Source organism: Rhizobium phaseoli (assembly GCF_010668805.1).
GTDB lineage: Bacteria > Pseudomonadota > Alphaproteobacteria > Rhizobiales > Rhizobiaceae > Rhizobium > Rhizobium phaseoli_A.
In genome coordinates, this window is sequence record NZ_WUFT01000006.1 from 113,052 (window position 1) to 228,394 (window position 115,343).

97 protein-coding genes, 5 tRNA genes and 5 pseudogenes (2 of these 107 cut by a window edge) are annotated in these 115,343 nt (G+C 59.4%); 69 read left to right on the forward strand and 38 right to left on the reverse strand.

The features are described 5' to 3' along the window. The 4 genes from gatC to GR197_RS11125 form a co-directional block, all read left to right on the forward strand. A protein-coding gene (gene gatC, locus GR197_RS11110; protein WP_164009312.1) for an Asp-tRNA(Asn)/Glu-tRNA(Gln) amidotransferase subunit GatC crosses the window boundary here: on the forward strand, positions 1 to 126 show its 3' end. Its footprint begins 162 nt before the window's first position; 126 of the gene's 288 nt are visible here — the last part of the coding sequence; its start codon lies off the left edge, out of view; its stop codon occupies positions 124 to 126. Between the two features lie 56 nt (positions 127 to 182). Beyond that, the gene (gene gatA / locus GR197_RS11115) at positions 183 to 1,664 is read left to right on the forward strand and encodes an Asp-tRNA(Asn)/Glu-tRNA(Gln) amidotransferase subunit GatA (RefSeq protein WP_164009314.1); all 1,482 of its coding nucleotides are present in this window, start codon (positions 183 to 185) and stop codon (positions 1,662 to 1,664) included. 173 nt (positions 1,665 to 1,837) lie between these two features. Then, positions 1,838 to 2,236: a hypothetical protein gene (locus GR197_RS11120; protein ID WP_164009316.1), complete on the forward strand. Its 399-nt coding sequence runs from the start codon at positions 1,838 to 1,840 to the stop codon at positions 2,234 to 2,236. Positions 2,237 to 2,507: 271 nt separating this feature from the next. After that, complete coding sequence (locus tag GR197_RS11125) at positions 2,508 to 2,783, forward strand: hypothetical protein (protein WP_164009318.1); 276 nt, start codon at positions 2,508 to 2,510, stop codon at positions 2,781 to 2,783. A 49-nt stretch (positions 2,784 to 2,832) separates the two neighbouring features. On the opposite strand, the gene GR197_RS11130 is transcribed toward GR197_RS11125, so the two are convergent. After that, the gene (locus tag GR197_RS11130; protein ID WP_164009320.1) at positions 2,833 to 3,090 is read right to left on the reverse strand and encodes a YjhX family toxin; all 258 of its coding nucleotides are present in this window, start codon (positions 3,088 to 3,090) and stop codon (positions 2,833 to 2,835) included. Positions 3,091 to 3,391: 301 nt separating this feature from the next. On the opposite strand from GR197_RS11130, the gene GR197_RS11135 reads away from it, so the two are divergent. Then, on the forward strand, positions 3,392 to 3,901 hold the full coding sequence (locus GR197_RS11135) for a GNAT family N-acetyltransferase (RefSeq protein ID WP_164009323.1): 510 nt from the start codon (positions 3,392 to 3,394) through the stop codon (positions 3,899 to 3,901). 39 nt (positions 3,902 to 3,940) lie between these two features. On the opposite strand, the pseudogene GR197_RS11140 reads toward GR197_RS11135, so the two are convergent. Continuing rightward, positions 3,941 to 4,309 (reverse strand): annotated as a pseudogene (locus GR197_RS11140) (VOC family protein); the annotation flags it as partial. A gap of 250 nt (positions 4,310 to 4,559) precedes the next feature. On the opposite strand from GR197_RS11140, the gene gatB reads away from it, so the two are divergent. The 7 genes and pseudogenes from gatB (at position 4,560) to GR197_RS11175 (ending at position 9,540) form a co-directional block, all read left to right on the forward strand. After that, positions 4,560 to 6,062: an Asp-tRNA(Asn)/Glu-tRNA(Gln) amidotransferase subunit GatB gene (gene gatB, locus GR197_RS11145; RefSeq protein ID WP_164009325.1), complete on the forward strand. Its 1,503-nt coding sequence runs from the start codon at positions 4,560 to 4,562 to the stop codon at positions 6,060 to 6,062. 3 nt (positions 6,063 to 6,065) lie between these two features. After that, a complete protein-coding gene (locus GR197_RS11150) occupies positions 6,066 to 6,569 on the forward strand; it encodes a GNAT family N-acetyltransferase (RefSeq protein ID WP_164009327.1) in 504 nt (167 codons plus the stop codon). Positions 6,570 to 6,573: 4 nt separating this feature from the next. Then, entirely contained in the window at positions 6,574 to 7,047 is a 474-nt protein-coding gene (locus GR197_RS11155) for a GNAT family N-acetyltransferase (RefSeq protein ID WP_164009329.1), read from the forward strand. 103 nt (positions 7,048 to 7,150) lie between these two features. Next, the gene (locus GR197_RS11160) at positions 7,151 to 7,549 is read left to right on the forward strand and encodes an NADH:ubiquinone oxidoreductase subunit NDUFA12 (RefSeq protein WP_164009331.1); all 399 of its coding nucleotides are present in this window, start codon (positions 7,151 to 7,153) and stop codon (positions 7,547 to 7,549) included. A 115-nt stretch (positions 7,550 to 7,664) separates the two neighbouring features. Further along, complete coding sequence (locus GR197_RS11165; protein WP_164009333.1) at positions 7,665 to 8,105, forward strand: DUF2155 domain-containing protein; 441 nt, start codon at positions 7,665 to 7,667, stop codon at positions 8,103 to 8,105. A 213-nt stretch (positions 8,106 to 8,318) separates the two neighbouring features. After that, positions 8,319 to 8,510, forward strand: coding sequence for a hypothetical protein (locus GR197_RS11170; protein ID WP_164009335.1), 192 nt, complete (start codon positions 8,319 to 8,321; stop codon positions 8,508 to 8,510). A 9-nt stretch (positions 8,511 to 8,519) separates the two neighbouring features. After that, positions 8,520 to 9,540, forward strand: a pseudogene (locus GR197_RS11175) (LuxR family transcriptional regulator). 58 nt (positions 9,541 to 9,598) lie between these two features. Here the strand turns inward: GR197_RS11175 and aat are convergent. The 5 genes from aat to GR197_RS11200 all read right to left on the reverse strand — a co-directional run bounded on the left by aat (position 9,599) and on the right by GR197_RS11200 (position 13,422). Then, entirely contained in the window at positions 9,599 to 10,213 is a 615-nt protein-coding gene (gene aat, locus GR197_RS11180; protein WP_164009339.1) for a leucyl/phenylalanyl-tRNA--protein transferase, read from the reverse strand. Positions 10,214 to 10,220: 7 nt separating this feature from the next. Then, positions 10,221 to 11,576 (reverse strand): acetyl-CoA carboxylase biotin carboxylase subunit, encoded by a 1,356-nt coding sequence (gene accC / locus GR197_RS11185; protein WP_204330168.1) that lies wholly within the window; start codon positions 11,574 to 11,576, stop codon positions 10,221 to 10,223. 4 nt (positions 11,577 to 11,580) lie between these two features. Beyond that, positions 11,581 to 12,045 carry an acetyl-CoA carboxylase biotin carboxyl carrier protein gene (gene accB / locus GR197_RS11190; RefSeq protein WP_164009340.1) on the reverse strand — a complete coding sequence of 155 codons (465 nt, stop codon included), beginning with the start codon at positions 12,043 to 12,045 and terminating at the stop codon, positions 11,581 to 11,583. Positions 12,046 to 12,065: 20 nt separating this feature from the next. After that, positions 12,066 to 12,503, reverse strand: coding sequence for a type II 3-dehydroquinate dehydratase (aroQ, locus tag GR197_RS11195; protein WP_164009342.1), 438 nt, complete (start codon positions 12,501 to 12,503; stop codon positions 12,066 to 12,068). Between the two features lie 160 nt (positions 12,504 to 12,663). Next, complete coding sequence (locus GR197_RS11200) at positions 12,664 to 13,422, reverse strand: DsbA family protein (protein WP_164009344.1); 759 nt, start codon at positions 13,420 to 13,422, stop codon at positions 12,664 to 12,666. Between the two features lie 209 nt (positions 13,423 to 13,631). On the opposite strand from GR197_RS11200, the gene GR197_RS11205 reads away from it, so the two are divergent. Then, positions 13,632 to 14,789 carry a pyridoxal phosphate-dependent aminotransferase gene (locus GR197_RS11205; protein ID WP_164009346.1) on the forward strand — a complete coding sequence of 386 codons (1,158 nt, stop codon included), beginning with the start codon at positions 13,632 to 13,634 and terminating at the stop codon, positions 14,787 to 14,789. 28 nt (positions 14,790 to 14,817) lie between these two features. On the opposite strand, the gene GR197_RS11210 is transcribed toward GR197_RS11205, so the two are convergent. Both GR197_RS11210 and GR197_RS11215 read right to left on the reverse strand, forming a co-directional pair. Continuing rightward, entirely contained in the window at positions 14,818 to 16,155 is a 1,338-nt protein-coding gene (locus tag GR197_RS11210; RefSeq protein WP_164009348.1) for a DUF2778 domain-containing protein, read from the reverse strand. 207 nt (positions 16,156 to 16,362) lie between these two features. Beyond that, the gene (locus GR197_RS11215; protein WP_246724540.1) at positions 16,363 to 18,231 is read right to left on the reverse strand and encodes a PHA/PHB synthase family protein; all 1,869 of its coding nucleotides are present in this window, start codon (positions 18,229 to 18,231) and stop codon (positions 16,363 to 16,365) included. A 146-nt stretch (positions 18,232 to 18,377) separates the two neighbouring features. Here GR197_RS11215 and GR197_RS11220 point away from each other — a divergent pair, with 146 nt between their 5' ends. From GR197_RS11220 to recJ, 5 genes are all read left to right on the forward strand, one after another. After that, positions 18,378 to 18,791, forward strand: a complete 414-nt coding sequence (locus GR197_RS11220; protein WP_164009350.1) for a hypothetical protein — start codon at positions 18,378 to 18,380, stop codon at positions 18,789 to 18,791. Positions 18,792 to 19,011: 220 nt separating this feature from the next. Continuing rightward, a complete protein-coding gene (locus GR197_RS11225) occupies positions 19,012 to 20,229 on the forward strand; it encodes an LL-diaminopimelate aminotransferase (RefSeq protein WP_164009351.1) in 1,218 nt (405 codons plus the stop codon). A 60-nt stretch (positions 20,230 to 20,289) separates the two neighbouring features. Then, positions 20,290 to 21,615, forward strand: a complete 1,326-nt coding sequence (locus GR197_RS11230) for a homoserine dehydrogenase (protein ID WP_164009353.1) — start codon at positions 20,290 to 20,292, stop codon at positions 21,613 to 21,615. Positions 21,616 to 21,773: 158 nt separating this feature from the next. Continuing rightward, entirely contained in the window at positions 21,774 to 22,019 is a 246-nt protein-coding gene (locus GR197_RS11235; protein WP_164009355.1) for a hypothetical protein, read from the forward strand. An 80-nt stretch (positions 22,020 to 22,099) separates the two neighbouring features. Next, a complete protein-coding gene (gene recJ / locus GR197_RS11240) occupies positions 22,100 to 23,902 on the forward strand; it encodes a single-stranded-DNA-specific exonuclease RecJ (protein ID WP_164009357.1) in 1,803 nt (600 codons plus the stop codon). A gap of 47 nt (positions 23,903 to 23,949) precedes the next feature. On the opposite strand, the gene GR197_RS11245 is transcribed toward recJ, so the two are convergent. Next, a tRNA-Glu gene (locus GR197_RS11245) sits at positions 23,950 to 24,024 on the reverse strand. 642 nt (positions 24,025 to 24,666) lie between these two features. Further along, the gene (locus GR197_RS11250) at positions 24,667 to 24,918 is read right to left on the reverse strand and encodes a helix-turn-helix domain-containing protein (RefSeq protein ID WP_164009359.1); all 252 of its coding nucleotides are present in this window, start codon (positions 24,916 to 24,918) and stop codon (positions 24,667 to 24,669) included. Positions 24,919 to 25,089: 171 nt separating this feature from the next. Here GR197_RS11250 and GR197_RS32740 point away from each other — a divergent pair, with 171 nt between their 5' ends. The 3 genes from GR197_RS32740 (at position 25,090) to GR197_RS11260 (ending at position 28,229) form a co-directional block, all read left to right on the forward strand. Continuing rightward, positions 25,090 to 25,389: a DUF6634 family protein gene (locus GR197_RS32740; protein WP_318035650.1), complete on the forward strand. Its 300-nt coding sequence runs from the start codon at positions 25,090 to 25,092 to the stop codon at positions 25,387 to 25,389. Position 25,390: 1 nt separating this feature from the next. Further along, positions 25,391 to 27,244: an AAA family ATPase gene (locus GR197_RS11255; protein ID WP_130823530.1), complete on the forward strand. Its 1,854-nt coding sequence runs from the start codon at positions 25,391 to 25,393 to the stop codon at positions 27,242 to 27,244. Between the two features lie 910 nt (positions 27,245 to 28,154). After that, positions 28,155 to 28,229, forward strand: a tRNA-Glu gene (locus GR197_RS11260). A 451-nt stretch (positions 28,230 to 28,680) separates the two neighbouring features. On the opposite strand, the gene GR197_RS11265 is transcribed toward GR197_RS11260, so the two are convergent. Continuing rightward, on the reverse strand, positions 28,681 to 29,196 hold the full coding sequence (locus tag GR197_RS11265) for a hypothetical protein (RefSeq protein ID WP_164009361.1): 516 nt from the start codon (positions 29,194 to 29,196) through the stop codon (positions 28,681 to 28,683). A 382-nt stretch (positions 29,197 to 29,578) separates the two neighbouring features. Here GR197_RS11265 and GR197_RS11270 point away from each other — a divergent pair, with 382 nt between their 5' ends. Genes GR197_RS11270 through brxL form a run of 6 tightly spaced genes read left to right on the forward strand, consistent with a single transcriptional unit; the run spans position 29,579 to position 42,073 of the window. Beyond that, the gene (locus GR197_RS11270) at positions 29,579 to 30,412 is read left to right on the forward strand and encodes a DUF1819 family protein (protein ID WP_164009384.1); all 834 of its coding nucleotides are present in this window, start codon (positions 29,579 to 29,581) and stop codon (positions 30,410 to 30,412) included. Then, the gene (locus GR197_RS11275) at positions 30,399 to 30,944 is read left to right on the forward strand and encodes a DUF1788 domain-containing protein (protein WP_164009385.1); all 546 of its coding nucleotides are present in this window, start codon (positions 30,399 to 30,401) and stop codon (positions 30,942 to 30,944) included. The genes GR197_RS11270 and GR197_RS11275 overlap by 14 nt, the downstream gene beginning before the upstream one ends. Positions 30,945 to 30,956: 12 nt before the next feature. Beyond that, positions 30,957 to 34,370, forward strand: a complete 3,414-nt coding sequence (gene brxC / locus GR197_RS11280) for a BREX system P-loop protein BrxC (protein WP_164009387.1) — start codon at positions 30,957 to 30,959, stop codon at positions 34,368 to 34,370. A 4-nt stretch (positions 34,371 to 34,374) separates the two neighbouring features. Beyond that, entirely contained in the window at positions 34,375 to 37,752 is a 3,378-nt protein-coding gene (locus tag GR197_RS11285; RefSeq protein WP_164009389.1) for an SAM-dependent DNA methyltransferase, read from the forward strand. Then, complete coding sequence (gene pglZ, locus GR197_RS11290; RefSeq protein WP_164009390.1) at positions 37,749 to 40,025, forward strand: BREX-1 system phosphatase PglZ type B; 2,277 nt, start codon at positions 37,749 to 37,751, stop codon at positions 40,023 to 40,025. Before GR197_RS11285 ends, pglZ begins: the two co-directional genes overlap by 4 nt. Next, the gene (brxL, locus tag GR197_RS11295; RefSeq protein WP_246724538.1) at positions 40,025 to 42,073 is read left to right on the forward strand and encodes a protease Lon-related BREX system protein BrxL; all 2,049 of its coding nucleotides are present in this window, start codon (positions 40,025 to 40,027) and stop codon (positions 42,071 to 42,073) included. Before pglZ ends, brxL begins: the two co-directional genes overlap by 1 nt. Before the next feature lie 225 nt (positions 42,074 to 42,298). Here brxL and GR197_RS11300 read toward each other — a convergent pair whose 3' ends face one another. Beyond that, positions 42,299 to 44,107, reverse strand: coding sequence for a hypothetical protein (locus GR197_RS11300; protein ID WP_164009392.1), 1,809 nt, complete (start codon positions 44,105 to 44,107; stop codon positions 42,299 to 42,301). A gap of 335 nt (positions 44,108 to 44,442) precedes the next feature. Next, positions 44,443 to 45,615 carry a hypothetical protein gene (locus GR197_RS11305; protein ID WP_164009394.1) on the reverse strand — a complete coding sequence of 391 codons (1,173 nt, stop codon included), beginning with the start codon at positions 45,613 to 45,615 and terminating at the stop codon, positions 44,443 to 44,445. A 284-nt stretch (positions 45,616 to 45,899) separates the two neighbouring features. Here GR197_RS11305 and GR197_RS11310 point away from each other — a divergent pair, with 284 nt between their 5' ends. The 4 genes and pseudogenes from GR197_RS11310 to GR197_RS32290 form a co-directional block, all read left to right on the forward strand. Then, a complete protein-coding gene (locus GR197_RS11310) occupies positions 45,900 to 47,534 on the forward strand; it encodes an SIR2 family protein (protein ID WP_164009396.1) in 1,635 nt (544 codons plus the stop codon). Next, the gene (locus tag GR197_RS11315) at positions 47,531 to 48,166 is read left to right on the forward strand and encodes a hypothetical protein (protein ID WP_130823541.1); all 636 of its coding nucleotides are present in this window, start codon (positions 47,531 to 47,533) and stop codon (positions 48,164 to 48,166) included. The genes GR197_RS11310 and GR197_RS11315 overlap by 4 nt, the downstream gene beginning before the upstream one ends. A 3-nt stretch (positions 48,167 to 48,169) precedes the next feature. Then, positions 48,170 to 50,593 carry an AAA family ATPase gene (locus GR197_RS11320; protein WP_164009398.1) on the forward strand — a complete coding sequence of 808 codons (2,424 nt, stop codon included), beginning with the start codon at positions 48,170 to 48,172 and terminating at the stop codon, positions 50,591 to 50,593. 270 nt (positions 50,594 to 50,863) lie between these two features. Continuing rightward, a pseudogene (locus GR197_RS32290) lies at positions 50,864 to 51,053 on the forward strand (hotdog domain-containing protein); the annotation flags it as partial. 138 nt (positions 51,054 to 51,191) lie between these two features. Here the strand turns inward: GR197_RS32290 and GR197_RS11325 are convergent. The 8 genes and pseudogenes from GR197_RS11325 to gloA all read right to left on the reverse strand — a co-directional run bounded on the left by GR197_RS11325 (position 51,192) and on the right by gloA (position 60,449). Continuing rightward, positions 51,192 to 52,595: a hypothetical protein gene (locus GR197_RS11325; protein WP_130823543.1), complete on the reverse strand. Its 1,404-nt coding sequence runs from the start codon at positions 52,593 to 52,595 to the stop codon at positions 51,192 to 51,194. Next, a complete protein-coding gene (locus GR197_RS11330) occupies positions 52,592 to 53,137 on the reverse strand; it encodes a hypothetical protein (RefSeq protein ID WP_130823544.1) in 546 nt (181 codons plus the stop codon). The genes GR197_RS11325 and GR197_RS11330 overlap by 4 nt, the downstream gene beginning before the upstream one ends. A gap of 2 nt (positions 53,138 to 53,139) precedes the next feature. Further along, positions 53,140 to 55,377, reverse strand: coding sequence for a hypothetical protein (locus GR197_RS11335; RefSeq protein ID WP_130823545.1), 2,238 nt, complete (start codon positions 55,375 to 55,377; stop codon positions 53,140 to 53,142). 4 nt (positions 55,378 to 55,381) lie between these two features. Then, a complete protein-coding gene (locus GR197_RS11340; RefSeq protein WP_164009400.1) occupies positions 55,382 to 57,373 on the reverse strand; it encodes a hypothetical protein in 1,992 nt (663 codons plus the stop codon). Between the two features lie 464 nt (positions 57,374 to 57,837). Beyond that, positions 57,838 to 58,218: pseudogene (locus GR197_RS11345) on the reverse strand (transposase); the annotation flags it as partial. A 282-nt stretch (positions 58,219 to 58,500) separates the two neighbouring features. Continuing rightward, positions 58,501 to 58,575: transfer RNA gene (locus GR197_RS11350), tRNA-Glu, on the reverse strand. 197 nt (positions 58,576 to 58,772) lie between these two features. Then, complete coding sequence (locus GR197_RS11355; RefSeq protein ID WP_164009403.1) at positions 58,773 to 59,843, reverse strand: D-Ala-D-Ala carboxypeptidase family metallohydrolase; 1,071 nt, start codon at positions 59,841 to 59,843, stop codon at positions 58,773 to 58,775. A 165-nt stretch (positions 59,844 to 60,008) separates the two neighbouring features. Then, positions 60,009 to 60,449, reverse strand: coding sequence for a lactoylglutathione lyase (gloA, locus tag GR197_RS11360; RefSeq protein ID WP_164009405.1), 441 nt, complete (start codon positions 60,447 to 60,449; stop codon positions 60,009 to 60,011). A 195-nt stretch (positions 60,450 to 60,644) separates the two neighbouring features. On the opposite strand from gloA, the gene GR197_RS11365 reads away from it, so the two are divergent. Further along, on the forward strand, positions 60,645 to 61,223 hold the full coding sequence (locus GR197_RS11365) for a cold-shock protein (protein WP_007628623.1): 579 nt from the start codon (positions 60,645 to 60,647) through the stop codon (positions 61,221 to 61,223). Between the two features lies 1 nt (position 61,224). Then, positions 61,225 to 61,713: a DUF192 domain-containing protein gene (locus GR197_RS11370; RefSeq protein ID WP_164009407.1), complete on the forward strand. Its 489-nt coding sequence runs from the start codon at positions 61,225 to 61,227 to the stop codon at positions 61,711 to 61,713. Positions 61,714 to 61,772: 59 nt separating this feature from the next. Here GR197_RS11370 and GR197_RS11375 read toward each other — a convergent pair. After that, positions 61,773 to 61,849 (reverse strand) — tRNA-Pro (locus tag GR197_RS11375). Positions 61,850 to 62,429: 580 nt separating this feature from the next. Here GR197_RS11375 and GR197_RS11380 point away from each other — a divergent pair. The 3 genes and pseudogenes from GR197_RS11380 to GR197_RS31955 form a co-directional block, all read left to right on the forward strand. Further along, the gene (locus GR197_RS11380; RefSeq protein ID WP_097614443.1) at positions 62,430 to 62,735 is read left to right on the forward strand and encodes an ETC complex I subunit; all 306 of its coding nucleotides are present in this window, start codon (positions 62,430 to 62,432) and stop codon (positions 62,733 to 62,735) included. A 56-nt stretch (positions 62,736 to 62,791) separates the two neighbouring features. Next, positions 62,792 to 62,868: transfer RNA gene (locus GR197_RS11385), tRNA-Arg, on the forward strand. Positions 62,869 to 63,151: 283 nt separating this feature from the next. Continuing rightward, a pseudogene (locus tag GR197_RS31955) lies at positions 63,152 to 63,444 on the forward strand (ATP-binding protein); the annotation flags it as partial. A gap of 18 nt (positions 63,445 to 63,462) precedes the next feature. Here the strand turns inward: GR197_RS31955 and GR197_RS11390 are convergent. The 3 genes from GR197_RS11390 to GR197_RS11400 all read right to left on the reverse strand — a co-directional run bounded on the left by GR197_RS11390 (position 63,463) and on the right by GR197_RS11400 (position 67,719). Further along, complete coding sequence (locus tag GR197_RS11390) at positions 63,463 to 65,685, reverse strand: choice-of-anchor Q domain-containing protein (protein ID WP_164009409.1); 2,223 nt, start codon at positions 65,683 to 65,685, stop codon at positions 63,463 to 63,465. Between the two features lie 1,055 nt (positions 65,686 to 66,740). Then, the gene (locus tag GR197_RS11395) at positions 66,741 to 67,052 is read right to left on the reverse strand and encodes a hypothetical protein (RefSeq protein WP_164009411.1); all 312 of its coding nucleotides are present in this window, start codon (positions 67,050 to 67,052) and stop codon (positions 66,741 to 66,743) included. A 220-nt stretch (positions 67,053 to 67,272) separates the two neighbouring features. After that, a complete protein-coding gene (locus tag GR197_RS11400) occupies positions 67,273 to 67,719 on the reverse strand; it encodes a DUF3597 domain-containing protein (RefSeq protein WP_164009412.1) in 447 nt (148 codons plus the stop codon). Positions 67,720 to 68,225: 506 nt separating this feature from the next. On the opposite strand from GR197_RS11400, the gene GR197_RS11405 reads away from it, so the two are divergent. Beyond that, complete coding sequence (locus GR197_RS11405) at positions 68,226 to 68,864, forward strand: hypothetical protein (RefSeq protein WP_164009414.1); 639 nt, start codon at positions 68,226 to 68,228, stop codon at positions 68,862 to 68,864. 62 nt (positions 68,865 to 68,926) lie between these two features. On the opposite strand, the gene GR197_RS11410 is transcribed toward GR197_RS11405, so the two are convergent. From GR197_RS11410 to GR197_RS11425, 4 genes are all read right to left on the reverse strand, one after another. Next, entirely contained in the window at positions 68,927 to 69,700 is a 774-nt protein-coding gene (locus tag GR197_RS11410; protein WP_164009416.1) for an amino acid ABC transporter ATP-binding protein, read from the reverse strand. An 18-nt stretch (positions 69,701 to 69,718) separates the two neighbouring features. Then, positions 69,719 to 70,873, reverse strand: a complete 1,155-nt coding sequence (locus GR197_RS11415; protein ID WP_164009417.1) for an amino acid ABC transporter permease — start codon at positions 70,871 to 70,873, stop codon at positions 69,719 to 69,721. 1 nt (position 70,874) lies between these two features. Continuing rightward, a complete protein-coding gene (locus GR197_RS11420; RefSeq protein WP_164009418.1) occupies positions 70,875 to 72,077 on the reverse strand; it encodes an amino acid ABC transporter permease in 1,203 nt (400 codons plus the stop codon). A gap of 102 nt (positions 72,078 to 72,179) precedes the next feature. Further along, a complete protein-coding gene (locus tag GR197_RS11425) occupies positions 72,180 to 73,205 on the reverse strand; it encodes an amino acid ABC transporter substrate-binding protein (protein WP_164009419.1) in 1,026 nt (341 codons plus the stop codon). A gap of 357 nt (positions 73,206 to 73,562) precedes the next feature. Between GR197_RS11425 and GR197_RS11430 the strand changes: the two genes are divergently transcribed. Then, entirely contained in the window at positions 73,563 to 74,753 is a 1,191-nt protein-coding gene (locus GR197_RS11430; RefSeq protein ID WP_164009420.1) for a cystathionine beta-lyase, read from the forward strand. 43 nt (positions 74,754 to 74,796) lie between these two features. On the opposite strand, the gene GR197_RS11435 is transcribed toward GR197_RS11430, so the two are convergent. Next, positions 74,797 to 75,951: an FAD-dependent monooxygenase gene (locus GR197_RS11435; RefSeq protein ID WP_164009421.1), complete on the reverse strand. Its 1,155-nt coding sequence runs from the start codon at positions 75,949 to 75,951 to the stop codon at positions 74,797 to 74,799. Positions 75,952 to 75,975: 24 nt separating this feature from the next. Next, the gene (locus GR197_RS11440; protein WP_003539274.1) at positions 75,976 to 76,221 is read right to left on the reverse strand and encodes a zinc-finger domain-containing protein; all 246 of its coding nucleotides are present in this window, start codon (positions 76,219 to 76,221) and stop codon (positions 75,976 to 75,978) included. A 171-nt stretch (positions 76,222 to 76,392) separates the two neighbouring features. Between GR197_RS11440 and GR197_RS11445 the strand changes: the two genes are divergently transcribed. From GR197_RS11445 to clpA, 6 genes are all read left to right on the forward strand, one after another. Further along, positions 76,393 to 77,178 carry an alpha/beta fold hydrolase gene (locus GR197_RS11445; protein ID WP_164009423.1) on the forward strand — a complete coding sequence of 262 codons (786 nt, stop codon included), beginning with the start codon at positions 76,393 to 76,395 and terminating at the stop codon, positions 77,176 to 77,178. Between the two features lie 140 nt (positions 77,179 to 77,318). Next, positions 77,319 to 78,152, forward strand: coding sequence for a serine O-acetyltransferase (gene cysE, locus GR197_RS11450; RefSeq protein ID WP_164009425.1), 834 nt, complete (start codon positions 77,319 to 77,321; stop codon positions 78,150 to 78,152). Between the two features lie 141 nt (positions 78,153 to 78,293). Beyond that, the gene (locus GR197_RS11455; protein WP_164009427.1) at positions 78,294 to 78,497 is read left to right on the forward strand and encodes a DUF3126 family protein; all 204 of its coding nucleotides are present in this window, start codon (positions 78,294 to 78,296) and stop codon (positions 78,495 to 78,497) included. 273 nt (positions 78,498 to 78,770) lie between these two features. Beyond that, positions 78,771 to 79,142: a phasin family protein gene (locus tag GR197_RS11460; RefSeq protein ID WP_164009429.1), complete on the forward strand. Its 372-nt coding sequence runs from the start codon at positions 78,771 to 78,773 to the stop codon at positions 79,140 to 79,142. Positions 79,143 to 79,433: 291 nt separating this feature from the next. Beyond that, positions 79,434 to 79,784: an ATP-dependent Clp protease adapter ClpS gene (gene clpS / locus GR197_RS11465; RefSeq protein WP_007628652.1), complete on the forward strand. Its 351-nt coding sequence runs from the start codon at positions 79,434 to 79,436 to the stop codon at positions 79,782 to 79,784. Positions 79,785 to 79,794: 10 nt separating this feature from the next. Continuing rightward, positions 79,795 to 82,287 carry an ATP-dependent Clp protease ATP-binding subunit ClpA gene (clpA, locus tag GR197_RS11470; protein ID WP_164009431.1) on the forward strand — a complete coding sequence of 831 codons (2,493 nt, stop codon included), beginning with the start codon at positions 79,795 to 79,797 and terminating at the stop codon, positions 82,285 to 82,287. A gap of 96 nt (positions 82,288 to 82,383) precedes the next feature. Here clpA and GR197_RS11475 read toward each other — a convergent pair whose 3' ends face one another. The 4 genes from GR197_RS11475 to GR197_RS11490 form a co-directional block, all read right to left on the reverse strand. Then, positions 82,384 to 82,815, reverse strand: a complete 432-nt coding sequence (locus GR197_RS11475) for an HIT family protein (protein WP_164009433.1) — start codon at positions 82,813 to 82,815, stop codon at positions 82,384 to 82,386. A 113-nt stretch (positions 82,816 to 82,928) separates the two neighbouring features. Further along, positions 82,929 to 84,119 carry a GNAT family N-acetyltransferase gene (locus GR197_RS11480; RefSeq protein ID WP_164009435.1) on the reverse strand — a complete coding sequence of 397 codons (1,191 nt, stop codon included), beginning with the start codon at positions 84,117 to 84,119 and terminating at the stop codon, positions 82,929 to 82,931. A gap of 77 nt (positions 84,120 to 84,196) precedes the next feature. Continuing rightward, complete coding sequence (locus tag GR197_RS11485; RefSeq protein ID WP_164009438.1) at positions 84,197 to 84,916, reverse strand: glycerophosphodiester phosphodiesterase; 720 nt, start codon at positions 84,914 to 84,916, stop codon at positions 84,197 to 84,199. Next, entirely contained in the window at positions 84,913 to 85,383 is a 471-nt protein-coding gene (locus GR197_RS11490; protein WP_164009440.1) for a RidA family protein, read from the reverse strand. Before GR197_RS11490 ends, GR197_RS11485 begins: the two co-directional genes overlap by 4 nt. A 136-nt stretch (positions 85,384 to 85,519) precedes the next feature. Here GR197_RS11490 and GR197_RS11495 point away from each other — a divergent pair, with 136 nt between their 5' ends. The 18 genes from GR197_RS11495 (at position 85,520) to lpxB (ending at position 104,397) form a co-directional block, all read left to right on the forward strand. Continuing rightward, positions 85,520 to 86,356 (forward strand): cell envelope integrity EipB family protein, encoded by an 837-nt coding sequence (locus GR197_RS11495; RefSeq protein ID WP_164009441.1) that lies wholly within the window; start codon positions 85,520 to 85,522, stop codon positions 86,354 to 86,356. Positions 86,357 to 86,559: 203 nt separating this feature from the next. Then, the gene (locus tag GR197_RS11500) at positions 86,560 to 87,636 is read left to right on the forward strand and encodes a toxic anion resistance protein (protein WP_164009443.1); all 1,077 of its coding nucleotides are present in this window, start codon (positions 86,560 to 86,562) and stop codon (positions 87,634 to 87,636) included. A gap of 14 nt (positions 87,637 to 87,650) precedes the next feature. Then, positions 87,651 to 89,219 carry a vWA domain-containing protein gene (locus tag GR197_RS11505; RefSeq protein ID WP_164009445.1) on the forward strand — a complete coding sequence of 523 codons (1,569 nt, stop codon included), beginning with the start codon at positions 87,651 to 87,653 and terminating at the stop codon, positions 89,217 to 89,219. A 7-nt stretch (positions 89,220 to 89,226) separates the two neighbouring features. Then, positions 89,227 to 89,844 (forward strand): 5-bromo-4-chloroindolyl phosphate hydrolysis family protein, encoded by a 618-nt coding sequence (locus GR197_RS11510; RefSeq protein ID WP_164009447.1) that lies wholly within the window; start codon positions 89,227 to 89,229, stop codon positions 89,842 to 89,844. Next, positions 89,844 to 90,950, forward strand: a complete 1,107-nt coding sequence (locus GR197_RS11515) for a substrate-binding domain-containing protein (RefSeq protein WP_164009449.1) — start codon at positions 89,844 to 89,846, stop codon at positions 90,948 to 90,950. The genes GR197_RS11510 and GR197_RS11515 overlap by 1 nt, the downstream gene beginning before the upstream one ends. Positions 90,951 to 91,183: 233 nt before the next feature. Continuing rightward, positions 91,184 to 91,951 carry a 30S ribosomal protein S2 gene (gene rpsB, locus GR197_RS11520; protein ID WP_003539287.1) on the forward strand — a complete coding sequence of 256 codons (768 nt, stop codon included), beginning with the start codon at positions 91,184 to 91,186 and terminating at the stop codon, positions 91,949 to 91,951. 253 nt (positions 91,952 to 92,204) lie between these two features. Next, positions 92,205 to 93,131, forward strand: a complete 927-nt coding sequence (gene tsf / locus GR197_RS11525) for a translation elongation factor Ts (protein WP_164009451.1) — start codon at positions 92,205 to 92,207, stop codon at positions 93,129 to 93,131. 95 nt (positions 93,132 to 93,226) lie between these two features. Then, positions 93,227 to 93,949: a UMP kinase gene (gene pyrH, locus GR197_RS11530; RefSeq protein WP_007628663.1), complete on the forward strand. Its 723-nt coding sequence runs from the start codon at positions 93,227 to 93,229 to the stop codon at positions 93,947 to 93,949. Between the two features lie 136 nt (positions 93,950 to 94,085). Further along, the gene (frr, locus tag GR197_RS11535; RefSeq protein WP_164009453.1) at positions 94,086 to 94,646 is read left to right on the forward strand and encodes a ribosome recycling factor; all 561 of its coding nucleotides are present in this window, start codon (positions 94,086 to 94,088) and stop codon (positions 94,644 to 94,646) included. A gap of 37 nt (positions 94,647 to 94,683) precedes the next feature. Next, the gene (locus tag GR197_RS11540) at positions 94,684 to 95,427 is read left to right on the forward strand and encodes an isoprenyl transferase (RefSeq protein ID WP_164009455.1); all 744 of its coding nucleotides are present in this window, start codon (positions 94,684 to 94,686) and stop codon (positions 95,425 to 95,427) included. Further along, complete coding sequence (locus tag GR197_RS11545) at positions 95,427 to 96,257, forward strand: phosphatidate cytidylyltransferase (protein WP_164009457.1); 831 nt, start codon at positions 95,427 to 95,429, stop codon at positions 96,255 to 96,257. The genes GR197_RS11540 and GR197_RS11545 overlap by 1 nt, the downstream gene beginning before the upstream one ends. A 37-nt stretch (positions 96,258 to 96,294) precedes the next feature. Then, positions 96,295 to 97,413, forward strand: a complete 1,119-nt coding sequence (gene rseP, locus GR197_RS11550; protein WP_164009459.1) for an RIP metalloprotease RseP — start codon at positions 96,295 to 96,297, stop codon at positions 97,411 to 97,413. A 203-nt stretch (positions 97,414 to 97,616) separates the two neighbouring features. Then, positions 97,617 to 99,956: an outer membrane protein assembly factor BamA gene (bamA, locus tag GR197_RS11555; RefSeq protein WP_164009461.1), complete on the forward strand. Its 2,340-nt coding sequence runs from the start codon at positions 97,617 to 97,619 to the stop codon at positions 99,954 to 99,956. 50 nt (positions 99,957 to 100,006) lie between these two features. Then, entirely contained in the window at positions 100,007 to 101,071 is a 1,065-nt protein-coding gene (gene lpxD, locus GR197_RS11560; RefSeq protein ID WP_164009463.1) for a UDP-3-O-(3-hydroxymyristoyl)glucosamine N-acyltransferase, read from the forward strand. Further along, complete coding sequence (gene fabZ / locus GR197_RS11565; RefSeq protein ID WP_164009465.1) at positions 101,064 to 101,531, forward strand: 3-hydroxyacyl-ACP dehydratase FabZ; 468 nt, start codon at positions 101,064 to 101,066, stop codon at positions 101,529 to 101,531. Before lpxD ends, fabZ begins: the two co-directional genes overlap by 8 nt. After that, entirely contained in the window at positions 101,528 to 102,346 is an 819-nt protein-coding gene (gene lpxA, locus GR197_RS11570; RefSeq protein ID WP_164009467.1) for an acyl-ACP--UDP-N-acetylglucosamine O-acyltransferase, read from the forward strand. The genes fabZ and lpxA overlap by 4 nt, the downstream gene beginning before the upstream one ends. A gap of 3 nt (positions 102,347 to 102,349) precedes the next feature. Continuing rightward, on the forward strand, positions 102,350 to 103,231 hold the full coding sequence (locus GR197_RS11575; protein ID WP_164009469.1) for a UDP-2,3-diacylglucosamine diphosphatase LpxI domain-containing protein: 882 nt from the start codon (positions 102,350 to 102,352) through the stop codon (positions 103,229 to 103,231). Further along, the gene (gene lpxB / locus GR197_RS11580; RefSeq protein WP_164009471.1) at positions 103,228 to 104,397 is read left to right on the forward strand and encodes a lipid-A-disaccharide synthase; all 1,170 of its coding nucleotides are present in this window, start codon (positions 103,228 to 103,230) and stop codon (positions 104,395 to 104,397) included. The genes GR197_RS11575 and lpxB overlap by 4 nt, the downstream gene beginning before the upstream one ends. A gap of 41 nt (positions 104,398 to 104,438) precedes the next feature. Here lpxB and gltA read toward each other — a convergent pair whose 3' ends face one another. Further along, positions 104,439 to 105,728, reverse strand: a complete 1,290-nt coding sequence (gene gltA, locus GR197_RS11585; RefSeq protein ID WP_116273259.1) for a citrate synthase — start codon at positions 105,726 to 105,728, stop codon at positions 104,439 to 104,441. Positions 105,729 to 106,018: 290 nt separating this feature from the next. Between gltA and GR197_RS11590 the strand changes: the two genes are divergently transcribed. Then, on the forward strand, positions 106,019 to 108,448 hold the full coding sequence (locus GR197_RS11590; RefSeq protein ID WP_164009473.1) for a ComEC/Rec2 family competence protein: 2,430 nt from the start codon (positions 106,019 to 106,021) through the stop codon (positions 108,446 to 108,448). Here the strand turns inward: GR197_RS11590 and lexA are convergent. Beyond that, entirely contained in the window at positions 108,429 to 109,148 is a 720-nt protein-coding gene (gene lexA, locus GR197_RS11595; protein ID WP_164009475.1) for a transcriptional repressor LexA, read from the reverse strand. The two genes, GR197_RS11590 and lexA, sit on opposite strands and share 20 nt — an antisense overlap. Positions 109,149 to 109,344: 196 nt before the next feature. Between lexA and GR197_RS11600 the strand changes: the two genes are divergently transcribed. From GR197_RS11600 to GR197_RS11625, 6 genes are all read left to right on the forward strand, one after another. Next, entirely contained in the window at positions 109,345 to 110,241 is an 897-nt protein-coding gene (locus tag GR197_RS11600; RefSeq protein ID WP_164009477.1) for a VOC family protein, read from the forward strand. Further along, positions 110,238 to 111,083 carry a 3-deoxy-8-phosphooctulonate synthase gene (kdsA, locus tag GR197_RS11605; RefSeq protein WP_164009479.1) on the forward strand — a complete coding sequence of 282 codons (846 nt, stop codon included), beginning with the start codon at positions 110,238 to 110,240 and terminating at the stop codon, positions 111,081 to 111,083. Before GR197_RS11600 ends, kdsA begins: the two co-directional genes overlap by 4 nt. A 140-nt stretch (positions 111,084 to 111,223) precedes the next feature. Next, complete coding sequence (gene eno / locus GR197_RS11610; protein ID WP_164009481.1) at positions 111,224 to 112,498, forward strand: phosphopyruvate hydratase; 1,275 nt, start codon at positions 111,224 to 111,226, stop codon at positions 112,496 to 112,498. Between the two features lie 138 nt (positions 112,499 to 112,636). After that, entirely contained in the window at positions 112,637 to 112,957 is a 321-nt protein-coding gene (locus GR197_RS11615; RefSeq protein WP_049735204.1) for an FtsB family cell division protein, read from the forward strand. 145 nt (positions 112,958 to 113,102) lie between these two features. Further along, positions 113,103 to 114,149, forward strand: coding sequence for a pyruvate dehydrogenase (acetyl-transferring) E1 component subunit alpha (pdhA, locus tag GR197_RS11620; RefSeq protein WP_164009483.1), 1,047 nt, complete (start codon positions 113,103 to 113,105; stop codon positions 114,147 to 114,149). A gap of 15 nt (positions 114,150 to 114,164) precedes the next feature. Next, positions 114,165 to 115,343 carry the 5' portion of a pyruvate dehydrogenase complex E1 component subunit beta gene (locus GR197_RS11625; RefSeq protein ID WP_164009485.1) on the forward strand. 207 nt of this gene lie beyond the right edge of the window, so the window shows 1,179 of its 1,386 coding nt (coding positions 1–1,179); it begins with the start codon at positions 114,165 to 114,167; its stop codon lies off the right edge, out of view.

Genomic DNA, 115,343 nt, shown 5'->3' on the forward strand with positions numbered 1-115,343 from the left:
GTCACCCCGATGGCGATGAAGAAGCGGACCGATGCGGTGACCGACGGCAGCAAGGCCGACGATATCGTCGCCAATGCGCCCGTCACCGACCACAATTTTTTCCTGGTGCCGAAAGTCGTCGAATAGGGCCCAACGCCTCTTTCCGACCCTGTTGCCATTTCCAGATCTGAAGCGAAAATACCATGAGCGAACTCACCAGCCTGACCATTGCCGAAGCCCGCCAGAAGCTGCGCGGCAAGGAAATCACTGCACTCGAATTGACCGAGGCCTATATCTCGGCGATCGATGCGGCCAATGCTCATCTGAATGCCTATATAAAGGTGACGCCCGATCTCGCCCGGCTCATGGCGAAAAACTCCGATGAGCGTATCGCTGGCGGCAAGGCCGGTGATCTCGAAGGCATCCCGCTCGGCATCAAGGATCTTTTTGCCACCGTCGGTGTGCACACCCAGGCCTGCAGCCACATTCTCGATGGTTTCGAGCCGCGTTATGAATCGACTGTGACGCAGAACCTCTGGGATGACGGCGCCGTCATGCTCGGCAAGCTCAACATGGACGAATTCGCCATGGGCTCGTCCAACGAGACCTCGCACTACGGTGCGGTGATCAATCCCTGGCGTGCAGCAGGTTCCAACCAGCAGCTCGTTCCCGGCGGCTCCTCCGGCGGCTCGGCCGCAGCCGTTGCCGCGCATCTTTGCGCCGGCGCCACCGCAACCGATACCGGCGGCTCGATCCGCCAGCCGGCCGCCTTCACCGGCACCGTCGGCATCAAGCCGACCTATGGCCGCTGCTCGCGCTGGGGCACCGTCGCCTTCGCCTCCTCGCTCGACCAGGCAGGCCCGATCGCTCGCGATGTGCGCGATGCCGCAATCCTTCTGAAGTCGATGGCAAGCGTCGACGCCAAGGACACGACCTCGGTCGATCTGCCCGTGCCGGATTACGAGGCAGCCCTCGGCCAGTCGCTGAAGGGCATGAAAATCGGCATTCCAAGCGAATACCGTGTCGACGGCATGCCTGAGGAGATCGAGACCCTCTGGCGCCAGGGCATCGCCTGGCTGAAGGATGCCGGCGCCGAAATCGTCGACATCTCGCTGCCGCACACCAAATACGCCCTTCCGGCCTATTACATCGTCGCTCCAGCCGAGGCATCCTCGAACCTGGCGCGTTACGACGGCGTGCGCTACGGCCTGCGCGTCGACGGCAAGGATATCGTCGACATGTACGAGAAGACGCGCGCCGCCGGCTTCGGCAAGGAAGTCAAACGCCGCATCATGATCGGCACCTATGTGTTGTCGGCCGGTTATTACGATGCCTATTACATCCGCGCCCAGAAGGTCCGGACGCTGATCAAGCGCGATTTCGAACTCGCCTTCAACGCCGGCGTCGACGCCATCCTGACACCGGCAACCCCGTCGTCGGCCTTCGGCGTCGCCGATGAGAACCTCGCTTCCGATCCGGTGAAGATGTATCTGAACGATATCTTCACGGTGACGGTCAACATGGCGGGCCTGCCGGGCATTGCCGTTCCCGCCGGCCTCGACCAGAAGGGCCTGCCGCTCGGCCTGCAACTGATCGGCAAGCCCTTCGACGAGGAAACCCTCTTTAAAATAGCCCACGTCATTGAGCAGGCAGCCGGCCGGTTTACGCCGGCCAAGTGGTGGTAAGCGGGCGCGTCATTCGCCCTATAGCAGCGAGGCATGGATCACGATCGCCCACATCTGGCTCCCGACACGGCGCTTGGCAAGGTACCGATATCGTGAGCACCTTTTCGAGTCAGGCTCTAAACCGATAGTTTCCTTCGCGTTTCATATTTGGCCCATAGTTGGATGAGCACCTGATGCAGGATGATGAGCCCAATCCTAGTCTTGCTCGCGGACTTTACAGGGTGAGCGTACTCTTCGGCTGTATCGCTCTTATCACATATTTCCCCTGGGAAATGTTCAGCGCGACCGCTGCCGTTAATCGGCTTTCAGCTGCAGCAGAGAATTTCCAATATACCGAGAGGTGTGATTCCAACGGCAATCTGATCGATACAGGCAAACCTAACTGCGTTGATCTGGGTGATTATCTGCTCATAAATGGCCCTGTTCTCAAGGCTCTTCGAAAAGCTTGTTCAGAAGGTGAAACACCCACCATACTGATCCTTGAGAAAGGTAAGGCGTCGAGGATCGATATCGCACGCGTAGAAAAATCCTTGGCTTATCGAGTGAGGAACAGAGTAAACGGCCCCTGCTAACCGTCTACCCGGCCCTCGGACCGAACTAGACCGAATACCACGCGTTCGCTTCTCAACACGGCAAAGGTCATGGCTGAAAACCGGGTCATGCTGCGTCTGAAGGAGCTTGAGGCACTCGAAACGATCGCCAGAAAGATTGGTCACCTGACCATCACAACGAAACAGTCGGATTGGTGACGACATCATCAATCTCCACGATTGAAAGACGGGCGCCACTCGGTTTTCGAGGCGGCGCTCGCCACAAGGTGAGCACGTTGCGAGGGAAGGCCTCATGCCCGAACAGGATCTTGCGCGATTGATCGAGGCAATCGACAGTCTTGCTGCTGCCGGTTTCACCATGGGCGCTGATTGGCAGGCGGTACACGAAATCTGCCAGCGCCACGAAGGTCAACAGCCGTTCGACTGGGGCCATGCGCTTTGCCATCGCATCGAAGGCGACGATTGGAACGCCGATTACTGGTACCGCCGTGCCGGCAAGACGCGCGGCACGGGCACGATGGCCGAGGAATGGTCGGCGATGCGGACGGAACTTTCTGCAAAGGCTTGAAGAGACACCCTGACCGCGCCGATTCGAGCGCGGTCAGGGTGGTTGGCTGTTACCTGTTGTTCAATTGCGCCCTGACCAAGCTCAGTCCTCTTTCGGTGATCCGGTAGGGCTGGCCGCTGGAGGACTTGATTGCTCTCAGCCGCTTCAGCCTGCGGAAGAGATCGAGATCGACGCCGGGATAGAGCCAGCCGTCGCGGGTGAAGCAGCTGACTGCCTCGATCTTTCTGTTGTCGTCGCGGGAGATTTCGATGCGGCCGCCTTGGGCCATGAGATGCAGGATGCGTTGCACCGTGCGGGAAATGTCCATGTGTTGAGATCCGGTATCGCGCCCTGCGGGGCGCACAAAAACGATCTGGCGCTCTTTCGAACGTCAGGGCTTCGTTTTTTTTCGGGCCCATGCGCGCAAGCGGACTTGCGGGCAGGGGCCTTTACCGGGTCTGTGACAAGCTCAACATAAAGAGCTCTTTATTTCGCGCGCAAAAGGCGGTCAAGACCGTGCTTGCCGATCAAACCGATCGAAAACCACAGTTTCGATCCATCAGCCCTCTGGGGGTACTGGTAAATTCGGCGACTCAATGGTCTAGTTGCGGGATAACGCGGAGGTGTCGTTGATCCACATTCGCAATGCCCGCGACGGCGAAGCGGTGCTATTGAGCGAGATCGGCCTGAGGGCCTGGCAAAAGGCGATGGCGGCGATCGGCGAATCGCACGCGATGATCGACGCAGCCCGCGGCGCCTTTCGCAACTTCGTGGAAAACGACTGGCTGACCATCACCGTCGTCGAGCAGAACGGCCAGGTCGCAGGCTGGGCGGCGCGCGAGAGATTGGACGAAACCATCTCGGATTTCTGGATCGACCCCGCCTTCGCCCGCCAGGGACTGGGCTCCGCCCTCCTTGAGCGGATCGAAAAGGAGATCGCCGATCGAGGTTTCGAGAAGGCGGCGATGCAGACCCATTCCGGCAACAACGAGGCGATCGGCTTCTTCCGGAAACACGGCTACAGCATCCACTGGCTCTCGGTCGCCTATAATCCGAAACTCGACCGCGACGTGCCCTCGGTCGGGCTGACGAAAACGCTGGTTTCGGACGGTAACGGTGGATACGGGCAGGAATTCTGACAAATGCCGCCGGATGCGGTTAAGCCTATGGCGGATAATCGACGTGACGCAAAAATTATTGCCTTCGGGGTCATTCAATACGCAGTAAGCATCCGTCTCGCGCACCAATGTCGCGCCGAGGGATAAGAGCCGTTTCACTTCTTTCTTCCGATCGTCAGCGGCGATATCGAGATGAACACGGTTGCGGGCTGGACGTTCTCCTTGGCGAAGGTGGAAGCACAGGCGTGTTCCGGGACCATCGACCATCACGGTCGGGTCCGTGTCGGGCGTCAGTCCTATCGCGGCGAGGCGGGCCAGTTCCGTATCGTCATACGGCATCACTTCATAACCATCGAGCGCGGCCGCCCAGAAACGAGCAACCCGTGAGGGGACGTCGCAATCAACCACGATTTCCTTCAGTCTTCCCATGGGAGCTTTCTGTCCAAGGTATTTTTTACTGAAGATAGAGATCACGATGGTATCGACAATCGGGGCGGTGAAAACTCTTGTCCATCGGCTCATATCCATGAAATGCATGGCCGCTCCTGGTGCAATGCCGCCTTTCTCCCAGGCGGAAGCGGCCGGCGGCAACTGCCATGGAATTCCGCGAAAGCCTTGCACCGGCACGCCATTTCCTTTACCTCACCAATGGAAAAGAACAGCCTGCAAAGAGTATCAGATGACCCTTGTCGACGTCCGCACGCCCGATCCGAAACGCTTCATCCCCGGCGCCACCGGCGACTGGGAAGTCATCGTCGGCATGGAAGTTCATGCTCAGGTGCTGTCCAATTCGAAGCTCTTCTCCGGCGCTTCGACGGAATTCGGCAAGCCGCAGAATTCGAACGTCTCGCTGGTCGATGCCGCCATGCCCGGCATGCTGCCTGTCATCAACGAGGCCTGCGTCAGGCAGGCCGTGCGCACTGGTCTCGGCCTCAAGGCCCAGATCAACAAGCGCTCGCTCTTCGACCGCAAGAACTATTTCTATCCCGACCTGCCGCAGGGCTATCAGATCTCGCAGTTCAAGGATCCGATCGTCGGCGAGGGCAAGATCGTCATTTCGCTCGGGCCGGACCGTCAGGGCCAGTTCGAGGATATCGAGATCGGCATCGAGCGCCTGCACCTGGAGCAGGATGCCGGCAAGTCGATGCATGACCAGCACGCGACCATGTCCTATGTCGACCTGAACCGCTCCGGCGTCGCGCTGATGGAGATCGTCTCCAAGCCCGATATGCGCTCGTCCGACGAAGCCAAGGCCTATATGACCAAGCTGCGCTCGATCGTTCGCTATCTCGGCACCTGCGATGGCAACATGGACGAAGGCTCGATGCGCGCCGACGTCAACGTCTCCGTGCGCCGCCCGGGCGAAGATTTCGGCACGCGCTGCGAGATCAAGAACGTCAACTCCATCCGTTTCATCGGCCAGGCGATTGAGTATGAAGCCCGCCGTCAGATCGGTATTCTGGAGGATGGCGGCAAGATCGAGCAGGAGACGCGGCTCTTCGACCCGAACAAGGGCGAGACGCGCTCGATGCGCTCTAAGGAGGATGCGCACGACTATCGTTACTTCCCCGATCCCGACCTGCTGCCGCTCGAATTTGACGACTCCTTCGTCACGGCGCTCGCAGCCGATCTGCCGGAACTGCCTGACGACAAGAAGGAGCGCTTCGTGCGCGAACTCGGTCTGTCGATCTACGACGCCTCGGTGCTCGTTTCCGAAAAGGCGATCGCCGATTATTTCGAGGCGGTAGCCGCAGGCCGCGACGGCAAGATGGCGGCAAACTGGGTGATCAACGACCTGCTCGGCGCGCTGAACCGCACCGGCAAGGATATCGAGCAGACGCCGGTTTCGCCGGTCCAGCTCGGCGCCATCATCGATCTCATCAAGGCTGGAACCATTTCCGGCAAGATCGCCAAGGACCTCTTCGAAATCGTGCTGACTGAGGGCGGCGATCCCGCCGAGATCGTCGAAGCGCGCGGCATGAAGCAGGTGACCGATACCGGCGCGATCGAAAAGGCCGTGGACGAGATCATTGCCGCCAATCCCGATCAGGTGGAAAAGGTCAAGGCGAAGCCGACCCTGGCCGCATGGTTCGTCGGCCAGGTGATGAAGGCGACTGGTGGCAAGGCCAATCCGCAGGCCGTCCAGGCGCTCGTCAAGGCGAAGCTCGGCATCGAGGAATAAGCGGTGTATTTCGTCCGCACGGCCGGCGAGCGGGATCTGGAGAAGGTCCGCACCCTGCTGGTGGAGAGCTTTCACGCCACCTATGACGGCCTGCATGGCAGGGCCAGGGTGGATGAGCTCATCACCCAGCTCTTTTCTCTCGCCGCGCTGAAGACGCGCCTGGTGCGAAAGGACGCTGAATTCCTCGTTGCCGACAATGGCCACGCGATCGGCGGCATGGGTTATGCGGCGATGTCGCAGGAGCTGACGAAAACGGTCACGCTGCATCTTCTCTATGTCAGGCCGGCGTTGCAGCGCCAGGGCATCGGCCGCGATCTTTTCGCCGAGCTCGAAACCTGCTTCCCGGATGCGGAAATCATGCGTCTCGAAGTCGAGCCGCAGAATGCGGCGGCAATCGCCTTTTACAGCGCGCACGGCTTCACCGAGGTTGGGCGCAACGAGAATGGCGTGCCCGGGCAATCCGGCATTCCCACGCTGATTTTCGAAAAACCGCTCGAAGGGAATTGAGGCCATGGCGTCCGCGTTGTCCGACATTGTCGTTCGCCAAGCGCGGCCGCAGGATCTGCCGGCTCTGGTGGCTCTATTCGCAGCCGATGCGCTTGGTGGTCATGGCGATACGATCGATCCCGAGGCCTTTCCAGACTATGTCAGGGCCTTCGCAGCCATCGAGGCTTCGCCCGACCAGGCGCTTTATGTCGCGGAGTGCGGCGGTGAGGTCGTCGGCACCTTCCAGATGATGGTGACGACCTCGCTGACCGGCCGCGGTTCCTCGGCGATGATCATCGAGGCGGTGCAGGCCCGGGCCGATATGCGCGGGCAGGGGATCGGCGCACGGATGATCGAATTCGCCATTGCCGAGGCAAAAGGCCGCGGCGTGCGATTGGTGCAGTTGACCTCGAATGCGATCCGTAAGGATGCCCATCGTTTCTATGAAAGACTGGGCTTCAAGCCCTCGCATCTCAGCTTCAAGATGGCTTTGAAATGACCGGTGCTTATCGTGGAATCGCTGGACAATTCGGCTTGGCGACGGCATAAGCGAGAAAACGAATTCTGGTTTGGCTCGCATCTGGCGGGCACAAGGAAAAGACATGTGGAATCTTCTGGTTCAGACCTTTACCTGGTGGAACGGTCAGACGATGGGCACGCGTTTTGCGACCTGGCGTTTCGGCAAGCGCGTCGGCGAGGATGAATTCGGCAACGTCTATTACGAAGGCGGCATGTCTTCCTACGGTCTGCCGAAGCGCTGGGTAATCTACAAGGGTTATGCCGATGCCTCTGCCATTCCACCGGGCTGGCATGGCTGGATGCATCACCGCACCGACGTTCCCCCGTCCAAGGAAAACTACGTCGCCAAGGAATGGCAGAAAGCGCATCGCCCCAATTTCACCGGTTCTCCGCAGGCTTACCGTCCGCCGGGCTCCATTGCCGCTCCGGGCGAGCGTCCGCAGGTCACCGGCGATTACGACGCCTGGACGCCGGGTAACTGAGACGGCTCGACCGGGGCAATCCCAAACCCGGCTTTTGGCCACAATTGACCTTTACCCGCAGGTTGGCCGCGCTTGACCGCGGCTGCGAACGAAGAATATCTGGAGACGGGTACACATGAAGCTCTTCACGCGGAACAGGGTGCTGCGTGCCGCCGGGTCGCTGCTGGCGCTCTCGGCCCTGCTTCCGCCAGTTGCGGCAAATGCCGCACGCATCGAAAATCCGGTAGCCGTCTTCTCCGGCCTCGACAAGATCACCGGCCGTATCACCACCTTCGACGTCTATGTCAACGAGACGGTCCAGTTCGGCGCGCTGCAGGTGACGCCGAAGGCCTGTTATTCGCGCGACCAGGCCGAAGCGCAGAAGATCGACGGTTTCGTCGAGGTCGACGAGATCACCCTCGACCGCAAGATCCGCCGCATCTTCACCGGCTGGATGTTTGCCGCCAGCCCCGGCCTCAACGCCGTGGAACACCCGATCTACGACGTCTGGCTGAAGGACTGCAAGGCAAACTCGGACGTCCCGGCTCCTGACGGCACCAAGGCGACAGCCCGCTAACGCGTCTCAACGTGCCAGACCTTCCCTTCGTCGAACTGCACGTGCTTCGTAACGATCGCAATGGCGTCTTCGATTTCCTTACCATCGTGCGGAGCGGAGGCCCAGCGGCAAGCGTGATCTTTCTGAGCCCGATGTCGTCCGCCTGCATGACAAGGTACGGCTCGGATGCGTGCGAGAATGTTTCAGATGAAGCCCCGAACCAGGAGGCATCAAATGGATCTTCAGAGTCTCGTCGCTGCTCACATGCCGAACCGCCACCGCCCCTCACAGATGGACGCCGCAGCCGAGGATCGATACTACCGAAATCAGATCATCCTGCCGCCGCCTTTGGGGCTTCGGTTACTCGGCCTGATCGCAACAACTGCCGGCGTGACGCTGTTTCTGACTGGCGTCATCAAGGCATGAGGCGCCGTCATGGTCAGGCAGACCGATCATGCTGCTGCGATCCCTTGTCACTGGGGACCGGGAGATGGACGACAGCGAGGCTGACCGGGCGTCGATCATGGCGGTGATCCGCGCTGAAACCGAGGCCTGGCTGCAGCGGGACTTCGAGGCGCTGGCGAGCCATTGGGTGCAGTCGCCTCAGACCCGGCGGATGGAAGCCTTCGCCTCGCTGGGCGTCCGGGTGGACGAAGGCTGGGACCCGATCGCGGCGCGGATCAAGAAGATCGTGGAGCGATTCCCGGAGAAACACGCCTTCGAGGGGCGCGTCCGCTGGGAAAAGGTCAACATCGTCGTTGACGCTAACATGGCTTGGGTGACCTTCGATCAGATCGGCAGCGACACCGGCGAAGATCGCAAGCGCCAACTGCGGATACTTCACCGGATCGACGGCGCCTGGAAGATCGGCTGCATGGTAATGATGGAGAGCAGCGTCGAGGAGGCGAGATGCTCGCTGATCGAGGTCGACGCGGATGCAAAAATCCTCTGGATGAACCGGCTGGCGCGGGAACGGATTCGCGGCCATCCGGGGCTCGTCGCCGCTGCCGGCCGCTTGCGCGCCCGGCGGCGTGATCGCGATGTCGCGCTACGCGAGGCGGTGCGCCTGGCATTCCATGAGTTGCAGAGCCATAGGCCTTTGAACATCGCGCCGAAGCAGGCCTGGTCGGTGGCGCTCGGCGAGGACGCGGCGGGGATTCCGCTCTACTGCTGGGTCCTGCTTGAGGACGGCAAGGCGCTGGTTTCCTTCGACGACGCCGAGACGGTGGTGCGTCGGATTGCGAGCGCACGGGAGGTCTTCGGCCTCTCGCCAGCGCAGACCCGGCTTGCTCGCCTGATCGTCGATGGCCACGACCTCGCCGCCGCCTCCGATCAGCTTGGGGTCAGTGTCAACACGTTACGCACCCAGTTGCAGCGCATCTTCGACAAAACAGGCGTCCGCAGCCAGGCGGCATTGGTCCGGGCGCTGTTGAGCGCCGGGGCTCCGAGCAAATAAACTCGACCGCCGGGCGTCGCGGCATCCGGCTAATCGCCGGTGCCTGATCTTTCGGAGCTTAAAACTTCAGGTGTGGCGATTCCATCGCGGCTTCAAGCAGCACGCCATAATCGGCCTTCGGAACGTCGATCGCTCCGAACGTCTTCAGGTGCTCGGTGGTGAACTGTGTATCGAGCAGGGTGAAACCTTTTTCCCGCAGCCGCTCGACCAGATGCACGAGGCAGATCTTCGAGGCATCCGTCCGGCGCGAAAACATGCTTTCGCCGAAGAAGGCCGAGCCGAGCGAGACGCCGTAGAGACCGCCGACCAGTTCATCGCCGTCCCAGGCTTCGACGGTATGGGCATGGCCCATGTCGAACAGCGTCGCGTAAAGTGATCTGATCGTCCTGTTGATCCAGGTGCTCGGGCGCCCGGATGTCTCCTCCGCGCAGGCCGCGATCACCTGATCGAAAGCGTGATCGAAACGGATCTCGAAGGGTTTTCTACGCACCGTCTTGGCAAGGCTCTTCGACACGTGGAAATGGTCGAACGGAAGCACACCGCGCAATTCCGGCTCGACCCAGAATATCTCCGGGTCGTCGGCGGATTCGGCCATCGGGAAGAGGCCGATGGAATAGGCGCGCAGGAGGATTTCAGGGGTGATGCCTGGTGACTTCCTGCGCGATCCTGCCATTCCTGCCCTATGCCGCCGGTGTGTTGGCGAGGTAGTGTTCCAGCCAGTGGATGTCGTAGTCGCCGTTGGCGATATCCTGGTTGGAGACGAGATCCTGGAACAGCGGCAGCGTCGTATTGATGCCGTCGACGACGAATTCGTCGAGCGCCCGGCGCAGCCGCATCATGCATTCGACGCGGGTGCGGCCGTGCACGATCAGCTTACCGATGAGGCTGTCGTAGTAAGGCGGGATCTTGTAGCCCTGATAGGCACCGGAATCGATGCGTACGCCGAGACCACCCGGCGCGTGAAAATGCGTGATCGTGCCGGGGGAGGGCACGAAGGTGCGCGGGTGCTCGGCATTGATGCGGCATTCGATGGCATGACCGGAGAAATGCACTTCATCCTGCGTCACCGAAAGACCGCCGCCGGAGGCGACGCGGATCTGCTCGTGTACGAGGTCGATGCCAGTGATCGCTTCGGTGATCGGATGCTCCACCTGCAGGCGGGTGTTCATTTCGATGAAATAGAACTCGCCATTTTCGTAGAGGAATTCAATGGTGCCGGCGCCGCGATACTTCAGCTTCTTCATGGCGTCGGCGCAGACCTGGCCGATCTTCATGCGCTGCTCGACGTTGAGTGCCGGCGAATTTGCCTCTTCCCAGACCTTCTGGTGACGGCGCTGCAGCGAGCAGTCACGTTCGCCGAGATGGATGGCGTTGCCTTCGCCGTCGCCGAACACCTGGATTTCGATGTGGCGCGGCTTGCCGAGATATTTTTCCATATAGACGGCATCGTTGCCGAAGGCGGCCGCCGCTTCGGTGCGCGCCGTCGACCAGGCCTCGATCACGTCGGCCTCGCTCTTGGCGACCTTCATGCCGCGTCCGCCACCGCCGGCGGTTGCCTTGATCAGCACGGGATAGCCGATTTCAGCAGCCGTCTTCAGTGCATCCTCTTCCGTCTTCACTTCGCCGTCCGAGCCCGGAACGACGGGAATGCCGAGTTCCAGCGCCGTCGTCTTGGCGGTGATCTTGTCGCCCATGATGCGGATATGGTCCGCCGTCGGCCCGATGAAGGTGATGCCATGGGCTTCGAGAATATCGGCGAACTTGGCATTCTCCGACAGAAAGCCGTAGCCCGGATGCACGGCGTCGGCGCCGGTGATCTCGCAGGCGGCGACGATCTGGTGGATATTGAGATAGCTCTCGCGCGAGGAGGGCGGGCCGATGCAGACACTTTCGTCGGCAAGGCGCACATGCATCGCATCGGCGTCGGCGGTGGAATGAACCACGACGCAGGCGATGCCGAGCTCCTTGCAGGCCCGAAGCACGCGAAGGGCAATTTCCCCGCGATTGGCGATGAGGATTTTCGAAATCATGGGCATGGGCCTATTCGATGACGACGAGGGCTTGGCCGTATTCGACGGGATGTCCGTCATCGACGAGGATCTCGGTCACCTTACCCGACTTCGGCGAAGGGATCTGGTTCATCGTCTTCATCGCTTCGATGATGATCAGCGTCTGGCCTTCCTTGACGGTCGCGCCGACTTCGATGAAAGCACGCGCACCGGGAGCCGGCGCCATGTAGACGGTGCCGACCATCGGTGCACTGACGACATTGGCCGGGTTGCGGGTGGGAGCGGCGGCCGGGGCGTTTGCTGCTGCCGGGGCAGCGGCTGCGGCATAAGCCGGCGCTGCGATCGGCGTCTGGACATATTGCGGCGTGCCGGCGCGCGAAACGCGAATGCGCAGGTCGTCCTGCTCGACCTCGATCTCCGTCAGATCCGTCTCGTTGAGGATATTGGCGAGATCGCGGATCAGTGCCTGATCGATACCCGATTTCTTTTCAGCCATGGTGTTGCCCTGTCTTATTCTTATGCCGTGATGTTCTTCAGCGCATGAAGCGCCAGGATGTAGCTGTAAGGCCCGAAGCCGCAAATCACGCCCTTGCATGCCGGCGCGATCATCGACTTATGGCGGAATTCTTCCCGCGCATGAACGTTGGATATGTGGAGCTCAATGACGGGAATGGAAATAGCGCGGATCGCATCATGCAGCGCGACCGATGTATGCGTATAGGCGCCTGCGTTGATGGCAACGCCGACGGCCTTTTCGTCGGCCTTATGGAACCAGTCCACAAGCGCACCTTCGTGATTGCTCTGACGGAAATCGATGTCGAAGCCGAGGTCGCGGCCGGCGGCATTGCAGTCTGCCTCGATGTCCTTCAGCGTCTTGCCACCATAAATGCCGGGCTCCCGTTTGCCCAGCATGTTCAGGTTGGGGCCGTTCAGGACGAAAATCGTTTGCGTCATCGAATGTTCCGTAAAATGTACGACGGCAACCTATAGACTCCGTGAAGGCCGAATGAAAGCCCTTACGGATTGGCCATCGGAATCACGCCACATTTGTCCACATGGTTGAAACGCTTCGAGTCTGGCGTTTTGATGAGCGGCCGGCTGGCGGCCGACTTGCTCAGCAGGCGGTCTTGCCGCAGCTGCGCATATTCTTGACCTTGGCTTCGAGATCGTCGAGCCCGACGGCGCCCGGCACCAGTTCGTTGCCGATCACATAGGACGGCGTGCCGCTGATGCCGAGACTGGAGGCGAGCTGGTAGGTCGCCTGCACGACCCCATCATTCGGGCTCTTTGCCATCTCGGCGCGGATCTTGTCCTCGCTGACGCCGAGCGAGCCGGCAACCGCGATCGCCGTTTCGTCGGAGGCGCGGCCTTCGGTGCTGAGAAGGGCGACGTGGAAATCGGCATATTTCTCCGGCGCCAGCTTGCGGAAGGCGTCTGCCACCTTGTGGGCTGCAACCGAATCCGGCCCGAGGATCGGAAACTCCTTGAGCACGAAACGAACGTTCTTGTCCTTCTTCAGCATTGCCTGCATGTCGGGAAGCGCATGACGGCAGTAGCTGCAATTATAATCGAAGAATTCGACGACGGTGACATCACCCTTGGGATTGCCGAGCGTGACGTCGTTCTTCGAATCGAAGATCGCGGCCGTGTTCTCGTCGATCGCCATATTGGCCTTCACCAGCCGCTGGGCTTCCTGCTTCTTCTGCAGCGCATCCTGCACGTCGAGCATGATCTCGGGATTCTCGATCAGGTATTGCTTGATGAATTCGCCGAACTCCTTCTTCTGCTGGTCGTCGAGCGCTGCCGCCGGAAAGGGAAGGGCGATCGATGCGGCAAGCGCCAGTGCGGTGAAGGTTTTCGGAAGAAAGGCCATGATATCCTCGTCAACGGCGGTGTGGTCGTCTCTCTGTCGAATAGATCGTCGCCGGGTTATGGACTTGAGTGCGTCGCGTCAAGGTACGGTGCGTTCGGTTCTCTTCAAACAGGAATTTTCATCCCAGCGTGACCCTCGCGGGATTGTGATGAGCCGATTAATGCGGCAATTGTCGGGCCATCATTGCAGAAGCCGAGCGAGAAGCGATCTTGTTTTCCATATCGAAACGCAGCGAAGTCGAGCCTTTTCATGCCATGGACGTGCTGGCGGAGGCGACGAAACGGCGGGCAGCCGGTCATCCCGTGATTTCGATGGCGGTCGGTCAACCCTCGCATCCAGCCCCCCAGGCTGCCCTTGAAGCAGCGCGCGCAGCCCTTGCCGAAGGCCGGATCGGTTATACCGATGCGCTGGGAACGGCACGGCTGAAATCGGCACTTGCCCGGCACTACAAGGATCGCCATGGCCTGGAGATCGATCCCATACGGATCGCCATTACCACCGGTTCCTCGGCCGGCTTCAATCTCGCCTTCTTGTCGCTCTTCGATGCCGGCGATGCTGTGGCGATCGCAAGGCCTGGCTATCCCGCCTATCGCAATATCCTCGGTGCACTTGGCCTGAAGGTTGTCGAAGTGCCGGTAACCGCCGAGACCCACTTCACCCTGACGCCTGAAAGTCTCGAGTCGGCGCAGAAGGAAAGCGGCATAACGCTGAAAGGCGTGCTGCTCGCAAGCCCCGCCAACCCGACCGGCACGGTGACTGGCCGCGATGGGCTGAAGGCGCTTGCGGATTACTGCGCGGCCCATTCCGTCGCCTTCATCTCCGATGAGATCTATCACGGGCTGACCTTCGCCGGCGAGGAGGCAAGCGCGCTGGAGCTGACCGACGAGGCGATCGTCATCAATTCCTTCTCCAAATATTATTGCATGACCGGCTGGCGAATCGGCTGGATGGTGCTGCCGGAACGCCTGGTGCGGCCGATCGAGCGTGTGGCGCAAAGCCTCTATATTTCCCCGCCCGAGCTTTCCCAGATCGCCGCCGTGGCCGCGCTCGGTGCCGGCGACGAACTTGATCGTTATAAGGCGAGTTATGCCGCCAATCGTGACTTGCTGATGCGCCGCCTGCCGGAGATCGGCCTTTCGATCGCGTCACCGATGGACGGCGCCTTCTACGCGTATCTCGACGTCACCCGCTTCACCAATGACAGCATGGGCTTTGCCAAACGCATGCTTGCGGAAATCGACGTCGCCGCAACACCCGGCCTCGACTTCGATCCGCTGGAAGGAGATCGAACCCTGCGTCTGTCTTATGCGGGCTCGGAAGCTGAGATCGCCGAGGCGGTGGAGCGAGTCGCTGGCTGGTTGAAGTAGCGCCAGCGGCGACGCGCACTCCTAGGGGTCAACTGCGCGATGAAAACAGCGAGGCGAGCGTCGAAGCTGGTTTGTTGTTCAGCCGCGGCACCACCACAAGCTGCCTGATGTCGCCGCGCTTGTAGGCGGCGAGGAAGCGCTTGTAATCCTTGAAGGAGACGCAGCCGTTGGAATCGCCGTTTCTGCCGAGCATGTAGGTGTGGGCAAGCAAGCCGACACGGTCATAGATGGCGTCCGAGCCCTCGAGCGGGGTCAGACGCAGCGCCTCGACACCATGGAAAAGGCTCTCGCGCATGGTGAGGGCATAGGTGTGCGGCGGCGTCGGCCCGTGCATCTTTTTGTCCACGTAACGCGGGTTGTCGCGCATCTTGCCGAGACCGGAATGGGCTTCCAGCCTCTCGCCGTTCGGCAGATAGACGGTGCTGTTCTCGATGTCGTAGATCGCCACACCGGCGCGCAGCTTCGGCGAGAAGACCGGCTTGTCGTAGCGCGGCACTGCATCGTCCTTATCGTCCTCGATCGGCGAGTTCGGCTGGGCGTAGGCAAGTGCAGGTCCGCCGGCGCGCTGCGAACCCTTGGCGACCGGCGCCGGCTTGCCGATAAGGCCGTCGGGACGTGCCATCGGCAGCGGCACCGAGTCTTCGTCCGGTGTCAGCACCAGATCGAAAGGCGGTGCGCCGTCCGCTGTGGCAACGACCACCGGTGCGGGTTCCGGGGCGGGAATTGCGGCGGTGCGGACCGGAGATGCGGCTGGTTCGACCGGAGCCGGTGCGATCTGCCGGGATCCGGCGTCGGCAAGTGCCAGCAGCGCCGGGAGTTCGGCAGCGGCGACGGCCTCCTTCGAGGGAACGATGATCCGGTCGCCGTCATCTTCTTCGGTCGCTGCCGAGGCGAGCTCGACCGGCGCCGGCGTGATCACATCATCCTTGTGGAATTTGGCGCTGTCGGAAATTGCCGCCACGACGGGCTGCTCGGCAGCCATGACAAGCTGATTGTGTTTTGTAAGTGCCGCCAGTGCCGTTGCGGCGGCAGTCTTTTCGGCGTGGGATTGAATAAGGCTCGCCGTCAGCGGGATCTGCGGCTTCGCATCGAAGGCGGCCAGCCGGTCGGCCTTGCCGACATGGATCAGCCGTTCGTGGGGTGTCGCCGGTTTGGCCTTCGGCGCGGAGGCCACCTGCGTGAATCTGTCGGGCGGAGAAACGGGCGCGGCCACCGAATGCATCGTCGCCAAGGTCGCAATCAACCATGTGGAGGTCAGAAATCCGGCGCCGACGACGCCGTAAAGAAAGCCGCGAGATCCGCGCAAACGAAAGGCAGATCCGCCAAGAGGGGTGACGTCATCGAACGTCCCGACCGCAAACGCCATACTACACTCGTCTTTCAAACTCGCTACGCAGGCCGGCGGCACTGACTGACTACACTTCGCCGGGGCCGGTGTAGGCGCAAGTGGGCCGAATTTAGACCACTCGCGACTTCCGACTGTCGTGCAAGGATGACGAATTATGGTTTCTAATTTATTTACGCCGTGTCGCTGTTTCTCGCGACGTCTCAAAAAGAGATGCGTTGGGCCTTTTCAGGCGCGTTCCATCACATAACTTCCCGGGGCTTCCTCGATGGCATTCAACGCATCGCCGCCCGGTTTGCGCGCTGGCACGCGCCTGCCGTCATGGGTCTCTATCCAGGTCTGCCAGTGCGGCCACCACGATCCGGGCGTCTCGGTTGCCTGCTCGATCCAGGTCTCGTACTCGCCCTTGGCGGGGCCGCCCGTCCAGAATTGATACTTCTTCTTATCGGGCGGGTTGACGACGCCGGCGATATGTCCCGAGCCGGTGACGACGAATTCCACTTTGCCGCCGAAAAACTGGCTGCCGAGAAAGACGGACTTCGCCGGCGCGATGTGATCCTCGCGGGTGGCGAGATTATAGATCGGGATCTTCACGTCCTTCAGCGACACCGGCTTGCCGTCGAGGACCATCTGGTTCTGCGTCAGCGCATTCCTCAGATAGCAGTTGCGCAGGTAGAAGGCATGGTTTGCCGCCGCCATGCGGGTCGAATCGGCGTTCCAGAACAACAGGTCGAAGGGCAGGGGATCCTGGCCCTTGAGGTAGTTGTTGACGAAATAAGGCCAGATCAGCTCGGAAGCCCGCAGCATGTTGAAGGCCATCGACATCTTCGAGCCGTCGAGATAGCCGGCCGCCTGCATATGCTCCTCGAGCGCTGTCAGTTGCTCCTCGTCGACGAAGACCTTGAGGTCGCCGGCATGGGTGAAATCGACCTGGGTGGTAAAGAGCGTCGCAGTCTTGATGCGCTTGTTCTTCTCCTTGGCGTGCAGCGCCAGCGTTGCCGCTAGCAGTGTGCCGCCGACGCAGTAGCCGACGGCGTTGACGTCCTTCTCGCCGGTTGCCTTCTCGATCGTCTCGAGCGCGAAATCGATGCCTTCGCGGGCATAGGACGCCCAGTCCTTATCGGCGTGGCGCGCATCCGGGTTGACCCAGGAAATGACGAAGACGGTCTGACCCTGGTCGACGCACCATTTGATGAAGGATTTCTGCGGGTTGAGGTCGAGGATATAGAATTTGTTGATCCAGGGCGGGCAGATCAGCAGCGGCCGCTTCAGCACCGTTTCGGTCGAGGCCTCGTACTGGATGATCTGGCAGATGTCGTTCTGGGCGATCACCTTGCCCGGCGTCAGCGCCATGTCACGGCCGACGACGAATTTCGTCATGTCGGTCTGGCGAAGGCGAAGATCGCCGTTGCCGGCAGCGATGTCCTCGGCAAGCATCTTCATCCCCCGCACCAGGTTTTCGCCGCTGGTTGCGATCGTCTCGCGGTAGAGCTGGGGATTGGTGGCGATAAAGTTGCTGGGCGAAAGTGCTGCCGTGATCTGCTTCACGTAGAAGCCGGCCTTGTGCTTGGTGTGCTCGTCGAGGCCGTCGGTCTCCGACACCAGCTTCTCCGCCCAGTCGGTCGTGATGAAATAGACCTGGCGCAGAAAATCGAAGAACGGATTCTTCTGCCAGTCTTCGTCGGAGAAGCGCTTGTCCTTGCGGGTGTCCGGCTCAGCGGACAGAGGCTCGCTCTGCATGCCGTGCGTCGCTTGCATGCGCTGCATCGAGCGCATCCAGATGCCAAAAAACGAGGACATCAGCTGCGTCTGCGCCTCGAAAGTGCGGCGGGGATCGGCAATCCAGTATTCGGTGACCTTGGAAAGCGTCTTGACCATGTCGGTCATTGGATCGACTGCGGTTTGACTGATCTCGCCGCGCTCGCGCGGCGCCAGCCAGGCCGAAGCTGCCTGTCCGAGATTTTCGAGCGCCCGGGCGAAATTCATCGCCATGGTCTCGGGATCCTTCAACAGATAGGGATCGAGATCGGTCGCATCGAAACCGGCTTTGCCGCCATTCTTCTGGCCGCCATTCTCCTGCTTGCTGTCGGTCACCATTTCCTCCGGCGGCAGCACTGTTTTTATCCAATCGTTGTACATCGTGATTGAACGAGAAAACAAGTTCCACCCACGCCGCCTCATGCTATTGCTTTGTCGCTGCGACAAATTTAACAGTCGACGCAGTCAGAACTGGATTTTGAGGCATGACGAAGAACGGCATTCGGCGCATCGCAACCTTCAACCGCACCGCATTGATCTGCGCCGCGGCGGCGATGGCCCTTGCCGGATGCAATCTGACGGCTGAGCAGAAGGCCGCAGCCGCCGCCAAGCGAGCGGCACCAACCGCCGTCGTCATGCCGGCCACCAAGGGCGATGCGGTCGAGGGCGGACTGGCAAAGTCGCCGGACGGCTATCCGAATTTCGGCGCGCCGCTGACGGCCGCCAACGTCCAGATGAGCGACGAGCAGGCGGCCGAACTGCAGCATCAGCTGACCGCACTTGCCGCCCGGCGCAAGGCCGGCACGATTTCGGAAGCCGAATATCAGGCCAAGGCCGCGGAAATGCGCCGTCTCGCCGCCGAACACGGCGCGGATACGCTCTCCGAAATCTCCAAATAGACCTTGCCTTTCAGGCAATTTGGACGCAAAGCCTTCCGGATGGATCGGAAGACAAGATTTTCCCGATAATGCGCGTTCCGCGGCCTTTCCGTCAAAGATTTGCCGCGTGTTTTGGGTCTGATGAATACGGCGCTGCGATTCTGAAGTTCGTGTCGCAGCCGCCGGGAGACGGAACGAACTTCGACTGCGGCCCGAAAGCCGCCTTTCCATGGGGAATGAAATGGAAGAGTTTCACAAAGTCCGGCGTTTGCCGCCTTATGTTTTCGAACAGGTCAACCGTTTGAAGGCAAGCGCGCGAGCGGGCGGCGCCGATATCATCGATCTCGGCATGGGAAACCCCGACCTTCCCACTCCCCAGTCGATCGTCGATAAGCTGTGCGAGGTCGTGCAGGATCCGCGCACCCACCGTTATTCGTCCTCGAAGGGCATTCCGGGGCTGCGCCGCGCTCAGGCCGCCTATTATGCCCGCCGTTTCGGCGTCAAGCTCAACCCGGATACCCAGGTGGTCGCTACCTTGGGCTCCAAGGAAGGCTTTGCCAACATGGCGCAGGCGATCACCGCGCCGGGCGACGTCATCCTCTGCCCGAACCCGACCTATCCGATCCATGCCTTCGGCTTCCTGATGGCGGGCGGCGTCATCCGCTCCATGTCGGTGGAGCCGGACGAAAGCTTTTACCCGCCGCTCGAGCGCGCGGTCCGGCATTCGATCCCGAAGCCCTTGGCGCTGATCCTCAACTACCCTTCGAACCCGACGGCCCTTGTCGCGACGCTCGATTTCTACAAGGACGTTATTGCCTTCGCCAAGAAGCACGACATCATCGTGCTTTCCGACCTTGCATATTCGGAGATCTACTTCGACGGCGCCCCGCCGCCGTCGGTTCTCGAAGTGCCCGGCGCAATGGATATGACGGTCGAGTTCACCTCGATGTCGAAGACCTTCTCCATGCCCGGCTGGCGCATGGGCTTTGCCGTCGGCAACGAACGGCTGATCGCCGCACTCACCCGCGTCAAGTCCTATCTCGACTACGGCGCCTTCACGCCGATCCAGGTGGCGGCGACGCATGCGTTGAACGGCGACGGTTCCGACATTGCTGAGGTTCGCAACGTCTACAAACGTCGCCGCGACGTCATGGTCGAAAGCTTCGGCAAGGCCGGCTTCGACGTGCCGCCGCCGGCGGCCACCATGTTCGCCTGGGCAAAGATCCCGGAAAAGTTCCGTCATCTCGGTTCGCTTGAGTTTTCCAAGCTGCTGGTCGAGAAGGCCGACGTCGCCGTTGCCCCAGGCATCGGCTTCGGCGAACAGGGCGACGACTACGTCCGTTTGGCGCTTGTCGAGAACGAACACCGCATCCGCCAGGCTGCGCGCAACATCAAGAAGTTCATGTCGACGGCAGACGAAACGATGCACAACGTCATTTCGCTGAACGCGCACCGCTAATCCAACTCTAAGGCAGCCGCGTCCTGCGGCTGCCGCCACACAGACATTCAGGATCGATCCATGGCAGATGCCCTCAAAATCGGCATTGCGGGCTTGGGCACCGTTGGCGCCTCGCTAGTCCGCATCATTCAGCAGAAGAGCAACGAGCTTGCCGTCACCTGCGGGCGTCCGATCACCATCACCGCGGTTTCCGCGCGTGACAAAACGAGGGACCGTGGCATCGATCTTTCCGCCGTCACTTGGTTCGACCGGCCGGAAGACCTTGCCGAAAAGGGCGATATCGACGTCTTCGTCGAGCTGATGGGTGGCGCCGAAGGGGCTGCCAACGTCGCCGTGCGCGCCGCCCTGCAGCGTGGTCTCCATGTGGTGACAGCCAACAAGGCGCTGCTTGCCTATCACGGCGTCGAGCTTGCGACGATCGCCGAGGAGAGGGGCGCGCTGCTGAATTTCGAGGCGGCAGTCGCCGGCGGCATTCCCGTCATCAAGGCGCTGCGTGAATCGCTGACCGGCAATTCCGTCTCGCGCATCTATGGCATCATGAACGGAACCTGCAATTACATCCTGACCAAGATGGAGAAGGAGGGGCTTTCCTTCGCCGAGTGCCTGAAGGAAGCGCAGCGCCTCGGTTATGCCGAGGCCGATCCGGCCTTCGATATCGAGGGCAACGACACCGCCCACAAGCTGTCCATCCTGACGACGCTTGCCTTCGGCAATCGCATCGCCGCCGATGACATCTATCTCGAAGGCATCACCAACATCTCGATCGAGGATATCCACGCTGCAGCCGAACTCGGTTATCGCATCAAGCTGCTTGGCGTTGCCCAGCGCACCGATACCGGCATCGAGCAGCGCGTCCACCCGACCATGGTGCCGGTCGATTCGGTCATTGCCCAGGTCGACGGCGTCACCAATGCGGTGGCGATCGAATCCGACGTGCTCGGCGAACTGCTGATGGTCGGCCCCGGCGCTGGCGGCAATGCCACGGCCTCGTCTGTGCTCGGTGACATTGCCGATATCGCCAAAAGCCAGCCGGGCGCCCAGCGTGTCCCGGTGCTCGGCCATCCCGCAAAGGCGCTGGAGCCCTACCGCAAGGCACAGATGCAGAGCCACGAGGGCGGTTATTTCATCCGCCTGACCGTGCTCGACCGCACCGGCGTCTTTGCCAGCGTCGCAACCCGAATGGCCGAAAACAACATCTCGCTGGAATCGATCGTCCAACGCTCGAAGCAGCATCTGGCGCCGTCTCACCACCAGACGATCATTCTCGTCACCCATGCGACGATGGAAGAGTCGGTGCGCAAGGCGGTCGCCTCGATCAAGTCGGAAGGTTATCTCTTCGGCGAGCCGCAGGTAATTCGAATCGAGCGGCCGAAAGAGGACGGCTGAGCCCTCCCGATCATCTCGATCCGTTGAACCGCCCGTCTCTACCGGGCGGTTTTTTTATGATTTTTTCAACCTTCCCTTACGGAAGTCTATATTAACAGATACCGAAATATTGATATAACTAAACCGGAGATTGGTGAGTCGTCTGCGTGGAGAATTTCATGAGCAAGGACAGCCACGCCGGAAAGGGGTATGGCTGCCCGGGCGAGGTGCCGCCGGACCGTCCTGATATGCTTGAGGAAATGCTCAAGCCGACCTACCGTGAAATTCCTCACGAGGCTCCTGATGAGCCTGATGGCGACGAACAGACAGAAGGCCGCAACTGGGCCATTCTGCTGACGCTGTTTTCGGTCATGCTGGTGCAACTGGGCGGCATCGCCCTGATCGTCTGGGCGGTGTTCTGGTAAAAATCCGTGTCTGCAAATCCATCGCTATGTTATCTCCGCTGCTTCTGTAGAAAGAGCAGATGAAGTCAGCGGAGTGTGGCATGGCAGATCCCGTCGATCCGATACAGCGCGCGTTTTTGGGCGTGGAGAAATCCGCGCTCGACAATCGCTGGGTGGCGCGGCTCGACCAGGCAGGGCAGAACCGGGCGCTCGCCATGTCGCAGATCCACGGTCTGCCGGATCTGATCGCCCGCGTGCTGGCCGGGCGCGGCGTGACGGTGGACGAGGCGATCGAATTCCTCGATCCGACGATCCGCAGCCTGATGCCCGATCCCCATAAACTGACCGATTGCGAAAAGGCGGCAACCCGCCTCCTGAGCGCCATCGACCGCGGCGAGAATGTTGCGATCTTCGGCGACTACGACGTCGACGGCGCGGCCTCCTCGGCGCTGATGTTTCGCTTCCTCAGCCATTTCGGCGTCAAGGCGAACATCTATATTCCCGACCGCGTCTTTGAAGGTTACGGCCCCAACCCGGCGGCGATCAACCAGTTGATCGACAATGGCGCCCGGCTGATCGTCACTGTCGATTGCGGTTCGACCAGCCACGAGGCGCTGGCGGCCGCCGCCGCCCGCAATATCGATGTCGTCGTCATCGATCACCACCAGGTGACACATGAGTTGCCACCCTGCCATGCGCTCGTCAATCCGAACCGCGAGGACGATCTCTCGGGGCAGGGGCATCTTTGCGCGGCCGGTGTGGTCTTCATGGTGCTGGTCGCGACGCTGAGGCTGCTGCGCGCCGCCGGCAACAAGCGCATCCTGGCGCTCGACCTCTTGCAATGGCTGGATATCGTCGCACTGGCGACGGTCTGCGATGTCGTGCCGCTGAAAGGCCTCAACCGCGCCTATGTGGTGAAGGGGCTGGTCGCCGCCCGCCACCAGAGCAATGCCGGGCTTGCAGCCCTCTTCCGCAAGGCGGGGCTTGCAGGCCCGGTGACACCCTATCATTTCGGCTTCCTGATCGGCCCGCGCATCAATGCCGGCGGTCGGATCGGCGACGCGGCACTTGGAAGCCGGCTGCTGACGCTTGACGACGCCGGGGAGGCTGATGTGATCGCCCAGCGCCTCGACGAGCTCAACCGCGAGCGCCAGGCGATGGAGACCATCATGCTGCAGGAGGCGGAAGCCGAGGCGCTCGCCGAATACGGCGACGGCGAGGGCGCCTCCGTTATTGTCACCGCCCATGAGAAATGGCATCCGGGCATCGTCGGGCTGATTGCTGCGCGGCTGAAGGAAAAGTTCAAACGCCCCGCCTTTGCAATCGCCTTCGATCCTTCCGGCCGCGGCACCGGCTCGGGCCGCTCCATCAACGGCTTCGACATGGGCAGGATGGTGCGCGCTGCCGTCGACGAGGGGATACTTGTCAAGGGCGGCGGCCACGCCATGGCCGCCGGGCTCACCGTCGAGCGCGCCGATCTCGGCAGGCTGAGGACCTTCTTCACCGAGAAGTCGGCAAGAACGGTGGCGAACCTCGTCGCCAACGAGACGCTGAAGATCGACGGTGCGATCGGCGCAAGCGGCGCCACGCTCGAACTCATCGACCGCCTGGAGGCCGCAGGCCCCTACGGCTCCGGCCATGCACAGCCGCTCTTTGCCGTGCCGGCGCATCGTCTGCGCGACGCGCGCCTGGTCGGCGAGAAACATGTGAAGGTGACGATGGAAGCAATGGACGGATCGCGGCTCGACGGCATCGCCTTTCGCGCCGCCGATACGCCACTTGGCAATCTTCTCCTCAACTCACGCGGCGCCAGCCTGCACGTGGTGGGTTCGCTGGGCGCCGAGCATTACCAAGGCGCCCGCCGCATCCAGTTGCGCGTCTGCGATGCTGCGCCGGCAAAATAAAAACAGCCGCGCAAAAAGTCTGATGATGAGGATGAGAGGGAAGAAAGTGGTACGCCCTAGGGGAGTCGAACCCCTCTTCCCAGAATGAAAATCTGGTGTCCTAACCGATAGACGAAGGGCGCTTCCTTCGTGGTGGCGCCCTTATAGTCAGCACCTTCAAAAGCCGCAAGCGCCAAGACGCGAAAAAATCTTCGTTTTCGCCGATTTTTTTGCGTCTGTGGAAAAACGCGGCGGGATGAGGCGATGCAGCCAAAACAGCGCGCTCGCGGATGTGGCAGGCCAGCTCGATGATTACTTAGCCACCGAGAAAGTCTCCCTGGAAAAGCAATGAACTCTACAGTGAGTCACCGGGTTAGACATACAAGTGCCTGGTCAAACCCAACGCCCAGGCCTGATGCTTCTATGTGGTACGCCCTAGGGGAGTCTTCTTCCCTATTCCGTATTCTGTACGCACCCCTAAGGAAAAGCTAGAAACTTATCTGCCGACTAGGCGGATTCCGTTCAAGTCATTCGAATGCAAGGAGGGACGAGCGCTTATCCAAATAGCAGGTCGAGGACCGACTTGCTTTCATTCGAATTACAAAACAGTGTCGGGCGCAGCCCGTCATTTTTCCGACCGAAGGTCGGTCTTCGGCTTTAGCTTACTCATAGGTAACGAATCTCGACGGTGCTTTGGAATTCCGCCTTGCGATAGTTTTGCTTCGCACGATGGGGTAGGAAACACAGGTTTCCCGAACGCGTTGAGATGAAGTGCTGGCGTGTGGTCAGCTCTCAGGAAGAGACGGCTCGTCGCCGTAGTCATAGTTCATAAAAGTTGTCCGGATTCCCCAGCCCGCCGCGCCGTCGCGTTGAATGAATGAAATGCCGCGGCCCTTGTAGTGGCGCATGAGCTTTTCCACGCTGGCGATCCCAGCCGTACCTGCCTCGGCCATTTGAATCGTTTTCCTGCTCACGCCAGAATCCAGCGACACCTCGGTCTGCGACAAACCAAGAAGATTGCGTGCGGCAATGAGCATGCGAGGTGGCGGTCTCATCAAGGACTGAGTGTCATCAATTCCTTTGCAGGGCAAATAATAGTTGACAAGCGCTCATTTGGCGCAAATAAAGAGTCAAAAAGCGTAAAAAGATACGCTATATGATCAGAACCGCGCCGAGGCACTCTCGCGCGAATCGAATGAGGACAACACGTGACTTACCGATGGCTCGACGGCGCGACTGTAGTCCGTCTTTTGCACGATCTCCGACGCGTTGAGTCGGGCGAGTTGGAAGATTTCCAGACCGATGAGGCGCCTATGCTCGGGAACTATAGGCCAGTGATCGGGCAGGCGTTTGCACTGAAGGGGATTGTGAGCGGTCATCCGCGTCTCAGTGACGGCAAGGAGATCGTCACGAGTCAGCTCTTTTACCTCAACTCCGAGATCGGCATCGCACGAACAATGAACCGCTGGTACCGCCTGTGTAGCAGTGTTCGGAACCAGGGGCACTGAGATGAGGTTCGACAACAGCGCCTCACGAATCCAGAAGTATTCCCAGGATCTGGGTACACTCCTCGCTGCCTTCGGTCTGCTGCGAGCTTTAAGAGCGGCGGACTTGTTGAAACGTGACACCCTTGGATTTGTGATCTTTGTGGTTCCGAAAGGCTTCCGCATCGAAGAATACGAAACAGCGGCATTCGCCATCCTGGGGGCCACCCGCGGTGACTGGATGGAACAGAATGTTAAGGTTCGCCCCGCGAATCCTCCCAGAAAAAAGCAAAGTCCGCACAAGCGCATATCAATTTTCGACGTCAAAGGTCTGGACGTGCTGATCGCCAAGAACATCGATGAGGTGCCGAAGGATGTCCGCTTCGCTGCAACTGCCGTGATGTTTGTGGATCGACCGACGCCGGAGCATATCAACGCTGTGCGCCGGTTGTCCGGAAGAAGGCCATTATCTCACGAGGTGGCTGCCTTAATCGCCGCGAAGCCGCAGAATTTACTCATGGCCGCCGTTCTCAAGCCGAACCTAATCGAAGACAGGATTGATGAAATCAATGATTTAAGTCGTCGTGAAACTGGCGGAGCTAGCCTGTTCGAACTTCCCGGGTACGACGAACTGAAGCCTTGGGCAAAAAGACTCTTCGCAGATGTCGAACGTTGGCGGGCCGGGACGCTGGCTTGGGGGTTGGTGACACGGGGAGCGCTCATATCAGGCCCGCCAGGGACAGGAAAGACCCTGTTTGCCGAAGGACTCGCTAATGCTCTGGGTGTGAAGCTGGTTTCAACCACAGTAGGAAGTTGGCAAGCAGAAGGACATCTCGACGACATGCTCGCGGCCATGAGGAATTCTTTCAGCGATGCTGACGATGGAGAGGGCTCAGTCCTTTTCATTGACGAACTCGACAGCATTGGAAGCAGGTCCGCGCGTGTCGGTCAAAATGAAATCTACTGGCGGAATGTCATCAATGAGTTTCTCTCCTTGCTGAGCAAGTTGGGAGACGGCGTCGTGGTGATCGGTGCAACCAATTTTCCCGAATGGATCGATCCTGCGATTTTGCGTGACGGTCGCCTCGAGAACCACTTCGAGCTCACTCTACCAGATCAAAAGCTGCGGACTGAAATTCTAAAGCATCATGCCGGTGAGAGCATGTCCTTCGAATCCTTGTTCGACATCGCCGACGACTTGAAAGGCAAGTCGGGTGCTGTCCTCGAGCGGCTTGTGCGCGACGCGCGCGAGGCTGCGCGAAACGAGGATCGGGAGTTGGAACTCCGGGATATCCGGGACCGCCTTCCTGAAAAAATGCGATACACGGGAGAGCAACAGCTTAGGCTGGCCGTACATGAAGCCGGTCATGCGCTGGTGTCCCTGTCGCTTCAACATTCCACGAGTGCGACTATCGAGATCAAGGATAGCTTTGATCCGAACGCGACCGAGTTCCTTGGCGGGATGACAAGCTACTCACTCATTGACGATTATTTCCCCACGGAAACCAGTTTGCTCAATCGCATCGCGGTCAGTTTGGCTGGCATGGCTGCTGAGGCCGCGATATTCGGAGACCGAAGCATCGGGTCGGGTGGTAATGTTGGTAGCGACATCGAGCGCGCTACGACCGTCGCGCGGCGGATGATCGGTACCTATGGGCTTGGAAAGACGCCGACATTCCTTGGTACTCCGAGAGAGCTCGGGGACGGCCCGCTGCCCGAAAGGGTGGAAGCGGAAGTATCGGATATCGTGGCGGGACAGTGGGAGCGCGTGGTTGCGATGCTTAAAAAGGAGCAAGATCGTGTCTTTGCGCTCGCAGTCGATGTCGTGATCCATGGCACCTTAAGGGTCGAGAAGGACGGCATCGCTGCTTCGGGGTAGTCCAGATTGCGATCTCAAGGATTCGAATGCGAGTCATTGCCGCGTCCGGGGAGGACCTTCAAGGCGAAGGTTAGCCCGGTGATGTCCGCCAGGCGTTCGTGCAGCGATCTGTCAAGCGGACCCGCCTTGGCCCGTTCCTGGTCCCGGGAGATAGTGGCTGCTCATCTTGGCCGACATTCCGGGACCTAGGTGCGGAGCGCAGAAACGCGGTGGGAGCTGGACAGTAGCCAAGGGGAACACGAGCAGAACTGCTCGTCGACCTCGCACTGCGTGAGGCCGAAGCCGGGGAGGCATGAACCCTGGCGCCTCCTGTCGGACATTTCTCTGTTGACGTCCGTCGCGATTGCGAACCACGATTGATTACTGGTGTCGTGTGCCTCGACACCCATGGGCAAAATGAAAGGATTTCAAATGTTCGAAGGTCTCAATCCAAGGAGCTGCAACGTCGCGAGGATGAATTTTGTTCAAGGCGATGGAGCGGAAATAGGCTCTGGACGCCGCTGGTGTCTCGCCAACCGAAGTACAAGCTTTTTTGCCTTTGGAAATGGCAGTTGAGTGAGATCGAAGCCGCGAAGGCCAGTGCAGCGGCCTGAGTGCCGTATGGAAACAGCGATGCTGCGGACGGTGAGCGAAGCTTTGGCCGTCCTAACCCCATTGATAGCAAGGTCGCGGGTCAGTTCAGTCGAGCTCATACTCTGCGCCGAATGAAGAACTTGAGAGAATACGGCGCGACCATCGTTAAACATAGGCTCGAAAAAATCACCCAGAGGCCGATACCGTCCGAGCAGCTAGGTCAGACTACCCGTCGAGCGGTGTGACGGGCGAGCAGGCCAAGAACCCGCCGCAGCATTGTGCACTCGGGTCTCGCGTCTTGTCCAAAGGCGCTTCCGTTCCTATCTCTTTCGTTGATGCGCCCTTCGTCTATCGGTTAGGACAACAGATTCTCATTCTGTAAAGGCGGTTTCGACTACCGCAGGGCGCACCAACTTTAATATTGCCCTCGCAGTCGATGTCGTGACCTATGGAACCGTAAGGATTGAGAGGGACGGCATCGCGACCGTAGCTTAGGACGGTTTGCGATCTCAAGGATCCGAATGCGAATCTATGCCGTTTCAGGCAGGGTTCACAATGCGAATGGTTGGCCGGCGATATCCGCCGGGCGCTTTCGGGATCAGGAACCCGTCAGGCGGACTTCTTTGGGGCGTTCCAGAATGGTTCTGGAAAGATGTCGATTGGCGTCGCTCCGCAGTCTGGGCAATGCCAGAGGTTTTTTGCCATCGTCCGGCCGTCATGCGCGCCGTCACAGTGCAGGCAGTGCCATTGAGCGGACAAGCCATTACCCAGCGGATGCTGGGCTCGACCCTGCTTATCCGGCATGGTCGAGCGACGGGGCCAGTCGGATGCGACTTGGGCATGCATGCGACGCGCACGAATTGTCAGCAGTCGCGTGGCGTGCTCGAAAAATTCAGGGTCGAGGGCTTTACTGATTTGACGCGTCCACCCAGACGTCTGACCTTCGGTTTTGCAGACGGCGCTTGGTCAAGTTCGATCTCCCAACCCTGTGACCCGATGGAGACGCTGAATTCGTCGCCGACCAGGTAGAACGCATAGCCATCAAGCTCGCCATGGATTTCGTCGGCCTCCATGGGCTTGACGTGGTCAGGCTCCCAGCGAGTAAAGACGAGGCGATCGCCGAACGCGCTGAGGTCGGAATTTTGACCGGCATCGGCAGCCGGGAAAGCTTCTTCGTGGTCCCGGAACGAGCTTTCGAGACTTTCCACCTGATCGCTCGCAGGACGCCACCCCTGTTTGTATGCCTCAGCGAGACCACGCCAGTTGGCTTTGCCAAGTTGGCGGGCGACGATTTCCAGGGCGGCAATATGCTGAAGACGCTGAGCGCGAGCGAGGCGCTTGGCAATGAACTTTAGCGTGGTGAGAGTGTTCGCGGTCATTATGATCCATTCCTTGTTGAAACGAATCCAACCGGGTGCCCACAGCCGACCGGACCCGTTCGAGGAACGGTGTCAGTCATGATGACAGATAGCGCACTGCATGAGCTTCGCATGGTGGGCACACCGGCCTGTGCGTCAAGGCCAAGCGCAAAGTGCCTCTACAATGTCTCAGCGTCAATAGGGTTATGGTATCAAGCAACCCGGTGCCGATTGCTGCTGCCCCTAGAGCGAAGCAAGCGCAACCGATTTGGATCTGAGGTGAGTTCTCAAGCCGATAAGTTGAAATTCTGGTTGACGAGCCGCCCTCTGATTATAGGAAAGTAAATGAGGGAAGTCCCCGGAGCAGACTCCCAAAAATCAAAATGCGGAAGACAAATTCGAAATGGAGCCAACGAGAGAATTGTTAGCGCGTAAAAGGGACCTGTCCTGGTATGGCCCAACAAAAAAAGAAGACCGTCTGACAGCGTTTGGTTTCCGCCTTATCGGGGGTGGGGCTCATCAGTCCAAAACCCTTATGCATGCGGAGATAGGCGAGCTTCTCCGCGCAGGCGTGACGGAAGAGACTGATTTTCGCTCGAGAGTCTTGGACGAGAACATTCTAGGAAAGGCGACGTTGAGTGGCCGCGAATCGGTGTTGAGGAATCTTTCCTCTCTATACGGCCTATCCACCGTTCCTCTTCTGACGAGAGTTTTCCTAAGATTTGCGAAGAACGACAGCGAAGGCCGGCAATTGCTGGCGTTGTTGATTGCCTTGTCGCGCGATCCCTTGCTTCGCGATTCTGCGCAAACCGTTGCCGATACCGCGGTGGGTATGCCCGTTCAGTGGCCGAGCTTTGCTGCCAGGTTCGACGCTCTTCATCCAGGGCGTTTCAGCGAAAAGATGGTTCGATCCCTGTCGCAGAATTGCGCGTCCACTTGGACTCAGACCGGCCATCTTGAGGGGAAAAAGAAGCAGCGGAGAAAGGTTCATCCTTCAGCCGCGGCCGCCGCACTGGCAGCGTTGATCGCAACCGTAAGCGGCTTTAGCGGGCCAGCGATTCTTTCATCTGGATGGTTCCGCATCCTTGACCTGAATCCCGACACGGCAATGGATGCGTTGCGATCGGCGGAAGCGCATGGGTTTGCGCGGGTACGAGCGGCAGGTGACGTGATAGAGATTTCAGTCAAGCAGCAATTGGCAACGACATTAGGGATTCCTGAGCTTGAACACGTTTGACGACCTCCTCGCCGCCTACGATCGGCAGGTTCAATTGCCTTGGCTAGATGACGTCCCCCCCGCAGGACGCGTCTGGCTATTGTGGTTCGATAAGTCGATGCAACGGAAATTCACGGGCAGGATCGGCGAGTTCGAGCACACCACGATGAAGGCGGGTCGAGGGTGGTATCATGTCGATCTAGCTCCATGGTTTGGACGATGGATTGCCAAGCATGAATTCTTCGAGGCGCTTGTAGATCATCCGCAGGAAATACGAGGGTTACTGGCGGACGCCGAGCGGGCGCTGATTGGCGAATTGAGGTGCGCCCTTGGGAGGTGCACGTCTAATGATGTTTTAGCGTTGGACGGTTGTGGGTCTTTGTTCGGAATCGTTCGCGTCTCAACACTGATTGGCAAGATCGCAGATGCAATACCAGGGCGAATGATGGTGGCGTTTCCGGGCAAACAGACCGCCGGGGTCTATCGGTTACTGGATGCACGGGACGGCTGGAATTATCACGCGATTCCGATACCACCGGACCATGCATTATGAGGGGAAATTTTAATGCTTAATAAGGACACGTTCCACAAGGATCCGGCCGACTATCGTCTTGCCAACCAGGGTGTCGCAAAGATTCAGTTTCCACCAGCGCCCGAGGGCTTGGACACGTTGCGTGGGGAACTGGAAACCTTCGTCTGTGATGGGGCTTATGCGGAAGGGCTGGCTCGGATTCTCGAAGCGTTTCTGGGCTCTGTCAGCAAAGGGGGCTCCGCTCCCGCGGTCTGGATTTCTGGCTTTTATGGGTCTGGAAAATCGCACCTAGCAAGCATGCTCGCTGCTCTCTGGACAAATCCAAAGTTTGCGGACGGAGCCACGGCCGAGGGGTTAACCAACTTACCGCCCCAAGTCGCGGCTCCGTTAAAGGAGTTACGCATCGCTGCACAACGTGCAGGCGGCGTCGTCGCGGCGGGAGATACGCTCGGCACGGGAGCCGACGATCCGGCCGAAGCAACCCTCGGCATCATCCTGCGCGCCGTCGGCCTGCCCAGCGATCTGCGTGCCGCTCAGGTGGCATTCTGGCTGGACGACACCGGCATTCTGGATGACGTTCGCGCCGAACTCGGCGATGGATTCGACACCCATATCCGCAACTTCATCCTGTCGCCGAAATTCGGGACCGCTGTTCTGAAAGCGAAACCGGAGCTGGCTGAGACCCCACGGGAGCTGGGATCAAAACTCCAGGCGCTATTTCCCGAGCCCCCGCCCGTAACGGTCGATCTCCTAGAAAACATGGCCCGCAAGGCGCTGCTTCTCGGCCGCAATGAATTGCCGCTAACCTTGATCGTTCTCGACGAGGTGCAGCAGTTCATCCGTCAAGACCCCAGCCTGACTCTGAAGATCCAAACTCTGGTCGAGCGGCTGTCCAGTCGGTTCAATGGTCGGATGCTCATAGTCGGAACCGGGCAACAGGCTCTGAGCGACGTGCCGAACCTGCAGAAGCTCCTCGACCGTTTCCCGGTCCAGATCGCCCTTGGTGAGGCCGACATTGACACAGTCATCCGCAAGACGGTGCTTCGCAAGAAGCCGGGCGCGGAAGCCGACATTAAGGGCATGCTGGGCAAACACGCTGGCGAAATCAGCCGCCAGTTACACGGCAGCAAGCTCGCGCACACGGTTAATGACAACGACGAAGCGGTCCTCGATTGGCCGCTACTTCCCTCGCGGCGTCGCGTCTGGGAGCATATCTTACGCGAACTCGACCGTACAGGATTGGGCGGCACCCTACGCGGACAGTTGAGGACAACGCTCGATGCGGCAAAGTCCTACGGTGGCAAGCCACTGGGACACGCAGTTCCGGTCGATTTTCTCTACGGCCGATTCTCGACCGAGGCATACAATGCTGGCTTACTACCAGGGGAAACCCGAAATAGGATCGAAACTCTCAGGGGTGGTGACGCGAAGGACCAGAACAAGGCGCGGATCCTTATGTTGGTTTACATGCTCGGCCGCATCTCTGGTGAAGCCGACCGCCATGGTGTCCGTTCGACTCCGGAAACGATAGCCGACTTGATGATCGTCGATCTCGGAGGGGATGCCGAGCTCCGGAAGCAGGTTCCCCAACTCCTTCAGGAACTGTTCGAAGACGGCGCCGCGATCGAGGTGCAAGGGGAGTGGCGACTCCAGACCAAGGAAAGTGCGGATTGGGAGAACGCCTACCGGACCGAGGTGAAGTCGGTCATAGCAGACCAGGCGGGCCTTTCCGGGAAACGCCGTCAGCTCCTGAGCGGAGCCATCGACACCGCGCTCGCTGGCGCGGGCAGTGTCGCCCATGGCGTGAGCAAGCAGCAGCGGAGGATCCATCGTCTGGAGATGGGCGATAAAGCTCCAACGGACGGCGTGCCGCTGAGGCTCCGGATCGGCTGGGACGAGGATTTGTCGTCGGTCGAAAATGAGATCGCCGGCGCGTCTCCCATCGATCCGACGATCCATCTCCTGTTGCCGCGGCATCGGCCAGAGGATCTGACGCGAGAGATCGCCGCCTGGCGAGCAGCCGACAGCGTTCTGCAATTGAAGGGTGTGCCCGGCACAGATGCTGGTGTGGAAGCGCAGAAGGCGATGCAATCCCGCTCGTCCAAGGCGCTGTCCCAAGCCAATGAACTGATCCGCGAGGCGGTCCGCCAGGCAAAGGTCGTGCAGGCGGGTGGCAAGGTCGTCAACGGTGCTCTCGCTGAGGCCGCGAAAGAGGCAGCTTCAAACGCACTGGCGCGCCTGTATCCGAGATTTGCGGAGGGCGACCACGCCGGCTGGAGCAAGGTCTTTGATCGGGGAATGAAAAAGGACCCCGATGCCATGAAGTCGGTGGACCATTCGGGCGCGCCCGAAACGCATCCAGTCTGCAAGGCGGTTCTTGCCGAGCTTGGCCCTGGGCGGAAGGGATCGTACCTACGGACCAAGTTCACCGAGCCAGAATATGGCTGGCCCCAGGATGCCGTCGACGGAGCATTGGTGGTTCTCGCCAATGCAGGCGTGATCAAAGTCACGGGAGAGGACGGAAAGCAGGTTTCACTGCCGGACCTGCCGCGCTCGAAGATCGGTGTCTGCACCTATCGCGCCGAAACAACCGTCATAACTGTCGGTCATAGGATGGCGGCGCGTGGACTGCTCACCGAAGCGGGCGTGCATTTCGAGAACGGGCAGGAAGCCTACGCGCTTTCGGCTCTCCTCGAAAAGCTGGAGAATGCCGCAAAAATTTCTGGTGGCGATGCTCCCGCGCCGGCGGCCGATACCCTGCCGAACGCGGCCACCTTCAAATCCCTTTCGGGTAACGATCTCCTGGCCGCGGTCTCAAACGACGCTGCGATGCTCCGGGACAAGATGAAAGCGTGGAAAGCCGCAACTGCAAAGATCAGTCAGCGCCTGCCCGCCTACCGCACCGCGGAGCGCATGGTGCAACTCGGGGCTGAGGCCCAAAAAAAAGAACTGGATACGATCAAGGCCAACCGTCAACTCCTCTCGGATCCAGATCCTATTCCCCCCGTCATTTCGGCCGCTGCTGATGCTTTGCGCGAACGTCTCAACGCAGCATACGAGTCCTGGAAGAAGGCATGGGACACTGGCGAAGCCCGGCTGGCGAGCAACGAGACCTGGAACAAGCTCTCTCCGGAACAGAAGCACTCGATCCGGGAAGCCGAGAAAATCTTGCCGTTGACGAAACCCGAAGTGGATACGCCTGCTTCGATTTCGGACTCCCTCAGCCAGCGTAATTTCGTCGGCTGGGAAAACGCAACAAAGGCGCTTCCGACGCGGATAGACGAAGCCCTCGCCAGTGCTGCCATCCTCCTCGAACCAAAAGCGCAGACCATCAGTCTGCCAGGCAGCCTGCTGAAGAGCGAGCAAGACCTAGAGGCATGGCTTCAATCCGCGCGTCAAGCGCTGAAGAATGCCCTCGCCACAGGCCCCGTGATCCCGAAGGTTTGACGATATGACGCAACATTACCTCGCCACATCGCTACGGCGTGCGCTCGAAAAGACCATCAAGGAAGCCCGGGTCGTTGCGGAAGCCGGCGCCTCCGATGCCGTCCGCCGTCTCGGCATAGTGGAGGCCAAGGCACCAACCTATCTGTCGGACGAAGAGAAGGAGCTGCGGCGTCGTCTGCGGGCGCATGCGCGCGCTCTTGGTGACAGGCTTGATCATAATTCCGACGAGCAGCAGGTAAAGCGGTTGGTGGAAGCCGTCGCCTACGCACATTGGCATCGCATGCTGTTTGCCCGCTTCCTTGCCGAGCGCGGCCTGCTGCGACATCCCGAGCACAACGTGCCGGTAACGCTGGAGGATTGCCGTGAGATCGCGCAGGAGGAAGGCGCGTCTGACGCCTGGGCAGTTGCTGAACGTTATGCCGCGTCTATGCTTCCGGCGGTTTTCCGGATTGATGATCCCGTCCTTTCGGTGTCGCTGGACGCAGCTCAGATCCAATCGCTACATCGGCTAGTTACAAATCTTGATGATGATGTTTTCCAGGCAGAGGATAGCCTCGGCTGGACCTACCAATTCTGGCGTGCAGCAGAGAAGGAAGCGGTTAACAAGGCGGGCGTGAAGATTGGCGCGGACGAGATCTCTGCCGTCACCCAGCTCTTCACGGAGCCCTATATGGTCCGCTTCCTGTTGCACAACACGCTAGGTGCTTGGTGGGCAGCCAAGGTTCTAGCAGCAAATCCCGAACTGGCGACGAGCGCAGCGGACGAAGACGCGCTCCGCGTTGCCTGCAGCCCGTCGGATTATTCCCTCGATATGCTTCGCTTCGTCAAAGAAGGCGAAAGCAACGAGGTGCGTTGGCGACCCGCGGCGGGAGCATTTCTGAAGTGGCCAGAAGCCGCAGCAAGCCTACGGGTATTAGATCCATGTTGCGGGTCAGGGCATTTTCTTACTGAAATGCTAACAATTCTCACTGCATTTCGGGCAGAAGAGGAAGATCTTGCTGACGCGGAAGCGATCGCACAAGTCCTTCGTGATAATCTGTTTGGACTGGAGCTGGACGGGAGATGCGTGCAGATCGCCGCCTTTGCTGTGGCGCTGACCGCTTGGCGGATAGGTGGCTGGCAGACGCTACCGCTTCCGCACATCGCCTGGGTTGGCGCGCCGCCTCCACTGCCAAAGGCGGAATTCCTCTCTCTCGCTAACGGGGACACCGAGCTTCAGGATGGTTTGGAAAAACTGTACGACGTGTTCATCCAAGCTCCTCTCCTCGGCAGCCTAATTGATCCCACCGGCGGCGACCTAATGAGTCCACAGCGCCTGGGTCGCATTGCGCCGTTGCTCGACCGCTTGGTCGAGAAGACGCGTGCCGCAGAACCTCAACTTGCTGAAGGAGCAGTTGCAGCTCGAGGCATGGCAGATGCGGCGGAGATTCTAACCAGACGCTATGCGCTTGTGGCGACAAACGTGCCATTTCTCGGTTGGAGAGAGATGTCAGCAGAGTTGGCTAGTTGGGTGGCGCGACATCACGAAACTACTCGAGGCGATCTCGGTTATACCGTCTGGAGGCGGGCACTTCGTTTGTTGGATGTGGGTGGTACGGTTGGTGCCGTGTCGCTCCAGCACTGGTTATCTCTTACGTCCTATAAACGTTTCCGTGCTGAGCTGCTTAGCGAAGAGACATTGGCACTTGTGGCCCACCTGGGTTCTGGGGCCTTTCAGGAGATTACAGGCCAAAAGGTCAATGTTACGCTGACCATTTCGAATAGGTATGCACCGGACAAGGCCACTCAGACGCTGTTGCTGGACGCTAGCGCGCCTACGACCCCTTCGTTCAAGGAAGAGGCGCTTAATAGCTCAACCATGCTTCTTACCCACCAGGCTCAGCATCTGAAAGCGCCGGACCACGTGGTTTCGTTCTCATCCCTAGAGGCTAAAACTCGTCTCTCCTCGGCAGCTTGGTGTCTTGCAGGCATCATGAACGGCGACACTCCTCGGTTTGTCCGAAACGTGTGGGAGGTGCTGCCAGGGAGAGATTGGACCTATTTGCAATCAACCACTGACGGGAGTGCATTTTCCGGCGGATACTCGACAGCGATTTTTTACGACAGTGAACGTGGACACTTGCGTGAATCGCGCGAAATACGCCGCGAGCGCCTGCATAACTCTGACGAGCGCGGAAATCAGGTCTGGGGCAAAAAGGGTATTGCTGTCGATCAGATGGCTGGACTGGCCGTAAATGCATACCACGGAAATAAGTACGATTCGAATGTTGCTGTGATTGTCCCCTATGAGCAGAAAAATCTGTCGGCCATTGTTGCCTTTTGTCGGTCGCCTGAATTTGCAGCGGAAGTGCGCAAGATTGACAAGAAATTGAATGTTACCAATGCAACCTTCGGCAAAGTTCCTTTCGACTTAGCCCGGTGGGGTCAAATTGCCACAGAGGAATACCACGACAGGCTTGTCGAACCATATTCCGACGATCCAAACCAGTGGCTTTTCCATGGTCATCCAGCGAAAGCAAGTGAAGGAAAGGCGCTGCATGTCGCCCTGGCTAGACTATGCGGCTATCGCTGGCCCGCTGAAACTGACAATGAAATGCCTCTCTCAGCGGAAGCTCGCGATCGGATATCTAAGGTGGCGGCACTTCCTGACGGGGACCAAGACGGCCTATTGGCAGTCGAGAGTGTGGCAGGCGAAAAGCCGCTTGCCGATCGCCTTCGCGCCTTTCTTTCTACAGCCTTCGGCGCGGAATGGTCCGATGCGTTAGAGAGGCGACTGGTCGCGGAAGCTGACGAGGCTTTGGACAAGAAGCAGGCAAAGGATGGATCACTCGAGGCTTGGTTGCGCGACCGCGCCTTCCGTCAGCATTGCGTGCTTTTTAACCAACGTCCCTTCCTCTGGCATATCTGGGATGGCTTGAAAGAGGGGTTCTCGGTATTCGTGCACTATCACCGCTTTACTCAAGCCAACCTGCGTAAGCTGACCTACACCATGCTCGGCGATTGGCTGCGTCGCGCCAAGGATGAGAACAACGACCTGCGTTACGAAAAAGGTCGCGAGCTTCAACAAATGCTGGAGAAGGTGTTGGAGGGCGAAGCGCCTTACGACATCTTCGTGCGCTGGAAGCCGTTGGCCGAGCAGCCGCTCGGATGGAGCCCAGACCTCAATGATGGAGTTCGCATGAACATCCGGCCTTTCATGGAGGTGGGAATCCTGCGCGAGCAACCAAAGGGTATCAAATGGACCAAGGACCGGGGCAACGATGTACCGTCGGCTCCTTGGTATCCGGTCTTCAAGGGCGAGCGTATCAACGACCATCATACGACGCTGGAGGAGAAGCGCGTCGCACGGGAGGGTAATCCGGAGATGGTGGCGGCAAAGTGACAACACCTCTCGACGCATTGGTCGCTGCGCTGCACGACGCGGTGAGCTATAACCCAGGCGCGGAAGCGGCGCCGGAGGCGATCGTTTGGTGCGATCCGAACGGGGAGTTCTCGACGCTCATCCCCACCTTGCGCGAGCGCCTGCCGGAACTCCTGACCTATGGCGATCACGACCCGGCCACGAGTACCGGACCTGCAGTCTGGCTGCGGGCTGTGACCGCAAGGGCTCTTCCGTCGGTTCCATTCCCTGACGATGCAACCCCAATTCTCTATCTCCCCGGCGTAGGGCGGGAGGTCTTGAAAGGCGCCGAGGATTGCCCGACGTTGTTGCAGCCCCTGGTCTGGTTCACCGTGGCAGGAAATCTGTTTGGGCATGTCAACGGTAAGGACTGGACACTGAAGGCTTTCCTAACCTCGGACCGAGGGCCACTAAGGCTCAACATTGCTGACGATGCCTCCACCCGGATGGCGCTTTCCCATGCCGCTCTGCGCTTCTGCACGAAGCCGATTGAGGAACTGAAGGGAAAGCGGTGGGATGCCGATGCGCTGAACGCTTTGCTGGCTCCGGATCTCGCAGCCGATATGCTGGACTGGATGGACGGGGCGTTCGACGCGACCGCAGACCCAGCCCGCTTCACTGCCTTCGCTAGCATCGCCGAGAAGCAGCTCAAATTCGATCCTCGAAAGCTCTCGACCCAGGATGCGGCCAAGCGCCTGGCGCAGCGCGAGGGGAAGTGGGCGGAGGTCTGGTCACGTTTCGCTGCCGTAACAGGTTACGGCCGTGTCGTCGGACTGCTCGGGGCGGAGGAGCCTGCGACGCTTTTCGAGAACCATGAGGCTTATCCTAAACAGAACCTGAAGGGTGAAAACGAACTTAGGGACAGCCTGTCGAAGCTGGAGAGCCTGTCGGCACCGGATGCCCGGTTGCGAATCCTGGAACTGGAGGGCCAGCATGCTTGGCGCAGGGAGACGGTCTGGGCGAAGCGCGGGGAAGCGCCCTTGGCTCAGGCTCTGTCCTTCCTGGCCGAGGTGGCGAAGGCGAAGGCGCTCCCGGCACATGACGGGGACGCCTTGGCGGAATCCTATGTCGATAGTGGCGCGGGCGTGGATTCAGCCGCCATGCAGGCGTTGGCCGCGGCACCCCGTGACGTCGATCGCAACGTCGTGTCCGTGGCCCTGCGAGCGATCTATCTGCCTTGGCTCGAGGAAGGCGCCAACGCGCTTCAGGAACTGATCCGGAAGGGCGGCGTGAAGCTGGCAAAGCCAGAAGCAACGAAGTCAACGACGACGACGATCCTGTTCGTCGATGGCTTGCGCATGGATCTGGCGCAGGAGTTGGCTCGCCTGCTCGGTTCCGAAGGATTGAACGTCGCATTGTCCTGGCAGTGGTCGGGTTTCCCGACGGTGACCGCGACCTGCAAGGCTCTCGTTTCACCAGTTGCTTCCCTGCTCTATGGACCCTCGACAACATCCGACGTGCTGCCCGTCAACTCGGACGGCAAGCTGGCCACCAAGCCAGTGCTATATAAGCTCCTGGAGGAACAAGGTTGGGAGACGGGGAATTCCCTCCTCGCCGATTCAAGGCTTTGGACAGAAGCCGGACGGTTCGATGAAGACGGCCATGCGCTCGGTGCGAGGCTGGCTGGTCAGCTTGCGGCAGGGATTCGCGATGTGTCTGATTGCGTGCTGCAGTTGGTGCGATCCGAAAGGAGTGTCCGGATCGTCACGGACCACGGATGGCTTTTGATGCCGGGCGGACTTCCGAAAGCCGCCCTTGAGACCGGTCTCGCTGAGCCGCAGGGCAAGCGAACCCGGTGTGCGATGGTGAAGGCGAACGCCCAAACCAGCTATCTTCAGATTCCGTGGACATGGAACCACGAGGTGTTCGTGGCCACCGCGACAGGAGCGCACTCATTCTTTGCCGGACAGGAATATGCTCATGGCGGCGTGAGCCCACAGGAATGCATACTGCCCGTTCTGGACGTCACGGCGAGTGGGGTTCAGAAAAGAGATGTTGCCGACGTGAAGGCGCGCTGGGAGGGGTTGAGGCTTCGGGTCGAGGTGCCTGGTGCAACTGATCTCCACGTTGATCTTCGCTTGGGATCGGAGACGAGCGGCCCGAGCCTGATCAAGGGTGGCCGCGTGCTGGACGACAAGGGCAAGACATCTTTCCTAGTCGGTGACGACAATGAGGGTCAGACGGCCTGCCTGGTGTTGGTGGATGATGATGGTCGCATCCTGGCGCATCGTGTCTTGAAGGTCGGGGGAGAATGATGCTGGAGCTAGACGCACTCGACCGAAAGGCCGCTGAAGCCTTCCCGGGCCACATCGTGCGAAAGGACCTGGTGCGGCGTTTTCGCGGCCAGTTCCCGGTCCCGACCTACGTCGTGGAATTCATGCTGGGACGTTACGCGGCCAGCACCGACCCGCAGGAGATCGAGGAAGGGCTGGAGATGGTGCAATCGCAGCTCTCCGACCGCACCGTCCGTGCGGGCGAGGAGGAGCTGTTCAAGGCCCGGGCACGAGAGCGTGGTTCTGTCCGCATCATCGACATCGTTACCGCCCGCCTCGACGCAAAGACGGACAGCTATCTCGCCACTTTGCCCAGCCTGCGGCTGACCGATGTTCGTATCGACGACAAGCTGGTGCAGGCCCACGAGCGCATGTTGACGGGTGGGTTCTACGCCGAGGTCGAACTGGGCTATGATGCGAGCATCGCGCAGGAGAAGGGCGGCCGCCCTTTCCAGGTCATGAGCCTGCGTGAAATCCAGCTCTCCAGCCGTGACATCCTTGAAAAGATCGCACAAGGGCGCGCGCAGCTCTCCACGAAGGAGTGGAGAGATTTCCTTCTCCGGAGCGTTGGCCTCGAGCCGGACACGCTCTCGCCGAGGGCGCAAGACGGTATGCTGTTGCGCATGGTGCCCTTCGTGGAGAGCAACTACAACATGGTCGAGCTGGGGCCTCGAGGTACGGGAAAGAGTCACCTATTCCAGCAGGTTTCGCCCTACGCGCACCTTGTTTCGGGTGGCAAGGCAACTGTCGCGCGGATGTTTGTGAACATGTCAAACGGGCAACGCGGCTTGGTGTGCCAATACGACGTTGTCTGTTTCGATGAGGTGTCCGGCATCTCCTTCGACCAGAAGGACGGCGTAAATATCATGAAGGGCTACATGGAGTCCGGCGAGTTCTCGCGTGGCCGCGAAAGCATTCGCGCAGAGGGCAGCATCGTCATGGTGGGCAATTTCGACATCGATGTGCAGCATCAACAGCGCGTCGGGCACCTATTCGGGCCGATGCCGCCCGAGATGCGCAATGATACCGCGTTCATGGATCGCATCCACTGCTACCTACCAGGATGGGACATTCCGAAGATTAACAAGGACTTGTTCACCAGCAGGTTCGGCATGGTCAGCGACGTGTTGGCGGAATGCTTCTCAAGGCTCCGAGCGCAGACACGCGTAAACGTTCTTCCCGGACGCGTGCATTTCGGTGGGGCACTTTCCGGACGAGACCAGAATGCTGTTAACAAGACGGTGTCCGGTCTGCTGAAGCTGCTCTATCCAGATCCATCAATGAAGGTTTCGGATGAGGACCTTGAATGGGCAGTTCGCTTGGCGCTGGAGGTGCGACGCAGGGTAAAGGAGCAGCAGAAGCGGATCGGTTCTGCGGAGTTCCGCAACACGCAGTTCAGCTACATGATCGGTATGGATGGCGTAGAGAAGTTCGTCGCTACGCCCGAACTTCGAAGCGAGGACAGCATTGGGTCCGATCCTCTCCCTGCGGGGCAGGTCTGGGCGATCAGTCCAGGTGGTCAGGATGAAGGTATTGGATTATTCCGCATCGAGGTGACCGAAAGCTCAGGCGGCGGGGTGCGTATCCTCAATCAATCACCGCCTGCTCCCTTCCGAGAGAGCGTGAAAATCGCTGAGCAGAACCTTTATTCACGGGCGATGGAGTTGGTCGGCGATAGAAATCCCCGCGCACACGAATTTGCAGTCCAGATTCGCTCCTTCGATGCGGCCAAGAACGGTTCCCAAACGGGCGTTGGAGTACTGATTTCATTGTGTTCGGCACTGCTCGGAAAACCGCTGAAAGGGGGACTGATCATTGTTGGGGGAATCAATCTAGGGGGCTCTGTTGATCCAATTCACAATCCGATCGATGTCGTGGAACTTGCGCTCGAAAAGGGTGCGACAACGGTCATGATGCCTGTATCTTGTCGACGGCCGCTCATTGACCTGTCAGATGAGGTTGCGACGAAAATCCAGGTTCTCTTCTACGCGGATGCGCCGGACGCGCTGAGGAAGGCACTGCACGATTGACGCTCGGGGCAGCCGCACCTGCCGGACTGCGGGAGCCCAGATTTGGAGAGTGGCGTGCGAGATCACGATCATTCGGGGGCTGTTTCAATAGGTCGCTGAACCCATCTCCATCGCTCACCTCCCAAAAAGGCGCTGCGGTTGTCACCACAATTCTCAGCGAAACCGGGCTCAAGTGGGAGCAAAGTTGGGGGCGATTCTTAACCGTTAACCGCCCGATCTAAGCGACTACATGTCCCAGAAGATCCAATGGCTGTCGTTTTTAACGGAAGCGCTAATCTTGGCTCCGGCGCGGCTGGCAAGAAACTCCCCGATTTGCTTTTCATTCATGAGGCAGCGGAGCGCGCGGTCCTGTACGGCGAGGGCATAGTCCGTAGCCGCAGCGGCTGTGGCGCTTCCCCCTGTTGCCCCGGCGCTCCCGATGTCGATCACAATCGCGATAAGTCCCTTAAGAATGTGAAGCGCCTTGTCGTCATTGAGGGCCCTGTTGATACATTCCGACACGAACTCCTTGGCTATACCTTCCACATTAAGGGGACCAACTACCGTGAGTTTCACGCAGTGCCGCAGCTTCTTCATCCGCTGCGTCACGCGCTGATAGTCCCACCTGATTATAACTTCGGTTGAGTGAGGTTGGATCGAGTCGTCCCATGAGAATAGGCATCTCTCCTGGATTGTCCCGACCTGAACGGTCTCGTCGGGCGCAGGTCCCTTTGGCCCCTCGGGGTTTAGATCCACGACCTCCTGGACATCCTCCCATGCCGCAACGACAGATCTTCCTAGGTCCGGTTGAGAAAGACCGTCGAAAAATTTCCTGACGTCGGCGATCTCATCGGAGGTCAGCGAATCTGTAAGCATGAATGGTGTGTTGGTCGCAAATCCGCTCGAGATTCCTGCGCAACCGATCATTTCACTCCAGTCGACCCCACCAGCGTCCTGCCCCTTCATCGGCCTGATGGTCGATAAGAGGTCCTTCTTCGACTGAGAGCCGGCCGTCCAACACGCGTTGATTATCTTGGGGCGATCATCCCTTTTAACTCGCTGCAGGGCATATGTCGTCGCGCCGTCAACTCCTACCCCATCAGGTCGGATCACTACGATCTCGCGGTCAACAGGGGCCCTCCACTTGTTCATGGAGACTTGCGCAGCACAGGCATGAACGAAGACAGTGATCTTGTCGTGGACATCCCATGACAACTCCGACATACGACCAGGATCAGAGGCGAAGGCAGAAGCCGATGCGCACGTTAGACCTCTAATGGCGGCGGCGTCCGCCTCGGCCGTGGTGCGCTTGACCGGTATGGACGCCACCAACTTGCTACGTTTTCGTAACTCGGAAATTGGGAGTGCAACCAAGTTCGGCGCATATACATTGTTGATCTGGCCGATGCCGACAAGGGAAGCATCCGATTTAAGGAGCAGGAATTCCCCTCCAATTTGGCCAGGTTCCCCGCAGACGTAAGCAAAGTGCCCGGGATCTTCAGTTTTATGGTCTGTAACCTTGCAATCGGAGCGATAGGTAATGTCCACCACGGAATCTTTGTCCGTGGTGCGCGCGCGCCATCCGATGGCGACCAGTTCGTCGCCTATTTTAGGCCGGGCTATAGAGAGTCTTGCCGTACCAAAGTAACGGGAAGGGTCGTCCTTGACGTTGTAAACGGTCCATTTCTGCATCCACTCGGTAGGGCGTTCTGCGGGCCTTTGTCCCATGGAGTATTTTGACCCCCTGTGCGACACGTGCTCGATACCGGACATTTGAAGGACATATTCGTCAGGAAAGCCATTGAGGTGACGACATTGGCCTTGAAGCGCGACCGACTGGGACAAAAGCAAGGCGGGGCAGTGAACGCGCTGATTGATCTCTAGCACAAAGCCCATCGATCTCACGACCTGCCGAACAGGGTCGGTCTTGGGAAGAGTTGCGACGAGTTTCGGCTCGGACATGGCGGGCGAACTGCCGACCGCGAAAACAGACAGGTAAATGGCGGCAGCGGCAATTCCGAGCCTACGACTCAGCGGTGGGCTCGTCGTCCGCATGGGCCGTCCCTCCATTCGAAATGGAACATAACACACGGTGGACGTCCCGCGAAGTCCCCTGAGTCCCGTAAGGTGATGTAGTCGCAAGGGAGGCTATTCTGAATCCAGACCGGCGACAGGAGCGAAGCCGCGACGTGAACAGCGAATGGCTACGGCCCCGGATTGCATCGTCGCGTGCATGCCTTGCAATGGTCAATGGGAAATCGAACCCCGCGCGGAAGCGTGCAGGACGCTTCGGCGCCAACCATTTGCCCCGACCGTTGCGTAGCTGCGGGAGGTCGGCCGGCGTTATCGGCCCCCGGACCTTCATCGGTCCTGGCTCGAATACGCGTACATCAAGCTTGATCAGAAAGGAAGCGACGGGAGCGTATGGGATCAATCCGGTCCGCCTGTTCCAGAGCCCAAGAAGCCCAACTCGCGATATCTGTTTCCAGAATAGGCTCGTGAGAGGTTTCGTTTAGTGCCTTTACCGAGGCGACATACGCGCGGATTTCCTGTGCTTCGCGAAGCGCCTTTGCCTCTGATAGCAACCGGTCAACGCGACTCTGTTCTTCTTTCACGCGGCGTGCGCGTTCGGCTTGCTCTGCTTTCTCCCGCTCTATCCTGCTTCGCTCAATAAGGTCCGCCTTGCGGCGCACGAGCCATTCATAGTGGGCAAGTTCCTTACCCCGGCATGCACTCTCTCCGGCGACCAGGACATTGACCGCAATCTTGGTCAAGTGGGACTCGATTTTGTCGTTTGGCTTGTCCTGCCAGGTACTTTGAAATTCTTCGGTTAGGGAACCCCTGTTGATCATTACGGCGAGCATGCCCGACGCAGACTTTGCGATGTCTGAGGTCGCATGCCAACTGGTGCGTTCGACCTTCGGATCGTCAATTGAAATCACGACATCGGTCAATCCAACCCTTGCATAGAACTCATGAGGATTTTTACCCGATGATGTGACGCGAGCATCATTTTGCTCGAGGCAAAGGAACAGCGAATTTAGCGCGCGAAGGCGGCGTTGCTCGAAGGGAGAATCGAAGTAGGGAGCGTCGTAAAGCGACTTGTACGTTGCCGCCCAGTATTTCGCCCGCCGCGGAGCATCTGCCTCAAGGAGCTTTCTAACGACAGGGTGCGCTCTCGAGAGGTCTCGCGGCACAGAGATCCTCTTCACCCGCTTGGTAACCTTATCCCGGACGGCCGACAGCGCCTCATCGAAGGGGCGCGGTGGTATCAATTCCAATTCCATGAGATTTTTGGGAGCCGAACCATAATAGTCCCACCTGCTAGCGCCAAACGAGACCTCGCGGGGCATTCCGAGTGCTCTTTCCGGAAGCGGCTGACGACGCACCTTTTTCCCCGCTTCTAGCTTTGCCCAGTGGCCGCGTGGCGGGAGCGGGATTTGGTGTTGCTTGCAGGTCTTAGCGAAGGCCACGTCAGAGATATTATGTTCGGCCGCCACGGTTTTGACCGGCGTTGTCCAGACGATTTCGTAGAGTGCTTCTCGGAGGAAATTCGTTTGCATCGTGACGGCATGAAACGGGGACAGAGTTGAAGATAATCATGGCACACGTCGTTCTGCAAGCGATGGGGTCGCGCCGCTCCTCCACAAGGAGATCGATCGTAACATAGTTCAGCAAAGCAGTGGCGCAAATAGTCTCAGACGACCATGGACCAGACTGATTTTGCCGAGTAAAAGAATTCGTCTACTGCACCTTCCGATTGTTTTGAGGCTGAATGGCACTCCCTCCTGCGGCGACAATAACGATTTCCCAGACCCTCGCTATGCTCGACGGACCGAAGAGGGAATTGGCCGAGGGCGTCGCCAACGATCGCTACGTCTTCTGGTTGGGATCTGGCATCTCGCGAGAACGAATGCCGGATCTCAAGAGCCTGGCGAAGCGAATCCTTATTTCGCTTCAGGGGCAGATCGAGCAGAGCAATCCGCACTGTCGGTTTCGCGCAGCGCTCGACTCGGTAATCGGTCACGCAGGCCCGAGCGCCGACGAATGCAACTCGATCGACTACTCGACCAGTCCGGAAAGCTGGGCCGTCTTCGAAGCGCTTGCTGGCCGCCTGGTCAACAACTACGCGCGCATGCTCGGTGTCACCGTCGATGGCGAGGAGGCAGACTACCTTCTCTGGGACGTCCTGAATGCTGCCGCCGTCTACTCCGATCCGGCAATCTTGCCCGACGCGGAGCACCTTTGCCTGGCTGCCCTAGCGATGGAGGGAGCCGCCTCAGAGATGCCTTCGGCGAATTGGGATTCGCTTGTCGAAAAAGCTATCGAAATCCTAGCGGGCGGAAGGCCAATTCAGCGCGTAGCGATCGCCCCCGGCGATACAAGGGCGGGACGCAGGCGCACCAATCTTTACAAGTTTCACGGATGCGCCAGATCCGCATTGGAGGATCCGGCACAGTTTCGACCGCTGCTTGTCGCGAGGCAGAACCAGATCAATGGTTGGGTTGCAAGCAACCCTGTGATGGCAAGCGTTCTAATCAACTTGATCGTCACGAAGCCGACCCTGATGCTCGGTCTTTCCGCGCAGGACTCGAACATCCAGAGCCTCTTCGCGAGTGCTCAGGTTCAGATGCCCTGGCACTACCCAACACATCCGCCAGCGTATGCCTTTGCTGAAAACGCTGTTGGGGGCGATCAGGAAAGCCTTTTGCAGAATGTCTATCACCAGGAATTCAATGCCGGGACTCGTGCATCGATCAGGACCGATGCGCTCGTCCAAGCCTTCGCCAAGCCGCTATTACTGGCACTACTCCTATTCGTCTTGACGGAAAAGCTGAGACACCTCGTGCGTGAAGGATTTCCGGCGATTCAGGAGGTCGATAGGGCGAAGCTGGCAGAAGGGCTTGGGAACGGCCGCAACCTTGTGGCTGCTAACGTAACTTCGAGTGCGGACGACGTAATGAGCCTGATCACTAAAATAGGTCGGACCATGACAATGCTTAGAGAGGGAGCGCTTCCAAACGCCGCAAGCGGTTTGTATAGTCCGGTGTCCGCTGAGCCATTGGAGCTCATGACCGCGAATCCCAACCTCGCGGCGGGAGGGATTGCTGAGTTCGCCGTCGCGTTGAGCCTCGTGGGTCTCGGCTTAGACAGAGGACTCTGGGCCGTCGGACCGAATACCTCTGCGCCGGATCCTGGTGCCTTTGGCTTGGTGGGACGCAGTGGCGCCGCGAAGATTTTTTTCGCAGGCGATCATCGTGCAGCCATTCGCTTGACCACTAACGGACTGCTGGCGGACAATGACGACGCCGTCGTCGTACACAGCCAGTCCAATCCTGTTCCGATGCATCGATCGCCTCGACGGCCGCCGGGCCGAACCGGTCTGGCCCTGGTTCGGGAGGTCAGCGTCGAGGAACTGCTTGCGGAGGGCACCGAGGTAGAGGACCTCCTGGAACGTTTTCGAAACAAGGTGGCCCTATGACGGCGGCAATCCCTGCGGAGAGAGTTGCGGCGGTCTTGGAGGAGGCGGGATACCGTCGACTCGAAATGCCCTTGGAGATCGCAGGGCTGGCCTTCGACGTGGCCGGCGCTTTTGTGGGAGTTGGACATTCCGCCGATCTCGTGATCGTCGGCGACATGGCGGCCAATGGCGAAAAGAAGGTGGTCCTGCAGATCGAGGGCATAGCCCGCGCTCTCGACGTGATGCGCTCCCAGCGCCCATTAACCTCGATTATAGTGGGTCCGCGTCCGGTGGGAAGGAATCTACAGGCACTTTCGCAGGTCGGTCGAATTCTAGCGGTGGAAGAGGCGGCTGATCCAAAAGACCTGCTGGACAAGCTTTCGATCCTCCTTCCTCTAAAGCTCCCAGCGGGAGAACTTAGCGAACACGACATCGGCACCGGGGACGAGGATATTGTTCTTAGCACCGATCGGGCTGTCCAATTTCTCGAGGCTTCCAGTTTCGGCAAGGAGGCTGTCCAGATGCGTTTTCATGAGGCCCTCAGGCGCGCCCTGGGTGGGGAAGATTACGAGCCCGGGTCGGAAGAATCGTGGCCCGAGGAAGCGCTAGTGGCTGAAGAAGAGCAAGTTGAAGCCGGCGAAACGGAGGCCTGAGCGATGCGATTGAAGTCACTCTATATGAAGGATTTTCGGAGCGTTGATGGGGAAGTCCTAGTTTCGCTCGACGCACCGATTGTGCTCGTTCATGGCCCTAATGGGGCCGGCAAGACGAGCCTGTTGTCGGCGATCGAAATGGGACTCACAGGTGCCGTGCCTTCGCTGTCGCGCGCGGAACCCGACTACCTTGCTTACCTGCCGCACAAGGATAGACCCTTTGGGCAGGTCAGAGTGGATGTCGAGACGGCGAATGGCGACCGCCTTGTCGGGGATATGAGAGTGACGGCGGAAGGGGTGGTTGGAACTCCTGTCCTCGGTCCTCGCCAAGCGAGTTTCTTTAGCGAGCGGAGCTATCTTGCTCAATCGACCTTGGGGCGCCTTCTGGAGATTTACCAACATTCAGACAAGAAGACAGACTCGCCGCTGACGCGCTTCGTGAAAGAGTTGCTCGGCCTTGACCGCATGGAAGCGATCATTGCCGGTCTTCACTCGGCCGGCAACATCTCGCGCCTCAGGAATCCGGTCCCATCGTACGATGAGACACGGGTCGCGATCGCCGAGAAGGAGAAGGCGCTCATCGAACTCGACAAACGAGAAGTGTTTCTGAAGACGTCCGTCGAAACGCTTGAGGCGGAGGTCCGTGAAATCCTGGCGCGTGTTGATCCCGCAATGTTGGTCTCTCTCAGCGAGATCTCGGAGTTGCCCGCACGCTTTCAGAGCTCTCGCGAGGAAGACGATCTCATGGAACTCGCGCGTTCAAGGCGGGAGGTTGCTGTCCTCGAGGAGGCTTGGAACAAGGCGAGCAACCCCAGCGGTGCCGGCGAGCGGGTTCTGCTGGAGGCCGTTGCGGTGGAAGCCAGGAAGGCCCTCGACGAGTGGATTCGCACGCGCGGCCAGGACGTCGAGGCGCTGCTACAACAGGCGGGAGGCCTGTTTGCGGACCTCGCCGTCTCCGGTGAAAGCGGGTTCGTCTGGCGTGGAAATTCCATAAATTCGCGCGTCGGCGCCGATGTCCAACGGATCGAAGGTATCCTTAACTTCCACGAAGATGCGATTCGAATACGGGTCGAGACGAGCCGGGAGATCGAGGAGGCTCGAACACGCGTGGCGCGGCTCGAGGAGCAGATGGGAGAGGCAGCCGATGCCAATGAAGCGCTCGCAAGGACGCTTTTCGAACTAAGTACGCACATTCATGATGATCATTGTCCGGTATGCGATCGGAACTTCAACGAGGTGAGTCCCACGCCTCTCAGCGCATATGTCGCGTCAAAAGTCAGCGACATGTTCGAGCATGCTGGGCGGCTTCAGTCTATCTCGCGGGACAGAACCAATACGAATTCCGCCGTGGCGCAATTGGAGCGTAGGCTTCTGGAGGTAGAAGCCAACATACTGCCGGACGAGGAGCTCACGGGTCTTAAAATGCGGCTGGCCGACCTCACCGACATTGGGCAGCAGTTGGAAGCCGGGGCGTTCGATATGCAGAAAGGGGATGAGCTTAGAAAAGCCGCAGCGGCTAGCGCTCAAAACGCGGCCGCCCTTCAAAACGCCGATCAATCGAGGGAAGTGCTACGGAGGGAAGCAGTCGCACTTGCGGATCGTCTTGAGGTCCCATCGGAACCTCTCGAGTCAGCCGGCGAGCTTCTTCAGCGCATGCGTTTATCCATCGACAGCAGGGAGAGAGCCTTAAACCAGAGACTCGATGAACGCCGAACCATTCTCAAGAAGGCTGTTCTCCTATCAACATCGATCGAAGCTCTTTCTGCCGTGGGCAACGAGCGGAAGCAGTTGATGATTGACGTCGACAAGCTTCGACGAAAACGGGCGGAAGCCGACGGAATTATCGAGGCGGCAAAGGATCTCGTTCGTAAAACACGAGAAGCGCGAGGGAGAGTGGTTCGCAAAGTGTTCAACGACGAGCTGAACGCTCTATGGCGAGATCTTTTCGTCCGTCTCGCGCCCGACGAGCCCTTTATCCCGGCCTTCGCAATTCCCGAAGCCGCCGCTGGTGACATTGAAGCCATTCTTGAAACACACCACCGCCACGGAGGCAAGGGAGGCAACCCGCGCGCCATGCTCAGTGCCGGCAATCTCAATACTGCCGCCTTGACACTTTTTCTCGCCCTACATCTCTCGGTGGAGGCGCAGCTTCCCTGGCTTGTCATCGACGATCCGGTTCAAAGTATGGACGAAGTTCACATTGCCCAGTTCGCGGCGCTCATCCGGATGCTTTCGAAACAGATGAATCGGCAGATCGTCCTGGCTGTGCACGAACGGTCGTTGTTCGACTACCTAAGCCTAGAATTGAGTCCCGCGTTCCCGGGCGACAGGTTGAACGTGATCGAACTAGGCAGGAATTCGACCGGCCAGACAACGTTTCGTTGGGATGCCAAGCATTACGAGACGGATCGCGCTATTGCAGCATAGGATCGGGGCTATGCGAACTACTCGATTCTCTCTCGCGGCGCAGATATTTCCTGAAACCTGTCGCGAAAATTGGCCCATTCTCCCTGATCCTGCGCTTTGCGGTCGATTGTGTTTGTCTGCTTTCCGCCGAGGCTGCGTGAAATTCCAGTAAAGCATGCGCTCTCGGCAGAGGCTACTTGGGGGTGCTTCTGGATCACATGGCTGAGGGGATTTCCGACGACAGCCCAGCAAGATCGAATCCTTGAAATAACAGTACCACTAACGCCCGACATGGCGAACTTTAGCGGAAAGGTACATGGAGACGCGCTGTTGAATCCTCATCGACCGTGTGGCTTTCTTCTGCGCGTCGAGATTTTCCAAGCAGTATGCGCTCACGCCCTCGGTCGACCAAGCGTTGTTCAAGGAGCCAATTCATGTTGGCGACCTCGTTAACGGATGGGCGGCTCGTCGCCGTTCCGGAGTAGACGCCCGCGCCAGGGAGATCGACGGAAAGGCGGGAGGTCCCGGATCGCGATGCAGACAGGCATGTCGAGTGCTACAGCCGGCACTCGCATTCGCGTGCACGTCAGCTCGGCCTCAGCAGAATTTCTGATGAGGCTCAGCATGCATGAGGCTCTTCAAGCGGTACCAGATCGAGTTCCCCCATTAACGCTAACATTCCTACGACTGCATCCTGCTTTCGTTCAGCGGGGATGGTGGCCAAGGCTCGCGCGCAAGCTGCCAGGTCGGTGTCGTCGAACAGCACGGGCAGATAGCCCAGCACTTCCTCAATGTTGATAATGCGGTTTATATAATGCACGAGGGGTCCGGTGCTCTTGTGCCGAGCGTACATTCGACACCATTCAAGAATGTTGTCTGGTTGCCATGCGATACCATGCATCCCCCTATGAAGATAATAGAGCCCTTTCAGGTAATCTTCGATGGAGGTAGCTCGAATGCGGTGCGCCGTACCTGGGATACCCAACCGCTTCATCTCGGCGCTGAACAAATTGCTCACGGACTTTTCGTTCAGTGCTTGTCCGGTCTTGGTAGAGAGAAATACGTTGTCGGGTGCTCGATAGTGAGGCCGAGAACGCCCATAGCGTAAGATGAAGTCGTGCCTGGAGGTGAATATGAGATCCAAAATCTCCGAAAACACATCAATTGGGACTGTGGCAAAGGTGCTTTGCCGCTTCTCGAAAACCGGGACACTGAGGATCGTGCGTCCTCGCTCCCGCATTGAACCAAGTGCCATCAGCACGAGATTTCGGATTTCCTTGCTGCCTGCGATGTGGGTCGCCAGTTTTGACAGCTCCCGCGGGACCCGCTTGATGAAAGGCAAGAACTCGGATTCGCCAACGAATGACTGTCGCAAGGCTGCGGTCGTCAATCCGACGGCGCCGCACTCCCGCAAACCCGCACTTCGAAACAAGGCCGCGATCGCGTACATATTTTGACCAGAAAACTCGTTTGGCTTGACGAGGAACTGTTCCTTCAGAGCCTCTACGTTTTCGGGTGTTGGTGTCGCCGGATTTGCACGAGCCGCGGTGCGCTGGGCGCCAGTAAGCGTTCGCCTCTGGTTGAATCGCGGACTGTTCGGCTTTGGGATGCAGAGGAGCTCGTCCTCAAGTGTGCGATAGAACTTTTCGATAACGTCGCAAACGAACTCAGCTCGCTCAAGGGTAATCCCCAACTCGACATCGTCCTTGAGCGCAAGGATTTTGGTTTCTCTCGTGGCATTATTTACGAGGAAGCGTTTGAGAACACGCTCGTTGACGTCACGATAGTCGATTTTCCGTTTCTCCAGATGATCCCAGAAAACTGAGAGTACCCGTGCATGTTTGAGGCATGTGGAAGCCGGATATCGAGAGGCCATGAAATTGAGATGAGCGCAGATCGGAATGACCAGTCCTTCAGCGTGACTGATGACCAGCGGATGGCCCCGCGCATCGACATCACCAAGGAAATGATGGTCGTCTGCTATCCTCACCTTTGTCTCGTAGAATCGGTGGATGACTGTCATCGTCGGCCCACATCCAGTAGTTCAACAAGGTTTACTCTTCTGCCTGTGGCGAGGAAGAGATCGTCGCAAAGCATCTGGATTCTATGAACCAGCAAGGCGTTCTGCTGAGCTAGCGCGACGTTGGCTTTCTTCAAAGCTCCATTTTCCTCCCTAGAGACTGCCCTTTCGTCCCGGAAGGCCCTTTCAAGCTTTCCCCTCTTATCGTTTTTGTAGATGTCAACATACGTGGCGTATCTTCCGCTCGGCGAAACGTTCGATTTTGTTCCCAATTTGTAGATTCCGAGTTCGAGATTTTCCCAGCCGTGAAACTCTGAGATGTTTCTGGGCCAAAATTCATCGTCGGGAAGCTCGCCGCGACGGCGGCGGTTGACAAGATAGTCACAGAATTGAAGTTTTCTCGTGAAGGCATCGATCGTCAGGGCCTCTCGCTCACTGTCGCTGAGCCTGTTCTTCTCCAGTCCGTGAGGTAGTGCCGGAAAGCGAAGGGTCGAGGCGTCGATTGTTGTGGTGCGTCGATCTTCGCCCTTTTTCTTTCTCCCCATCGCTACGCTGCCCACTGCCAGACAACGCTAGCTTCATAATCTCGAAGTCCTGCCAGCCTTTCTGCAAGCACCTCATATTGTTCACCACGTGCATTTTCCAATGCCGCCTCACACCTTGTGATCTCGTTGTCCCAATATGGCCAGAGGTCAGGTAGGATGAAATGGTGAACGCAGGTTCCACATGTCAGATCTTCGGCATAGCCGTGATCAACGTCGTTGAAGGTCGTGATATCCACGCCCAGCTCTATCGACTTGGCTCTCAGGCAATTAGCCGCCATCAGACAACTCTGAGTCTGATCGCAGGCGCAGAAGCCATGACCTTCGGGGTGAGGGCGGAAGGTCTTCCCTGAAGCGAATTGTTGTAGGAGTGAGTTCAAAGCGTCGTCCGCTTCAACGGAGTCATGAACGTCCACAACGTCTCCCAACCTCTCTGTCAGCTTTGCCAGGTCCCGCATGAGATGTAGCCCGGCGGTGCCCGCAAGCTTGATTTCGCCCCGCGTGGCCGAAAGCAGAATGTCGAACACAAAACCGCGTCCGATTTCTTCGAAGTCTTCAAGCCGGTTTATGTCGTTATGATCCTTCTCGTGTTTCTTCGCGGTGGATTTTGCCTCATCCCGTATCTGAAGTGAGTTTCTGGCTGCACTAGCAAGATACGCGCGTGTGACATCTAGGTTGAGGTGCAGCATGTGCAGCGACAACGCAGGGAGACTGGGGAAGCGGTAGCGATAGAAATAGGTGATTGCGAAAAATTTTCGGAACTGGTGGGCAGCCAACTCGGTTTCGGATCCATCGTCGGACGGGGGGAGATTTAGCCATTTCGCATACGACTTCACTCGCTTACTGAAGTCGATGTCCACAGCCGTACCGGTTACTGGGTCGAGGAGATCGAACAGATAATTGCTGGGATGTCCGGTGGCCCGCTTCAGCTTCTCCATAATGTCAACGGCGAGCTTAACGGTCTCAGAGATTGGAATAGTCGCGGTGTGTGCGTCCTTCCCCACCGAATGGTTCTTGAGCTTCCTTATCGGCGTAAGGAGCCAAAGCTGCCCTTGTTCATCAGTATAGACTTTGCCGAGTTCCTGCGAATCGGTCTCATCTTTCCGTCGAGCCGTTCCCATCGAGTAAACACAGGCAAACGCGATTGGTAGAAAAACAAGTGCGAGTGTTCGCAAAGAGACCGTAGCAAATGATTGATCTCGTTGTTTGTACTCTTGCGAAAGGACACCCAGCCCCAACGCTGACAGACGGCTGTTAATGAAATCCCGGTCCGCTGCGGCGAGTTCGAATGTCGGCTCCAGGGTCGCGACAACATTGATGAGGAACGGCGTAAGGGGATCGGTAAGCAGTTGGAGAGACTTACTAAGGAGATAGACGACCTGGTTAGGTCGCAATTCCTTGGTTGCCCCTTTTTCGTTCACCCAAAGCTTTACCTCCCTTTCGATGTCTGCCTGCTTCACATAGGGCCGGAACGGTATGGGATCATGGATCAAGTTGTCACGAAATTTTCCTAACCATAACCATGGCAGAATGATTTCAATGGCACGCTGTATAGAAAGCTTGTTCTTGGATATCTTCGGCGCCCCGCTTTTTCTTGATACATCTCGAAATTTGACCCCACGATCGGTGAAGTATCTTTTCAGTCGACGCACCTCTTCACCTGGCAGGGCCGCGATATTCCCGACACCAAACAGGGGCGCAATGATATCGAAGGCGACCTCCTTTCGATCGTTGAGGGGAATGCGGATGCGATTAGAGTCGAACGCAGCGATTATTGTGTCCGTCCGTTCGCTATAGTCTATGAGCGCAAAATATCCTCCTTTTCTCAGGCGGCTGATATAAAGCCGCTTCGCTTCAGGGGTGAGGTCGCGGTTCGAGTTGATGCCCATCGAGACCCGTGTCCGTACAAAAATGAGCAGCGCGTCATACACTCGCATCAAAGTTTTACGTGAAGTCACCCAGCCACGTGGCGCAGGGCGGACACACTCCATCAAGAGGTATTTGACGGTTGCAAGGTCTTTTTCGAATTCGGGGTCGGTCAGGAACCGTTGATTTGGATACGGAGTGATCGGGACGCAGAAATTGATGGCTAGAGGCTTCTTGTCAGTTCGAGATTTGTTCCCGATGACGGCGAACCATACGTCGTCCTCAGGCAGGCAGTTTTCATACTGTGGCGGCATGAGGACATTGGCCAAAATGTCCTCGCCCGAAGGCATTTTCAACCGGCGTGTGCTTGAAGTCATCGTCTCACCAAATTATTGGCAATGCTAACTGGCCGAGCGCCAGTTCCTTTTGAACAAGGCTGAACGTTTTTCGAAATTTCACTCGGTGTCGCGTTTTCAGCAGTCTCTGAACCATGGCTTGGATCAGGGCCATCCAGGGAACCCACGATCTAAGGAAGCGCTGCGGATTCTTGGCGGCCATTTCCTCCCAACGGGCCTCGATCGCAAAACCCGCAATTACGAGTGATCGTAGTCCCAAATCATCGGGTCTGAGTCTCTTGGCGCGCTCGACAATACTTTGCGACTGTGTCTGGTCGATCGGTGGCTCAACGAGTAGCTCTGCTAAACCATTTTCGATCCCAAGGGCTTTTCGCTTGTGCAGTTCTTCCTTCGGGATATTGAGCTTTCGCGCAAGGTCGTCCACCGTCGAATACAGCACGGCGTCCATCTGCTGGAGATACTCTCGTATCTTGCTCTTGAAAAACGCGCGCACAGCCGGTGCGCTTAGGTAGAGGAAAGCCAATCTCGGATCGCTTTGATCACCTCGTGCCCGCGCGAGCCCGATGTTTCCCAATGTGCTTTCGGCGTCGACGTTGTACTTTGTCCGCTTGATGCTCCGGCGGGTGAGGGGAAGCCCGCCGAAATCCGGGTGGTCTTGGTTACGCTGTAGAAATCGCACGAAAGAACCGTAGACAGCCTCGTTGAGACTACGCACACCTCGCGTCAGCCAGAGTTTCGCGGCCTTTCGCGGGGGAAATCCCTTGCGCATTTCAGCCGTCATTGCCTTGTAAGTTTCGATGACGTGGTATGAGGTAACGGATCTGCGCTGTTTTACGACCAAGGTGGCATCTTTGTCCGGTTCTTCGTAAACTGGTTCAACCTCGGCAACCGCGGCGTTTCGGACCTTGCCTTGTGCCCTTCCTTTTTTAGAGACCAGCGCACGGACGATTATGCTGTTCTTCTTGATTTCACCAACGAAAGGGTTGAGATCCATATTGAGGACCGTGGAAGGTTCCCACCCGGTGTCGATTTGGACGATGGTGGCGCAAGCCATGAGTGTGTCGCTGCACGGTTCCGCGAGCTTCGCGATCTGATCATGGCCACCCGCCTCCTGAAGGAGCCTCATCAGCGAGAACCGGGCGACGGGAAGGCTGGGGCGGTGGAAAAGGCCGATGTAAGCCCGGAGCGCGACAGCTCGGATGTACTCTTCAGTGCCCCGCAGGAGGTCCGCAAGACCTCTCTTCGCCCGAGCTTGCGCCCCTCGAAGCTTCGCACGCGCTCTTAACGCCCGTATGATTTGGTTTAGGGTGGGGATGGTGGGATCGCTCAACATTCGCGAACTTTCCCGAAAGCGCTCTTCAGCAACGCCGAACACCTCAACCAAAGAAGCTCGGAGGGCTGCCAACAGTTGTTTGTTCGTCGTGTGAAATTTTAACGCATTTTTGTGATCGTCATCCGCGTCGAGTCTGAGGCGGCCGGCGTCTATTGCGAGCGTCGCGAAGCACGGCGTCGTTACCTCGCCCCCTTCCGAGTACATCCCATGAAGGCTCAGTTCTACTCTCGGAAGAGCCTTTGCGTCTGCGAGTTTGTTCAGGCAGTTTCTCAGAGCTTCCAGGTACGCAACGACAGACTTTCCGCGCGCGTCGGTAAAGCTGGTATCTTCAGGGTTGATCATCCGTGCGCGCAAGTGCTCGATGTAGTGGGCGAACGAGTTAGCCGGCACTGGCTTCGAGGTTGATAATGCCTTGAACACGGCTATCGCGTGGTGATCCCGACAAGTTGAGAGGTCGCGAAGCAGTCTCCTGAACAGCCGGAATTCGTTATGGGTGGTGTCAGGGTTTGCATATCGATAAATGTCTTCCCAATAACCCGCGAGCCGAGCACAGCATTTGTAGCCGTACGCGAAAACAAATTCAGTGAAGGAGTATGATCGTCGGTGACCCGGTATCAGGGCTTTGCATTCTGGAGGCAGAGCCCGAACTTCGTCCAGGTCTTCCCCCTGCAATCTTCTGGCCATAGACATTCTCGATTGCTGATAATTCAAGCAAGATCGTCCCCGTGAAAAGAATTCGCGAAGCCAATCGAAGGATTCGATAATAAGTTTTCTATTGCTTCAGGAAGGATTCATGTGTAAAACCCCAATTGTTGACAATGGAAATCAGAAACTATTTTCGAGGTTGCTTGATATTCTCGACCATAGAAATTTCGCGGTCATGCTAGTGACGTTTGCTCTATTAAGCAAGTCTATCGACTGGAAAATATACATATGGATCTCGGCGCCTCGTTGCGAGGTGCAGTGATCGGGTATGCTTCGCCGTTGCGGATCAGCCAGTCGTCGAGGTGTCGCAAGAACCCTGTCTGTCTTCGGGAACCCTTGCGTCGCCACTTCTATTTTTTGAAAAGATGGTGCTTCCTTGAAGCTTGCCGGAAAAGTCGGTTATGTGCGTCAAGTTCTGCAAAATTGGGCGGTCATGAGACTGGTCATGCGGCTTGACGGAGTGCGAGTTTCTTGTGCTCGCGCAGGTCGTCCATATTGATGTAACGGTTGGCCTCCATCCAGTTTTCGTGGGTTTCCACGGCGAGCGCTCGCACAAGGCGTAGACAGCTCTCGGTGTTGGGAAAGATCAGGTCCTACGTCGAATTTCCTCGTTGAGGCGTTCGAGCATGTTGGTCGATTTAAAGTGCTTGTGATGCTGGCGTGCGTGGCAGCCGGAGGAAGGTGAGTGTCTGCTCGATGGCTTCCTCGACCCAACCGGTGAGGCGCGGATATTTGCCGGACCATTTGCCAAGCCAGGCGGAAAGATCGGCCTTCGCCTCGTCGAGGTCGCGCCGGTCGTATATCCATCGCAGCTCCTGCAGGCAGTATGGCCACCCCGTTTAGTGAATTTGCAGAACCTTCAGCACGCTACCGAAAAGTCGCGGATATCGCGTACCAACCCCTCAATCCTTGCGAACAGTTTGCATACCAGGCCCGGCGAGGGTCCGTACGCGTTTTGAATAGGGAGGACGGATTCGAACCCCTCTTTACAGAATGAGAATCTGTCGTCCTAACCGATAGACGAAGGGCGCAGGCCGGCCCCGCTAAAATAGGAGCGCGCGCAGAATTCTGCAAGCGGATGCGATGGCTTCTATATGGAGAGAAAGTGGTACGCCCTAGGGGAGTCGAACCCCTCTTCCCAGAATGAAAATCTGGTGTCCTAACCGATAGACGAAGGGCGCTTCCTTCGTGGTGGCGCCCTTATAGTCAGGCGTTTTGAATCCCGCAAGCGGCAATTCGGTTTTCTTTCAAAAAAATGACAGGAAATCCGAATGCGTTCGAAGAGCTGATTATTAAAGCTGAATCAATAGGCTGCCGGTTGTTTCTTTAACAAGACGAGGCGGCGCTTCCGTAACGTCATGCGAAAATTGCGCGGTCGTCAGATCGCTCTTGCGGTCGCCATCGGCGCGCGTTTGCCGCCGCAGCCCCAGTTCCAGTCGCGGGTTTTGCCGGTATCGAGATGGACCGAATCCGTGTGGCAATAGGTGCCGACACCGCCGCGGTTCGGCAGCGAGCGGATATAGGCGGCGATATCCGATTTCGTCACGCCGTCGATCTGGATGTCGGCCGCCTCGCAGCTCTTGTGCATGGATTCGTCGGCGCCGCCGACCAGGCGGTTATGCTCTTCGTCGCGATAACCTGACGTGACGATAACAGGCCGGCCGAAATGGCTTTCGACCGTCTTGATCACATTCAGCAGCTCGGGCTTGAAGCAGCTGACCTCGACATGATCGTTCTGGAGATGCAGCCCGTTCGGCGCGATACGCGTCATGCCGGGCAGGGCAGCCTTGTGCAGCAGGCCGGAGAGGCTGCCAAGCAGGTTCTGCTTCGGCGCGCTGTAGAGCGCGTTCATCGTCGGGGCTGGACTGCCGTCTGTCGCCAACGACGCCGTTTGAACGGGCGCAGGCTGAGTGCTGCCATTCTGCGAGGATTGCTGCGGCAGCACCGGCTCCGCCGGCTGTGCCGATGCAGGCGGCTGGCTGTAGACGCTGCTTCTTGCGGGTACCGCGCCTTGAACCGGCGCATAGGCCTGCGGCTGAATGACGGTGGACGTGCCGTTGTTCTGCGGCGCCGGCTGATGATCCGAGAAAATGCTCATCGCCTGCGCGTTGATCCCGGTCGATTGCAGCACGAGCCCGCCGATATTGGCAGGTGCTGCCGTCGCCGGATCGGCCGGCGGGACGGCGGCATTCGGATCTTGAGCGACGAGCTGGGGCGCGGCTTGGGCGCCGGAGACGTTGACGAGCCGGGGGTCCGAGTACATTGATCGCGGGGCGGTTTTTGCAGGCGGCGCTGCCTGAGCAAGCTGCGGTGCTGCGGCTTGCGCCGCCGGAACCGCTGCCGCGGAGTCGAGCGCCTTCTTGTCCGACGCACAGCCGGACAGCGCCAGCACCGAAGTGGCGATCAGCAAAGCGCCCGTCAGGGGCATCCGCATCTCAATGTTATGCAAGCGACAGTCTCCAGTTGATGCGGAAAACGGGCGAAAACCGCCATCCTCCGCTTCGAGTCATCAGGAGATTGCCTGCGGCGCCGGATCGCGGCAAGCGTCAAGGCGCCAGCCGGACCCGAAATCGCAAAAGCCGCAAGCCTCGCAAAAGCCTTGCGGCAAAAAGCCTTACCAGGCGCCGGTATTGCCCATCGAGGCCCAGGGTTCGGCGGCGGCAAGCGGGCTGCCCTTCTGCAGGATTTCGATCGAGATGCCGTCGGGCGAGCGCACGAAAGCCATGTTGCCGTCGCGCGGCGGCCGGTTGATGGTGATGCCGTTGTCCATCAGCGTCTGGCAGGTTGCATAAATATCGTCGACCTCATAGGCGAGGTGGCCGAAATTGCGTCCTCCGCTATAATCCTCCGTGTCCCAGTTGTAGGTCAGCTCCAGGCAGGGGGCCTTTTCGCTGCGTGCACGGTCGAGATCGTCGCGAGCGGCCAGGAAAACCAGGGTGAAACGGCCTTTGTCGTTTTCGTGGCGACGAATCTCCTCCAGCCCGAACAGCGTGGTATAAAAAGCGAGCGAGGCGTCCAGGTCTTTGACGCGTACCATTGTATGGAGATAACGCATTCTATCTACTCCTTTATTGGGGCTGGCCTTTTTCGGCGAGCTGAGGTCAGCTTCGGGCAAGTCATGTTTGGAAAATGTGCAGTTGGGAATAACCGAAAACTAGGACTTGCGCTTATCCGTTACCAAGATGTTAATCTTGATTTCAAGAATCAGTTAACCGTAACAGTGTGACGCGTATTCGAGGGGCTGGCGACAATGGCTGATAGGATTTCATCGAACGAATACTCCGACCTCGACGAGCTATCGGGAGAGCCGGTCGATCTTGTTGAAATCACCGGCGTCGTCAAGTGGTTTGACGTCGCCAAGGGTTTCGGCTTCATCGTGCCCGACAACGGCATGCAGGATGTCCTCCTGCACGTGACCTGCCTGCGCCGCGATGGTTACCAGACGATCCTCGAGGGAACACGCATCGTCGCCCTTATCCAGCGCCGCGAGCGCGGCTACCAGGCGTTCAAGATCCTTTCTATGGACCAGTCGACCGCGGTCCACCCTTCGCAGCTGCCGCCGGTGCGCACACATGTGCAGGTCACCGCGACGAGCGGGCTGGAGCGTGCGCTCGTCAAATGGTTCAACCGCACCAAGGGCTTCGGCTTCCTGACGCGCGGCGAGGGCACGGAAGACATCTTCGTGCACATGGAGACACTCCGCCGCTTCGGCCTGACGGAGCTTCGTCCCGGCCAGGTGGTGCTCGTCCGCTTCGGCGACGGCGAAAAGGGCCTGATGGCCGCAGAAATCCATCCCGACGTTCCGAGCCCGGCCAGCCGGTCGCATTGATATGCGCGGTCTCATTCTTCTTCATGCGATCAGAAGCGCCATCCTGGCGCTTTTTTTCATGGTCGCCCTGCCGGCCTTGGCCGAGGAGCAGATGCGGTTCGACAAGGAGCCGCTGCTCATTCAGACCGCCGCGGGCAAGCTGCTGCATTTCACCGTCGAGATCGCCTCGACTCCAGATCAGCGCGCCTACGGCCTGATGTTTCGCAAGACGATGGCCGATGATGCCGGCATGATCTTCGATTTCGACGAACCGCGGCGCGTCACCATGTGGATGGAAAACACAATTCTGCCGCTCGACATGCTTTTTGCCGACGACACCGGCACGATCCGCCACATCAAGGAAAGGGCGGTGCCTTATTCGCGCGATATCATCGATTCGATGGGCAAGGTGAAATACGTCGTCGAACTCAATGCCGGCATCGTTGCCAAACTGGGAATCAAGCCGGGTGACAGGATCGTCAGCGCCACGACGACGCAGAAGGCGAAGTGACGGCGCGCGCATGCGAGTTGCGATGCCGCCGTCAAAATCCAAAATATCGGGAAATTGAATGGTCGGAGTGGAGAGATTCGAACTCCCGACCCTCTGGTCCCAAACCAGATGCGCTACCAGACTGCGCTACACTCCGTGCCGTGGCGGGGAGATACACGGTTCACTTCACCGTCGCAACCCATAAATCCAGCTCCGGCCGAAGTTTTCAATGTGATATGTGGATGCGTACAGGAAAATCTGGGATTGGTCGTTTGACGCAAATGGACGGCAGGGGGCTGCTTCAGCCGCGTTCGAGCAGGCCGATATACTGGGCGTAGCTGATGGCAACGTAGAAGAAAGCCGTAATGCCAGCCCCGATCACAATGGCATTGAACTCCGCCGAACGTCTCATCATGTGTGCAAATCCACTGAAATTGACTGAGCCGTAAATAGTCCCGAGGGCTGGCCGCGGCAATCAGATCGTGATCACAACATGAGACGATCGGTAATATTGCGCAACCGGCGGGGGCACGGGGGAGAATATCCGCAGCATCGCCTGATCACGGGGAAGGGATCGGAGCGCATTGTGGACCGCCTTTTTTCTTGAAAAGCCGGGGATTCGCGGATAAGCAAAATTCATCTCTTCGCGCTATCTCTAGAGATGAAGCAAGAGCCCCGGCAACGGGATTGAGACCATCAAAGGCGGGCGCTGCCCGCATAGTCGGAGACGCGCAGTCATGTCTGCCAAGATCTATCGTCCAGCCAAGACCGCCATGCAGTCCGGCAAGGCCAAGACCCATCTCTGGGTGCTTGAATTCGATCAGGAGTCGCCGCGCAAGATCGATCCGATGATGGGGTACACATCCTCCGGCGACACGCGCCAGCAGGTGAAACTCACCTTCGAAACGCAGGAACTGGCCGAAGCCTATGCGCAGCGCAACGGCATCGAATACCGGGTCATCGCGCCGAAGGACCCGGCCCGCCAGGTTGTCGCCTATCCGGATAATTTCCGCTATACCCGCACGCAGCCCTGGACGCATTGAGATTTCTCGTCCAGAACTGCCGCATCGGTCGCGCTCCGTAAACGCGACCGCCGGACGGCCCCTTAGCTCAGCTGGATAGAGCACCTGCCTTCTAAGCAGGTTGTCGCAGGTTCGATTCCTGCAGGGGTCGCCAGCCAATGAGCTAAAACTGCATCGATTTTTTTGAACACGCCAAACGGCAACAGGGTCGTCGAAGAGAGCAAAATGGCGACGGATTGCCGGAATAGGTGCCGAAAGTCCCGGAATATTCCCGTACGAATCTTTGATTGTTTCATGAGCAGGTGACGCGGGCTCGATATGATCGATGACCCTTGCCGCATCTGAAGCGATGTCGCTGCGGCCGCAATCTGCGAGGCCGTCTATGGCCCCGTCTCGATCGTCTCATGCATCGGGTGTGAAGAGAAGCTCGCCATCGAGCGGAATTACTGTTCGGACTGATCTCGCAACACTTCGAACGAGGTGCCACGTTGATCGCCAGCAACCTTCCGTTCGACGAATGAACGGAGACCTTGGGATCCGAGCGCCTGACCGGCGCTCTGCTGGACCGCATCACCCCCACGTCACCATCCTCGAGACGAAGGGCGGCAGCTATTGCCTCGCGCAAAGCCGCGCCCGAAAGCCCGGCTCACCCGTCGAAAAATCGCGGCGCGCGGATGGCTCATCCACGCGCCGAGCCAACTTTTGCGTGAATGTTGTGGCGATCGGGTGACCGCCACAACAGGTATAGTTACAGGAGAAAATCGCCTGCCCCGAGGTGGACGAGGCCCTTCAGCTGAACCTGGAAGTCTTGAACACCATCGCCGTTCAGGTCGCCCTGGATAATGGTAGCATCGCTCGCGGATCCAGCCTTGTCTTCATAGTGAAAAGTGAGCGCGCCAGCCTTGTGGTCGAAGGAGGCGTTCTCCTGCGCCAGGAAATGGAAGCTTCCATCGCCCTGCGCAGAGCCATTCGCATCTATCGCCGAGAAGTCGATCTTATCGACGCCTTTCTGGAAGTCGGTGATGACGTCGCGGTTCGCGCCGGACCCCATTTCCGTCAATGCCTTGAAGGCAAATGTATCCGAGCTGGCGCCACCGGTCATGATGTCCTTTCCGGCCCCGCCTTGGAGAACGTTGCTGCCGCTATTGCCGGTCAGTACGTCGTTATAGCTTGAGCCAGTCAAGTTTTCGATGCTGATGAACTTGTCACCGGTGGCATACCCGCCCGATGCTGCCCCAGTCGCCAAGTTGACGTTGACCCCGCCGGAGGCGGCATAGCTGGCCGTGTCGTTGTCACTACCGCCGTCGAGCACGTCCGCGCCGGCGCCGCCGTCCAGCTTATCCGCGCCAGCCCCGCCATGGAGAACGTTGCTGCCGTTATTGCCACCGGTCAGCACGTCGTTGTAGCTGGAGCCAGTCAGGTTTTCGATGCCAACGATCTTGTCACCGGCGGCCTGGCCGCCCGATGCTGCCTTAGTTGCCAAGTTGACGTTGACCGCGCCGGAGCCCGCATAGCTGGCCGTGTCGTTGCCATTACCGCCGTCAAGCACGTCCGCGCCGGCCCCGCCGTTCAACACGTCACTACCACCGAGACCCTTGAAGGTTTCGTTGCCACCGTTCGACTGACCGGTGTGCGGCAGGATGTCGTTGCCACTGGTGCCGATGAATTCCTTCGTCGGCGCGGTTGGCGTTGTCGGTTGCGTCGGCGTGGTCGGCGTTCCTGGTTGCGTTGGCGTGGTCGGCGTTCCCGGTTGCGTCGGCGTGGTTGGCGTTCCAGGTGCCGAGCTGGAGCCCGATTCGTAGGCACCGATATCGACAGTTCCAACGATGCGAGCGTGGCCGTCCAGATCGACCGAGCCGACGCCATACTTGTTGGTTCCGCCGTCGATCGCCGACGAGCCGGAGCCGAGGTGGAAGTTGTCGCTCGCTGCCCCAGCGAATTTCGGGTCGACGCCGAGCTTGTTGCCGTTCGCCGTGCTCGGCATCGCGTTGCCGCCGTCGGTCTTGACCGATGCCTGGCCGGCCGTGCCGTTGTAGGTGATGTTGTTGGCCCAGACGACGTTGCTGTTGGCGCCGCTGGTGGACGTGTTATCGATCGCAGTGTTGTTCTTGTTCACCGATGGGTCCGCAACGGCGATGTTGTTGACCCAGGTGTTGTTGTTCGACGCCGAGTTGCTGAGTTCGCCGCGCCAGGTGCCGGTGTTCGCATTGTCCTGATTGTTGTGGTAGGCGGTGTTGTTCTGCACCGTGACGGAGTCGCTCCAGGTCACCTGGATGCCTTTGCCGCCGTTGTCGTAGACGAGGTTGTTGTCGACCAGGGTCTTGAATGTGTAGTTGGGATGACCGCTCGACTGCGTGCTCTGGAAATCGTCAATGATGATGCCGTTGCCATCGGTGTGCGCACCCGCCTTCGTGACGTTGTCGTGCGAGATATTGTTCCGCACGATCGTCCGGTAGCCGTCCGTCGAGGTATCACCTGTAATGTTCCGGTTCTCGTAGATCGAGATGCCCGAGTACCAGCCCGACGACGCGTTATTGTAGGTCTCGTTCCCTTCGACGCGGATGAAGTCCGACTGGTTGAACTGAATGCCCGACTCCCCGCTGTCGTGGACAGTATTGTTGAGGATTTGGATGTGGTGGACGTTGTTCGCTTCGATGCCGTCGCCGGTGCCGCCCTTGATGTCGAAGCCGTTGATGACCACGTAATTGCCGTTGACACTGATCCCGGTGTACGAGCCCGCTGGTGGCCGAATGAGTGCTGCGCCGGGCACTTCCGAGCGCAGCGTGATGTTGCCTGCCGCCGAGCCGTCCTTGTCGATGTTAATGCTCTCGTTGTAGGTCCCCGGCTTCACCACGACCTCGTCGCCTGGCTTAAGGTTCGACGCCATCGCGTCGCTGATCGTACGGAAAGGAGAGGAGGTACTGCCGTTACCGCTGCTGCTGCCGGTCGTCGCTACGTAGTATGTTGTCATGGTCTTGTTCCTCAACCCCTGCCCGTTAATATTTTAGGTTAATCCAGCGTTACGGCGGCAGGTTATAGGGCGACATTTTGGAGCGCGCAACAGCAACGCGACAGTAAGTGCTTGACAAGCATAGCCTTATTGCTGCCACATTATCTTAATCACTCCGATGTTACGTTTTGAAATATTTGCGGAATTTTGAGTCGCCCAAATTGGGGCAATATAAATGTCTCGTATTCCGAGAATTATTCTTTCTGCAACTACAGCGACATGCATCCATTGAAAACTTTAGGAAAACCTGATGGCGCAACTGGATTCCTCTCGCCAAAGGCGGAATAGTCATTTTTTTTGTGAATTTGGCAATTTTGGGCGGTTTCGCCCTGATAATTGGTACTGAGCGAGATGGTAAGTGGGGCACGACCGTCGAATCGGCTGCGCCTCGAACGTCACAATCACCCCCCGATCAAACGGATCGGCGATAAGGCAATGCCGTCGTTTCCTGAGCCCGATACAGCGATCCCCAGGTACTCGGAACGCTGCTGCAGGCATGCCGCAAAGAACCGCCTACCACTCACTTGAGCGGGGCTAAACCACGGCCCAGTCATCCGCAGAGCAGGTGATCTCTTTGCATTGACCGTCAGCATTGCAGGAAGAATCGCGGCTCTCTCATCACCCGGTCAATTGCCCGCCACTCAACCCATTGCCGAAGCGCTGGCACGAGAGGCATCCTGGTGCGAGACCTTGGAACGGTGGCGCTTAGACCGGTGGCGTCGAAGTCCCTCTCTATTGTAATCGAGCTTGCTCCGTCGGCCGACCCGGCGTGGATCAATCCGCTGTACAAGATCCATGCAGCATATTCATTTATATACGGGCCGCCCCGCAGGGTCCCGGGTTTGCTCGCCGCATTGTAAAGAAGCATATCGACGGTCGCAGCAGACCTATGAGTTGCCTCTCGCGACCGCGGCTCGATCTGGAAACTCATCGGACTTGCGGGCAGGCGTAGTTGATAAGCCCCCGCAATACGGTAGGGTATATACCTTCGAATTTCTATCGCGGATTGGCTCTTCTTAACGATCCAAGAAATGCTCGAAGTATACATGGGGAATGGGGTAGGCGTAGACGCCTCGGTCGACGAATCCGCGTCTGGAGAGGCAGTTTCTGAGCGCCGCGTTGTAAAGCAGGCTTTGCGGATCCGGCGAGCCGCGCCGCCACGAGCCTGCCTCCGGCGCGCACCACCGAAGCGCTTTGTCGTAGCGAGCCAGGAGGACCGGGTCGGTATCGACGCGAATGCCGCTGTAGGATTGATAGTTTGAAGGAGACTCCGCGGCAGAAATAAAGCCCAAGCTAAGCGCAACGCCAACGACTGCCATCAATCTCATTGGATTTCATTCTCCCCTGATTGATTATCGAAGTAATCGAGAGGAACGTTATTGGTTCCAATGCCTGCGGGCAAGAGGACGCATGGCCTCGGGACTCATCGGCGATTGACCTGGTTTGCCAATGCTCCAAGAACAGGTGAGCATCAGTCGGGGAGCGTCGGCGGACGGATAGCCGCCACCGCAAACCGGCGGCAGCTATCGGTCGTTGATCGAGCGGGGATCAATCCAGGAGATCGGCCGGTACTTTGCCGCCATTTTCCGATAGCCGCTTCATCAGCGCCTTGTGCAGCCACATATTCATTTTTGCGGAATCACCGCCGTCGCCGGTATAACCGAGCTCGGTGGCAAGTTCCTTGCGCTCGGCCATGCTCGCATCCATCCCGACGGCTTTCATCAAGTCGACGATCGAGTGGCGCCAATCGAGTTTCTGGCCGCTCTTCTTCACGGCCGCGTCGAGGATAGGGACGATATCGACTGTGGCTGTGGCGGAGGCTGTGGTTGAAGCCGGCTTGCTCTGAGCGGGAGAGGCGGCAGGTGCGGGACTGGGCGCTGCCGACGGCGAGACAGGAGCCTGGGCTGGCTGCGTCTTTGGCGCCCCGGCTGCAACGGGTTCGGCTGCTTTCGCTTCTCCGAAGATTGCATGTTTGATCTTGTCGAAGACACCCATTCTTGAACCTCGAGTTTCATTGGATGAGACCATGTTGGAACATGGAATTCCTGCCTGATATATCCAGACGGAGGGGAAGTTATTTTTGGTCGTCTCAATCGGTGGTGGAAAGTCAAATTCCAAGGCAAGGCGCAGCGATCTTTTCGAAAATGTTGCAAATGGCTCAAATGCATCGTGATCGCATCGAGTATCGAGCGTTGCTTGGCGGCACGGAAGGTTCCTGATGCAAGCGTCAAGCATAGACGCAGGCGGCGCTCCCGTCGCTGCATGACCTGTTCGCTTTTGGCACAGTCAGTTTGCTGATTCGCATTTCGATAACCGTGAAAGATCATTCTCTGCCACTGAGCCGACTTGCCGTGCGGCGGAGTGAAACATTCGTCACCCCTTCACGTTGCCTTGCCATGGACGTCTTGCAGGTTGCAGGCGTCCAGACGATCGAAGGCACGCGCGTTCCTCGATTTTCGGCTGCCGGGCAGATCGCTCGGCGAATGGAAACGGAGGAAGACATGACCCATAACCACAATAGACTATCCTTGGCAGTGCTTGCATCCACCTGCGCCCTGCTTGCCATGCCGGCAAGCGATGCACATGCTATCGATGTCGGCGTATCGGTGAATGCAGGCAGGGCCGCCAGCGCCGATGTCGGGGCATCACTTGGCGGAGGCGGCATCAGCGCCGATGCCGATGCTTCCGTCGGCGGTTCGAGCGGCGTCAATGCCGATGCGGCCGCCAGTGTCGGCGGCGGCCGGGGTGTTGATGCTGATGTCAATGCCGGGGTCGGCGGCGGCAATGGCCTCGACGCGACCGCCAATGCCAGGTTCGGCGGCGGGCGCGGCGTCAATGCCGGTCTCAATGCACGCATCGGCGGTTCCGACGGGCTTGATACCGACGCCACCGCCTCGGTCAGACGCGGCAGCGGCGTCGATGCCGATCTAGCCATCGGCAGGGCAGGCGGCAGCAACAGGTCCGCAACTGGGGAGACCCTCAGTGCATCGCAGGCCCGCACTCTGGAGGCCTTCCGGGCGCGGCCGGTCAATGAACAGCGCAAGATGCTGGTCCGGTGCGCGGATATTTCGGCTTCAGGCGTCGCTGATTCCGGTCTTGCCGGTCTCTGCAGCCTGCTGCAGGCGACAGCCTCGCGCTGAACGCCAAAGACCCGCCGAACCGAAAGGCGAGGCGGGTCTTTGAAAGGTTTCAGCTCCCAGGCCTAATGCAGGATCTGGCTGAGGAACAGTTTGGTGCGTTCGTGCTGCGGATTGTCGAAGAACTCGGCTGGCGAATTCTGTTCGACGATCTGGCCCTGGTCCATGAAGATGACGCGGTTGGCGACCTGGCGGGCAAAGCCCATTTCATGGGTGACGCAGAGCATGGTCATGCCTTCCTCGGCAAGCCCCACCATGGTGTCGAGCACTTCCTTGATCATCTCGGGATCGAGCGCCGAGGTCGGCTCGTCGAACAGCATGATCTTCGGGTTCATGCATAGCGACCTGGCGATCGCCACGCGCTGCTGCTGGCCGCCGGAAAGCTGTCCCGGATACTTGTTGGCCTGCTCGGGGATCTTGACCCGCTTCAGGAAGTGCATGGCGACCTCTTCCGCCTGCTTCTTCGGCATTTTGCGCACCCAGATCGGCGCCAAAGTGCAGTTTTCGAGGATCGTCAGGTGCGGGAAGAGGTTGAAGTGCTGGAACACCATACCGACTTCGCGCCGGACCTCATCGATCTTTTTCAGGTCGTTGGTGAGTTCCGTGCCGTCGACGACAATGCGGCCCTTCTGATGCTCTTCCAGGCGGTTGATGCAGCGGATCATCGTCGACTTGCCGGAACCTGACGGGCCGGCGATGACGATGCGCTCGCCTCGCATGACCTTGAGGTTGATGTCGCGCAGCACGTGGAAATCGCCGTACCACTTGTTCATATTGACGATATCGACCGCCACTTCCGTTGCGGAAACGGTGAGCTTTTTCGCTGGAGCTTCAGCCATGACTATTTTCCCTCATTCTTATCGTTTGTGGCCGGTATCGAGATGGCGTTCCATGAAGCCTGAATAGCGCGACATGCCGAAGCAGAACAGCCAGAAGATGAAGCCCGCGAAGATCAGACCCGTGATCGGCGTGACGGCGCTTGCCCAGTTGGCATCGGAGAAGTTCTGCTTGACGATACCGAGCAGATCGAACATGCCGATAATGGTGACCAGCGATGTGTCTTTGAACGTTCCGATGAAGGTGTTCACGATGCTCGGGATCACCAGCTTGATGGCCTGCGGCATGATGATCAGCCGGGTCTTCTGCCAATAGCCGAGGCCAAGCGAATCTGCGCCCTCGAACTGTCCCTTGGGGATCGCCTGAAGGCCGCCGCGGATGACTTCCGCCATATAGGCCGACGTGAAAATTGAAACACCGATCAGCGCCCGCAGGAGTTTGTCCACGTTCCACCCTGTGGGAAGGAAAAGCGGCAGCATCACGCTTGCCATGAACAGAACGGTGATCAGCGGAACGCCTCGAATGACCTCGATGAAGGTCACGCAGAGCATGCGGATGACGGGCATCTTCGAGCGGCGTCCCAGCGCCAGCAGAATGCCGCAGGGGAAGGAAACGGCAATGCCGACAAAGGACAGGACGAGCGTCACCATCAACCCGCCCCAGAGCGGTGTCTCCACCACTTCGAGGCCGTATCCGCCGTGAAGAAGCCAGAAGGCGATGATCGGCAGGGCGGCGAACAGAAGAATGGCGTTCAACCCCTTGCGCGGTGCCGACGGGATAAGCATCGGAACCAGCAGCAGAATGAAGAGGATCCCGACGATCGCCGGCCTCCAACGCTCACTGAGCGGATAGCGGCCGAAGATGAACTGATCGTATTTGGCGCTGACGAAGGCCCAGCACGCGCCACTCCAGCCATCAGGCTGGATCCCGCCCTGGACCGTCGTCGCGCAGAATGTGCGGTCCGGCCCGAACCATACGGCCTGGATAAACAGCCAGTTGACGAGATGCGGTACGGCCCATGCGATCAAAGCAAGAGCCAGGATCGTCAGGATTACATCCTTCGGGGTAGCAAGGAGATTACGGCGTATCCAGGCGCCGGCCCCCCTTTCTCCGCGCGGAGGCGGCTCGGCGGCCAGGATTGACGTTCTGACGAAGGGTTTATCGGTGATCGACATTTTATCTCTCCACCAGTGCCATCTTGGCATTGAACCAATTCATGAACAGCGACGTGAGAATGCTCAAACTGAGATAGACGATACCCCATATGCAAACGATCTCGATCGCTTGACCGCTCTGGTTGAGGATCGTGCCGCCGACGGCAACGAGATCCGAAAAGCCGATCGCGATGGCGAGTGAGGAGTTTTTGGTCAGGTTCAAATACTGGCTGGTCAGCGGCGGGATGATGATGCGCAGCGCCTGCGGCACCACGACAAGCCTCGTCACGCTCGATGGATGCAGCCCCAGCGCGCCGGCTGCCTCGGATTGCCCCTTTGGAACGCCGCGAATGCCGCCGCGAACGATCTCGGCAATGAACGAGGCGGTATAAAAGGACAGAGCGAGAAACAGCGACATGAATTCGGGGCCGACGACGGAGCCGCCCGTCAAGTTGAACTTTCCAGCGACGGGAAAGTCGAAGCTTAGCGGAAAACCTGAGACAACGAAGACCAGCAATGGCAAGCCGACGATCAGCGCGATCGACACCCATACCGTGTGGAACGGCTGGCCGGTTGCCGCCTGCCGCTTATGAGCCCAGCGCGCCATTACGATGGCGACAACAATCCCGATCACCAGGGCGATCCCGACCGCAATCATGCCAGTCTCGAAGATCGGCTTCGGGAAGGCTAGTCCTCTGTTGTTGAGGAACATGCTGAACGGCAGACCCACCGACTCGCGCGGTTGTGGCAAGACGGAGAGAACGCCGAGATACCAAAAAAAGATGACGAGCAGCGGCGGAATGTTGCGGAAGATTTCGACATAGACCGTGCAGAGCTTGGCAATCAGCCAGTTGTGCGACAGCCGGCCGATCCCGATCAGGAAGCCTATGATCGTCGCGGTGAATATGCCGGTCACCGCCACCAGCAAAGTATTCAGAATGCCGACGACAAGTGCGCGCGCATAGGTCGAGTCGCTCGAAAAGCCGATCAGTGACTGGCCGATTTCGAAACCGGCGCGACCGCGAAGAAAGCCGAAGCCCGATGCCGTATTGCTGCGGGCAAGGTTCACCGCCGTGTTGTGGGCCACCCACCACACAAACGCCACGAGGACAACGATTGTTAGAACCTGGAAAAATATGCTCCGGTATTTCGGGTCGTACATTGCCGACCGGAAAGTCCAGCCGGTGCCATGCAAAGGTGTCGTATCCACAGCCCCATGCGTCATGCCGCGCCAATCCCCTTGTGCCCGTTTTCGGGCTTTCTTTTTGCTTTTTGGAAGATGGGAGGGCGGCTTGGCCGCCATCCCGGATTTTATGCCAGAGTTCGATTAACGAACCGGCGGTGCGTACTGGATGCCGCCCTTGTTCCAGAGAGCATTCAAACCGCGTGCGATCTTGAGCGGGCTACCCTGGCCGATGTTGCGCTCGAAGATTTCGCTATAGTTGCCGACGCCCTTGATGACGTTGTAGGCCCATTCATTGGTCAGGCCGAGATCGGTGCCGATCTTGGTATCGGCCTCGCTGCCAAGGAAGCGCTTGATGTCAGGGTTCGGCGAGTTCTTCATCTCGTCGACATTTGCCTGGGTGATGCCGAACTCTTCGGCATTGATCAGCGCATAAGCCGTCCAGGAAACGATATCGAACCACTGATCGTCACCTTGACGGACGGCCGGGCCAAGCGGCTCCTTCGAGATGATCTCAGGAAGAATGACATGTTCGTCGGGATTCTTCAGCGTCAGACGCAATGAATAGAGACCGGATTGGTCGGTCGTGTAAACGTCGCAACGACCGGAGTCGTAAGCCGCGTTGACCTCAGGCAGATTTTCGAAGACGACCGGATTGTACTGCAGATTGTTCGTCTTGAAGTAATCTGCGAGGTTCAGTTCTGTGGTCGTGCCAGACTGCACGCAGATTGCGGCGCCGGAAAGTTCCAGCGCCGACTTCACGTTCAGGCTCTTACGTACCATGAAGCCCTGACCGTCATAATAGGTGACAGGACGGAAATTGAAGCCGAGCGCTGTGTCGCGATTGATCGTCCAGGTCGTATTGCGCGAGAGAACGTCGATTTCGCCGGACTGCAGAGCCGTGAAGCGCTCCTTCGCATTTGTCGGCGTGTACTTGACCTTGGTGGGATCGCCGAAGACGGCCGAAGCGACGGCCTTGCAGAAGTCGACGTCGAAGCCAGCCCAATTGCCGGAAGCGTCAGGTGCGGCAAAGCCGGTAAGGCCGGTATTGACACCACACTGAACGAAACCCTTAGCCTTTACATCGGTGAGTGTCGTGGCCGAGGCAGCCGAGGCGCCAAGAGCGAAAACTGCTGCGCCGAGAGCGGCGGACAGAAGCTTGTTCTTCATTTTTCCCAACCTTTTCCGTTGTCTTATATTTTCTTGTGGGGGAGTTCCGGCGGAAAAACCTGCCGCCCCCATTGTCTCGACACCCTCCCGGCGCGAGTGCCCTATCACAGTCGCAAATGTCACCACGGTCAAGTGTCGCCATCAATAATTGCGGCAAAATTCGGAATTTTGGCGGATTGCGCCGCATTCGAGGGCGGTTGACTATGAAATAGGCGTCCGATTGCGGAAAAATAACGCGAAATTCGGAAAATCCATCATTCCCGAGGGCGCCCGCAACCGGTCGACAAGGGGTTGACCGGACACGGCGGGGCGTCCAAAAGTCTGGTTTCGTGCCCCTCGCCAAAGGCTATTTCCGAAATGAAAGACAAAGACAGCTTGCTGCAGAATGCCGGCATCAACACCCGCCTGACCCATATCGGCAACGACCCCTTCGACTATCACGGCTTCGTCAATCCGCCGGTCGTACATGCCTCGACAGTGTTGTTCCCGAATGCGCGGACGATGGAGGCGCGCGCGCAGAAATATACCTACGGAACGCGCGGCACCCCGACGACGGACGCGCTCTGCGAAGCGATCGACGCACTCGAAGGCTCGGCCGGCACGATCCTCGTCCCCTCGGGTCTTGCGGCCGTCACCATTCCGTTCCTGGGTTTCGTCGCTGCCGGCGATCATGCGCTCGTCGTCGATTCGGTCTATGGCCCGACGCGCCATTTCTGCGACACGATGTTGAAGCGTCTTGGCGTCGAGGTCGAATATTACGATCCGGCGATCGGCGCCGGCATCGAGGGCCTGTTCCGGCCGAACACCAAGCTCGTTCACACCGAAGCTCCCGGCTCCAACACCTTTGAGATGCAGGATATTCCGGCGATCTCGGCGGTTGCGCACCGCCACGGCGCCGTCGTCATGATGGACAATACCTGGGCGACGCCGCTCTATTTCCGGCCGCTCGATCATGGCGTCGACATCTCGATCCATGCATCGACGAAATATCCGTCCGGCCATTCCGATATCCTGCTCGGAACGGTGTCGGCCAATGCAGAACACTGGGAGCGGCTGAAGGAAGCAAACGGTGTGCTCGGCATCTGCGGCGCACCCGATGACGCCTACCAGATTCTGCGTGGATTACGTACCATGGGCCTGCGCCTCGAGCGGCACTATGAAAGCGCGCTTGATATTGCAGAATGGCTGGAGGGTAGGGAGGATGTCGCCCGCGTGCTGCATCCGGCCCTGCCGAGTTTTCCCTCTCACCATCTCTGGAAGCGCGATTTCAAGGGCGCCAGCGGCATCTTTTCCTTCGTGCTTGCCGCTGATGGTCCCGAGAAATCTAGAGCAAAAGCGCATGCCTTCCTCGATGCGCTGAGGATTTTCGGTCTCGGCTATTCCTGGGGCGGCTATGAGAGCCTCGCTTTGCACGCCTATCTCAACGACCGCACGGTCGCCAAGGCTCCGACCGACGGTGCGGTCATCCGGCTGCAGATCGGCATCGAGGATGTGGTTGACCTCAAGGCCGATATCGAACGGGGCTTTGCGGCGGCAAGTGCCGTCTGAGCGATACGGGGCGCCCCCGCGCTATACCCCGGCTTGCTGCGCTTTATGGTAGGCGCAGAGCGCGATAGCCGTAGATCCAGTCGAGATCCGCTGCCAGGCTTTGCGGCGGCTTGAGGCCGAGCACGAGATCGCGGCCGATCCGGATCGGCCCTTTCGCATGATAGGCGAACCGATTGAAGGCGCCGCGCTGGCGAAGCTTCGCAATGCGTGGCGCTCGATGTCTTTCGAAGAGCAATAGGGCCTCTGCCACCGGACGGTTGGAGAGAAATGCGGCAAGTTCGTAGGCGTCTTCGATCGCCATCGCCGCTCCCTGTGCGGCAAAGGGCATCATCGCATGCGCGGCGTCGCCGATCAGAACCGTCTTGCGGCCGTCCTGCCACGCGCCTGATATGGTTTCGAACAGCGGCCAGAAAGTCAGCTTCCGGTGTCCTTCGAAGAGTGAGACGATCGCTGGGTTCCAGCCGGAAAAGCGTTTCCTGAGTTCTGCGCGCTGCTCGGCCGTCGGTTCGTTTTGCCAGGCCTGCGGTGCGCTATTGCCGGCGGTGATCGCCACCATGTTGAAGCTGCCGGTCTCCCTCAAGGGGTAACAGACGAGATGCGCCGAACCGCCAAGAACCGCCGAAACGCTTGTCCGGTCGAGGAAACCGGGCGCCGCAGCCTCGGCAATGGTAAAGCGGTAGGCGATATTGCCGGAAAAGCGCGGCGAGGGGCTGCCCGGAACGGATTGCCGGAGCTTCGACCAGACGCCGTCAGCGCCGATGACGACATCGGCGTCGCGCTCGAAAGGCGGCAGCGTCGCCTCCATCCGGACACCGAGGTGAAGCCGGCAGAGCGGATCGGCCTCGACCGCGGCCAGAAGCGCTTTCTGCAATGTGCTGCGATGCAGGACACCATAGGGAGCGCCCCAGCGTTGCCGTGCGAATTTGCCTGCTGGCACCGCTGCGAGCTGGCGCAGCGAACTGCCGGATATCAGCCGGATTGCCTCAGGCTCGAGCCAGGCCTTTGACAGCCCTTCAAGGATACCGAGTTCGGCAAGGATGCAGGAGGCGTTCGGCGAAACCTGCAATCCGGCGCCGATGTCGGCAAGTTCGCCTGCCTGCTCGAAGATGTCGGAGCTGATGCCCCGGCGCGAAAGCGAAAGCGCAGTGGTCAACCCTGATATCCCGGCGCCGATGATGGCGGCATGTTCGACCGGCATTATCCGTCCGATCCGTCTCGGCGGTTAGGCCGCCTTCACGTGGAAAACGCAGCCGGCCGGATTGGTCTGGCTGGGCTTCAGCGCCGAATTGAAGCGATAGAGGGTCGAGCAGTAGGAACAGACCTTCTCGTTGTCGTCACCCATGTCGATGAAGATATGCGGATGGTCGAATGGGGCCGAAGCGCCGGTGCACATGAATTCCTTGACGCCGACTTCGATAACCCGGTGACCGCCGTCGTTCTGGAAGTGGGGAATGTTGTGGCCGGCCATGTCGCTCTCCGAATGCTTTGAAATGTGCGCGGACCTTATAAGCCTTCGCCGCAAATGTGTAGAGCCAAAGCGCCGCGGTGGGTACCGTTTTTAGGCGCAGTTTTTTGGCCACAGTTTTTGGCTTCACGATGAAAGATCGCTCGACTATGGTCGCGTCAAAAGGAAGACCTGATGAACCTGAATACGCCCGTATTTTCAAGCTTCACTCATGACGGATTGCAACTCGCCTACTTTGATGAGGGCGATCCGGCCGGCGTGCCCGTTCTGTTGATCCACGGTTTTGCTTCGACGGCAAACGTCAACTGGGTGCATCCGGGCTGGCTGAAGACGCTTGGCGATGCCGGCTACCGGGTGATCGCCATCGACAATCGCGGCCACGGCGCAAGCGACAAACCGCATGATTCCGAAGCCTATCGCCCTTGGGTGATGGCCGGCGATGCGATGGCGCTGCTGGACCATCTCGGCATTCCGCAAACCAATGTCATGGGCTATTCGATGGGCGCGCGCATTTCCGTCTTTGCCGCCCTTGCCAATCCGCATCGCGTCCGTTCGCTGGTGCTCGGTGGCCTCGGCATCGGCATGACCGACGGCGTCGGCGACTGGGACCCGATCGCCGACGCACTGCTGGCGCCCTCGCTGGAAGACGTGACGCATGCCCGCGGCCGCATGTTCCGCGCCTTCGCCGACCAGACGAAAAGTGACCGCGTCGCTCTCGCCGATTGCATCCGCGGCTCGCGCGATCTCGTCGCCCGCTCGGATATGGCGAAGCTCGACATGCCGACGCTGATCGGCGTCGGAACAAAGGATGATATCGCCGGCTCGCCGCAGGAATTGGCGGCGCTGGTGCCGAATGCCGAGGCGCTCGACATTCCGGGCCGCGATCATATGCTCGCCGTCGGCGACAGGGTTTTCAAGCAGGCGGTGCTGGCTTTCTACGCGAGGGTCGCCAGAGGGTGACATCGGCGCTGACATCATCGTGATGCCGAAAAACCATGCTAAAAAACCATAGCGACGGCACCCATTTATGTTATTGGCGTTTTCCCCTATATATTGGCATTCCGAAAACGGCATTCCGGCTGGCAACGAGGAGAGCGGCGATGGTCGCAAAGACAGACATTCGTGCTTTTGAGACAGGCCAACCGTTGAAGGTGATGGATCCCATCTGGGATAGCCTGCGCGAGGAAGCCCGGCTCGCCGCCGAACGGGACCCGGTTCTTGCCGCCTTCCTCTACGCGACGGTGATCAACCATCGTTCGCTCGAGGAATGTGTCATCCACCGCATCTGCGAACGTCTCGATCATCCCGACATACAGGCGACCCTGCTTCGCCAGACCTTCGAGGAAATGCTCCTCGACTGGCCGGAGTGGAGCACCATTCTGCGTGTCGATATCCAGGCCATCTACGACCGCGATCCCGCTTGCCTCCGCTTCATGGAAGCAGTGCTCTATTTCAAGGGCTTCCACGCGCTGCAGACACACCGTCTCGCGCATTGGCTGCTGAACCGCGGCCGTCGTGATTTCGCGCTCTATCTGCAGAGCCGCTCCTCCAGCGTCTTCCAGACCGACATCAATCCGGCCGCTCGTATCGGCAAGGGGATTTTCCTCGATCACGCCACCGGCCTCGTCGTCGGCGAGACTGCGGTTATCGGCGACAACGTCTCGATCCTGCATGGCGTCACGCTCGGCGGCACCGGCAAAGAAGGCGCCGACCGCCATCCGAAGATCGGCAGCGGCGTGATGATCGGCGCTGGCGCAAAGATCCTCGGCAATATCGAGATCGGCTTCTGCTCGCGCGTTGCCGCCGGCTCCGTCGTGTTGAAGGCAGTTCCGCCCAAAAAGACGGTCGCCGGCGTGCCGGCCAAGGTCGTCGGCGAAGCCGGTTGTTCCGAGCCGTCGCGCAATATGGACCAGGTGATCGGCGCCGATATCTGAGCGGCTGCCGGAGAAAAGGATCGGGAAAAATCGGCGGAAACCGGGCGGGGACAGAAATTGCCATGTGGCAACCTTGCCTTTACACCGCTGCTTTTCCTGTGCAAGAAGCGGCCAATCAAGACCGTTTACGGAGATGACAGAGTGAAGCCTGAAGAAATCAAGAAGCTCGACGCCTATTTCAAACGCACGCTCAACCCGCAGGTCGTCGTCAAGGCGCGTCCGCGCAAGGATGATTCTGCGGAGGTCTATCTCGGCGAAGAATTTCTGGGCCTCGTCTATATCGATGACGAGGACGGCGATCGCTCCTACAACTTTTCGATGGCGATCCTCGACGTCGATCTCTGATCGCGTTCGAATGCTTTCAAAGGACCGAACGGCGCGATCCGTTCGGTCCTTTTTGTCTTTTGGCTGCAGAGCCAAAATTAATTTTAAAGCTTCCGGTTGCGGTGATCTGATATATATTAGCAAAATCCGTTAAAGACGTACGTGCCCCGGCGCGCATCCTTTGTTTTATTATTGCCATACAACCCATAGGAGTGCTGCAGCGCACAAGACTACTTGACTATTTGTGCGTCGCAGCTACCCTGCCGCAATCCCACAGCCCAACGGAGGACGGTCATGTTCAACTTTGACGATGCAAACAGGAAGAGCAAGGAAGCCGTCGATACGGCGCTGAAAACCTATTCCGACACGACCAGGGGCTTCCAGGCGATTGCCGCCGAGGCCACGGACTATTCGAAGAAATCCTTTCAGGACGCGGTGACGCATTTCGAAACCCTGGCTGGCGTCAAGAGCTTCGAGGCCGCTTTCGAACTGCAGAGCAACTACGTCAAGGCATATTTCGAAGGCTTCGTCTCCGAGACCACGAAGCTCAGCGAGATGTATGCCGATCTGGCCAAATCCGCCTACAAGCCTTATGAAGCGCCGATCGCCGCTGCCGTCGCCAAGGCCACCAAGCCGGCGCCGATTTCGACGCCTGCAGCCGCATGAACTGATTCTGCAGGCGCAACCTGCGCTACATATTGAAAAATGGGGACCGGCTACGCATCTGTAGCCGGTCTTTTTGTTTCCACTTTCGCCGCAACGCCTCCATGGGATCGGCCGGGGACTTTTTTGGTCTTTCCCGTGCATGCCGGCCATTTCTTGATTGCAGTGACTGACAGGGGGCTTAAAATCGGCCTATTATGAACTAAGTTAGTGTTTCAGATATTCGGCGGGAAAAGCACCCTCCCATGCTCCGCCGGATTGCTTGAGGCCGGATTGCTTGAGGAATGAATGACAATGATCGCAAAGCCGATCCGGATGCAGAATGACGGCGAAAGGAACGGGGAGAACGGAAATCGAACCTCGGTCATCACACGCACCAAGCCGAAGACCAAGAAGCCCAATCTCTACCGCGTACTGCTTTTGAATGATGACTACACTCCCATGGAATTCGTCATCCACATTCTGGAGCGTTTTTTTCAAAAGGATCGTGAAAGTGCCACCCGCATTATGCTCCATGTCCATAACCACGGCGTCGGCGAATGCGGAATATTCACATACGAGGTAGCGGAAACGAAGGTCAGCCAGGTGATGGACTTCGCCCGGCAGCACCAGCATCCGCTGCAATGCGTCATGGAAAAGAAGTGAGGATCTGAACGTGCCAACATTTTCGCCTAGCTTAGAGAAGGCGCTCCATCAGGCACTGACCTTTGCCAATGAGCGGCACCACGAATATGCGACGCTCGAGCATCTGCTGCTCGCCCTGATCGACGATGCCGATGCTGCCGCGGTCATGGGAGCCTGCAATGTCGATCTCGACGCGCTGCGCAAGACGCTCGTCGAATATGTCGATAATGAACTTTCCAATCTGATCACTGGTTATGACGAGGATTCGAAGCCGACCTCCGGCTTCCAGCGGGTCATCCAGCGTGCCGTCATCCATGTGCAATCGTCCGGCCGCGAAGAGGTGACCGGCGCCAATGTGCTCGTTGCGATCTTCGCCGAGCGCGAAAGCCATGCCGCCTATTTCCTGCAGGAGCAGGAGATGACCCGTTACGATGCCGTCAACTATATCTCGCACGGCATCGGCAAGCGCCCGGGTGCTTCGGAAGCTCGCCCCCCGCGCGGCGCCGAGGACGAAGCCGAAAGCAGCAAGCCGACGGCCCGCGGCGGCGAGGAAGAGGGCGGCCCAAAGAAGCAGCAGGATGCGCTCAAGGCCTATTGCGTCAATCTCAACGAGAAGGCCAAGGGCGGCAAGATCGACCCGCTGATCGGCCGTCACGCCGAGGTCAGCCGCACCATCCAGATCCTGTGCCGCCGTTCGAAAAACAATCCGCTTTACGTCGGTGATCCCGGCGTCGGCAAGACGGCGATCGCCGAAGGCCTTGCCAAGCGCATCGTCGAAGGCAAGGTTCCCGAAGCGCTGGCCGATGCGACGATCTTTTCGCTCGACATGGGCACGCTGCTTGCAGGCACCCGTTACCGCGGCGATTTCGAGGAGCGCCTGAAGCAGGTCGTCAAGGAACTGGAAGAATATCCGGGTGCCGTGCTCTTCATCGATGAGATTCACACGGTGATCGGCGCCGGCGCCACCTCGGGCGGCGCCATGGATGCATCGAACCTTCTGAAGCCGGCTCTATCGTCGGGCGCGATCCGTTGCATTGGCTCGACCACCTACAAGGAATATCGCCAGTTCTTCGAGAAGGACCGGGCGCTGGTTCGCAGATTCCAGAAAATCGACGTCAGTGAGCCGTCGATCGAGGATGCGATCGAGATCATGAAGGGCCTGAAGCCCTATTTCGAAGAATATCACCACCTGCGCTATTCGAACGATGCCATCAAGTCGGCCGTCGAACTGTCGGCCCGCTATATCTCCGACCGCAAACTGCCGGACAAGGCAATCGACGTCATCGACGAAACCGGTGCGGCCCAAATGCTGCTGCCGCCGTCGAAGCGCCGCAAGCTGATCACCGAAAAGGAGATCGAGGTGACGGTCGCGACGATGGCGCGCATTCCGCCGAAGACCGTCTCCAAGGACGACGAGGCGGTGCTTGCCAATCTCGAAAAGGAACTGCGCTCGGTCGTCTACGGCCAGGATATCGCGATCGAAGCCCTTTCGACCTCGATCAAGCTCGCCCGCGCTGGCCTTCGTGAGCCGAACAAGCCGATCGGTGCTTATGTCTTCTCCGGTCCGACCGGCGTCGGCAAGACCGAGGTGGCAAAGCAGCTGGCATCGTCGCTCGGAGTCGAGCTTCTGCGCTTCGACATGTCGGAATATATGGAGCGGCACACGGTGTCGCGCCTGCTTGGAGCGCCTCCCGGCTATGTCGGCTTCGACCAGGGCGGTCTCTTGACCGATGGCGTCGACCAGCACCCGCATTGCGTGGTTCTGCTCGACGAAATCGAGAAAGCGCATCCCGACATCTACAATATCCTGCTGCAGGTCATGGACCACGGCACGCTGACCGACCATAACGGCAAGAAGATCGACTTCCGCAACGTCATCCTGATCATGACGACGAATGCGGGCGCCTCGGAAATGGCCAAGGCCGCGATCGGATTCGGCTCGTCCAAGCGCACCGGCGAAGACGAGGAGGCGCTGACCCGCCTGTTCACGCCGGAGTTCCGCAACCGTCTCGACGCGATCATTCCTTTCGCGGCGCTGCCGACGGCTGTGATCCACAAGGTCGTACAGAAGTTCATCATGCAGCTGGAGGCCCAGCTTTCCGAAAGGAACGTCACCTTCGACCTGCATGAGGATGCGATCGCCTGGCTTTCGGAAAAGGGTTACGACGAGAAGATGGGCGCCCGCCCGCTTGCCCGCGTCATCCAGGACACCATCAAGAAGCCGCTGGCCAATGAGATCCTCTTCGGCAAGCTGAAGAAGGGCGGCGTCGTCAACGTCACCGTCGGCCCGAAGGAGGACGGCAAGCCGGGCATCGTGCTGGAAGCCATACCGGAGACGGCGCCGATCAAGCCGAAGCCGGAGGCTGAAGTCACCCATCCCGAAGCCGACGACCACGGTGATGGCGAGCTGAAGACGAAGGCCGCCCCCAAGACCCGCGCCAAGGCGGTCCCGCAGGCCGAGCCTGAGGTCCGCGACGCGCCCAAGAAGGGCAGTGCGGTTCCGAAGGTCCCACGCAAGAAGTGAGCTTTCGTCATTGAATTGGAAAAGGCCGCGTCATCCGCGGCCTTTTTCGGTTTATGCTCTTTCCATTGCCTCTGCCTCGCGTCGGCAGGGGCGATGTCAGGCCAGTGCCGCCCTGATCTTTTCGGCATGGGCGGCCAGCACGGCGCCATTCTCCATCTTGCCGGAATGCGGCTTGAGTGCGGCGCCCTCGTGGCGCGGGATGATGTGGAAATGCAGATGAAACACCGTTTGCCCGGCCGCCGGTTCATTGAACTGGGCGATGAACACGCCGTCGGCATCGAAGACCTCATTGACCGCTTTGGCGACCTTCTGGACGACGGTAATCGCATGGGTGAGGGTGGCGGGATCGGCATCGAGAAGATTGCGCGACGCCGCCTTCGGCACGACAAGCACATGGCCCGGCGCCTGCGGCATCACATCCATGAAAGCGATCGTATACTGGTCCTCGTAGACACGGTGCGAGGGGATTTCGCCGCGCAGGATCTTGGCGAATATATTGTTGTCGTCATAAGCGGCCGGATTGGTCATCGCGAAATCTCCTCATGTCCTCAAGCTTTTTGTTTTGCATGTCGTTATCCCGGAACCGCTGCATACTTCCGGGCGACATGCCGTGATCGGGTAACGCGGCCGGCAGGGCGACGTCAATCCTCCTGCTGGCGCTCGCCCTTGCGGAATGGGCTGTGCTCACTCAGCAATTCGCTCATCTGTTCGACATCGGCGCGCTCGCGGGCGAGATAATCGCCGATCGCCCGGCGAAGCCCGGCATGGGCGACATAGTGGGCCGAATGCGTCGTCACCGGCAGGTAACCGCGGGCGAGCTTGTGTTCGCCCTGCGCTCCGGCCTCGACCCGTTTCAGCCCTTTCGAAAGCGCGAAGTCGATCGCCTGGTGATAGCAGACCTCGAAATGCAGGAAGGGATGCTCCTCGATGCAGCCCCAGTGACGGCCGTAGAGCGTATCGCCGCCGATGAAGTTGATCGCGCCGGCGATATAGCGCCCGTTGCGTCTGGCCATGACCAGCAGGATGTCGTCGGCCATGCGCTCGCCGATCAGCGAATAGAATTGGCGGGTGAGGTAGGGCCGGCCCCATTTGCGGCCACCGGTATCCATATAGAATTTGAAGAACTGGTCCCAGATGCCTTCCGTCAGATCGCCGCCGGTCAGCCAGTCGATGCTGATGCCGTTTTCGAGGGCAGCGCGGCGCTCCTTGCGCAACGCCTTGCGTTTGCGCGACGCCAGCGTTTCGAGAAACTCCTCGTGATTGGCGTAGCCCTCATTGATGAAATGGAACTGCTGGTCGGTGCGGTGCAGATAGCCGTCCATCTCGAAGACGCCGATCTCCTCATCCGGTACGAAGGTGATATGGGCCGAGGAGACACCGAGCCGGCGCACGACCTCCTTCAGGCTTTCGGCGATCGCGCTCTGGATCGGCAGCCGCTGCAGTCCCTCGGCGACAAGCAGACGCGGCCCCGTCGCCGGGGTGAACGGGATCGAGCATTGAAGTTTGGGATAATACCGTCCGCCGGCCCGCTCGAAGGCATCGGCCCAGCCATGATCGAAGACATATTCCCCCTGGCTGTGGTTCTTCAGGTAGCCGGGCAGGGCGCCGATCAGTTCGCCGCCATCAGTCTCGAGCAGCAGGTGATGGCCGAGCCAACCGGTCTCGGCGCTGGCCGAACCGGACTCTTCCAGCGAGGACAAAAAGGCGTGCGAGACGAAGGGGTTATAGGCAAGCGTCGGGCAAGTCTTCGACGCCCCGGAAAGCCTGGACCAGCTTTCCGGGGAAATCGCGGTGAAGGAGTGTTCTACGCGAATGGATAGTTCATCGGTCATGGGCAGATACGAAGCCTGTGGGAAAATAGTCTCGGCTCTGTCTCAATCTGCGCATGATCTTGGCCAAAAAGCGAGCGTCAAACCGCCACACGCGGGTCGAAGCCTTCGAAGGTCATCTGATCAGCGTTTGCGGATGTACGCCGGCGCGCCTCGTCGTCACGCACCGTCCAGGTGATGACAGGAATCCCCTTTTTCCGTTCGCCGGTAATGAACGCATTCGGCAGATCGTCATAATGGTATGAGATGAAGTCGAGACCGATCTCCATCGCCTTCGCATGCGCCTCGAATTCCTCCGGCGTGTTGCCATTGGCCGTCAGCCCAAGCGGGTAGGCTGCGTCAAGCGTCTTCAGATCGCGCAGCAGCCAGTGGTCGAAGCTCATCAGCGCCACCTTGCCCTCATAGTCCTGAAGCACTTCGAGGACGGCTTCGGCGAAACCCTCATCGTCGGCCTCGCGGCCCTTAAGCTCCAGCACCAGCGGCACCTTGCCTTGGACGAGATCGAGCAACTGGCGCAGCGTCGGCACCTTATCGGCTGTGCCGCCGACGGCGATCAGTCCGAGTTCCCTGGAGGTGCGCTCGCGGATGTCGCCGCTGAGATTGCAGAGCCGCTGCAGGTCCTCGTCATGAAAGACGACCGGCACACCATCGGAGGCGTAATGCAGATCACATTCGATCGCAAAGCCCGCTTCGACGGCGCGCAAGAAGGCCGAAAGCGTATTTTCCCAAACGAGTTTGTTGAGATCGTGATAGCCGCGATGAGCGACCGGCAGGTCCCTGATCCAGGCAGCATTGGTCATTCTGCGATTTCCATGATAGCATCGATCTCGACAGCGGCATTGAGCGGCAGGGCGGCCATGCCGACGGCGGCACGCGCATGTTTGCCGGCCTCGCCGAGCACGCCGGCAATCAGGTTAGAAGCACCATTGATGACGAGATGCTGCTCGACGAAGTCGGGCGCCGAGGCGACGAAGCCGTTCAGCTTGATGACCCGCCGGATGCGGCTGAGATCACCGCCAAGTGCCGCCGTCGCCTGGGCAAGGATGTTGATGGCACAGAGTTCGGCGCCACGCTGGCCCGCGGCAACGTCGACGGTCTTGCCGAGATGGCCCGAAACGGCGATCTTGCCGCCTTCGAGCGGCAGCTGACCGGAGATGTAGAGAAGATTGCCGCTGATGACATAGGGAACGTAATTTGCAGCAGGTGCTGCGGCTTCGGGCAGGGTTATCCCCATCTCAGTCAGGCGCTTTGCAATTTCATCGGACATTTTCGTCTCCGCTTTTGTTGTCAATTCTTCAAAAATTATGCATCAAGACTAGAATCTTTAATATGACAGGTTCGAGCCTCGATTTGAACGAATGCGTTCTTATAACATCGCGACCGAGTCCAACAGGAGTTAATGAATGTTCCGATCGAGTCTTGTCGCTCTGCTTCTCGCCAGCGTTTCCGCCAATGCATGGGCGGCTGCGCCTGCGGTAAGCGCTGCGATCGCGACCGGCCTCGTCGCACATCGCGCCGTCTACGATCTGGAACTGAAGGACGCCTCGGACCGCTCCGGCATCGCCGGCATGTATGGTCGCATGGTTTATGAGTTCGACGGCAGCTATTGCCAGGGCTTCACCACCAACTTCCGCTTCGTGACGCAGATCGACACCGGCGACAGTGTCCGCGTCAGCGACCAGCAGACCAAGACCTTCGAGAATCTCAAGGACGGCCAGTTTACCTTCGACACCAAATCCTTCACCGACGAACAGCTCGACAAGGAGGTCAACGGTGCGGCTCAGGATCAGTCGGATGGCGTCAAGGTCGATCTCAAGCAGCCGTCGAGCCGCGAGCTGCAGCTCGCCGAAAGCCGCTTTCCCACCGAACATATGCTCGATGTGATTCAGAACGCCAAGGACGGCAAGCGCTTCTTCGAGGCCCGCGTCTTCGACGGCTCGGATGACGGCGACAAGTCGCTGGTGACGACGACGATCGTCGGCAAGCAGGAGACCCCTGTTGCCGAGGAGGCCGACGCCGGCAATGCCGGCGCCTTCTCCAAGACCGCCTTCTGGCCAGTGACCATTGCCTATTTCAACGAGAATGCGAAATCCGATGCTTTGCCGGTCTATCGCATGTCCTTCAAGCTCTACGAGAACGGTATCACCCGCGACCTGACGATGGATTACGGCGATTTCGTCCTGACCGGCAAGCTCGCCAAGCTGGAGCTGCTAGACCGCAAGGCCGAGGTTTGCAAGTAAGCTTGCACAGCGTTTCCGGCTGTCATAAAACTGTATCATAAAGTTCATTATTGTGCGGCGACCAGCGATGATTGAGTCGTCTTCCGTCGTCCTGCTTTTCGGGTCGGTGTGATCCTAGCGGCCAGTCCATCGTGACAAGGCCTGTTCATTGCGAAAATGGGCCTCCAGACGATTACCTGCCGCAAGCCTGGAAAGCTCGACCGATGGCCGATACCGATCTAGCGACTGTTCAGAACGCCGCCCTGCCGGTTGCCGCCGCCGATCCGGCGGAAATTGCCCGCATTTCCGATAGCATCAATATTACCGATCGCGCCGGCATCTCGGTCTATGGCGACCGTGCCCAGCAGGCGGTCAGCGACTATGCCGACCGGATCCTGCGTGAGGTCCGCAACAAGGATCTGGGTGAGATCGGTCGCCTGCTGAGCGACATCATCCTCAAGTCCAAGGGCCTCGACCCGGCATCGCTGAAGGATAAGGGTTTTCTCAGCCGTATCTTCCTCTCCGCCAAGGCACGGCTCGAACGGTTCAAGGCGGAATTCGAGGACGTGGCCGGCCAGATCGATCGAATCGGCCTGGAGCTTGATCGTCACAAGGATACGCTGCGGCGCGACATCGCGCTGCTCGATGACCTGCATGAGGAAACCAGGCAGTCGATCATGCGGCTTGAGGCCTATGTCCAGGCCGGCAAGGCTTTTGCAGAGCGCTTTCGCAGTGTCGAGCTGCCGAGGCTGAAGGCTGAAGCCGAGGCAGCCGCGACTGGCCCCGGCGGCGGCATGCTGGAAGCGCAGACCTATCAGGACAGCTTGCAGGCGCTCGACCGGCTGGAGAAGCGGGTTTTCTACCTGCAGCAGGCTCGTCAGCTCGGCATTCAGCAACTACCGCAGATCCGCATCGTCCAGGCGGGCGACGAGACGCTGATCGAGAACCTGCAGGCGACCTCGGCGCTAACGGTGCCGGCCTGGAAACAGAAGATGGTGATCCTGCTCGGGCTGACGCGGCAGAAATCGGCGCTTGAGCTGCAGAAGGCGGTGACCGACGCCACCAACGACATGATCCGCCAGGCATCCGAGATGATGAAGGATCAGGCGATCGCCATCGAGCAGCAGTCGCAGCGCGGCATCGTGGATATCGACACGCTCGCCAAGGCCAACAGGGATCTGATCGACACCATATCAGGTGTGCTGCAGGTTCAGGAGGAGGGGCGCCGCAAGCGGGCGCAGGCCGAGCAGCAGATGGAGCAGATGACGATCGAACTCAAGACGGCGATGACCCAGGCGTGATCGGCAGGACGACGATGCGAGCACTGCTTTCAGGCCTGGCGCTTTTTGCCGCTCTGGCCCTTGCCGGCTGCAATCCCTTCGGCAAGGGGCCGGAGTTCTCGATCGTCTCCGGATCGGAGAATACCGTTCTGCAGCCGATCGTCGAGGAGTTCTGCAAACAGAAGAATGCGACCTGCACCTTCAAATATGAAGGCACGCTCGATATCGGCCTGGCGCTGCAGAGCGACAAGGGCGTCGAAGAGGATGCGGTCTGGCCGGCCTCCAGCGTCTGGGTCGACATGTTCGACACCAAGCGCCGCGTCAAGAGCCTGACTTCGGTCGCCCAGACGCCGGTGGTATTGGGCGTGCGCAAGTCGAAGGCCGAGCAGCTCGGTTGGATCGGCAGGGATGTGTTCATGAATGATATTCTGGCGGCCGTCGAAAACGGATCGCTGAAATTCCTGATGACCTCGGCGACGCAATCCAACTCGGGCGCCAGCGCCTATCTTGCCATGCTGTCGAGCGCACTCGGCAACAAGCCGGTGATCGAACCCGGCGATCTCGACGACAGAGGTGTCCAGGAGAGCGTCCGCTCGCTGCTTTCAGGTGTCGTGCGCTCGTCCGGCTCTTCCGGCTGGCTTGCCGATCTTTACGTCCAATCCGCTGGCAAGGGCACGGTCTATGACGCCATGTGGAATTACGAAGCGGTGCTGAAGGAAACCAACGACAAGCTTGCCACTTTGTCTCAAGAGCCGCTTTACGCGATCTATCCGGCCGATGGCGTCGCCATGGCGGATTCGCCGATCGGTTTCGTCGATCATGGCCGCGGGCCGGAAGTTCAGACCTTCTTCAACGATCTGCTCGTCTATCTCGGCTCCGCCCCCGTACAGCAGCGCATTGCCGATACCGGCCGGCGCATTCCGCTGACCGGCGTTGCCGCAAAGCCGGAACCAGGCTGGAATTTCGATCCGACCCAGCTGGTGACCGCGATCCGCATGCCGGAGCCTGGTGTCATCCGCCAGGCGCTCACCCTTTATCAGGCAGCACTGCGCAAGCCGTCCCTGACCGCGCTCTGCCTCGATTTTTCCGGCTCGATGCAGGGTGACGGCGAGGACCAGCTGCAGAAGGCGATGCGTTTCCTGCTGACGCCTGACGAAGCGAGCAAGGTGCTGGTGCAATGGTCGCCTGCCGACCGGATCATCGTCATTCCCTTTGACGGCAGCGTGCGCAACACTTTGATGGCAAGCGGAAATCCGCTGGAGCAGCAAGGGCTGCTGAACGAGATTTCCCGGCAGAAGGCCGATGGCGGCACTGATATGTATGCCTGCGCCGAACGGGCCCTCCAGCAGATAGCCGGAACCAACAGGCTCTCGACGTATCTGCCGGCGATCGTCATTATGACCGACGGCAGGTCCGACGATCGAAGCCGGGCCTTCATGAGCGAATGGAACGCGATGGAGCCGCATGTGCCGATCTTCGGCATCACCTTCGGCGACGCCGACAAAACCCAGCTCGACAGCCTTGCCAAACAGACATCGGCGCGCGTGTTCGACGGCGGTTCGGACCTCGCCACCGCCTTCCGCACCGCACGTGGCTATAATTAGGACGGGCATGCGCAACTGGCTCGGCAATGACGGCAACTGGATCGTGGCGGGACTGGCGGCGGCAATCACCGTGCCCCTGCTCAGTCTTGTCGCCGGCATGCCCTTCTGGATCGCCGTCATCATCGCCCTTCTGGTCTTTGCCGGACTTGTCATTCTGCTCGCACCGCGCCGGCTGTTCGAAGGCCTCGATATCAAGAGCATCGGCAGCGGCCGCATCGCCTTTGCTCGCGACCTGCTGGAGGCCGCGATTCCCTTCGCGCAGAAGCTGGAGGCCACAGCCGATACGATCAACGATCGAAAGACGGCAGACACAGTCCGCCATCTTGCCGAAATCGCCGCCGATGTGTTTCGCAAGGTCGAGGCCAAGCCCGAAAGCGCCAATGCCGTACGGCGATTCCTCTCCTATTATTTACCGCGTGCCGCCGAGGTGGCGGAAGGTTTTGCCGTCATCGAGGCCAAACGCGTTCCTGACCTAAAGCAGCTGGAGGAAATCCGCGCCGTGTTGGTCAAGCTTGAAGAGGCCTTCGTCCATTATGCCGACAGCCTGATCGACGAGGCGCTCGGCACGCTCGACACCGATCTGCGCCTCATCCAGGCATCGCTCAAAGAGGATATCGGACGCTGATGGCTCTTTCTCGCCGCGCTTTTGGAGTGGGACTGCTCGGAGCCGGCATCGTCGGCACTGGCGGTTATTTCGCCGTCAAGGACCGGCCCGAACTGCAGAGACTGCTCGGCGCCCGCACGATGCTGTTCGGCTTCGTCGGCGGCGAGAAGGAGGCGTTCCTCTCCGACCCCGACGTCATCAGGGCGCTTGGCGGATACGGATTGACGGTGGACAGCCGCGTTGCCGGCTCCGTCGAGATGGTTCGAGAACAGGCGCTGCTGTCGCAGCATCCGCAATTCCTCTGGCCGTCCTCCTCGATCATGGTCGATATCGCCAGGCAGAACGGCATCGGTATCCGCAACGACCGCGTTGTGCTGAACACACCGATCGTCGTCTATTCCTGGCAGCCCGTGGTCGATGGGCTGATCAAAGCGGGATTGGTCACGGTGACCAATGAAGGCCATCATCAGCTCGACCTCAAGGCGCTGCTTGACGCGATCCTTGCCGGTGCCGACTGGTCGAAACTCGGCGTCACCTCGCTTTACGGCCGCGCTCGGATCGTTTCGACCGATCCTAACCGCTCCAATTCCGGCTTCATGTTCGCCGGCCTCGTGCTCAGCCTTTTCAGCGGCAATGTCGCGACATCAGGCGATCTTGCGACGTTCGGCCGCAAGGCGCTGGCGATCTTCCGCAACATGGGCTTCAAGTCACCCTCCTCAGGCAAACTTTTCGACCAGTATCTGGCAGGCGGCCTCGGCGGCGAGCCGATGATCGTCGGTTATGAGAACCAACTGGTCGAATGGATACTTGCCGATCCCGCGCGCTGGGAGCGCATCAAGGGAAGCGCAGGCGCAAAGCCGGTGGTGCTCTATCCGCGACCGACCGTTTATTCCGCGCATCCGCTAATCGTCGTCGACGAGAACGCCAACCGGCTGATCGAAGCGTTATCCAGCCCGAAGCTGCAGGAGCTGGCCTGGACGAGACACGGCTTCCGCGGTCCGCTCGGAACCGCCACCGGCACCGCAAACAGCGCAATCGGCAGCCTGTTGCCGGCTGAGGTCGATGCCATCCTGCCGATGCCTGACGCCGGCGCCATGCTGTCGTTACTGACGATGCTGGCAAGCTGAGCGACCGCATGCGAAGGGCGGGACAGCGGCTGAATTTCTCGGCATAAACCTTGTTGATATGCCGTTTGGAATGTTTTCCTTGCTTTTATTCCAAACGGAATGTATGGGCACCGCATTCCACACGTAAGGCATGGGATAGTCCGGGAGAAATCCGGATCGTTCCGCCCGGTGGCATCTTCGAAGAGGATGCTGTTCGCCTTGCGGAGGTTCAACCGGAAAAGGATAACAAAGGCATGGCATTGCCCGATTTCTCTATGCGCCAGCTTCTCGAAGCAGGCGTCCACTTCGGCCACCAGACGCACCGCTGGAACCCGAAGATGAAGCCGTACATCTTCGGCGATCGTAACAACATCCACATCATCGACCTGGCTCAGACCGTTCCGATGCTGTCGCGCGCCCTGCAGGTCGTCAGCGACACCGTTGCCCGCGGCGGCCGCGTTCTCTTCGTCGGCACCAAGCGCCAGGCGTCCGAGATCATCGCCGACAGCGCCAAGCGTTCGGCCCAGTACTACGTCAATTCACGTTGGCTCGGCGGCATGATGACGAACTGGAAGACGATCTCCAATTCGATCCAGCGCCTGCGCAAGCTCGATGAGATCCTGAACGGCGAAGCCCAGGGCTTCACCAAGAAGGAACGCCTGAACCTCGAGCGCGAGCGTGAAAAGCTCGACAAGGCTCTCGGCGGTATCCGCGATATGGGCGGCACGCCGGACCTGATGTTCATCATCGACACCAACAAGGAAAAGATCGCGATCGACGAAGCCAAGCGCCTCGGCATCCCGGTCGTCGCCATCATCGACTCGAACTGCGACCCGGACCTGATCGACTATCCGATCCCGGGTAACGACGACGCATCGCGCGCTATCGCCCTCTATTGCGAGCTGATCTCCCGCGCTGCCATCGACGGCATTGCCCGTCAGCAGGGCTCTTCCGGCCGTGATCTCGGCGCGTCCTCAGAAGTTCCGGTCGAGCCGGCTCTCGAGGAAGCAGCCGAAGGCTGATGAAAGCGGGCGGATCGGAAGGTCCGCCTATGCTTGCAGGGACTGGGCTTGCATGACTGGAAAGGCCGCTCGCGACTCATCGAAGTTCGGCGGCCTTGCCTGTTTCAGGGCGAGGGCATCAGGCTCTTTGCCAGATAAGTTTCGGTATGACGCGTCTTCATCACGCTGTCATACATACAGGTACATTTCGTGCCTTAATCCGGTGCCGCGCCGCGCTTTGCGGCCCACCGTATGAACCGACAAGAGGAAGCTAATGAGCGAGATTACGGCTGTAATGGTGAAGGAACTGCGCGAAAAGACCGGCGCAGGCATGATGGACTGCAAGAAGGCTCTTGCTGAGACCGGCGGCGACATGGAAGCGGCGATCGACTGGCTGCGCGCCAAGGGCATCGCCAAGGCTGACAAGAAGTCGGGCCGCACCGCCGCTGAGGGCCTCATCGCCGTTTCCAGCCAGGGCACCAAGGCAGTCGTCGTCGAAGTCAACTCCGAAACCGACTTCGTCGCCCGTAACGATGCCTTCCAGGATCTCGTCCGCGGCATTGCCAAGGTCGCCGTCTCCACCGACGGCACCGTCGACGCCGTTGCGGCTGCGACCTACCCTGCATCCGGCAAGTCCGTTTCGGACACGATCAAGGATGCGATCGCAACGATCGGCGAGAACATGAACCTGCGCCGCTCGGTCGCGCTCTCCGTTGAGGACGGCGTCGTCGCCACCTATATCCACAATGCCGTTTCCGACGGCCTCGGCAAGCTTGGCGTTCTCGTTGCCCTGAAGTCGACCGGCGACAAGGAAGCCCTGAACGCAATCGGCCGTCAGGTCGCCATGCACATCGCGGCGACCGCGCCGCTGGCGATCCGCCCGGAGGAAGTCGATGCCGCCGTCGCCGAGCGCGAGCGCAACGTCTTCATCGAGCAGTCGCGCGCTTCCGGCAAGCCTGACAACATCATCGAGAAGATGGTCGACGGCCGCATGCGCAAGTTCTTCGAGGAAGTCGCCCTTCTCTCGCAGGCTTTCGTCATCAATCCGGATCTGACCGTCGCAGCCGCCGTCAAGGAAGCTGAAAAGGCCGTCGGCGCGCCGATCGAAGTCGCCGGCATGGCCCGCCTTCTGCTCGGCGAAGGCGTCGAGAAGGAAGAGACCGATTTCGCAGCCGAAGTTGCGGCTGCCGTCAAGGGTTGATCTTCCTGCCATAATTGGGAAAACACCAGGGCATCGCGTGACAACGCGGTGCCCTTCGTGTATCGGGCACTCACGGCAATTTACGAGGAGCCAAGATGTCTATAGAGCCTGTCTATAAACGCGTTCTACTCAAGGCTTCCGGCGAAGCGCTCATGGGTAGCCAGGGCTTCGGGATCGATGTTGCGGTAGCGGACCGCGTTGCATCCGACATCGCCGAGGCAAGGCATATGGGCGTGGAAGTCGGCGTCGTCGTCGGTGGCGGCAATATCTTCCGCGGCGTCGCAGTAGCGTCCAAGGGCGGCGACCGGGTCACCGGCGACCACATGGGTATGCTCGGCACCATCATCAACGCGCTGGCGCTGGCGACCTCGCTGCGCAAGCTGAACATCGATACGGTGGTGCTTTCGGCCATCTCCATGCCCGAGATCTGCGAGAGCTTTTCGCAGCGCGCAACCCTCTATCATCTGTCGATGGGACGCGTGGTGATCTTTGCCGGCGGTACCGGCAACCCCTTCTTCACCACCGATTCGGCCGCAGCACTGCGCGCAGCTGAAATGGGTGCGGAAGCGATCTTCAAGGGTACGCAGGTGGACGGGATCTATACCGCCGATCCGAAGAAATACCCCGATGCGACTCGCCTCGACCGGCTGACGCACCAGGAAGTGCTGGATAGGGGGCTTGCGGTGATGGACGTTGCCGCCGTCGCGCTCGCCAGGGAGAATTCCATTCCGATCATCGTCTTCTCGATCCATGAGAAAGGCGGTTTTGCTGAAATCTTGACGGGGGGTGGCCTCAAGACCATCGTCTCCGACAACTGATATAAGCTGCGCCGCTTGATCAGGCGCAGCCCCTTGCTGAAACATGGTGATTTAGGCCCGGTTGGTCTGAAATCTGAATCACGTTGCGGCAAGCGAATATGAAAGATAGCGACGCGCTTTATACGGGAGCATCGACATGAGTGAAGGTATCGACATCAAGGAACTGAAGCGCCGCATGGATGGCGCGGTTTCGGCATTCAAGAGCGACATCGCATCGCTGCGCACCGGCCGTGCTTCGGCCAACATCCTCGATCCGGTGACGATCGAGGCTTATGGTTCGCGTATGCCGCTGAACCAGGTCGCCAACATCACTGTGCCCGAGTCGCGCATGCTGTCGGTTTCCGTCTGGGACAAGTCGATGGTCAGCGCCGTCGAGCGTGGCATCCGCGAATCCAATCTCGGGCTCAACCCGATCGTCGACGGCCAGAGCCTGCGTATTCCGTTGCCTGAGCTGAACGAGGAGCGCCGCAAGTCGCTCGTCAAGGTGGCTCATGACTATGCCGAAAAGAGCAAGGTCGCGATTCGCCACGTTCGCCGCGATGGCATGGACGGCCTTAAGAAGGCCGAAAAGGATAGCGTAATTGGCCAGGACGAGGGCAGGGCGCAGTCGGAACGTGTACAGAAGATGACGGACGAGACGATTTCCGAAATCGACCGCTTGCTTGGCGAGAAGGAAAAGGAAATCATGCAGGTCTAGTGGATCTGTGCCTTTGCCTGGAAAGACCGGACGGGAAATGTCGGAATCTGTATTTGTGACCGTGCCAGAGCATGTTGCCATCATCATGGACGGCAATGGCCGTTGGGCCAAGCAGCGCGGCCTGCCGCGGACAATGGGCCATCGCAAGGGCGTCGAGGCGGTGCGCGAGACAGTACGCGCAGCCGGTGCGGCCGGCATAAAATATCTGACCCTCTTTGCCTTCTCCTCGGAGAACTGGCGCCGGCCGGAGGCCGAAGTCTCCGATCTGCTCGGACTGTTGAAGGCCTTCATCCGGCGCGACCTCGCCGAGCTCCATCGCCAGAACGTCCGGATCAAGGTGATCGGCGACCGCCACAGCCTGCGCAACGACATTCTCGGCCTGCTGCTTGAGGCGGAGGAAACGACCAAGGACAATACGGCGCTGACACTGGTCATCGCCTTCAATTACGGTTCGCGCGACGAGATCTCCCGGGCTGTGGTGAGCCTGGCGAGGGATGTCGAGGCCGGCCGCCTGAGGGCGCAGGATATCACCCCGGCACTGATCAACGCCCGTCTCGACACGGCGGGCATTCCCGATCCGGATCTCATTATCCGCACCAGCGGCGAGGAGCGGCTGTCCAACTTTCTGCTCTGGCAGGTCGCTTATTCGGAATTCATCTTCGTTCCGGAATACTGGCCGGATTTCAGCCCTGAGATCTTCCGCTCGGCGCTCGAGAAGTTCGCCTCTCGCGATCGGCGCTTCGGCGGCCTGTCGTCGCAGGCCGCCGCGGTTGGCACCTGATGCAGCAGGAATTGAAGCTCCGCATCGTTTCAGGACTGATTCTTGCGGCCATCGTTCTTGCAGCCACCTGGTATGGCGGGTTTGCCTTCCGCATTCTGGCGGCGGTGATCGGCCTGCTGATCTATTATGAATGGTCGACAATATCAGGCATCGCGCGTGATTGGGTCGCCAATACGGTCGGCTGGATCGGCCAGGCGGCGATCGCCTTCCTCGTGCTTATCGGCAATTTCGAATTCGCCGCCGGCATGCTGGTCGGCGTCACCGCCGTCGGCATAGCGCTGATCATCCTGCATGGCACCAGCCGCTGGCTGCCCGTGGGCCTGTTTTATGCAGGTGCCACCGGCCTGGTGCTCGCTGCGATCAGAAGCGACGACCGGCCTGGCCTTTACGCCATGCTCTTCGTCTTTGCCGTCGTCTGGGCAACCGACATCCTCGCTTATTTCATCGGTAGGGCGCTCGGGGGACCGAAGCTTGCCCCTTCGATTTCGCCGGGAAAAACATGGTCGGGCGCAGTCGGCGGCGCCGTTTCGGCGGTCGCAGCCGGTGTGGTTCTCGTCCATTTTCTCCTTCCGGGCGCTGAAGTCATCGCCGCCGTCGCAGCACTCGTTCTCTCGGTTTGCAGCCAGTCGGGAGATCTGTTCGAATCTTTCATCAAGCGAAAATTCGGCGTCAAGGATTCAAGCCGTCTCATTCCGGGTCATGGCGGCGTCATGGATCGGGTAGACGGACTGATTTTTGCCTGTTTTTCGGCGTTGTTGCTTGCTGGATTATTTTCCCTGATAAAGGGGACTGCGATGACGTCGCTCGGCGCGGCATTGTTCGGCCTTTGATGACGCCGCAGCCTGACGGAAGGAACCGATAGAAGTGATGGCCGATATATACGCATTCCTGATGGGGAATATCGTCACCTTCATCCTCGTGCTTTCGTTGCTCGTCTTCGTGCACGAGATGGGCCATTACCTCGTCGGGCGCTGGAGCGGTATCCGCATCCTGGCCTTCTCCGTCGGTTTCGGTCCGGAGATATTCGGCTTCACCGACCGTCATGGAACGCGCTGGAAGATCTCGGTGATCCCGCTTGGCGGTTACGTCCGTTTCTTCGGCGACGAGGACGCCTCGAGCAAGCCCGACAGCGACAAGATCGCCGCCATGTCCGAGGAGGATAGGGCGCGCTCCTTTGCCGGAGCAAAGTTGTGGAAACGTGCAGCGACGGTTGCTGCCGGCCCGATCGCCAATTTCCTGCTGGCGATCGCTATCTTCACCGTTCTTTTCTCGGTCTACGGCCGTTCGGTCGCCGATCCCATCGTCGCCGAAGTCAGGCCGGATGGTGTGGCGGCTGCCGCCGGCATCCTTCCCGGCGATCTCCTGGTCGCCATCGACGGCGGCAAGGTCGAGACTTTCGACGACGTGCGCCGCTATGTCGCCATCCGCCCGAGCCAGACGATCGTCGTCACTGTTGAGCGCGGCGGTCAGAAGCTCGACTTGCCGATGGTGCCGCAACGCGTAGACCAGACCGACCAGTTCGGCAACAAGATCGAGCTCGGCCAGATCGGCATCGTCACCAACAAGGAGGTCGGCAATTTCCGCCTGCAGACCTATACGCCGCTCCAGGCGCTGCGTGAGGGCGTGATCGAGACCCGGGACATCGTCACCGGCACCTTCAAATATATCGGCAATATTTTCCGCGGAACGATGCGGGCCGATCAACTGGGCGGGCCGATCCGCGTGGCGCAAGCTTCGGGCCAGATGGCGAAGCTTGGTATAGGGGCAGTGTTGCAGCTCGCCGCCATGCTTTCAGTTTCGATAGGATTGCTTAACCTGATGCCGGTTCCGGTACTTGATGGCGGCCACCTGATGTTCTATGCGGTGGAAGCGGTGAGAGGAAAACCGCTGGGCGCCAAGGCTCAGGAAATCGCATTTCGCATTGGTTTGGCCATGATACTAACATTGATGGTTTTCACGACCTGGAACGACATTAGCCTGAGCTAAGGGTAAACGCGCAAGGCAGGGGAATTACTATTTATTTACGATGTTTCAAGGCTGTAGTGGCGAATGGGTCACGCTTCGAAATGAAGTAAACAGAAATTAACGACCTCCCTTGCTTGTATGTCAAAAGCGGGTAAAACGACACACGTGACCGGAATCGGGTTCTCCCGGGGTCGGGGACGAGGGAAAAAAAGGTAATAGGTGAAATGAAGGCTGGTTCAAAGTTTTTGAACGCAGTATCGGCGGTTGCGCTGTCTGCTAGTGTTGTTGCTTCGGGCGCAGGTGCTTTGACGTTCGTTTCTGCTACGGCCGCTGAGGCCGCGGTCATCCAGCGCATCGATGTGCGCGGCGCAAGCCGCGTTGGCGCGGAAGCCGTCCGGTCAAACCTCACCATCGCTCCCGGAAAGAGTTTTTCGAACACCGATATCGATGACTCGGTCAAGCAGCTCTATGGGACCGGCTATTTCTCCGACGTCAAGATTTCGGTCTCCGGAAGCACACTTGTCGTCAACGTCCAGGAAGCCCAGCTCGTCAATCAGGTCGTGTTCAACGGCAATCGCAAGATCAAGGACGACAAGCTCGCGACCATCGTCCAGACGCATGCTGCCGGCCCCTACAGCGACACCCAGATTCAGTCCGACATCCAGTCGATCAAGGAAGCGTACGCCGCCACCGGCCGCAGCGAAGTTGAAGTCACGACGCAGGTGGTGCCGCTCGGCGAAGGCCGCGTCAATCTTGCCTTCGTCATCAACGAAGGCGATCGCACCAAGATCGATTCGATCAACTTCGTCGGCAACAATGCCTACAGCGCCGGCCGCCTGGCTGCCGTCATCGCTACCAAGCGTTCGAACTTCCTGTCGTTCCTGACCCGCAAGGATGTCTATAACGAAGACAAGCTCCATGCCGACGAGGAAGCGCTGCGCCAGTTCTATTACAATCGCGGCTACGCCGACATGCGCATCGTCTCTTCCGATGCGACCTTTGACGACGCGACCAACAAGTACACGCTCACCTTCAACATCGAGGAAGGCCAGCGTTACGACTTCGGACCGGTGACCGTCCAGTCGACCGTCGAAGGCGTCGGTTCCGAGCAATTGCAGCCGCTCGTGCGCACCCACGAAGGCCATGTCTACAACGCCAAGGAAGTGCAGAAGTCGATCGAAGCGATCTCCGATCAGGTCGCCTCTGCCGGTTATCCCTTTGCGCGCGTCACGCCGCGCGGTAACCGGGACCTCAACAACAATACGATCGGTGTCGAATATCTGGTCGACCAAGGCGAGCGCGCCTATGTCGAGCGCATCGAGATCCGTGGCAACAGCCGCACGCGCGATTACGTGATCCGCCGCGAATTCGATATGAGCGAAGGCGACGCCTTCAACCAGCAGATGATCACCAAGGCCAAGCGCCGCCTCGAAGCCCTCGGTTACTTCTCCTCCGTCAATATTTCCACCCAGCCGGGCAGCTCGCCGGATCGCGTCGTGGTGGTCGTCGACGTGCAGGATCAGTCCACCGGTTCGTTCGGTGTCGGCGCGGGCTATGCCGCAGGCGGCGATGGTCTGCTGCTTGAAGCATCCATCGAGGAAAAGAACTTCCTCGGCCGCGGTCAGTACATCCGCATTTCGGCCGGCGGCGGTCAGGAAGGCTCGCGCGCCTACGGCGTCAGCTTCACCGAACCCTATTTCCTCGGCTATCGACTGGCGGCCGGTTTCGACGTCAACCACAGTGAAACGTCGAGCAACGATAACTACGACTACGAGGAAACCAGCGTCGTCCTGCGCGTCACCGCGCCGATCACCGAAGACTTGGCGACGACTTTCCGCTATAATTACAAACAGATGAAGTATGACGCGAGTAATAGCGATCTTGCCGACCTGTCCGCTCCGTATCAGCACCTCGTTGAGGACAGCCCGTGGACACGTTCTTCCGTCTCGCAGACGCTGACTTACAACACGCTTGACGATACCGTCCTGCCGCGCGAAGGCATCTATGCGACGGCGACGCAGGAACTTGCCGGCCTCGGCGGCGACTCGCAATTCTACAAACTCTACGGCAAGGCCCGCTATTACCGTCTGCTCGCTGACGATGCCGATATCATCGGCTCGGTTTCTGCTTCGGCGGGGTATGTCGTCGGCCTTGGGGACCACCTGAATGTCTTTGATCAGTTCACCCTGAGCAACGGCGATATTCGCGGCTTTGAAAACAAGGGCATCGGCCCGCGCGTTTCTGGCACCAACGACGATCCGCTTGGTGGTACGACGTATTTCACCGCATCGGCCGAAGCGACCTTCCCGATGCCGGGTTTCCCGCGTGACTTCAACCTGCGCGGAGCGGTCTTTGCCGACGCCGGCACGCTGTTCGGCAACGACGTTGACCTGAGGGGCGACGGCATTGACGGCGAAGACGCCTCTCTGCGCGCTTCCGTCGGTGTCGGTGTCGTCTGGCAGTCTCCCTTCGGTTCATTGCGCCTGGATTACGCGATCCCGGTTCTCAAGGAAGACTTCGACAAGACGCAGAACTTCAAGTTTGGCATCAACAACCAATTCTGATATCGGCAGTCCGGAACTGTAAGACTCAATTCCGTTCTGGAGCATTGCCGATGGAGCAAAACGTTTTTTTTCTGCCCCATGAAGGTCTGAAGCTCGCTGAGCTGGCAGAGTTTCTTGGGGCGGAACTTGCCAATTCCGACCACGCCGATGTTATCGTCAGGTCCGTTGCCCCGATCCACAGGGCGCGGGCGGGTGATGTTTGTTATATCCTGTCGCGCCGCAACCGCGATGAATTCGGGACATGCGAAGCCTCGGCGGTGATCTGCGACAAGGCGCTCGTCGATCTCGTCCCCCCGCATATCCCGGTCATCCTGTCGTCCAATCCGCACGCGGCCTTCGCGATGGCGGGCGGCCTGTTTTATCCCGCTGCGTTGCGCCCGGTCGTCTTTTCGGGTGAAGGCGAGATCGCGCCGAGCGCGGTGATCGATCCGAGCGCCAGGCTTGAAAAGGGCGTGATCGTCGAGCCGCTGGCGGTTATCGGTGCGCATGCCGAGATCGGCGAAGGGACGCGCATCGGCGCGCACAGTATCATTGGACCGAACGTCAAGATCGGCCGGGATTGTTCCATCGCGGCCGGCGCGAGCGTGCTCTGCGCGCTGATCGGCAATGGCGTCATCATCCACAACGGCGTTCGCATTGGCCAGGATGGTTTCGGTTATGCGCCGGGTCCGCGCGGTATGATCAAGATCGTCCAAATCGGCCGGGTGATCATCCAGGATAAGGTCGAAATTGGCGCCAACACCACGATCGACCGTGGTGCCATGGACGATACGGTCATCGGTGAAGGCACGAAGATCGACAACCAGGTACAGATCGGCCACAACGTTCAGATCGGACGCCATTGCGCTATCGTCGCGCAGGTCGGAATCGCCGGCAGCACGAAGATCGGCAACGGCGTGCAGATCGGCGGCCAGGTCGGCATCAAGGGACATGTGACGATCGGCGACGGCGTGCAGATTGCCGCCAAAAGCGGTATCATGACCGATCTTGCCGCCGGCGGGCAATATGGCGGTGTACCGGCCCGTCCGCTAAAAGACTATCTGAGAGAGGCCGCACAACAAGTGTCGAAGTCCAAGTTGCGCGGTCGGAACCCTGGAGGCAAGGAAAATGACTGAAGAAGCCACGACAACGCTTTCTTCGGCGGACATCATCGAGATCATGAAGCTGCTGCCGCATCGCTACCCCTTCCTCATGGTCGACAAGATCATCGAGATCGACGGCGACAACAGCGCGATCGGCATCAAGAATGTCACGGTGAACGAACCGCATTTCACCGGCCATTTTCCGGAGGCTCCGATCATGCCGGGCGTTCTCCTGATCGAAGGCATGGCGCAGACCGCGGGCGCGATCTGTGCCAAGAAGGAAGGCCAGCCGGGTAATCTCGTCTACTTCATGACCATCGAGAACGCGCGCTTCCGCAAGCCCGTTGTCCCTGGCGACCGCGTCGAATTCCATGTCAGGAAGCACAAGCAGCGCGGCAATATCTGGAAATTCCATTGCGACGCCAAGGTCGACGGCGGGCTTGTCGCCGAAGCCGATATCGGCGCGATGATCGTTCGTAAGGAACAGGCATGAGCACTATCGCCGAAAGCGCCCGTATTCATCCGATGGCTGTCGTCGAAGACGGGGCTGTTATCGGTGAGGGCGTCAAGATCGGTCCGTTCTGCCATGTCGGCCCGCACGTCGTCCTGCGTGAAAATGTCGAGCTCTTGTCGCATGCGATCGTCACCGGCCGCACCGTGATCGGCAAGGGCACGCGGATCTTTCCCATGGCCGTCGTCGGCGGGGATCCGCAGAGCGTGCATCACGGCGGCGAGGAGACGACGCTTTCGGTCGGCGCCAACTGCACGATCCGCGAAGGCGTGACAATGAATACCGGCACGGCCGATTTCGGCGGCCGGACGATCGTCGGCGATAACAACCTCTTCCTTGCCAATTCCCATGTCGCGCATGACTGCAGGGTCGGCAATCACGTGATCATGTCGAACAATGTCATGCTCGCCGGCCACGTCGTCATCGAGGATCGCGTCATCCTGGGCGGCGGCTCGGCCGTTCACCAGTTCACGCGCGTCGGCCGCCATGCCTTCGTCGGCGGGCTTTCGGCCGTGAGCTACGACGTCATTCCCTACGGCATGCTGAACGGTAATCCCGGGCTGCTGAGCGGCCTCAATGTCGTCGGCATGACGCGCGCCGGCGTCGACCGCGCGGTCATCCACAGGGTGCGTCGCGCCTATAAGTCGATCTTCGAAGGAGCGGGTTCCGTCCGCGAAAACGCCGCCGCTATTCGTGACGATTATGCCGATTGCGAACAGGCGGTCCACATCCTCGATTTCATCGCTGCCGATAGCGACCGCGCTCTCTCCTCGCCGACCCGAGGGCAGAAGGGCTAGTCCGTGGCTTTATCAGGCGAAACCGCTGCGGGCCGGCTGGCGATCATCGCCGGCGGCGGTCTTCTGCCTTCCTATGTCGCCGCAGCTGCGCGTGCGGCAGGTGAAAATCCCGTCATCGTTGCGCTGAAAGACGAAAGCGACCGGCGCTGGGAAGGTTATGACCATGCAGTTATCGGCATCGGCGATTTCAAAGCTCTTGATGGCTTGCTCAACCGGTATGGCGTCAGCCGGGTCGTGATGTCGGGCAGCGTTGCCCGCCGGCCGGAATGGCGCGAGGTGCGCCCGACGCTGCGCATCCTGATGAAAGTGCCGGCCGCCATCCGCACCCTGCTGTCCGGCGGCGACGACACGGTTCTGCAGATGGTCATCCGCCTGATTGAAGGAAACGGCCGCCGCGTCGTCGGCGCCCATGAAATTGCCCCCGACCTTCTTGCCTCTGTCGGTCCGCTTGGCGCCGTCGTGCCGGGCGAGCAAGACCGGCGCGACATCAGCCGCGCAGCCGAAGCCGCAGACATGCTCGGCCGGCTCGATGTCGGGCAGGGCGCCATCAGCATCGGCGGGCGTGTCGTCGCGCTGGAGGGTCTAGAGGGCACCGATGAGATGCTGGACCGCGTCGCAGGTCTCAGAGCCGCCGGGCGCATCTCCCCGCGGCGCCGCGGCGTGCTCGTCAAGCTCTGCAAGCCGCAACAGGATATCCGTGCCGACCTGCCGGCGATCGGCGTTTCCACTGTCCTGAACGCTAGGAAAGCCGGTCTTGCGGGGGTCGCGGTGGAGGCCGGCCGCTCGCTGGTGCTCGACCGTGCCGCCGTGATCGAAGCCGCCGACGAGGCCGGACTTTTTGTCTGCGGCATCGATCGCGGCCTGCCGGCATGGGGGCTCGAATGAACGGGGCGCCGCTGAAGATCGCCGTCATTGCCGGTGAGGTCTCGGGTGATCTGCTCGGTGCCGATCTCATCGCCGCCCTGAAGCGGATTCATGCCGGCCCGGTAGAACTTGTCGGCGTCGGCGGCGAGGGGTTGCAGGCAGAGGGCCTGAAATCCCTATTCGATTTCTCCGAGCTGTCGATCATGGGCATCACCCAGGTGCTGAGCCGGCTGCCAAAGCTCTATACCCTGATCCGCCAGACGACCGCCGCCATCATCGCTGCAAAGCCTGACATTCTCCTCATTATCGACAGCCCGGATTTCACCCATCGCATCGCCAAGCGGGTCCGCACCGCGCTGCCGGATCTGCCTGTCGTCAATTATGTCTGTCCGAGCGTCTGGGCCTGGAAAGAATATCGCGCCACGCGCATGCTTGCCTATGTCGATCATGTGCTCGCCGTCCTGCCCTTCGAGCCGGCAACGATGCAGCGCCTCAATGGCCCGGCAACCACCTATGTCGGTCATCGCCTGACCGCCGACCCTGCGCTGTTGGAAACCCGGCGCCTGCGGGCCGGCAGGCAGCCCGGCAACGGCCCGATCCTTCTTCTGCCCGGCTCACGCTCCTCCGAAATTCAGAAGCTCCTGCCGCATTTCGAGGTGGCGGCAAGCGAACTTGTCGCCCGCAATGGGCCGATGCGCTTTATTCTGCCGACGGTGACACACAGGCATGCGCTTGTCCGCCAACTGACGGCGGCCTGGGCGGTCAAGCCGGAGATCGTGGTCGGCCCGGAAGCAAAATGGCAGGCCTTCGCTGAAGCCGATGCAGCCATGGCGGCATCTGGAACTGTCATTCTTGAACTGGCGCTTGCCGATGTTCCTGTCGTCTCCGCCTACAAGGTCGACTGGATCATGCGTCTGCTGACGTCAAGCATCAAGACCTGGACAGGCGCGCTGCCAAACCTGATTGCCGATTACGCCGTCGTGCCGGAATATCTGAACGACGTCGTTCGGGGCGCAAGCCTCGCCCGCTGGATGGAGAGGCTGTCGGCCGACACTTACCAGCTGAAGGCGATGAAGGAAGGCTATGATCTCATCTGGCAGCGCATGCAGACCGAAAAACCACCAGGCGAACATGCCGCCGAAATCCTTCTCGACGTGCTGAACAAGAAAAAACCCGGTCGTCTCTGACCGGGTTTTCTTCTTTTCGGGTGATATATTGGCCGAAGCGATCAGCGCTTCGAAACCGGGATATAGTCACGCTTCGGTTCACCGACATAGAGCTGGCGCGGACGGCCGATGCGCTGCTCCGGATCCTCGATCATCTCGTTCCACTGCGCGATCCAGCCGACGGTGCGGGCAAGCGCGAAGAGCACGGTGAACATGGTCGTGGGGAAGCCCAGCGCCTTCAGCGTGATGCCGGAATAGAAGTCGATGTTCGGATAGAGCTTCTTTTCGATGAAATATTCGTCGGTGAGCGCGATGCGCTCCAGCTCCATCGCCACTTCGAGCAACGGGTCGTCCTTGATGCCGAGCTCGCCGAGCACCTCATGCGTCGTCTTCTGCATGATCTTGGCGCGCGGATCATAGTTCTTGTAGACGCGGTGGCCGAAGCCCATCAGGCGGAACGGATCGTTCTTGTCCTTGGCGCGGGCGATATATTCCGGAATGTGGTCGACCGAGCCGATCTCATGCAGCATATTGAGGGCTGCTTCGTTGGCGCCGCCATGCGCGGGGCCCCAGAGGCAGGCGATGCCGGCCGCGATGCAGGCGAACGGGTTGGCGCCCGACGAGCCGGCGAGACGCACGGTCGAAGTCGAGGCGTTCTGCTCGTGATCGGCATGCAGGATGAAGATCCGATCCATGGCGCGGGCAAGCACCGGATTGACCACATATTCTTCGCAAGGCACGGCAAAACACATGCGCAGGAAGTTCGAAGCATAGTCGAGATCGTTCTTCGGATAAACGAAGGGCTGGCCGATATGGTATTTGTAAGCCATGGCGGCAAGCGTCGGCATCTTGGCGATCATGCGCAGGCTGGCGACCATGCGCTGGTGCGGATCGGTGATGTCGGTTGAGTCATGATAGAAGGCCGACAGTGCGCCGACGCAGCCGCACATGACGGCCATCGGGTGTGCGTCGCGGCGGAAGCCGGTGAAGAAGCGGCTCATCTGCTCGTGCACCATGGTGTGGTGCGTGACGCGATAATCGAAATCTTTCTTCTGTGCGGTGGTCGGCAGTTCGCCGTAGAGAAGCAGATAGCAGACCTCGAGGAAGTCGCCATGCTCGGCCAGCTGCTCGATCGGATAGCCGCGATGCAGCAGCACACCTTCGTCGCCGTCGATGTAGGTGATTTTCGATTCACAGGATGCGGTCGAGGTGAAACCCGGATCGTAGGTGAAGGAAGCCGTGTTCTTGTAGAGGGCACCGATATCGATGACGCTCGGGCCAATCGTGCCGCTCTTGACGGCAAGGTCGACAGATTTGTCACCGATTTTTATTGTAGCGCTTTGATCCGTCATGCTGATCCTCCGAAATGGCGGTGGCGCCATAAAAGCGCCATAGGGGTTAAGCGTCCTCACCGATAGCTATATGATCGCGAAGCTAATGCCAAGTTACCGTGACGGCATTTTGTGCATTGCGGTATCACCTTTTAGGCACTGCAGCGATGAGCCGCGCGCATATCGGAAGCCGATGATTCGACTGGTTTTTTGGCCCTGGCGATTTTCCCTCATATTTCAATCGATTATCCTTGCCGGATTTGATGGGAGGTTGCATTCTGGCTGCCTTCGCGAGTGACCTTGGGCGGCACATGCAGGACGTGACGACAGTCGAATTGCGGCCGGAAGCAGGCGCCGGCTCAACCGGTTCCTCCGATATTTTGCCGCCCGTCGTGGTTATACGGCCGACCAGGACGCAATCGACGACGCCTTTGCGCCATCGGCTGCCGGCCGCAGCCCGGCAATCGATTGGCGCCGGCATGCGCATGCTGGGCGAGGAGGCGGATCATGGCCGCTTGCTGCTGTTTTCGCCGGTGTTCCTCGGCGCCGGGGCGGCATTCTGGTTTGTTGCGGCATCCGATTTTCCGCTCGTTGCATCGCTGCTCTGCCTGTTGGTGCTGACGATCGCGGTTCTCATCGCAGGCCGCAGCCGGGCGGCCATGCGGGCAATGCTGCTGGCGCCTGCACTTTTTGCCTGTGGCATGCTCTGCGCACATTTCGAGAGTTGGCGGGCTTCGACGGTGATCCTCGATTCCTCGGTGACGACGACAGTGACCGGTCGCGTCGAGCGCCGGGAAGGCAACGGCCACGGGCGCTGGCGCTACATTCTTGCCGTCACCGGCACCGAGGCGCCGGAGTTGAAGCGGCCGCCGGGACGCATAACCGCGATCGTGCGCGGCGCCGACACGCCCTTTGAGATCGGCGACCTCATCACCGGCAGGGCACGACTGACGCCGCCGGCAGGCCCCGCGCTTCCTGAACTCAACGACTTCTCCTTCGGTGCCTATTTCGATGGCATCGGCGCCAACGGCTTCTTCTACGGCGCGCCAGAGAAGGATCTGGAGGCGGGTCCGCAGGCTGCCAGATCGACATCGGAAGCTTTGCTGGAATGGCTTTACCGGCTGCGCAGCAGCATTGGCGACCGCATACGATCGATCCTGCCCGGCGACACCGGCGCTTTTGCCGCCGCTCTAGTGACCGACGAGCGACGCGCCATCTCGAATGCGACGACGGAGGCGCTGCGCCAGTCCGGCCTTGCTCATATTGTCGCGATCTCCGGCCTCAACATGGCGCTATCAGCCGGCATCTTCTTCGTCGGCTTCCGGATGCTGCTCAGCCTTTTTCCGGGCGTCGCTCAGGCCTATTCGACAAAGAAGATCGCCGCATCAGGCGCGCTCATCGCCGTCACCGCCTACTACCTGATTTCCGGCTTCGGGGTCTCGGCCGAACGTGCCTTCATCATGATGGCGATCATGCTGGTTGCCGTCTTCTTCGACCGGCCGTCGATCAGCCTGCGCAATGTCGTTCTCTCAGCGCTCGTCATCATCGCCATTTCGCCGTCCGAAGTCTTGGGCCCGAGCTTCCAGATGTCCTTTGCCGCGACATTGGCACTGGTATCGGGTTATCAACTGTGGAAGGACCGGCGCGTCCGCGAAAACGCCTTGCTGAAACTGCCGGTCTTCCGACCGATCCTTGCCGTCGCCGGCTTCTTCGGCGGCGTCTTCCTGACCTCGCTGATCGGCGGTTTTTCCACGGCGCTGTTTTCGATCGAGCATTTTCATCGCCTGACCGCTTACGGCCTGCCGGCAAATCTCGCGACAATGCCGATCATCTCCTTCATCGTCATGCCGGCCGGGCTGCTGGCGATGTTGCTCATGCCGTTCGGTCTGGACGCTCCGCTCTGGAAGGTGGTGGGCGTCGGCCTTGATCTGGTGATTGCGGTCGCCAAGACGGTCTCCGGCTGGGGCGGTGATATCGGCATCGGCCGCATGCCCGCTTGGTATTTCGCAGTCGCCGTGGCCGGGTTCCTGCTGCTGACGCTGCTCCGCACCCGGCTGCGCCATATCGGCACATCGATCATCGCTGCCTCGACGTTTATCGTGCTGGTTCTGCCCGTTCCCCGGCCGCCGGATCTGGTGATTTCGGAGGATGGCAGTCTCGTCGCGGTCGTCGCGACTGCGGTAATCGCTTCCAACCGCGAAAACCCGCCGGATTTCATCTTCGACCAGTGGCAGAGAGCGCTGGTCCTGCCGACGCATTTCCCGCCGAAAATGCTGGATGGTCCCGCCGTCCCGCCGGAGGGAGACGACCGCCGCGTCAGGCTTTCCCGCGATCAGCAGAATGAAGCGAGGGCGGCGATGCGCGCGGCTGTCGCCGGTAGTGAAGCAAACCGCTTTTCCTGCGTCAAGAAGGCCTGGTGCACATCAAGGCTTGGCAACGGTCATGTCGTTGCCGTCATCGATAACGCCGCCTATCTCGGTCCGGCTTGCGACGCCGCGGATATCGTCGTGACGTCGGTCCGCTTGCGGTTCAACAGTTGCCGTTCGGGAGCGACGCTTTTCACCGGTGAGACGCTGCGCAGGACGGGCTCCGTCGAGCTGCGCTTGGCGGATGCCGGCCTGGAGGTTGCGACCGCATTCGAGACCCTGTCGCGGCCATGGATGCGACATCGCGCCTATGACTGGCGCAGCAACAGTTTTGCCGAATCCGGCCTCTCCAATGTCAGTGATAGCGGCGAATGAGGCCGACGAGCTTGCCCTGCACCTTGACGCGGTCCGGCCCGAAAATCCGGGTCTCGTAAGCCGGATTGGCAGCCTCCAGCGCGATCGAGGCGCCCTTGCGGCGAAAGCGTTTCAGCGTCGCTTCCTCGTCATCAACCAGGGCAACGACGATGTCGCCGGGACTTGCGGTGCTGCCATTGCGGATGATCACGGTGTCGCCGTCGAAAATGCCGGCGTCGATCATCGAATCGCCCTTGACCTCAAGCGCATAATGTTCGCCGGAGCCGAGCATGTCTGAGGGAACGACGATGTCGTGGGTGTTGTTCTGGATCGCCGAGATCGGAACGCCGGCAGCGATTCGACCCATGACCGGCACGGAGACGGAGTTGCCGTTATCGGCGACCGGTTTTGCAGGCGCAGGCGGGGCGACCGGCTGGGGTTTGCCGAGGCTGCCCTCGATGACGCTTGGCGAAAAGCCGCGCCGGGGCTGGATGCTGGGGCTGTAGGCTTCCGGAAGCTTGATCACCTCGAGCGCCCGGGCGCGGTTCGGTAGGCGGCGAATGAAGCCTCGTTCCTCAAGCGCTGTGATCAGGCGATGAATGCCGGATTTCGAGGCCAGATCCAGGGCATCCTTCATTTCGTCGAAAGAGGGCGGAATGCCGGATTCTTTCATGCGCTCATGAATGAAAAGCAGGAGCTCCTGTTGTTTGCGCGTGAGCATCGACGTGTGACCCCTTGATTGAAACAAATCCAGAACAGACACTATATGTTCCATATGTGTTCCGCAAGGTGCTAAATTTCCGTAAAACTTGGCGCCAACTCGTTGAGATTTTTATTTTCATTCGCCGGATTGGTGCACATGTCTTGCATTGAAGGTGGCGCTGTCGCACCCTCTTGCCGTTTCAGGGAGGCATATCATGAACGAGTACTCCGCCAAACCGCACCCCCTGGATCATGTCGTGCTGCCCGTCGTCAATATCGATCTGGCGCGCGAAAGGCTCGGCAAGCTTGGCTTCACGGTTGCCGCCGACGCCCGCCATCCCTTCGGAACGGAGAATGCCTGCGTCTTCTTTGCCGATAAGACCTATCTGGAGCCACTCGGCATCGCGAGCCGTGAGGAGAGCGAGGCATCGGCACGGCAAGGCAATGTCTTCACCGCCCGCAACCGGGCCTTCCGCTTCCGCTGCGGCGAGGAGGGGCTTTCGGCGGTGGCGTTCAGCACTGGGGATGCCGGCCGCGATCATCGGAGCTTCCTCGGCAACGGATCGAGCGCCGGCGACATGCTGCAGTTCAACCGGCCGATGAAAATGCCGGACGGTTCGGAGACCACGGCCGGCTTCAAGCTGGCCTTTGCCGCTGAGTTGCGCGCGCCGGATTTCTTCCTCTTCTGCGTTGAGCGCATCAATCCTCTGCCGGCCGATCGCGGCGCGCTGGAGACGCATGCCAATGGCGTGAGCGGTATTGCCGAGATCGCGCTGAGCGCGCCGGACCCGGCTGCGTTCGCCGCCTTCGTCAGCCTTGCCACGGCGCAATGGGCCATCGAGAAAACCGGTTTCGGCGTTAATATCCAGGCCCCGAATGCGAAAATCAGCCTGATGACCCCGGAAGGGCTGGAGGCCTATTTCGAGATCGCCGTTTCATCCGCCGACCGCGGCCTGCGCGGCCGGGCTATCCTCTTTGCCGTCACCGATCTTGCCGTGACAGAAGCGCATTTGGCTGCTAACGGAGTGACCTACACGCGCAAGAACAATCGCATTCTGGTGAAGCCGGCGCCCGGGCAGGGCACGCTCTTCGCCTTCGAGGAAACACGATGAGCACTGATACGAATTCCGAAGTCAGGATCGGCGAGGGCGCTGGCCAGGTCACCTTTTCCAATACCGGCCGCCTGTCGCTGATTGCCGGCCCTTGCCAGATGGAGAGCCGCGACCACGCCTTCATGGTTGCCGGGACGCTCAAAGAACTCTGCGCCAAGCTCGGCATCGGCCTCGTCTACAAGAGCTCCTTCGACAAGGCGAACCGCACCTCGCTCTCTGCCGAACGCGGCATCGGGCTTGAAAAGGGCATGCAGATCTTTGCCGATCTGAAGAAGGAATTCGGTTTTCCCGTCCTGACCGACGTCCACACCGCCGAGCAATGCGCCGAAGTGGCGAAGGTGGTCGATGTCCTGCAGATTCCGGCCTTCCTCTGCCGCCAGACCGACCTTCTGATCGCCGCCGCCGAGACCGGCCGCGCCGTCAATGTCAAGAAGGGCCAGTTCCTGGCTCCCTGGGATATGAAAAACGTCCTGAATAAGCTTAATGCCAGCGGCAATCCGAACGTGCTGCTCTGCGAACGCGGCGCCTCCTTCGGTTATAACACTTTGGTCTCCGACATGCGCTCGCTGCCGATCATGGCGTCGATGGGCGCGCCGGTCGTTTTCGATGCGACGCATTCCGTGGCGCAGCCGGGCGGCCAGGGCGAAAGCTCCGGCGGCCAGCGGGAATTTGTGGAAACGCTGGCGCGCGCAGCGGTGGCGACCGGTATCGCCGGCGTTTTCGTCGAAACCCACCAGGACCCCGACAACGCACCGTCCGACGGCCCGAACATGGTCTACCTCAAGGACATGCCGCGGCTTCTGGAAAAACTGCTGGCCTTCGACGCTGTCGCCAAGGGTTGATAGTCAAAAGCCTGACATGTTCGTGCTATAGCGACGTTCGAACATGCAGGTCGAGGGTGTCGTAAGCGCCATTGTAATTTGCACGCCTTCGATTATGACAGGCTTCGAACGATTGATCACCCACCGAGCAGGAAGAACCCATGACTGCAATCACCGATATCATCGCCCGCGAGATTCTCGATAGCCGTGGCAACCCCACCGTCGAAGTCGATGTCTATCTCGAAGACGGCAGCATGGGCCGTGCGGCCGTTCCCTCGGGCGCTTCGACCGGCGCGCATGAGGCGGTCGAGCTGCGCGACGGCGGCAAGCGCTACCTCGGCAAGGGCGTCCAGAAGGCGGTCGATGCCGCCAACACCGAGATCTTCGACGCGATCGGCGGCATCGATGCCGAAAACCAGATCCAGATCGACAACATCATGATCGAGCTCGACGGCACGCCGAACAAGTCGCGTCTTGGCGCCAACGCCATTCTCGGCGTGTCGCTGGCCGTCGCCAAGGCTGCTGCCCAGGCCTCCGGCCTGCCGCTCTACCGTTATGTCGGCGGCGCGTCCGCGTGCCTGCTTCCGGTGCCGATGATGAACATCATCAACGGCGGCGCCCATGCAGACAATCCGATCGATTTCCAGGAGTTCATGATCCTGCCGGTCGGCGCTGATACGATCGCTGAAGCCGTGCGCATGGGTTCGGAAGTCTTCCATACGCTCCGCAAGGAACTGGCCGCCCAGGGCCACAACACCAATGTCGGCGACGAAGGCGGTTTTGCCCCCGGCCTGAAGAGCGCACCCGAGGCCCTCGACTTCATCATGAAGTCGATCGAGAAAGCCGGCTATACACCGGGCGATGACATGTGCCTCGGCCTTGACTGCGCCTCGACGGAATTCTTCAAGGACGGCAGGTACGTTCTCGAAGGCGAAGGCCGGACGCTCGAATCGGGCGCCATGGCCGAATATCTGGCGGAACTCGCCGCCAAGTACCCGATTATCTCGATCGAGGACGGCATGGCCGAAGATGACTGGGACGGCTGGAAGACGCTGACCGACCTGGCCGGCAAGAAGACCCAGCTCGTCGGCGACGATCTCTTCGTCACCAACTCCGCCCGTCTTCGCGACGGCATTCGCATGGGCGTCGCCAACTCGATCCTCGTCAAGGTCAACCAGATCGGCTCGCTGACGGAAACGCTCGACGCCGTCAACACGGCGCACAAGGCAGCCTATACCGCCGTCATGTCCCACCGCTCCGGCGAAACCGAAGATTCGACCATCGCCGACCTCGCGGTCGCTACCAACTGCGGCCAGATCAAGACCGGCTCGCTGTCGCGTTCCGACCGTCTCGCCAAGTACAACCAGCTGATCCGCATCGAGGAAGGCCTTGGGCCCCAGGCTCAGTATGCCGGCCGCTTGATCATCCGCGCCTGATCGAATCTGATTTTCAAACGGCTTGAGCCCGCGCCTCTCCGGCGCGGGTTTTTTATTGCCCGTCTTTACGGTCAATGAACGGTTAATCAATGCGCGTTATGCTGAACGAATTGGTAATGCGTTCAAGAGCATGCGTGTATGTGGACAAAGCATCATAAGAAGAGAAAGTTCGGCCGCTTCGTCATTCCGGCCATGACGGTCGCCTTCCTTTCCTATTTCGGTTATCATTGCATTCACGGCGATTACGGCCTGCGCGCAACGGAGACGTTCGAGCATCAGCGTGTCGCGCGTGAAAAAGAGCTTGCGATCTTGAAGGCGAAGCGCGAACATCTGGAAAACCAGGTCGCGCTGCTGAGTGACGGCTCGCTCGACAAGGATATGCTGGACGAAAAAGCGCGCTATCAGCTCAACATGTCGCGCGCGGACGAGATAGTCATATTCAATCATTATTCCAATTAACCGAAATCAGGTTAATTGGTATTTCATTAGTTATATCAGTAGTTTAGACATGAATACGAGCCATGCAATTATGGCATTGCTGTGGTCAAATTTCTTCCCTATGGTACGCGCCACCAAGAACCGACAAACCCATAGGGAGGGTTGAATGGCGCCGCGAAAGACCGCGACCGTTTCCAGCCGCAAAACTGCAGCAAAACCGGCAGCCAAAGCATCGAATGGAGGCCCGGTAGCCGACTTCGATCGCGATGAGGAGCTCAAGGCCTATCGCGAGATGCTGCTGATCCGCCGCTTCGAGGAGAAGGCCGGCCAGCTTTACGGCATGGGCTTCATCGGCGGCTTTTGCCACCTCTACATCGGTCAGGAAGCTGTCGTTGTCGGCATGCAGATGGCGCAGAAGGAAGGCGACCAGGTCATCACCGCCTATCGCGACCACGGCCACATGCTGGCTACCGGCATGGAAGCCCGCGGCGTCATGGCGGAACTGACCGGGCGCCGCAGCGGCTATTCCCACGGGAAGGGCGGCTCGATGCACATGTTCTCGAAAGAGAAGCATTTCTACGGCGGTCACGGCATCGTCGGCGCCCAGGTTTCGCTCGGAACCGGTCTTGCCTTTGCCAACCATTACCGCGGCAACGGCAATGTCTCGATCGCCTATTTCGGCGACGGCGCCGCCAACCAGGGCCAAGTCTACGAGAGCTTCAACATGGCAGCCCTCTGGAAGCTGCCGATTGTCTATATCGTCGAGAACAACCGCTACGCCATGGGCACGTCGACTGCCCGCGCCACCGCCCAGTCGAACTACTCGCTACGCGGCTCCGGCTTCGGTATCCCCGGCATTCAGGTCGATGGCATGGACGTTCGCGCCGTCAAGGCGGCGGCCGACGAGGCGCTCGAACATTGCCGTTCCGGCAAGGGCCCGATCATTCTCGAAATGCTGACCTATCGTTATCGCGGTCACTCCATGTCCGACCCGGCGAAGTATCGCTCCAAGGACGAAGTGCAGAAGATGCGCTCCGAACATGACCCGATCGAACAGGTGAAAGCACGCCTCGTCGAAAAGGGCTGGGCTTCCGAAGACGATCTGAAGGCGATCGACAAGGATGTCCGCGACATCGTCGCAGACAGCGCCGATTTCGCCCAGGCCGATCCGGAGCCGGATGCATCCGAGCTCTATACCGACATTCTGCTCTAATCGGGGAGGGAACCCATGCCTATCGATATCCTCATGCCCGCCCTCTCTCCGACGATGGAAGAAGGCACGCTGTCCAAATGGCTGAAACAGGAAGGTGACAAGGTCACCTCCGGCGACGTGATTGCCGAAATCGAAACCGACAAGGCGACGATGGAAGTCGAAGCCATCGACGAAGGCGTCATCGGCAAGCTGCTCGTCGATGCCGGCACCGAAGGCGTCAAGGTCAACACCAAGATCGCCGTGCTGCTGCAGGACGGCGAATCCGCCGCCGATATCTCCGCCGCCAAACCGGCCGCCGCTGCCGCCCCGGCGGTTGCCCAGGAAGAAAAGCCGACCAATGCCGGTTCCGCTTCCGCACCGCTTCCGGCCGAGCCGAAGGCCGTCGTGCCGAATGACCCGGAAATTCCGGCCGGCACCGAAATGGTGTCGACCACCGTGCGCGAAGCGCTCCGCGACGCCATGGCCGAGGAAATGCGCGCCAGCGAAGACGTCTTCGTCATGGGCGAGGAAGTTGCCGAATATCAGGGCGCCTACAAGGTCACCCAGGGCCTGCTGCAGGAATTCGGCCCGCGCCGCGTCATCGACACGCCGATCACCGAGCACGGTTTTGCCGGCGTCGGCGTCGGCGCCGCAATGGCCGGCCTTCGCCCGATCGTCGAATTCATGACCTTCAACTTCGCCATGCAGGCGATCGACCACATCATCAACTCCGCCGCCAAGACGCTCTATATGTCCGGCGGCCAGATGGGCGCTCCGATCGTCTTCCGCGGCCCGAATGGTGCCGCGGCCCGGGTCGGCGCCCAGCACAGCCAGGACTATGCTGCCTGGTACAGCGCAATCCCCGGCCTGAAGGTCGTCATGCCCTACACGGCATCCGACGCCAAGGGCCTGCTGAAGGCTGCGATCCGCGATCCGAACCCGGTGATCTTCCTCGAGAACGAAATTCTCTACGGTCAGCATTTCGATGTGCCGAAGCTCGACAATTTCGTCCTGCCGATCGGCAAGGCTCGCATCCATCGTCCGGGCAAGGACGTAACGGTGGTCTCCTTCGGCATCGGCATGAGCTATGCGACGAAGGCCGTCGCCGAACTCGAAAAGATCGGCATCGACGTCGAACTGATCGACCTTCGCACCATCCGCCCGATGGATCTGCCGACCGTGATCGAATCGGTGAAGAAGACCGGTCGTCTGGTC

Excerpts from the sequence above, each read along its gene's own strand:
- GR197_RS11155 (WP_164009329.1), top strand. The coding sequence starts at position 6,574 with ATGGCGTCCGCGTTGTCCGACATTGTCGTTCGCCAAGCGCGGCCGCAG.
- clpS (WP_007628652.1), top strand. The coding sequence starts at position 79,434 with ATGATCGCAAAGCCGATCCGGATGCAGAATGACGGCGAAAGGAACGGG.
- GR197_RS11250 (WP_164009359.1), bottom strand. The coding sequence starts at position 24,918 with ATGCTCATTGCCGCACGCAATCTTCTTGGTTTGTCGCAGACCGAGGTG.
- GR197_RS11270 (WP_164009384.1), top strand. The coding sequence starts at position 29,579 with ATGGAGCCAACGAGAGAATTGTTAGCGCGTAAAAGGGACCTGTCCTGG.
- GR197_RS11510 (WP_164009447.1), top strand. The coding sequence starts at position 89,227 with ATGCGCAACTGGCTCGGCAATGACGGCAACTGGATCGTGGCGGGACTG.
- GR197_RS11475 (WP_164009433.1), bottom strand. The coding sequence starts at position 82,815 with ATGACCAATCCGGCCGCTTATGACGACAACAATATATTCGCCAAGATC.
- GR197_RS11480 (WP_164009435.1), bottom strand. The coding sequence starts at position 84,119 with ATGACCGATGAACTATCCATTCGCGTAGAACACTCCTTCACCGCGATT.
- GR197_RS11305 (WP_164009394.1), bottom strand. The coding sequence starts at position 45,615 with ATGCAAACGAATTTCCTCCGAGAAGCACTCTACGAAATCGTCTGGACA.
- GR197_RS11415 (WP_164009417.1), bottom strand. The coding sequence starts at position 70,873 with ATGTCGATCACCGATAAACCCTTCGTCAGAACGTCAATCCTGGCCGCC.
- GR197_RS11210 (WP_164009348.1), bottom strand. The coding sequence starts at position 16,155 with ATGGCGTTTGCGGTCGGGACGTTCGATGACGTCACCCCTCTTGGCGGA.
- recJ (WP_164009357.1), top strand. The coding sequence starts at position 22,100 with ATGGCAGATCCCGTCGATCCGATACAGCGCGCGTTTTTGGGCGTGGAG.
- GR197_RS11380 (WP_097614443.1), top strand. The coding sequence starts at position 62,430 with ATGTCTGCCAAGATCTATCGTCCAGCCAAGACCGCCATGCAGTCCGGC.
- GR197_RS11300 (WP_164009392.1), bottom strand. The coding sequence starts at position 44,107 with ATGCGGACGACGAGCCCACCGCTGAGTCGTAGGCTCGGAATTGCCGCT.
- pdhA (WP_164009483.1), top strand. The coding sequence starts at position 113,103 with ATGGCGCCGCGAAAGACCGCGACCGTTTCCAGCCGCAAAACTGCAGCA.
- gatB (WP_164009325.1), top strand. The coding sequence starts at position 4,560 with ATGACCCTTGTCGACGTCCGCACGCCCGATCCGAAACGCTTCATCCCC.
- GR197_RS11365 (WP_007628623.1), top strand. The coding sequence starts at position 60,645 with ATGGCTGATAGGATTTCATCGAACGAATACTCCGACCTCGACGAGCTA.
- GR197_RS11615 (WP_049735204.1), top strand. The coding sequence starts at position 112,637 with ATGTGGACAAAGCATCATAAGAAGAGAAAGTTCGGCCGCTTCGTCATT.
- lpxD (WP_164009463.1), top strand. The coding sequence starts at position 100,007 with ATGGAGCAAAACGTTTTTTTTCTGCCCCATGAAGGTCTGAAGCTCGCT.
- brxC (WP_164009387.1), top strand. The coding sequence starts at position 30,957 with ATGCTTAATAAGGACACGTTCCACAAGGATCCGGCCGACTATCGTCTT.
- GR197_RS11230 (WP_164009353.1), top strand. The coding sequence starts at position 20,290 with ATGGCAGATGCCCTCAAAATCGGCATTGCGGGCTTGGGCACCGTTGGC.
- GR197_RS11390 (WP_164009409.1), bottom strand. The coding sequence starts at position 65,685 with ATGACAACATACTACGTAGCGACGACCGGCAGCAGCAGCGGTAACGGC.
- lpxB (WP_164009471.1), top strand. The coding sequence starts at position 103,228 with ATGAACGGGGCGCCGCTGAAGATCGCCGTCATTGCCGGTGAGGTCTCG.
- GR197_RS11590 (WP_164009473.1), top strand. The coding sequence starts at position 106,019 with ATGCAGGACGTGACGACAGTCGAATTGCGGCCGGAAGCAGGCGCCGGC.
- GR197_RS11315 (WP_130823541.1), top strand. The coding sequence starts at position 47,531 with ATGACGGCGGCAATCCCTGCGGAGAGAGTTGCGGCGGTCTTGGAGGAG.
- GR197_RS11335 (WP_130823545.1), bottom strand. The coding sequence starts at position 55,377 with ATGACTTCAAGCACACGCCGGTTGAAAATGCCTTCGGGCGAGGACATT.
- GR197_RS11515 (WP_164009449.1), top strand. The coding sequence starts at position 89,844 with ATGGCTCTTTCTCGCCGCGCTTTTGGAGTGGGACTGCTCGGAGCCGGC.
- GR197_RS11320 (WP_164009398.1), top strand. The coding sequence starts at position 48,170 with ATGCGATTGAAGTCACTCTATATGAAGGATTTTCGGAGCGTTGATGGG.
- GR197_RS11490 (WP_164009440.1), bottom strand. The coding sequence starts at position 85,383 with ATGTCCGATGAAATTGCAAAGCGCCTGACTGAGATGGGGATAACCCTG.
- GR197_RS11340 (WP_164009400.1), bottom strand. The coding sequence starts at position 57,373 with ATGGCCAGAAGATTGCAGGGGGAAGACCTGGACGAAGTTCGGGCTCTG.
- GR197_RS11160 (WP_164009331.1), top strand. The coding sequence starts at position 7,151 with ATGTGGAATCTTCTGGTTCAGACCTTTACCTGGTGGAACGGTCAGACG.
- accB (WP_164009340.1), bottom strand. The coding sequence starts at position 12,045 with ATGGCTGAAAAGAAATCGGGTATCGATCAGGCACTGATCCGCGATCTC.
- lexA (WP_164009475.1), bottom strand. The coding sequence starts at position 109,148 with ATGCTCACGCGCAAACAACAGGAGCTCCTGCTTTTCATTCATGAGCGC.
- GR197_RS11410 (WP_164009416.1), bottom strand. The coding sequence starts at position 69,700 with ATGGCTGAAGCTCCAGCGAAAAAGCTCACCGTTTCCGCAACGGAAGTG.
- GR197_RS11285 (WP_164009389.1), top strand. The coding sequence starts at position 34,375 with ATGACGCAACATTACCTCGCCACATCGCTACGGCGTGCGCTCGAAAAG.
- GR197_RS11125 (WP_164009318.1), top strand. The coding sequence starts at position 2,508 with ATGCCCGAACAGGATCTTGCGCGATTGATCGAGGCAATCGACAGTCTT.
- tsf (WP_164009451.1), top strand. The coding sequence starts at position 92,205 with ATGAGCGAGATTACGGCTGTAATGGTGAAGGAACTGCGCGAAAAGACC.
- GR197_RS11495 (WP_164009441.1), top strand. The coding sequence starts at position 85,520 with ATGTTCCGATCGAGTCTTGTCGCTCTGCTTCTCGCCAGCGTTTCCGCC.
- rseP (WP_164009459.1), top strand. The coding sequence starts at position 96,295 with ATGGCCGATATATACGCATTCCTGATGGGGAATATCGTCACCTTCATC.
- gloA (WP_164009405.1), bottom strand. The coding sequence starts at position 60,449 with ATGCGTTATCTCCATACAATGGTACGCGTCAAAGACCTGGACGCCTCG.
- GR197_RS11400 (WP_164009412.1), bottom strand. The coding sequence starts at position 67,719 with ATGGGTGTCTTCGACAAGATCAAACATGCAATCTTCGGAGAAGCGAAA.
- cysE (WP_164009425.1), top strand. The coding sequence starts at position 77,319 with ATGGTCGCAAAGACAGACATTCGTGCTTTTGAGACAGGCCAACCGTTG.
- pyrH (WP_007628663.1), top strand. The coding sequence starts at position 93,227 with ATGTCTATAGAGCCTGTCTATAAACGCGTTCTACTCAAGGCTTCCGGC.
- GR197_RS11435 (WP_164009421.1), bottom strand. The coding sequence starts at position 75,951 with ATGCCGGTCGAACATGCCGCCATCATCGGCGCCGGGATATCAGGGTTG.
- GR197_RS11200 (WP_164009344.1), bottom strand. The coding sequence starts at position 13,422 with ATGGCCTTTCTTCCGAAAACCTTCACCGCACTGGCGCTTGCCGCATCG.
- GR197_RS11265 (WP_164009361.1), bottom strand. The coding sequence starts at position 29,196 with ATGACCGCGAACACTCTCACCACGCTAAAGTTCATTGCCAAGCGCCTC.
- gltA (WP_116273259.1), bottom strand. The coding sequence starts at position 105,728 with ATGACGGATCAAAGCGCTACAATAAAAATCGGTGACAAATCTGTCGAC.
- GR197_RS11220 (WP_164009350.1), top strand. The coding sequence starts at position 18,378 with ATGACGAAGAACGGCATTCGGCGCATCGCAACCTTCAACCGCACCGCA.
- fabZ (WP_164009465.1), top strand. The coding sequence starts at position 101,064 with ATGACTGAAGAAGCCACGACAACGCTTTCTTCGGCGGACATCATCGAG.
- gatA (WP_164009314.1), top strand. The coding sequence starts at position 183 with ATGAGCGAACTCACCAGCCTGACCATTGCCGAAGCCCGCCAGAAGCTG.
- GR197_RS11600 (WP_164009477.1), top strand. The coding sequence starts at position 109,345 with ATGAACGAGTACTCCGCCAAACCGCACCCCCTGGATCATGTCGTGCTG.
- rpsB (WP_003539287.1), top strand. The coding sequence starts at position 91,184 with ATGGCATTGCCCGATTTCTCTATGCGCCAGCTTCTCGAAGCAGGCGTC.
- GR197_RS11445 (WP_164009423.1), top strand. The coding sequence starts at position 76,393 with ATGAACCTGAATACGCCCGTATTTTCAAGCTTCACTCATGACGGATTG.
- GR197_RS11395 (WP_164009411.1), bottom strand. The coding sequence starts at position 67,052 with ATGAGATTGATGGCAGTCGTTGGCGTTGCGCTTAGCTTGGGCTTTATT.
- GR197_RS11460 (WP_164009429.1), top strand. The coding sequence starts at position 78,771 with ATGTTCAACTTTGACGATGCAAACAGGAAGAGCAAGGAAGCCGTCGAT.
- GR197_RS11485 (WP_164009438.1), bottom strand. The coding sequence starts at position 84,916 with ATGACCAATGCTGCCTGGATCAGGGACCTGCCGGTCGCTCATCGCGGC.
- GR197_RS11330 (WP_130823544.1), bottom strand. The coding sequence starts at position 53,137 with ATGGGGAGAAAGAAAAAGGGCGAAGATCGACGCACCACAACAATCGAC.
- GR197_RS11405 (WP_164009414.1), top strand. The coding sequence starts at position 68,226 with ATGACCCATAACCACAATAGACTATCCTTGGCAGTGCTTGCATCCACC.
- aroQ (WP_164009342.1), bottom strand. The coding sequence starts at position 12,503 with ATGACGCAAACGATTTTCGTCCTGAACGGCCCCAACCTGAACATGCTG.
- bamA (WP_164009461.1), top strand. The coding sequence starts at position 97,617 with ATGAAGGCTGGTTCAAAGTTTTTGAACGCAGTATCGGCGGTTGCGCTG.
- GR197_RS11370 (WP_164009407.1), top strand. The coding sequence starts at position 61,225 with ATGCGCGGTCTCATTCTTCTTCATGCGATCAGAAGCGCCATCCTGGCG.
- GR197_RS11430 (WP_164009420.1), top strand. The coding sequence starts at position 73,563 with ATGAAAGACAAAGACAGCTTGCTGCAGAATGCCGGCATCAACACCCGC.
- GR197_RS11500 (WP_164009443.1), top strand. The coding sequence starts at position 86,560 with ATGGCCGATACCGATCTAGCGACTGTTCAGAACGCCGCCCTGCCGGTT.
- GR197_RS11165 (WP_164009333.1), top strand. The coding sequence starts at position 7,665 with ATGAAGCTCTTCACGCGGAACAGGGTGCTGCGTGCCGCCGGGTCGCTG.
- brxL (WP_246724538.1), top strand. The coding sequence starts at position 40,025 with ATGCTGGAGCTAGACGCACTCGACCGAAAGGCCGCTGAAGCCTTCCCG.
- GR197_RS11425 (WP_164009419.1), bottom strand. The coding sequence starts at position 73,205 with ATGAAGAACAAGCTTCTGTCCGCCGCTCTCGGCGCAGCAGTTTTCGCT.
- GR197_RS11170 (WP_164009335.1), top strand. The coding sequence starts at position 8,319 with ATGGATCTTCAGAGTCTCGTCGCTGCTCACATGCCGAACCGCCACCGC.
- eno (WP_164009481.1), top strand. The coding sequence starts at position 111,224 with ATGACTGCAATCACCGATATCATCGCCCGCGAGATTCTCGATAGCCGT.
- GR197_RS11130 (WP_164009320.1), bottom strand. The coding sequence starts at position 3,090 with ATGGACATTTCCCGCACGGTGCAACGCATCCTGCATCTCATGGCCCAA.
- kdsA (WP_164009479.1), top strand. The coding sequence starts at position 110,238 with ATGAGCACTGATACGAATTCCGAAGTCAGGATCGGCGAGGGCGCTGGC.
- GR197_RS11235 (WP_164009355.1), top strand. The coding sequence starts at position 21,774 with ATGAGCAAGGACAGCCACGCCGGAAAGGGGTATGGCTGCCCGGGCGAG.
- GR197_RS11540 (WP_164009455.1), top strand. The coding sequence starts at position 94,684 with ATGTCGGAATCTGTATTTGTGACCGTGCCAGAGCATGTTGCCATCATC.
- GR197_RS11215 (WP_246724540.1), bottom strand. The coding sequence starts at position 18,231 with ATGGTGACCGACAGCAAGCAGGAGAATGGCGGCCAGAAGAATGGCGGC.
- accC (WP_204330168.1), bottom strand. The coding sequence starts at position 11,576 with ATGCCCATGATTTCGAAAATCCTCATCGCCAATCGCGGGGAAATTGCC.
- GR197_RS11120 (WP_164009316.1), top strand. The coding sequence starts at position 1,838 with ATGCAGGATGATGAGCCCAATCCTAGTCTTGCTCGCGGACTTTACAGG.
- GR197_RS11545 (WP_164009457.1), top strand. The coding sequence starts at position 95,427 with ATGCAGCAGGAATTGAAGCTCCGCATCGTTTCAGGACTGATTCTTGCG.
- lpxA (WP_164009467.1), top strand. The coding sequence starts at position 101,528 with ATGAGCACTATCGCCGAAAGCGCCCGTATTCATCCGATGGCTGTCGTC.
- aat (WP_164009339.1), bottom strand. The coding sequence starts at position 10,213 with ATGGCAGGATCGCGCAGGAAGTCACCAGGCATCACCCCTGAAATCCTC.
- GR197_RS11255 (WP_130823530.1), top strand. The coding sequence starts at position 25,391 with ATGAGGTTCGACAACAGCGCCTCACGAATCCAGAAGTATTCCCAGGAT.
- frr (WP_164009453.1), top strand. The coding sequence starts at position 94,086 with ATGAGTGAAGGTATCGACATCAAGGAACTGAAGCGCCGCATGGATGGC.
- GR197_RS11225 (WP_164009351.1), top strand. The coding sequence starts at position 19,012 with ATGGAAGAGTTTCACAAAGTCCGGCGTTTGCCGCCTTATGTTTTCGAA.
- GR197_RS11325 (WP_130823543.1), bottom strand. The coding sequence starts at position 52,595 with ATGACAGTCATCCACCGATTCTACGAGACAAAGGTGAGGATAGCAGAC.
- GR197_RS11505 (WP_164009445.1), top strand. The coding sequence starts at position 87,651 with ATGCGAGCACTGCTTTCAGGCCTGGCGCTTTTTGCCGCTCTGGCCCTT.
- GR197_RS11440 (WP_003539274.1), bottom strand. The coding sequence starts at position 76,221 with ATGGCCGGCCACAACATTCCCCACTTCCAGAACGACGGCGGTCACCGG.
- GR197_RS11420 (WP_164009418.1), bottom strand. The coding sequence starts at position 72,077 with ATGACGCATGGGGCTGTGGATACGACACCTTTGCATGGCACCGGCTGG.